The organism is Pilimelia columellifera subsp. columellifera, assembly GCF_039532605.1.
GTDB classification, from domain to species: domain Bacteria; phylum Actinomycetota; class Actinomycetes; order Mycobacteriales; family Micromonosporaceae; genus Pilimelia; species Pilimelia columellifera.
On record NZ_BAAARY010000005.1, the window covers coordinates 338,095 to 419,972 of the forward strand.

At 70.5% G+C, this 81,878-nt stretch carries 84 protein-coding genes and 1 riboswitch (1 of these 85 running past the window's edge); of the genes, 67 read left to right on the forward strand and 17 right to left on the reverse strand.

All coding sequences use genetic code 11. The annotated features are described in order from the left end of the window. The 29 genes from rplX to thiC all read left to right on the forward strand — a co-directional run. Positions 1-22, forward strand: partial view of a 50S ribosomal protein L24 gene (rplX, locus tag ABD287_RS08325; protein ID WP_344170732.1) — the final stretch only. It extends 290 nt beyond the left edge of the window; the window shows 22 of its 312 coding nt (coding positions 291-312); its start codon lies off the left edge, out of view; its stop codon occupies positions 20-22. Then, on the forward strand, positions 22-591 hold the full coding sequence (gene rplE / locus ABD287_RS08330) for a 50S ribosomal protein L5 (RefSeq protein WP_344170735.1): 570 nt from the start codon (positions 22-24) through the stop codon (positions 589-591). Before rplX ends, rplE begins: the two co-directional genes overlap by 1 nt. A 1-nt stretch (position 592) precedes the next feature. Beyond that, positions 593-778, forward strand: a complete 186-nt coding sequence (locus ABD287_RS08335; protein WP_090787931.1) for a type Z 30S ribosomal protein S14 — start codon at positions 593-595, stop codon at positions 776-778. Positions 779-880: 102 nt separating this feature from the next. Next, the gene (gene rpsH / locus ABD287_RS08340) at positions 881-1,288 is read left to right on the forward strand and encodes a 30S ribosomal protein S8 (RefSeq protein WP_344170742.1); all 408 of its coding nucleotides are present in this window, start codon (positions 881-883) and stop codon (positions 1,286-1,288) included. A 9-nt stretch (positions 1,289-1,297) separates the two neighbouring features. Beyond that, a complete protein-coding gene (gene rplF / locus ABD287_RS08345) occupies positions 1,298-1,840 on the forward strand; it encodes a 50S ribosomal protein L6 (RefSeq protein ID WP_344170745.1) in 543 nt (180 codons plus the stop codon). Continuing rightward, a complete protein-coding gene (rplR, locus tag ABD287_RS08350; protein WP_425565529.1) occupies positions 1,837-2,232 on the forward strand; it encodes a 50S ribosomal protein L18 in 396 nt (131 codons plus the stop codon). Before rplF ends, rplR begins: the two co-directional genes overlap by 4 nt. 34 nt (positions 2,233-2,266) lie before the next feature. Further along, positions 2,267-2,881, forward strand: a complete 615-nt coding sequence (gene rpsE, locus ABD287_RS08355) for a 30S ribosomal protein S5 (RefSeq protein ID WP_344170748.1) — start codon at positions 2,267-2,269, stop codon at positions 2,879-2,881. After that, positions 2,881-3,063 (forward strand): 50S ribosomal protein L30, encoded by a 183-nt coding sequence (gene rpmD, locus ABD287_RS08360; protein WP_344171017.1) that lies wholly within the window; start codon positions 2,881-2,883, stop codon positions 3,061-3,063. Before rpsE ends, rpmD begins: the two co-directional genes overlap by 1 nt. Beyond that, positions 3,063-3,506, forward strand: coding sequence for a 50S ribosomal protein L15 (rplO, locus tag ABD287_RS08365; RefSeq protein ID WP_344170751.1), 444 nt, complete (start codon positions 3,063-3,065; stop codon positions 3,504-3,506). The genes rpmD and rplO overlap by 1 nt, the downstream gene beginning before the upstream one ends. Before the next feature lie 303 nt (positions 3,507-3,809). Continuing rightward, positions 3,810-5,156: a preprotein translocase subunit SecY gene (gene secY / locus ABD287_RS08370; RefSeq protein WP_344170753.1), complete on the forward strand. Its 1,347-nt coding sequence runs from the start codon at positions 3,810-3,812 to the stop codon at positions 5,154-5,156. A 40-nt stretch (positions 5,157-5,196) separates the two neighbouring features. Continuing rightward, positions 5,197-5,850: an adenylate kinase gene (locus ABD287_RS08375; RefSeq protein WP_344170756.1), complete on the forward strand. Its 654-nt coding sequence runs from the start codon at positions 5,197-5,199 to the stop codon at positions 5,848-5,850. A 60-nt stretch (positions 5,851-5,910) separates the two neighbouring features. Beyond that, positions 5,911-6,744, forward strand: a complete 834-nt coding sequence (gene map, locus ABD287_RS08380) for a type I methionyl aminopeptidase (protein ID WP_344170759.1) — start codon at positions 5,911-5,913, stop codon at positions 6,742-6,744. 257 nt (positions 6,745-7,001) lie between these two features. Further along, a complete protein-coding gene (gene infA, locus ABD287_RS08385) occupies positions 7,002-7,223 on the forward strand; it encodes a translation initiation factor IF-1 (protein ID WP_007073013.1) in 222 nt (73 codons plus the stop codon). A 68-nt stretch (positions 7,224-7,291) separates the two neighbouring features. Further along, on the forward strand, positions 7,292-7,405 hold the full coding sequence (rpmJ, locus tag ABD287_RS08390; RefSeq protein ID WP_197006680.1) for a 50S ribosomal protein L36: 114 nt from the start codon (positions 7,292-7,294) through the stop codon (positions 7,403-7,405). Between the two features lie 217 nt (positions 7,406-7,622). Further along, on the forward strand, positions 7,623-8,003 hold the full coding sequence (gene rpsM, locus ABD287_RS08395; RefSeq protein WP_344170764.1) for a 30S ribosomal protein S13: 381 nt from the start codon (positions 7,623-7,625) through the stop codon (positions 8,001-8,003). Positions 8,004-8,027: 24 nt separating this feature from the next. Continuing rightward, the gene (gene rpsK, locus ABD287_RS08400) at positions 8,028-8,435 is read left to right on the forward strand and encodes a 30S ribosomal protein S11 (protein WP_344170767.1); all 408 of its coding nucleotides are present in this window, start codon (positions 8,028-8,030) and stop codon (positions 8,433-8,435) included. A 13-nt stretch (positions 8,436-8,448) separates the two neighbouring features. Then, a complete protein-coding gene (rpsD, locus tag ABD287_RS08405) occupies positions 8,449-9,075 on the forward strand; it encodes a 30S ribosomal protein S4 (RefSeq protein WP_344170770.1) in 627 nt (208 codons plus the stop codon). Positions 9,076-9,169: 94 nt separating this feature from the next. Next, positions 9,170-10,192 carry a DNA-directed RNA polymerase subunit alpha gene (locus ABD287_RS08410; protein ID WP_344170773.1) on the forward strand — a complete coding sequence of 341 codons (1,023 nt, stop codon included), beginning with the start codon at positions 9,170-9,172 and terminating at the stop codon, positions 10,190-10,192. Between the two features lie 71 nt (positions 10,193-10,263). Further along, positions 10,264-10,791 (forward strand): 50S ribosomal protein L17, encoded by a 528-nt coding sequence (rplQ, locus tag ABD287_RS08415; RefSeq protein ID WP_344170776.1) that lies wholly within the window; start codon positions 10,264-10,266, stop codon positions 10,789-10,791. 327 nt (positions 10,792-11,118) lie between these two features. Beyond that, positions 11,119-11,925, forward strand: coding sequence for a tRNA pseudouridine(38-40) synthase TruA (truA, locus tag ABD287_RS08420; protein WP_344171020.1), 807 nt, complete (start codon positions 11,119-11,121; stop codon positions 11,923-11,925). Next, a complete protein-coding gene (locus ABD287_RS08425) occupies positions 11,922-12,533 on the forward strand; it encodes a class I SAM-dependent methyltransferase (RefSeq protein WP_344170779.1) in 612 nt (203 codons plus the stop codon). The genes truA and ABD287_RS08425 overlap by 4 nt, the downstream gene beginning before the upstream one ends. A 94-nt stretch (positions 12,534-12,627) precedes the next feature. Next, on the forward strand, positions 12,628-14,301 hold the full coding sequence (locus tag ABD287_RS08430) for an ABC-F family ATP-binding cassette domain-containing protein (RefSeq protein WP_344170782.1): 1,674 nt from the start codon (positions 12,628-12,630) through the stop codon (positions 14,299-14,301). A 54-nt stretch (positions 14,302-14,355) separates the two neighbouring features. Continuing rightward, positions 14,356-14,465: riboswitch (TPP riboswitch) on the forward strand. Beyond that, positions 14,460-15,128 carry a thiamine phosphate synthase gene (gene thiE, locus ABD287_RS08435; protein ID WP_344170785.1) on the forward strand — a complete coding sequence of 223 codons (669 nt, stop codon included), beginning with the start codon at positions 14,460-14,462 and terminating at the stop codon, positions 15,126-15,128. Its footprint overlaps the riboswitch before it by 6 nt. Continuing rightward, positions 15,125-16,213: a glycine oxidase ThiO gene (gene thiO / locus ABD287_RS08440; protein WP_344170788.1), complete on the forward strand. Its 1,089-nt coding sequence runs from the start codon at positions 15,125-15,127 to the stop codon at positions 16,211-16,213. The genes thiE and thiO overlap by 4 nt, the downstream gene beginning before the upstream one ends. Next, positions 16,206-16,409 (forward strand): sulfur carrier protein ThiS, encoded by a 204-nt coding sequence (gene thiS, locus ABD287_RS08445; RefSeq protein ID WP_344170791.1) that lies wholly within the window; start codon positions 16,206-16,208, stop codon positions 16,407-16,409. The genes thiO and thiS overlap by 8 nt, the downstream gene beginning before the upstream one ends. Positions 16,410-16,422: 13 nt before the next feature. Then, a complete protein-coding gene (locus ABD287_RS08450; RefSeq protein ID WP_344171023.1) occupies positions 16,423-17,187 on the forward strand; it encodes a thiazole synthase in 765 nt (254 codons plus the stop codon). Then, positions 17,184-17,885 carry a thiamine phosphate synthase gene (locus ABD287_RS08455; RefSeq protein WP_344170793.1) on the forward strand — a complete coding sequence of 234 codons (702 nt, stop codon included), beginning with the start codon at positions 17,184-17,186 and terminating at the stop codon, positions 17,883-17,885. Before ABD287_RS08450 ends, ABD287_RS08455 begins: the two co-directional genes overlap by 4 nt. Before the next feature lie 74 nt (positions 17,886-17,959). Next, entirely contained in the window at positions 17,960-18,745 is a 786-nt protein-coding gene (gene thiD / locus ABD287_RS08460; protein WP_344171026.1) for a bifunctional hydroxymethylpyrimidine kinase/phosphomethylpyrimidine kinase, read from the forward strand. Beyond that, positions 18,745-20,352, forward strand: coding sequence for a phosphomethylpyrimidine synthase ThiC (thiC, locus tag ABD287_RS08465; protein ID WP_344170795.1), 1,608 nt, complete (start codon positions 18,745-18,747; stop codon positions 20,350-20,352). The genes thiD and thiC overlap by 1 nt, the downstream gene beginning before the upstream one ends. Positions 20,353-20,494: 142 nt before the next feature. On the opposite strand, the gene ABD287_RS08470 is transcribed toward thiC, so the two are convergent. Then, positions 20,495-20,911: a CBS domain-containing protein gene (locus tag ABD287_RS08470; protein WP_344170797.1), complete on the reverse strand. Its 417-nt coding sequence runs from the start codon at positions 20,909-20,911 to the stop codon at positions 20,495-20,497. Positions 20,912-21,344: 433 nt separating this feature from the next. Between ABD287_RS08470 and rplM the strand changes: the two genes are divergently transcribed. From rplM to ABD287_RS08500, 6 genes are all read left to right on the forward strand, one after another. Next, positions 21,345-21,788 (forward strand): 50S ribosomal protein L13, encoded by a 444-nt coding sequence (gene rplM, locus ABD287_RS08475; protein WP_344170799.1) that lies wholly within the window; start codon positions 21,345-21,347, stop codon positions 21,786-21,788. A 35-nt stretch (positions 21,789-21,823) separates the two neighbouring features. Next, entirely contained in the window at positions 21,824-22,297 is a 474-nt protein-coding gene (gene rpsI / locus ABD287_RS08480; protein ID WP_344170802.1) for a 30S ribosomal protein S9, read from the forward strand. 120 nt (positions 22,298-22,417) lie between these two features. Continuing rightward, a complete protein-coding gene (gene glmM / locus ABD287_RS08485; protein ID WP_344170805.1) occupies positions 22,418-23,791 on the forward strand; it encodes a phosphoglucosamine mutase in 1,374 nt (457 codons plus the stop codon). Positions 23,792-23,931: 140 nt separating this feature from the next. Beyond that, positions 23,932-25,827 (forward strand): glutamine--fructose-6-phosphate transaminase (isomerizing), encoded by a 1,896-nt coding sequence (glmS, locus tag ABD287_RS08490; RefSeq protein WP_344170808.1) that lies wholly within the window; start codon positions 23,932-23,934, stop codon positions 25,825-25,827. 70 nt (positions 25,828-25,897) lie between these two features. Then, positions 25,898-26,266, forward strand: a complete 369-nt coding sequence (locus tag ABD287_RS08495; RefSeq protein ID WP_344170811.1) for a holo-ACP synthase — start codon at positions 25,898-25,900, stop codon at positions 26,264-26,266. Further along, complete coding sequence (locus ABD287_RS08500) at positions 26,263-27,726, forward strand: NAD(P)H-hydrate dehydratase (RefSeq protein WP_344170814.1); 1,464 nt, start codon at positions 26,263-26,265, stop codon at positions 27,724-27,726. The genes ABD287_RS08495 and ABD287_RS08500 overlap by 4 nt, the downstream gene beginning before the upstream one ends. Positions 27,727-27,900: 174 nt before the next feature. Here the strand turns inward: ABD287_RS08500 and ABD287_RS08505 are convergent, their stop codons facing one another. Beyond that, entirely contained in the window at positions 27,901-28,104 is a 204-nt protein-coding gene (locus ABD287_RS08505; protein ID WP_344170816.1) for a cold-shock protein, read from the reverse strand. Between the two features lie 211 nt (positions 28,105-28,315). Here ABD287_RS08505 and alr point away from each other — a divergent pair, with 211 nt between their 5' ends. Genes alr through ABD287_RS08525 form a run of 4 tightly spaced genes read left to right on the forward strand, consistent with a single transcriptional unit; the run spans position 28,316 to position 31,753 of the window. Then, positions 28,316-29,434, forward strand: coding sequence for an alanine racemase (gene alr / locus ABD287_RS08510; protein ID WP_344170819.1), 1,119 nt, complete (start codon positions 28,316-28,318; stop codon positions 29,432-29,434). Next, complete coding sequence (locus ABD287_RS08515; protein ID WP_344170822.1) at positions 29,431-30,552, forward strand: alpha/beta fold hydrolase; 1,122 nt, start codon at positions 29,431-29,433, stop codon at positions 30,550-30,552. The genes alr and ABD287_RS08515 overlap by 4 nt, the downstream gene beginning before the upstream one ends. After that, a complete protein-coding gene (tsaE, locus tag ABD287_RS08520) occupies positions 30,549-31,022 on the forward strand; it encodes a tRNA (adenosine(37)-N6)-threonylcarbamoyltransferase complex ATPase subunit type 1 TsaE (protein WP_344170825.1) in 474 nt (157 codons plus the stop codon). The genes ABD287_RS08515 and tsaE overlap by 4 nt, the downstream gene beginning before the upstream one ends. Further along, on the forward strand, positions 31,019-31,753 hold the full coding sequence (locus tag ABD287_RS08525; protein ID WP_425565532.1) for a uracil-DNA glycosylase: 735 nt from the start codon (positions 31,019-31,021) through the stop codon (positions 31,751-31,753). The genes tsaE and ABD287_RS08525 overlap by 4 nt, the downstream gene beginning before the upstream one ends. Here ABD287_RS08525 and ABD287_RS08530 read toward each other — a convergent pair. Together ABD287_RS08530 and ABD287_RS08535 are read right to left on the reverse strand one after the other, a co-directional pair. Continuing rightward, positions 31,733-33,457: a proline--tRNA ligase gene (locus ABD287_RS08530; RefSeq protein ID WP_344170828.1), complete on the reverse strand. Its 1,725-nt coding sequence runs from the start codon at positions 33,455-33,457 to the stop codon at positions 31,733-31,735. The two genes, ABD287_RS08525 and ABD287_RS08530, sit on opposite strands and share 21 nt — an antisense overlap. A gap of 56 nt (positions 33,458-33,513) precedes the next feature. Continuing rightward, positions 33,514-34,635: an aminotransferase class I/II-fold pyridoxal phosphate-dependent enzyme gene (locus tag ABD287_RS08535; protein WP_344170830.1), complete on the reverse strand. Its 1,122-nt coding sequence runs from the start codon at positions 34,633-34,635 to the stop codon at positions 33,514-33,516. 92 nt (positions 34,636-34,727) lie between these two features. Here ABD287_RS08535 and tsaB point away from each other — a divergent pair, with 92 nt between their 5' ends. From tsaB to ABD287_RS08565, 6 genes are all read left to right on the forward strand, one after another. After that, complete coding sequence (gene tsaB, locus ABD287_RS08540; protein ID WP_344170833.1) at positions 34,728-35,402, forward strand: tRNA (adenosine(37)-N6)-threonylcarbamoyltransferase complex dimerization subunit type 1 TsaB; 675 nt, start codon at positions 34,728-34,730, stop codon at positions 35,400-35,402. Next, entirely contained in the window at positions 35,399-35,851 is a 453-nt protein-coding gene (gene rimI, locus ABD287_RS08545) for a ribosomal protein S18-alanine N-acetyltransferase (RefSeq protein ID WP_344170836.1), read from the forward strand. The genes tsaB and rimI overlap by 4 nt, the downstream gene beginning before the upstream one ends. Further along, entirely contained in the window at positions 35,841-36,929 is a 1,089-nt protein-coding gene (gene tsaD / locus ABD287_RS08550) for a tRNA (adenosine(37)-N6)-threonylcarbamoyltransferase complex transferase subunit TsaD (RefSeq protein ID WP_344170839.1), read from the forward strand. Before rimI ends, tsaD begins: the two co-directional genes overlap by 11 nt. Continuing rightward, positions 36,926-37,180 carry a hypothetical protein gene (locus tag ABD287_RS08555; RefSeq protein WP_344170842.1) on the forward strand — a complete coding sequence of 85 codons (255 nt, stop codon included), beginning with the start codon at positions 36,926-36,928 and terminating at the stop codon, positions 37,178-37,180. Before tsaD ends, ABD287_RS08555 begins: the two co-directional genes overlap by 4 nt. A 62-nt stretch (positions 37,181-37,242) precedes the next feature. Then, positions 37,243-38,970 carry an ABC transporter transmembrane domain-containing protein gene (locus tag ABD287_RS08560; protein WP_344170845.1) on the forward strand — a complete coding sequence of 576 codons (1,728 nt, stop codon included), beginning with the start codon at positions 37,243-37,245 and terminating at the stop codon, positions 38,968-38,970. A gap of 1 nt (position 38,971) precedes the next feature. Next, positions 38,972-40,735 carry an ABC transporter ATP-binding protein gene (locus tag ABD287_RS08565; RefSeq protein ID WP_344170848.1) on the forward strand — a complete coding sequence of 588 codons (1,764 nt, stop codon included), beginning with the start codon at positions 38,972-38,974 and terminating at the stop codon, positions 40,733-40,735. A gap of 9 nt (positions 40,736-40,744) precedes the next feature. On the opposite strand, the gene ABD287_RS08570 is transcribed toward ABD287_RS08565, so the two are convergent. Beyond that, positions 40,745-41,932, reverse strand: coding sequence for a class I SAM-dependent methyltransferase (locus ABD287_RS08570; RefSeq protein WP_344170851.1), 1,188 nt, complete (start codon positions 41,930-41,932; stop codon positions 40,745-40,747). Positions 41,933-42,007: 75 nt separating this feature from the next. Beyond that, positions 42,008-42,217 carry a DUF1918 domain-containing protein gene (locus ABD287_RS08575; RefSeq protein WP_344170854.1) on the reverse strand — a complete coding sequence of 70 codons (210 nt, stop codon included), beginning with the start codon at positions 42,215-42,217 and terminating at the stop codon, positions 42,008-42,010. A 329-nt stretch (positions 42,218-42,546) separates the two neighbouring features. Between ABD287_RS08575 and groES the strand changes: the two genes are divergently transcribed. Together groES and groL are read left to right on the forward strand one after the other, a co-directional pair. Continuing rightward, positions 42,547-42,876 (forward strand): co-chaperone GroES, encoded by a 330-nt coding sequence (gene groES, locus ABD287_RS08580; RefSeq protein WP_344170857.1) that lies wholly within the window; start codon positions 42,547-42,549, stop codon positions 42,874-42,876. 71 nt (positions 42,877-42,947) lie between these two features. Next, a complete protein-coding gene (gene groL / locus ABD287_RS08585; RefSeq protein WP_344170860.1) occupies positions 42,948-44,588 on the forward strand; it encodes a chaperonin GroEL in 1,641 nt (546 codons plus the stop codon). A gap of 205 nt (positions 44,589-44,793) precedes the next feature. Here the strand turns inward: groL and ABD287_RS08590 are convergent, their stop codons facing one another. Beyond that, positions 44,794-45,093: a WhiB family transcriptional regulator gene (locus tag ABD287_RS08590; protein WP_344170863.1), complete on the reverse strand. Its 300-nt coding sequence runs from the start codon at positions 45,091-45,093 to the stop codon at positions 44,794-44,796. Between the two features lie 237 nt (positions 45,094-45,330). Here ABD287_RS08590 and ABD287_RS08595 point away from each other — a divergent pair, with 237 nt between their 5' ends. Continuing rightward, on the forward strand, positions 45,331-46,167 hold the full coding sequence (locus ABD287_RS08595; protein ID WP_344170866.1) for a helix-turn-helix transcriptional regulator: 837 nt from the start codon (positions 45,331-45,333) through the stop codon (positions 46,165-46,167). Positions 46,168-46,235: 68 nt separating this feature from the next. Here ABD287_RS08595 and ABD287_RS08600 read toward each other — a convergent pair whose 3' ends face one another. Next, positions 46,236-46,631, reverse strand: coding sequence for a DUF5319 domain-containing protein (locus ABD287_RS08600; protein ID WP_344170869.1), 396 nt, complete (start codon positions 46,629-46,631; stop codon positions 46,236-46,238). Between the two features lie 171 nt (positions 46,632-46,802). On the opposite strand from ABD287_RS08600, the gene guaB reads away from it, so the two are divergent. The 3 genes from guaB (at position 46,803) to ABD287_RS08615 (ending at position 50,970) form a co-directional block, all read left to right on the forward strand. After that, the gene (gene guaB, locus ABD287_RS08605) at positions 46,803-48,341 is read left to right on the forward strand and encodes an IMP dehydrogenase (RefSeq protein ID WP_344171032.1); all 1,539 of its coding nucleotides are present in this window, start codon (positions 46,803-46,805) and stop codon (positions 48,339-48,341) included. A 15-nt stretch (positions 48,342-48,356) separates the two neighbouring features. Beyond that, positions 48,357-49,475, forward strand: a complete 1,119-nt coding sequence (locus ABD287_RS08610; protein WP_344170872.1) for a GuaB3 family IMP dehydrogenase-related protein — start codon at positions 48,357-48,359, stop codon at positions 49,473-49,475. A gap of 70 nt (positions 49,476-49,545) precedes the next feature. Continuing rightward, positions 49,546-50,970, forward strand: a complete 1,425-nt coding sequence (locus tag ABD287_RS08615) for a M1 family metallopeptidase (RefSeq protein ID WP_425565547.1) — start codon at positions 49,546-49,548, stop codon at positions 50,968-50,970. 49 nt (positions 50,971-51,019) lie between these two features. On the opposite strand, the gene ABD287_RS08620 is transcribed toward ABD287_RS08615, so the two are convergent. Next, positions 51,020-52,207, reverse strand: coding sequence for an LCP family protein (locus ABD287_RS08620; RefSeq protein ID WP_344170878.1), 1,188 nt, complete (start codon positions 52,205-52,207; stop codon positions 51,020-51,022). Positions 52,208-52,395: 188 nt separating this feature from the next. Between ABD287_RS08620 and guaA the strand changes: the two genes are divergently transcribed. The 4 genes from guaA to ABD287_RS08640 all read left to right on the forward strand — a co-directional run bounded on the left by guaA (position 52,396) and on the right by ABD287_RS08640 (position 57,138). Next, positions 52,396-53,946 carry a glutamine-hydrolyzing GMP synthase gene (gene guaA, locus ABD287_RS08625; RefSeq protein WP_344170881.1) on the forward strand — a complete coding sequence of 517 codons (1,551 nt, stop codon included), beginning with the start codon at positions 52,396-52,398 and terminating at the stop codon, positions 53,944-53,946. A gap of 93 nt (positions 53,947-54,039) precedes the next feature. Further along, positions 54,040-54,987, forward strand: a complete 948-nt coding sequence (locus tag ABD287_RS08630; protein ID WP_344170884.1) for an NUDIX domain-containing protein — start codon at positions 54,040-54,042, stop codon at positions 54,985-54,987. A 21-nt stretch (positions 54,988-55,008) separates the two neighbouring features. Continuing rightward, a complete protein-coding gene (locus ABD287_RS08635) occupies positions 55,009-55,887 on the forward strand; it encodes an NUDIX domain-containing protein (protein ID WP_344170887.1) in 879 nt (292 codons plus the stop codon). 351 nt (positions 55,888-56,238) lie between these two features. After that, on the forward strand, positions 56,239-57,138 hold the full coding sequence (locus ABD287_RS08640) for a CDP-alcohol phosphatidyltransferase family protein (RefSeq protein ID WP_344171035.1): 900 nt from the start codon (positions 56,239-56,241) through the stop codon (positions 57,136-57,138). 104 nt (positions 57,139-57,242) lie between these two features. On the opposite strand, the gene ABD287_RS08645 is transcribed toward ABD287_RS08640, so the two are convergent. Continuing rightward, positions 57,243-58,505 carry a phosphatidylserine decarboxylase gene (locus tag ABD287_RS08645; RefSeq protein ID WP_344170890.1) on the reverse strand — a complete coding sequence of 421 codons (1,263 nt, stop codon included), beginning with the start codon at positions 58,503-58,505 and terminating at the stop codon, positions 57,243-57,245. Positions 58,506-58,941: 436 nt separating this feature from the next. On the opposite strand from ABD287_RS08645, the gene ABD287_RS08650 reads away from it, so the two are divergent. From ABD287_RS08650 to ABD287_RS08670, 5 genes are all read left to right on the forward strand, one after another. Continuing rightward, complete coding sequence (locus tag ABD287_RS08650; RefSeq protein ID WP_344170893.1) at positions 58,942-60,570, forward strand: peptide ABC transporter substrate-binding protein; 1,629 nt, start codon at positions 58,942-58,944, stop codon at positions 60,568-60,570. A 116-nt stretch (positions 60,571-60,686) separates the two neighbouring features. Continuing rightward, positions 60,687-61,697 carry an ABC transporter permease gene (locus ABD287_RS08655; protein ID WP_344170896.1) on the forward strand — a complete coding sequence of 337 codons (1,011 nt, stop codon included), beginning with the start codon at positions 60,687-60,689 and terminating at the stop codon, positions 61,695-61,697. Then, on the forward strand, positions 61,690-62,643 hold the full coding sequence (locus tag ABD287_RS08660) for an ABC transporter permease (protein WP_425565536.1): 954 nt from the start codon (positions 61,690-61,692) through the stop codon (positions 62,641-62,643). Before ABD287_RS08655 ends, ABD287_RS08660 begins: the two co-directional genes overlap by 8 nt. A 7-nt stretch (positions 62,644-62,650) precedes the next feature. Beyond that, positions 62,651-63,691: an ABC transporter ATP-binding protein gene (locus ABD287_RS08665; RefSeq protein WP_425565537.1), complete on the forward strand. Its 1,041-nt coding sequence runs from the start codon at positions 62,651-62,653 to the stop codon at positions 63,689-63,691. Further along, positions 63,684-64,694 carry an ABC transporter ATP-binding protein gene (locus tag ABD287_RS08670; RefSeq protein ID WP_344170899.1) on the forward strand — a complete coding sequence of 337 codons (1,011 nt, stop codon included), beginning with the start codon at positions 63,684-63,686 and terminating at the stop codon, positions 64,692-64,694. Before ABD287_RS08665 ends, ABD287_RS08670 begins: the two co-directional genes overlap by 8 nt. A 71-nt stretch (positions 64,695-64,765) precedes the next feature. Here ABD287_RS08670 and ABD287_RS08675 read toward each other — a convergent pair whose 3' ends face one another. Both ABD287_RS08675 and ABD287_RS08680 read right to left on the reverse strand, forming a co-directional pair. Beyond that, positions 64,766-65,062, reverse strand: coding sequence for a chorismate mutase (locus ABD287_RS08675; RefSeq protein ID WP_344170902.1), 297 nt, complete (start codon positions 65,060-65,062; stop codon positions 64,766-64,768). A 238-nt stretch (positions 65,063-65,300) separates the two neighbouring features. Continuing rightward, positions 65,301-67,163, reverse strand: a complete 1,863-nt coding sequence (locus ABD287_RS08680) for a bifunctional metallophosphatase/5'-nucleotidase (RefSeq protein WP_344170905.1) — start codon at positions 67,161-67,163, stop codon at positions 65,301-65,303. A gap of 119 nt (positions 67,164-67,282) precedes the next feature. Between ABD287_RS08680 and pcrA the strand changes: the two genes are divergently transcribed. After that, positions 67,283-69,694, forward strand: coding sequence for a DNA helicase PcrA (pcrA, locus tag ABD287_RS08685; protein ID WP_344170908.1), 2,412 nt, complete (start codon positions 67,283-67,285; stop codon positions 69,692-69,694). 48 nt (positions 69,695-69,742) lie between these two features. Here the strand turns inward: pcrA and ABD287_RS08690 are convergent, their stop codons facing one another. Together ABD287_RS08690 and ABD287_RS08695 are read right to left on the reverse strand one after the other, a co-directional pair. Further along, the gene (locus ABD287_RS08690) at positions 69,743-70,666 is read right to left on the reverse strand and encodes a M23 family metallopeptidase (RefSeq protein ID WP_344170911.1); all 924 of its coding nucleotides are present in this window, start codon (positions 70,664-70,666) and stop codon (positions 69,743-69,745) included. 205 nt (positions 70,667-70,871) lie between these two features. Continuing rightward, the gene (locus tag ABD287_RS08695; RefSeq protein ID WP_344170914.1) at positions 70,872-71,570 is read right to left on the reverse strand and encodes a M23 family metallopeptidase; all 699 of its coding nucleotides are present in this window, start codon (positions 71,568-71,570) and stop codon (positions 70,872-70,874) included. 520 nt (positions 71,571-72,090) lie between these two features. Here ABD287_RS08695 and icmB point away from each other — a divergent pair. The 4 genes from icmB to ABD287_RS08715 all read left to right on the forward strand — a co-directional run bounded on the left by icmB (position 72,091) and on the right by ABD287_RS08715 (position 76,536). Next, positions 72,091-72,492: a coenzyme B12-dependent isobutyryl CoA mutase small subunit gene (gene icmB / locus ABD287_RS08700; protein WP_344170917.1), complete on the forward strand. Its 402-nt coding sequence runs from the start codon at positions 72,091-72,093 to the stop codon at positions 72,490-72,492. A 517-nt stretch (positions 72,493-73,009) separates the two neighbouring features. After that, positions 73,010-74,188, forward strand: coding sequence for an ADP-forming succinate--CoA ligase subunit beta (gene sucC / locus ABD287_RS08705; protein WP_344170920.1), 1,179 nt, complete (start codon positions 73,010-73,012; stop codon positions 74,186-74,188). A gap of 18 nt (positions 74,189-74,206) precedes the next feature. Then, entirely contained in the window at positions 74,207-75,088 is an 882-nt protein-coding gene (gene sucD / locus ABD287_RS08710) for a succinate--CoA ligase subunit alpha (protein ID WP_344170923.1), read from the forward strand. Positions 75,089-75,222: 134 nt separating this feature from the next. Next, positions 75,223-76,536: a cell division protein PerM gene (locus ABD287_RS08715; protein ID WP_344170926.1), complete on the forward strand. Its 1,314-nt coding sequence runs from the start codon at positions 75,223-75,225 to the stop codon at positions 76,534-76,536. Between the two features lie 43 nt (positions 76,537-76,579). On the opposite strand, the gene ABD287_RS08720 is transcribed toward ABD287_RS08715, so the two are convergent. Further along, the gene (locus ABD287_RS08720; RefSeq protein ID WP_344170929.1) at positions 76,580-76,843 is read right to left on the reverse strand and encodes a hypothetical protein; all 264 of its coding nucleotides are present in this window, start codon (positions 76,841-76,843) and stop codon (positions 76,580-76,582) included. A gap of 186 nt (positions 76,844-77,029) precedes the next feature. On the opposite strand from ABD287_RS08720, the gene purN reads away from it, so the two are divergent. Next, a complete protein-coding gene (purN, locus tag ABD287_RS08725; protein WP_344170932.1) occupies positions 77,030-77,680 on the forward strand; it encodes a phosphoribosylglycinamide formyltransferase in 651 nt (216 codons plus the stop codon). Further along, positions 77,677-79,242, forward strand: a complete 1,566-nt coding sequence (gene purH / locus ABD287_RS08730; protein ID WP_425565538.1) for a bifunctional phosphoribosylaminoimidazolecarboxamide formyltransferase/IMP cyclohydrolase — start codon at positions 77,677-77,679, stop codon at positions 79,240-79,242. Before purN ends, purH begins: the two co-directional genes overlap by 4 nt. Before the next feature lie 64 nt (positions 79,243-79,306). Here purH and ABD287_RS08735 read toward each other — a convergent pair whose 3' ends face one another. After that, the gene (locus ABD287_RS08735; RefSeq protein ID WP_344170938.1) at positions 79,307-81,571 is read right to left on the reverse strand and encodes a LamG domain-containing protein; all 2,265 of its coding nucleotides are present in this window, start codon (positions 81,569-81,571) and stop codon (positions 79,307-79,309) included. Positions 81,572-81,748: 177 nt separating this feature from the next. Beyond that, the coding region (locus ABD287_RS18525; protein WP_425565548.1) for a fibronectin type III domain-containing protein at positions 81,749-81,878 on the reverse strand (130 nt) is incomplete at its 5' end.

Consider the following 81,878-nt stretch of genomic DNA (forward strand, 5'->3'; position numbering starts at 1 on the left):
TCGTACCGGTAAGGACCTGTGATGACGGCAGCCACCGAAACGAAGACCATGCCGCGCCTCAAGGAGCGGTACCGGGCCGAGCTCAAGGCCCAGCTCACCGAGAAGTTCAGCTACGCCAACCCGATGCAGGTCCCCGGTCTTGTGAAGATCGTGGTCAACATGGGCGTCGGCGAGGCTGCGAAGGACTCGAAGCTCATCGAGGGCGCTCTGCGTGATCTGACCACGATCACCGGTCAGAAGCCGCAGGTCCGTCGGGCGACCAAGTCCATCGCGCAGTTCAAGCTGCGCGAGGGCATGCCGATCGGCGCGAAGGTCACCCTCCGCGGTGACCGGATGTGGGAGTTCCTCGACCGCCTGCTCTCGATCGCTCTGCCGCGTATCCGGGACTTCCGCGGTCTCGACGCACGCAAACTGGACGGGAACGGCAACTACACGTTCGGTCTGACCGAGCAGTCGGTGTTCCACGAGATCGACCAGGACCGGATCGATCGCACCCGGGGCATGGACATCACGGTGGTCACCACCGCCAAGACCGACGACGAGGGCCGGGCGCTGTTGAAGCTCCTGGGCTTCCCGTTCAAGGAGAACTGAGATGGCCAAGAAGGCGCTGATCATCAAGGCCGCCGCGAAGCCGAAGTTCGCCGTGCGTGCGTACACCCGTTGCCAGCGGTGCGGGCGTCCGAAGGCGGTGTACCGCAAGTTCGGTCTCTGCCGTGTCTGCATCCGGGAGATGGCCCACCGCGGTGAGCTCCCCGGCGTCTCGAAGGCTTCCTGGTAGTTTCCGCACGCCGGCCGACGCCGGACGTGGAATTGGCTATTGCTCTTCGCCGAAGGCCCGCACCCCGGTGTGGGAACCGCGGCGAGAAAGGCTGACAAACCCATGACGATGACCGACCCGATCGCAGACATGCTCACGCGTCTGCGCAACGCCAACCAGGCGTACCACGACCGGGTGGTGATGCCCTACTCGAAGATCAAGGCCAATGTGGCCGAGGTCCTCAAAGGTGAGGGATACATCGCCGCCTGGTCCGTCGAGGAGCCCGAGGAGGGCGCCGTCGGCAAGCGCCTCGTGGTCGAACTCAAGTTCGGCCAGAACCGCGAGCGTTCGCTGGCCGGCATCCGCCGCGTGTCGAAGCCGGGCCTGCGGGTGTACGCCAAGTCCCCTGAGCTGCCGCGTGTTCTCGGTGGCCTGGGTGTGGCGATCATCTCGACGTCCCAGGGACTGCTCACCGACCGGCAGGCCCGCAAGCGAGGGGTGGGCGGGGAAGTCCTCGCCTACGTCTGGTGAGGAATAGCAATGTCGCGAATCGGACGTAAAGCCATCTCGGTGCCTGCGGGCGTCGACATCAACATCAGCGGCCCGACCGTCAAGGTCAAGGGCCCCAAGGGCGAGCTGCAGCACACGCTTGCCGAGCCGATCACCATCGAGCGGGCCGACGACGGCACGCTCCAGGTGGTTCGGCCGGACGACGAGCGCCGCTCCCGCGCGCTGCACGGCCTCAGCCGCACCCTGGTCGCGAACATGATCGAGGGCGTGACCGACGGCTACAAGAAGACGCTGGAGATCAACGGCACGGGTTACCGGGTCACGGCCAAAGGCAGCGAGCTCGAGTTCGCGCTCGGCTTCTCGCACCCGGTCGTCGTCACCCCGCCGGCTGGCATCACCTTCATGGTGGAGAAGCCGACGCTGTTCCACGTCGCCGGCATCGACAAGCAGCTCGTCGGCGAGGTCGCCGCGAACATCCGGAAGATCCGTCCGCCGGAGCCCTACAAGGGCAAGGGCGTCAAGTACCAGGGCGAGATCATCCGCCGTAAGGCCGGAAAGGCAGGTAAGAAGTGAGCGCCACGCTGCTCAAGCGCCGCAGCGGCGGCGGGGTGTCTGCCAAGCGGGCCATCGGTCGCGCCCGGCGTCACTTCCGCATCCGCAAGCGCGTCACCGGCTCTGCCGCGTGCCCGCGTCTGGTGGTCACGCGCTCGCTGCGCCAGATCACGGCCCAGATCGTGGACGACGTCAAGGGTCACACCCTCGCGTCGGCCTCGTCGCTCGACGCCTCCCTGCGGGGCGCCGAGGGCAGCAAGAGCGACCTCGCCAAGAAGGTGGGCGCCCTGGTTGCGGAGCGGGCCAAGTCCGCTGGGATCGATCGGGTCGTCTTCGACCGTGGCGGCAACCGGTACGCCGGTCGCATCGCCGCGCTTGCGGACGCCGCCCGCGAAGCCGGGCTCCAGTTCTAAGTAACCCCGTCACGAGAAGGAAGGAAGGCTGCTGATGCCAGGTCAACAGCGCCGTGGCGGCGGGTCCGGTGGCAGTGAAGGTGGTCGCCGCGACAACCGCCGTGAGGGCGGCCGCGGCAACGCGCCCGTCGAGAAGACCCCGCACATCGAGCGGGTCGTCGCGATCAACCGCGTCGCGAAGGTCGTCAAGGGCGGTCGTCGGTTCAGCTTCACCGCACTGGTGATCGTCGGTGACGGTGACGGCACCGTCGGCGTCGGTTACGGCAAGGCCAAGGAGGTGCCCGCGGCGATTGCCAAGGGTGTCGAGGAGGCCAAGAAGCACTTCTTCAAGGTTCCGCGGATCGCTGCGACGATCCCGCACCCGATCCTGGGCGAGGACGCCGCCGGCGTCGTTCTGCTCAAGCCGGCGTCGGCCGGTACCGGGGTTATCGCCGGAGGTCCGGTGCGTGCGGTGTTGGAGTGCGCCGGTATCCACGATGTGCTCTCCAAGAGCCTGGGGTCCTCGAACCCGATCAACATCGTGCACGCCACGGTGGCGGCTTTGAAGGGTCTGGAGTCCCCGGAGGCGGTCGCGGCTCGCCGCGGCCTGCCCGTCGAGGACGTCGCGCCGGCCGCCATGCTGCGGGCGCGGGCTGGGGCGGGTGCGTGATGCCACGACTGAAGGTCACGCAGCTCCGGTCTGAGATCGGGGCCAAGCACAACCAGCGCGAGAGCCTGCGTTCGCTCGGCCTCAAGCGGATCAATGACGTGGTGGTCAAGGAGGACCGTCCCGAGATTCGGGGCATGATCTTCAAGGTCAACCACCTCGTGAAGGTCGAGGAGGTCGAGTAATGACGATCAAGGTTCACCACCTCCGTCCAGCGCCTGGCGCCAAGACCGCGAAGACCCGCGTGGGTCGCGGTGAGGGCTCGAAGGGCAAGACCGCCGGCCGGGGCACCAAGGGAACCAAGGCCCGTAAAAACGTCTCCGCGGCGTTCGAGGGTGGGCAGATGCCGATCCACATGCGTCTGCCGAAGCTCAAGGGCTTTAAGAACCACTTCAAGGTGACGTTCCAGGTCGTGAACCTGGAGCGTCTGGCTGAGCTCTTTCCCGAGGGCGGTCAGGTCGGCCCGCTGGAGCTTGCCGAGGTCGGGGCCGTGCGCCCGGGCCGTCCGGTCAAGGTCCTCGGCGCCGGGGACCTGGGCGGTGTGTCGCTTCAGGTGAGCGCGCACGCGTTCAGCGCCTCCGCCAAGGAGAAGATCAGCGCAGCCGGTGGCTCCGCCACCGAGCTGTAAGGAGCCAGAGCACAGCGGCGAAGGTGCGCGCTGACCACGCGAAAGCGGAGGTCAGTCCGTATCTTCGCCGCAACGCTAGGTGGTCCGTCAATTCGGGCGCCAAGCGCTACGTGGTCGTTGGCGCACCATCTCGCCCGAGGTGGTGCGCCCCGGGCACGTCCCGGGCTGTTAGAGTCCGGTGCCAGTTAGCTTTCCTGAGATAGACGATTCACGTGCCTGATCGGTGACTGGCTCATCCGGATCGGTTCGTGATCGGCCACCCCACACGCCGCGCCCGCGGCCGCTCTGCGCAGGAGGAAGAACTTGCTCTCCGCCTTTCTCAGTGCGTTTCGCACGCCTGACCTGCGCAGGAAGTTGCTGTTCACGGTAGGCATCATCGCCCTCTACCGACTGGGCGCCGCGCTGCCCAGTCCGGGTGTCTCCTTCGCCGCGATCGAGCGGTGCAAGGTGGCCATGGAGGGCGCCGACGCCAGTGGCGTCTTCACGCTTCTCAACCTGTTCTCCGGCGGCGCCCTGCTCCAGCTCTCCGTGCTGGCCCTGGGCATCATGCCGTACATCACGGCCTCGATCATCCTGCAGCTGCTCACCGTTGTCGTGCCGCGGTTCGAACAGCTCCGCAAGGAGGGTCAGGCCGGCCAGGCCAAGATCACCCAGTACACCCGGTACCTGACCCTGGGTCTTGCCGTGCTGCAGTCGGCGTCGTTCATCGCGCTGGCCAACAGCGGCACCATGTTCGGTGGCTCCTGCCCGCAGGACGACCGCAACTTCGCCGTCATTCCCGACATGTCTGGTGAGGGCATGCCCTACTGGGTCACGCTTCTCGGGGTCGTCATCGCGATGACGGCCGGGACCGGCCTGGTCATGTGGTTCGGCGAGATGGTGACCGACCGTGGCGTCGGCAACGGCATGTCGGTGCTGATCTTCACGTCGATCGCCGCGCAGCTCCCCACCGAAGGCGCCCGAATCTACGAGAAGGGCCTGGATAAGTTCAGCCTGGTCATGCTCATGGTGTTGCTCGTCATTGGCCTCGTGGTCTTCATCGAGCAGGCACAGCGTCGGATCCCGGTGCAGTACGCCAAGCGGATGGTCGGCCGGCGGATGTACGGCGGCACCTCGACCTACATCCCGCTCAAGGTGAACCAGGCCGGTGTCATCCCGGTCATCTTCGCCTCGTCGCTGCTCTACCTGCCGCAGCTGTTCCTGAGCTTCTTCGACCGGAACAACCTGACCGGCTGGCAGCGGTGGATCGACGACCACCTCGTGCAGCCGACGGCGATCGAGCACATCATCGTGTACTTCCTGATGATCATCTTCTTCACGTACTTCTACGTCTCGATCACGTTCAACCCGACCGAGGTCGCGGACAACATGAAGAAGTACGGCGGGTTCATCCCCGGTATCCGGCCCGGCCGGCCCACCGCGGACTACCTCGGTTTCATCCTGAGTCGGATCACGCTCCCGGGCGCCCTGTACCTGGGCATGATCTCGGTGCTGCCCAACTTCATGTTCATCTGGCTGGACAAGCAGCAGTTCATGAACTTCCCCTTCGGCGGCACCGCGGTGCTCATCATGGTGGGCGTGGGTCTTGAGACGGTGAAGCAGATCGAGAGCCAGCTTATGCAGCGCAACTACGAAGGGTTCCTGCGCTAGTGCGGGCGGGAAGCGGTCCGGCCGCGGGTGCGTCGCGGTGATGCGGTTGGTGCTGGTGGGCCCCCCGGGAGCGGGCAAGGGCACGCAGGCCGAGTTCATCGCCGCCCACCTGGCCGTTCCGAAGATCTCGACCGGCGACATCTTCCGGGCCAACGTCGCCCAGGGGACGCCGCTCGGGATCCAGGCCAAGCAGTTCATGGACGCGGGCCAGCTCGTCCCGGATGAGGTCACGATCAACATGGTCCGTGACCGTCTGGCCGAGCCGGACGCCGGCGACGGCTTCCTCCTGGACGGCTTCCCTCGTACGACCCCGCAGGCCCAGGCGCTGGACAAGCTGCTGGCTGACCTCGGCACCGGCCTGGACCTGGTCCTGGAGCTGGTCGTCGATGACGACGAAGTGATCCGGCGGCTCTCGGGCCGTCGGACCTGCCGTGGCTGCGGCAAGATCTGGCACGTCGAGTTCGACGCGCCGAACCGCGAGGGCGTCTGCGACCGCTGTGGCGGGGAGCTCTTCCAGCGGGACGATGACAAGGCCGAGACGATCGCCGAACGGCTGCGCGTCTACGCCCGCGACACCGCCCCCCTGGTCGACTACTACGGCGCCCAGGGAAAGCTGGTGGGCATCGACGCCACCGGCCCGGTGGAGGACGTGACCAACCGCGCGATAGACGCGCTGCGTTCCTACGGCGGCTGACACCCCCGCGGGACCGCAAATTCCCGGAATGACAGCTCAACGGTGACGGTGGCTTCAACCATGCGACGGCAACAGCTGGATATCCAGATCAAGACCCCTGAGCAGATCGCGCTGATGCGCGCGGCCGGCCTGGTGGTGGCCGAGGCCCTGGAGCGGATGCGTCAGGCGGTAGCTCCCGGGGTCACGACGGCTGATCTCGACGCTCTCGCCGAGGAGGTCATCCGCTCCGCGGGAGCCGTTCCATCATTCAAGGGCTACCACGGTTTTCCCGGCTCGATCTGCTCCTCTGTCAACGAGGAGATCGTCCACGCCATCCCATCGGCCGACCGGGTGCTGCGCAACGGCGACGTCATCTCCATCGACTGCGGCGCGGTGCTGGAAGGCTGGCACGGCGACGCGGCGATCACGGTCGGGGTCGGCGATATCGCGCCGGCGATCCAGCGGATGGCGACGGCTGCCGAGGACGCGATGTGGGCCGGTATCGCTGCCGCCGGCCGAGGCGCCGCCACCGGCAGGGGGCGGCTGACGGACATCTCGGCGGCGGTGGAGCGCAGTGTTCGCAAGGCCGGCAGGTATGGCATCGTCGAGGGCTACGGCGGCCACGGCATCGGCACTGAAATGCACCAGGATCCTCACGTGCTCAACTACGGCCGGCCCGGGCGCGGGCCGGAGCTGGTCCCAGGGATGGCCCTGGCTATCGAACCCATGATCACGCTGGGTTCCCCCCGCACCGTCGAGCTGGAGGATGGCTGGACGGTCGTCACCCGCGACGGCTCGATGGCGGCGCACGTTGAGCACACCATGGCGCTCCTTCCGGACGGCGTCTGGGTGCTCACCGCACCGGACGGGGGCCGGGCCCGCCTCGGCGATCTGGTGACTCCCCGCCAGCTTTGACCTCTCCTTCACCCCGGTTTGCCGGGGTGTGTCGTCGAGGCGTACGATAACCCCTCGGCGCACAGCGTCCCCTCCGTCGTGTCTGCACCGCGCTTCGCGGACGCGCGGCCGACCGCCTCGTTTGAGGCGGCTGGCCCTCCGGAATGTGATCAACCTTGATCGCGCTCTGGTGCGGAGCCGCGGCTGGACACCGGTGGCGACACCGGTGGAGGGCGATGTGGCCAGTTCCTAGAACCCGACGTCAGGTAGCGGAGGACATGCCAAAAAAGGACGGGGCCATCGAGATCGAGGGCCGGGTCATCGAGCCACTCCCGAACGCAATGTTCCGGGTCGAGCTCGCCAACGGACACAAGGTCCTGGCCCACATCAGCGGCAAGATGCGGCAGCACTACATCCGTATCCTGCCGGAGGACCGGGTCGTCGTGGAGCTCTCCCCGTACGATCTGACTCGCGGGCGCATCGTCTACCGCTACAAGTAGTCGGGTAACACGCAGCCTGTTGTCGTGAGTTGGTCGCGACAGCGAGCATGGACTGGAAAAGGCGAACCGTGAAGGTCAAGCCGAGCGTCAAGAAGATCTGCAACAAGTGCCGCGTTATTCGCCGGCACGGCCGGGTCATGGTGATTTGCGACGACCCGCGCCACAAGCAGCGCCAGGGCTGACAGCCCTGGCGTTGCCGGCAGATCCACCCCATGAAGAAGCTCATCCAGTGGAGCGCGTCGATCGTGCTCCACTCACCCCCGGTCGGAGGCCGGGGCCCTGATCGGGCAACGACCGTCGTCACGTCGCGCTTTCGGGCGGCGGCAATCGGCGACAGTCGGAACAGGGACGGCATGGGCACAGACCTCCGCGTAACCGATTTGAGGAGTACGCCCACACATGGCACGTCTAGTCGGCGTTGATCTCCCCCGCGACAAGCGGTTGGAGATCGCGCTCACGTACATCTTCGGGGTCGGACGCACTCGTGCGCTTGAGACTCTCGCCGCGACCGGCATTGACCCCAACAAGCGGGCCAAGGACCTGACCGACGAAGAGGTCGTCCAGATCCGCGATCACATCGAGGCCCACTTCAAGGTCGAAGGTGACCTGCGCCGCGAGGTTGCCGCCGACATCCGCCGCAAAGTCGAGATCGGTTGCTACGAGGGCATCCGGCACCGCCGGGGTCTGCCCGTTCGTGGGCAGCGGACCCGGACGAACGCCCGGACCCGTAAGGGCCCGAAGCGGACCGTCGCTGGCAAGAAGAAGCCCGGCAAGAAGTAACCGGATCAAGGAGCGCATCGAGCTATGCCAGGAAAGGCTCGCGCCGGGGCCGCTGCAAAGAAGGTCAGGCGCAAGGAACGCAAGAACGTCGCCCACGGGCAGGCGCACATCAAGAGCACCTTCAACAACACCATCGTCTCCATCACGGACCCGACGGGCGCTGTCATCTCGTGGGCATCCGCTGGCCAGGTGGGCTTCAAGGGCTCCCGCAAGTCGACTCCGTTCGCTGCCCAGCTCGCGGCCGAGGCCGCCGGCCGTCGGGCGATGGAGCACGGCATGCGCAAGGTCGACGTGTTCGTCAAGGGCCCGGGCTCGGGTCGGGAGACCGCGATCCGGTCCCTGACCGCCGTCGGCCTCGAGGTCGGACAGATCTCCGACGTCACGCCGCAGCCGCACAACGGTTGCCGTCCGCCCAAGCGGCGCCGGGTCTGAGAGGTAGAGGAAGATGGCTCGTTACACGGGTGCAGACTGCCGCCGCTGTCGGCGTGAGAAGCAGAAGCTGTTCCTCAAGGGCAGCAAGTGCGAAGGGCCCAAGTGCCCCTTCGAGTCGCGTCCCTTCCCGCCCGGCCAGCACGGCCGCGGTCGGACGAAGGAGAGCGAGTACCTGCTACAGCTCCGCGAGAAGCAGAAGGCCCGCCGTGTCTACGGCGTGCTGGAGAAGCAGTTCCGCGGTTACTACGAAGAGGCTGTGCGCAAGCAGGGCAAGACCGGCGAGGTGCTGCTCCAGATCCTGGAGTCGCGGCTCGACAACGTTGTCTACCGGGCCGGGCTCGCCGCGTCCCGCGACATGGCGCGTCAGCTGGTCAAGCACGGTCACATCCTGGTGAACGGTCGCAAGGCCGACATCCCGTCGTTCCGCGTCACGGAGCACGACATCATCGAGGTCCGGGCGAAGTCCCGCGAGATGACCCCGTTCGTCGTGGCTCAGGCGCAGGCCGGCTCGCGGCCGGTGCCGGCCTGGCTGGAGACCATCCCCAGCCAGTTCAAGGTGCTGGTCCACACGCTCCCGCAGCGCGGTGTCATCGACACCCAGGTGCAGGAGCAGCTGATCGTCGAGCTCTACTCGAAGTAACCGGTCACGGCCGGCTCCGGGCGACCGGGGCCGGCCGTCCTGGTCCACTGTTCGGGCGTCAAATAGCGGACGTCCCTGACGAAAAGAGACCACCATGCTTATCAGCCAGCGGCCGAGTCTGTCGGAAGAGTCGCTCAGCGAGACCCGTTCCCGGTTCACCATCGAGCCGTTGGAGCCGGGTTTCGGCTACACGCTCGGCAACTCGCTGCGCCGGACGCTGCTCAGCTCGATCCCGGGCGCCTCGGTGACCAGCATCAAGATCGACGGCGTGCTGCACGAGTTCACCACCATCCCCGGCGTCAAGGAGGATGTGGTCGAGCTCGTCATGAACATCAAGGAGCTGTCGGTCAGCTCTGAGCACGACGAGCCGGTCAGCATGTACCTGCGTAAACAGGGGCCTGGGGACGTCACCGCTGGCGACATCCAGCCGCCGGCCGGCGTGTCCGTGCACAATGTGGACCTCAAGTTGGCGACGCTGAACGGCAAGGGCCGGCTCGACATGGAGCTGACCGTGGAGCGGGGTCGTGGCTACGTCACAGCGGCGCAGAACAAGAACGCCGGCGCCGAGATCGGCCGCATCCCGGTCGACTCCATCTACTCGCCGGTGATGAAGGTGACCTACCGCGTCGAGGCCACCCGCGTCGAGCAGCGCACCGACTTCGACCGTCTCATCATCGACGTCGAGACCAAGGCGTCCATCTCGCCCCGCACCGCGCTGGCCTCGGCCGGTTCGACCCTGGTCGAGCTGTTCGGCCTGTGCCGGGAGCTGGACGAGACCGCCGAGGGCATCGACATCGGGCCGTCGCCGCAGGACGCCCAGCTGGCCGCTGACCTCGCGCTGCCGATTGAGGAGCTGGACCTGACCGTCCGGTCGTACAACTGCCTCAAGCGTGAGGGCATCAACGCGGTGGGCGAGCTCATCGGACGCACCGAGGCCGATCTTCTGGATATAAGGAATTTTGGTCAGAAGTCGATCGACGAGGTCAAGATGAAGCTCGCCGGTATGGGTCTGGGTCTCAAGGACTCCGCTCCCACCTTCGACCCGGCGAACGTCGTGGACTCCTTCGGCGAGGTTGACTACGACACCGACGACTACCGCGAGACCGAGCAGCTGTAAGCCCCGGCGGGAGTGGCGGCTGGCACGGCCGTCCGGTCACCCCGATGCCGCCACCTGAGACAGGAGTACCAATGCCCACGCCCACCAAGGGTCCCCGCCTCGGCGGCAGCCCCGCCCACGAGCGGCTGATGCTGGCGAACCTCGCCACCGCGCTGTTCAAGCACGGGCGGATCACCACCACCGAGACGAAGGCCAAGCGTCTGCGTCCGCTGGCTGAGCAGCTCATCACCAAGGCCAAGCGCGGCGACCTGCACGCGCGGCGTCGGGTGTTCACCGTCGTCCGTGACAAGGATGTGGTGTTCTCGCTGTTCGACGAGATCGCGCCGCGGTTCGCCACCCGCCCCGGTGGTTACACCCGGATCGTGAAGACCGGTCCGCGTAAGGGTGACAACGCCCCGATGGCCGTCATCGAGCTGGTCGAGGAGCTCGTTGAGGCCGCTCCGAAGCCGGCGAAGAAAGCTGCCGCGAAGCCCGCGAAGAAGGCCGCCGCCAAGCCGGCCGAGGAGCCGACGGCGACGGAGGAGCCCGCCGCTGAGGAGGAAGCCCCCGCCGTTGACGCGCAGGTCCCCGCGGCCGCCGAGGGCGACGACAAGAAGTAGCGCTGTCGCCGTCACCGCGGTGAAGCACGACTGATCCGGACACCGAGGCGCCCTTCGAGGAAGGGCGCCTCGGTGCCGTTCGGGCCGGCGCTGGGTCGTCCTCACTCAACCTGGCCGCCCTCGCAGCCAACGACACCGTCGGGAGTGGCCCGGTGGCAGGACGTGGAGCCGACCAGAGGACCCGCATACGCGGGCAGGTGGCCGTGAAGCGTCAACCCGGCACGACACCAGTCGCTCAGACCAGGACCGTCCCACCGCAAGGCAGGACTACCAACCGTGTGCTCCCTAGAGCGCGCTGAAAGGTAACGGAGAGCTGTGCGCGTTCGAATGGATGTGGCCTACGACGGCGCCGACTTCTCCGGCTGGGCCGTGCAGCCGGACCGGCGGACCGTCGCCGGCGTCCTCGGCGATGCGTTACGGACCCTCTACGGCGTTGACCTGGAGCCCGGCCTCACGGTGGCCGGTCGGACCGACGCGGGCGTCCACGCCACCGGCCAGGTCTGCCACCTCGACCTGCCGCACTCCGAGCTGCCCGACCGCATGTCGCGACGCCTCAACGGCGTCCTTCCCGGTGACCTGCGGGTCACCGCCGTCAGCGCCGCACCGGCGGACTTCGACGCGCGGTTCGCGGCCACCTTCCGCCGCTACGAGTACCGGGTGACCGACGCCCCGTTCGGCGCGATGCCGCTGCGGCGGCGTGACACGCTGGCCTGGCCCCGGCCGTTGGAGCTGGACCGCCTCAACGCGGGGGCGGCGCTGCTGGTCGGCGAGCACGACTATGCGGCGTTCTGCCGGCACAAGGAGAACGCCACCACCATCCGCGAGATCACCCGGCTCGACTGGCGGCGCGATTCCGACGGAATCCTGGTAGCGACGGTGCAGGCTGACGCCTTCTGCCAGGCGATGGTCCGCAGCCTCGTGGGCGCGATGCTCTTCGCCGGGGACGGCCGGCGTGACCCACGCTGGGTCGGCGAGCTGCTGTCGATGCGTTCCCGTTCCAGCGAGGTGACGGTCGCGCCGGCGCACGGGCTGGCGCTCGTCGCGGTGGGTTACCCGGATCCGGCCGACTTCGCCGGCCAGGCCACGAAGACCCGCCGGTTGCGGGTCCTGTCCCCGACGGAGCCGCAGCTGTGACCGGTGAGCACTACTTCAGCGAGACCCCCTCGTCCGGCGGGACGCGTCGGCCCGTCGAGTTCGCGGTCGGCGGTCGGGACTACCGGTTGTCGGTGGCGGGCGGGGTGTTCTCGGCCGGGCGGCTCGACCAGGGCACCGGCGTGCTGCTGCGCAAGGCGCCGTTGCCGGGGCCTGACGAACCCGGCCCGCTACTCGACCTCGGTTGCGGTTACGGCCCGATCGCGTGCGTCCTCGCTGATCGGGCGGCCACGGCGACCGTGTACGCGGTGGACGTCAACTCGCGGGCCCGTGAGCTGACCGCCGCGAACGCCTCGACGCTGGGCGTGGCCGACCGTCTGCGGGTGTGCGCCCCCGACGACGTGCCCGACGATGTCGCCTTCCGCCAGATCTGGAGCAACCCGCCGATCAGGATCGGCAAGGACGGGCTGCACGAGCTGTTACTGCGCTGGCTGCCCAGGCTGACCCCGGATGGCGTGGCGTGGCTGGTCGTCGCCCGGCACCTGGGCGCGGACTCGTTGCAGGAATGGTTGGCTGGCCGGGGATTCGTAGCGGAGCGGCAGGCCAGCCAGAAGGGCTTCCGGGTGCTGCGCGTCACCGCCGCTGACTAGCCTCCGGCGTACGGGCCTGTCCCGGAAAACCGTCTGACAGGGACGGGGCGATGGGCGACGATCCAGTGTCAGGCAGCGCGATGGAGGGCCGGTCATGGGGTACGTGGACGTCAGTGGGGTGGCCCACACGTTGCCGGATGGTCGACAGCTGTTCGCCAATGTCTCGTTCCGGGTCGCCGATGGCGCGAAGATCGCTCTGGTGGGTCCGAACGGCGCCGGCAAGACGACGTTGCTGCGGATGGTCGCCGGTGACCTGCCGGTGGTGACCGGCGGCATCGCCCGGGCGGGCGGCCTGGGCGTCATGCGGCAGTTCATCGGAATGATCGGCGACGAGACGACCCTGGCTGATCTGGCGCTGTCGTTGGCGCCGCCGCCGGTGCGGGCCGCCGGCGTCAGGCTTGTCGCGGCCGAGGCCGCGTTGCCTGCGGCGGAGGCTGCCGGCCGGCACTCCAGCGCGGCTCAGAAGGCACAGCTCGCCTACGCTGACGCGCTCGGCGCCTGGGGGGAGAGCGGCGGCTACGACGCCGAGGTCGTCTTCGACATGGTGGCCACCACGGTGTTGAACCTGCCCTGGGAGCAGTGCCGGACCCGTCCGGTCCGGACTCTTTCGGGCGGTCAACAGAAGCGGTTCGCCCTGGACCTGCTCCTGCGCGGTCCGGACGAGGTGCTGTTGCTCGATGAGCCGGACAACTTCCTGGACGTCCCGGGTAAGCGCTGGCTGGAGCGGCGGCTGGGCGAGTCCACGAAGTCGGTGCTCTACGTCTCGCACGACCGGGAGTTGCTGGCCCAGACCGCCGACCGGGTGGTGGCGGTCGAGGGCGGCAGCGCCTGGGTCCATCCGGGCGGCTTCGCGTCCTGGCACGAGGCCCGGTCGGCCCGGCACGACAAGCTTGAGGAACGGCGCCGTCGCTGGGACGAGGAGCGGGCGAAGCTGCGTGAGCTGATGTTCATGTACAAGCAGAAGGCCGCCTACAACGACGGTCTGGCGTCCCGCTACCAGGCGGCGCAGACCCGGTTGCGCAAGTTCGAGGAGGCCGGGCCGCCGCCGTTGCCGCCGAAGGAGCAGGACATCCGGATGCGGCTGTCCGGCGGGCGCACCGGCAAGCGTGCGGTGATCGCCGAGCGGTTGGAGCTGGAGGGGTTGACCTTCCCGTTCGATCTGGAGATCTGGTACGGGGACCGGGTGGCGGTGCTCGGCGCGAACGGCACCGGCAAGTCGCACTTCCTGCGGTTGTTGGCGCGCGGCGGCACCGACCCGGACCCGGGGACGATTCCGCTGGACGGTCTGGCGTTGGCGCAGGTGGCCCACGAAGGGGTGGTCCGCCTGGGCGCCCGGGTGGTGCCGGGGCACTTCTCGCAGACCCACGACCGTCCGGAGCTGGTGGACCGCCCCCTGGTGGACATCCTGTGGCGCGGCGATGACCACCGCTCCGGGATGGACCGGCAGGCGGCCATGGGCAAGCTGAGCCGGTACGACCTCGCCGCCCAGGGGGACCAACGCTTCGGCACCCTTTCCGGCGGGCAGCAGGCCCGGTTCCTGGTGCTGCTGCTGGAGCTGTCCGGCGCCACGCTGCTGCTGCTCGACGAGCCGACCGACAACCTCGACCTGGCCAGCGCGCAGGCGTTGGAGGACGGCCTGGCCGCGTTCGACGGGACGGTGATCGCGGTCACCCACGATCGTTGGTTCACCCGGTCCTTCGACCGGTTCATCCTTTTCGGCGGCGACAACGAGGTCCGTGAGGTCCCCGAGCCGGTCTGGGACGTGTAGGCCGCCGCGCCGCCGCCCTGGTGACCTTCGATGGCTGGCGGTAGGCTCCGGCGCAGACACATCCGCGGGAGCCCGGTGCACCGGGCTGAGAGGGGGGCTGTCAGCCTCCGACCGCCGAACCTGATCCGGGTAATGCCGGCGCAGGGAGGAGCCATGCCATGCCGCCGGTCGGTCGTCTGCACCTCATCACCGACACGAGACCGGGTCGGGACCCGCTCGCGGTTCTACGTGCCGCGTTGACGGTTCCAGCGTTGGCGCCGCTGGGCCCGTTGATGGTGCAGGTCCGGGTCGAGGACGACTGGACGGACCGTCAGGCGTACGAGTTGGCGCAGGCGGCCGTGCAGTTGTGCGCCGCGTCCGGGGCGGTCTGCCTGGTCAACGACCGGGTGGATGTGGCGCTCGCCGTTGGGGCGGCCGGCGTCCACCTGGGCGCCGACGATCTGCCGGTCGAGGTGGCCCGGCGGTTGCTCGGCCCGGGCGCGGTGATCGGCGCGACCGCCAGAGGACCGGATGGCGCGCTCGCCGCGTTGGAGGCCGGCGCCAGCTACCTGGGCGTCGGCCCGGCCTACCCGACCACCACAAAGGACGGCCTCCCGGACAGCATCGGTCCGTCCGGCGTGGCGGCGGTGGCCGCCGCGACCAGACTGCCGGTGGTCGCGATCGGCGGGGTCACCGCGGACCGGGCGCCCGGGCTGCTCGCCGCCGGCGCGTACGGGGTCGCGGTCGTCGGCGCGGTCAGCGCCGCCGCCGACCCGGCGCAGGCGTTGGCGCGGCTGGTCTCGTGCCTGTCCTCGGCCTTCGACGGCAGCGGGGCGGGCGCCCGGTGAGCCGCGTCGCGGTGGTCGGCGGCGGCCCGGTCGGACTCGCTTCAGCGTGGCGGTGCGCCCAGCGCGGTCACACGGTGACCGTGTACGACCCGGGCCGGGCCGGGCCGACTGGCGCCTGGTCGGTCGCCGCCGGCATGCTGGCGCCCGTGGCCGAGGCATACTTCGGCGAGCGGGAGCTGACAGCGCTGCTGCTGCACGCCGGGGCCGGCTGGCCGGCGTTCGCCGCTGAGCTGGGCGCGGTCGCCGACATCGGTTACCGGGCCGAGGGGACGCTGGTGGCCGCGCTGACCGCCGACGACCTGGCCGAGGCGCACCGTCTCATCCGTTACCAGGCCGAGCTGGGTTTGCCAATCGAGGCGTTGCGTGGCCCGGCGGTCCGGGAGCTGGCGCCGCTGCTGGCGTCGCGGGTGCGCGGCGGGGCGTTCGCCGCCGCCGACCATTGCGTCGACCCGCGTCGGCTGGTCGCCGCTCTCCGGCAGGTGGCGGAGTCGGCCGGCGTGGTGTCGGTCGACGCGCTGGTAGTGGATCTGTACACGATCGACGCTGACGTCGTCGTCGTGGCGGCCGGATGCGGGTCCGCGGCGCTGACCGGTCTGCCGGTGCGCCCGGTGAAGGGCCAGGTGCTGCGGCTACGCGCCCCGGACGGCCAGCCGCCAGGCTTCCGGCACATGATCAGGGGCTTTGTGGACGGACGCCGGGTGTACCTGGCGCCGAGGTCCGACGGCGAGGTCGTCGTGGGGGCGACCGCCGAGGAGCGCGGTGACGCTGTCCCCACCGCCGGGGGCGCCTTCGAGCTGCTGCGCGCGGCTATCGACCTGCTGCCCGAGCTGAGCGAGTACGCCCTGGTCGAAGTGGGTGTGGGGCACCGGCCCGGCACCCCGGACAACGGACCGATCCTGGGCTGGCTGCCGTCGTCGGGGCCCCGGGTCCTAGCGGCGACCGGCCACTACCGGCACGGGATCCTGCTCGCCCCCGCCACCGCCGACGCGGTCGCCACCATGATCGATGACGGACCGCCGGCCGCCGCCTGGGCGCCGTACCGGCCCGGACGGTTCACCCAGCGGAAGGAGGACGCCCATGCCTGATGTGCTGGTCAACGGGAACGCCAGAAGGGTGCCGGATGAGACGACGGTAGCGCAGCTGGTGCTGTTGGTCGCCGGGCTCAGCCGGGGAATCGCCGTCGCCGTCAACGGCGAGGTGTTGACCAGATCCGCCTGGCCGGCGACGGTGCTGTCGGCTGGCGACGAGGTCGAGGTGCTCACGGCGGCACAAGGTGGTTGAGCTAACAGACCGGCTGGTCATCGCGGGGGAGGCCCTGTCGTCGCGGCTCATCCTGGGCACCGGCGGCGCGTCCAGCCTGGCGGCGCTGGAAGCGGCGATCACCGCGTCAGCGACCGCGATGGTCACCGTGGCGCTACGTCGGGTCGACGCCGCCGCCGGTCAGCCCGGCGGGCTCATCGACCTCATCGACCGCTGCGGCGTGCGGGTGCTGCCGAACACCGCCGGCTGCTACACCGCGGCCGAGGCGGTCAAGGTCGCCCATCTGGCCCGCGAGGCGTTCGCGACGAACTGGGTCAAGCTGGAGGTCATCGGTGACGACCGGACCCTGTTGCCGGACGCGGTGGAGCTGGTCCGGGCCGCCGAGCAGCTCGTCGACGACGGTTTCGTCGTCCTCCCGTACACCACCGACGACCCGGTGCTGGCCCGCCGCCTGGCCGATCTGGGCTGCGCCGCCGTCATGCCTGCCGGCGCCCCGATCGGCTCCGGGCTGGGCATCACCAACCCGCACCACATCCGGCTGATCCGGCAGGTCGTCGACGTGCCGGTGATCCTCGACGCCGGGATCGGCACCGCCAGCGACGCCGCGCTCGCCATGGAGTTGGGCTGTGACGCGGTCCTGCTCGCCACCGCCGTCACCCGGGCCCAGGACCCGACCGCGATGGCGCACGCGATGCGGCACGCGGTGACCGCCGGGCGCCTGGCCGCGGGGGCGGGGCGGATTCCGCGGCGTTTCCACGCATTGGCGTCCACTCCGGACGAAGGGCGGCCGGACCTGTGAGCCTCTGGGTGCTGACTGACCGTCGCCAGGCGGTCCGTCCGCTGGTCGAGGTCGTCTGCGCGGCGGTCGCGGCCGGCGCGGGGACGGTGCTGCTGCGTGAGCGGGATCTGCCGCGGGGCGAGCGAGTCAAGCTCGTCGAGCGCCTGCGCGCGGTGATTCCGCCCGGCCAGGCGCGGCTGGTGGTCGCCGGCGCGGACCCGCTGGGCGGCGACGCGGTTCACCTGTCGGCCGCGGAGACGGCGCCGGTGGGGCTGTCACTGGTCGGGCGGTCCTGTCACGACGCCGTCGACCTTGCCGCGTTGGCCTCCGACTGGCCGGGTCCGCCGGCGGTCGATTACGCGTTCGTGTCGCCGGTGTACGCCACCGAATCCAAGCCCGGCTACGGCCCGCCCGTGGGCGTGGCCGGGCTGGCGGCGTTGGTCCGGATCGCGCCCGTGCCGGTGGTGGCGCTCGGTGGGATCAGCGCGCCGGCGCAGGTCACCGAGTGTCTGTCCGCTGGCGCGGTCGCCGTCGCGGTGATGGGGGCGATCATGCGTGCGGACGACCCGGGGGCCGTGGTGGCGGAAATGCTCACGGCCGCGCGCGCTGTCGTCCCGGACGGCCGGCTCGGCGATGTCGCGGAGCTGACCGGCGCCCGCGCCCGCCTAGCGGGCTCCGGTCTCGCGGCGGCGCTCGCCGGACCGGCGGTAGGCCGGTGACCGACCCCGCCGACCCGCCGCCGGACCAGGCGCGGCCCGACCGCGCCGGAGGCCGTGGCGGGGACGGCACACCGCTGGTCGCGTTGACGATCGCCGGCTCAGATTCCTGCGGCGGGGCCGGCGTCCAGGCCGATCTGCGCACCTTCGCCGCCCACGGCCTGCACGGGGCCAGCGTCATCACCGCGGTCACGGCGCAGAACACGGTCGGGGTGCGGCTGGTGCGGGCGATGACGGCCGATGTGGTCACCGCGCAGCTCGACGCGGTGCTCGCCGACCTGCCCGTCGCCGTCGTCAAGATCGGAATGCTGGCGAGCGGGGAGATCGGCCGGGTGTTGGCGCACCGGGCGGCGGCCGGGGTGCTGCCGCCGTTCGTCCTCGACCCGGTGCTGGTGTCGTCGTCGGGGGCCCGGCTGGGCAGCGCGGAGTCGGTGACCCGGTTGCTGCCGTACGCGCGGGTCCTCACCCCGAACCGGGCCGAGGCGGGCGCCCTGCTCGGCCGTCCGGTGCGAACTTCGGCAGAGGCCTCCGCGGCGGCCCGCGAGCTGGCCGCGCTGGGCCCGGCCGCGGTGGTGGTCACCGGTGGCGACGCCGTCGGAGCGCCTGTGGACAACCTGTGGACAACCGGCGTGGGTGGCCGTGCGTTCGCAGGTCAGCGGGTTGCTACCCGGAACACCCACGGCACCGGTTGCACGTTCGCTTCGGCATTGGCCGCCCGGCTGGCGCTCGGTGACGACATCCCGACGGCTGTCGGGGCGGCCCGACTTTTCGTGGCCCGTGCGCTGGCCGGCGCGTGCGGGTGGCAGCTCGGCGCCGGTCACGGTCCACTCGATCAGCTCGGGTGGGGATCAGGGGAGGGTTAATGCGACGCAAGGCTTACGTTGAGGGCTCGCGGCCGGATATCCAGGTGCCGTTCGCGGAGGTGGATCTGAGCAACGACGACCCGGCGGTGCGGCTGTACGACACGTCGGGCCCGGGCGGCGACCCGGAGGTGGGGCTGCCGCAGCTCCGCGCCCACTGGATCGACGAGCGGGGCGACACCGAGTTCGCGCCGGCCCGGGGCACGGCCACGCAGGGTCAGACGGTCCGGCGCGCCAAGGGCGGCAAGCGGCCCACCCAGCTCTACTACGCCCGTCAGGGCGTGGTGACGCCGGAGATGGAGTTCGCGGCGATCCGGGAGGGGCTGGCGCCGGAGGTGGTCCGGGCGGAGATCGCCGCCGGTCGGGCGATCCTGCCGAACAACATCAACCACCCGGAGACCGAGCCGATGCTCATCGGCGAGAGGTTCCTTGTCAAGATCAACGCGAACATCGGGACGTCCGCCGTCTCGTCCTCGATCGCCGAGGAGGTCGAGAAGCTCACCTGGGCAACCAAGTGGGGCGCGGACACGGTGATGGACCTGTCCACGGGCAAGCACATCCACGCCACCCGTGAGTCGATCATGCGGAACAGCGCCGTGCCGATCGGGACCGTGCCGCTGTACCAGGCGCTGGAGAAGGTCGACGGCGACCCGGCCAAGCTGAGCTGGGAGGTCTACAAGGACACCATCATCGAGCAGGCGGAGCAGGGCGTCGACTATATGACGGTGCACGCCGGCGTGCTGTTGCGGTACGTGCCGCTGGCCGCTGACCGGGTCACCGGCATCGTCTCCCGCGGCGGTTCGATCATGGCGGCGTGGTGCCTGGCGTACCACAAGGAGAACTTCCTCTACACCCACTTCCGTGAGCTGTGCGAGATTTTCGCCGAGTACGACATCGCCTTCTCGCTCGGCGACGGCCTGCGCCCCGGCTCGATCGCCGACGCCAACGACGCCGCCCAGTTCGGCGAGCTGGAGACCCTGGGCGAGCTGACCCACATCGCGTGGGAGTACGACGTGCAGGTCATGGTCGAGGGCCCCGGCCACGTGCCCATGCACAAGATCAAGGAGAACATGGACCTTCAGCGGGAGAAGTGCTCCGGCGCCCCGTTCTACACGCTCGGCCCGCTGACCACCGACATCGCGCCCGCCTACGACCACATCACCTCGGCCATCGGCGCCGCGATGATCGGCTGGTACGGCACGGCGATGCTCTGTTACGTCACGCCCAAGGAGCACCTAGGCCTGCCGAACCGACAGGACGTCAAGGACGGCGTCATCGCCTACAAGATCGCCGCCCACGCCGCCGACCTGGCCAAGGGCCACCCGACGGCGCAGGACTGGGACAACGCGCTCTCCAAGGCCCGGTTCGAGTTCCGCTGGCAGGACCAGTTCAACCTGTCGCTGGACCCCGAGACGGCCCGCTCCTACCACGACGAGACCCTGCCCGCCGAGCCCGCGAAGACGGCGCACTTCTGCTCCATGTGCGGTCCGAAGTTCTGCTCCATGAAGATCAGCCAGGAGCTGAAGGAGTACGCCGCCAAGGGCATGGCCGCCAAGTCCGAAGAGTTCCTGGACGCCGGCGCCAAAGTCTACCTACCCGTAGTCAACTGACCCTCGTTCGTTGTTGACCATGACTTGTGCGCGTGAATCGACCTGGATTCGCGCGCACAAGTCATGATCAATGCAGCTCTGCCGGTCTGCTCGGTGCTCGGGCGGCGGGGCTGGCTGGGGTGGGCGGCGGGGTGCTGGTGGGTCAGTGGCTGGGCGGGGCGGCGGAGATGTCGGCCAGGGCCGAGGTCCGGTCCTGCTCCTGGGCCAGGTCGCCGATCGAGACCACGCCGACCGGCTTGGCGCCCTCGCACACGGCCAGTCGACGGACCGCGTGCTTACGCATCATGCTCACGGCATTGCTCACCGGCTCGTCGGCCGAGATGGTCTTCACCTGGCCGCTGGCAATCTCCTTGACGCTAGTGGCGCTCGGGTCGCGTCCGGCCGCCACCGCGCGGACCGCGATGTCACGGTCGGTGACGATTCCGCGCAGCTGGTTCCCCTCGACCACGAGGACATCGCCGATGTCGCTGTCGCGCATCCGTTGGGCGGCTTCGGCGAGGCTGGCTTCCGGGGTGAGGCAGATCGGATCAGTGGTCATCACGTCGCGTACGGTTGTCATGGTTCCTCCTGTCCGGTACCGGGTTTGTCGGGGTCTGCTTACCCCTGCCGTCGCCGCCTAACCCCTGCCGCGACGGCGCCAGCGTCCGCCCCCGGGACGCCGGCCCCACTTTGACCCCCGCCGGAAGCGCCGGGTATCGTTGCCCGCTGGTGTGCGGCCGTGCTGGCCGTACCCGTGCGGTAAGCTCCACGGTTGTGCGCGGCTGGGCTTTATGGGGTCCCGCCTGAGCTCAACGGTCGTGCGAAGCAGGCAAGTGGTAAGCAGGCAAACCTCGTGGCCGGCAGGCCCCGTCGGTGTTCGTCCTGCTCGCCTCCGGCGCGCTGACAGAGCTGACGCGCCGGACAGCGGAGCACCCTCGACGCAGAGGATTCCTCAGCGCTGAGGACTCAGCACCAAGGGCGGACCGTCCCCGACTACGAGACAAGGTAGACCTGTGCGTACGTACAGCCCGAAGCCGGGAGAGATCGAGCGGCAGTGGCACGTCATCGACGCGACTGACGTCGTGCTCGGCCGCCTCGCCACCCATGCCGCGACGCTGCTCCGCGGAAAGCACAAGCCGACCTTCGCGCCGCACGTGGACGGTGGCGACTTCGTCATCGTGATCAACGCGGGCAAGGTCGCACTGACCGGCAACAAGCGGGAAACCAAGATCGCTTACCGGCACTCCGGTCACCCGGGCGGTCTGAAGCAGGTCAAGTACGGCGAGCTGCTGGACAAGCGTCCGGAGCGGGCGATCGAGCTGGCCGTCAAGGGCATGCTGCCGCACAACAAGCTCGGCCGTCAGCTCATTACGAAGCTGAAGGTCTACCCGGGCGCCGAGCACCCGCACACCGCGCAGCAGCCGGTGCCGTTCGAGATCAAGCAGGTCGCGCAGTGACGATCGACACGACCAGCGCAGGCGAAGGAAGCAGCATGACCGACGACATTTCCGTGCCGACCCCGGTCGCCACCGAGGCTCCGGTCGCCGCCGCGGTGGTCGCCCCGCGGCTCCCGCGCGGCGACCGCCCGATCCAGACCGTTGGCCGCCGCAAGGAGGCGATCGTCCGCGTCCGGCTCGTCCCGGGTAGTGGCAAGATCACCTGCAACGGCCGTGACCTGGAGGCGTACTTCCCGAGCAAGGTGCACCAGCAGCTCATCCGTGAGCCGTTCGTCACCTCCGAGAAGACCGAGACCTTCGACGTCATCGCCAATCTGCGTGGCGGCGGCATCACCGGCCAGGCGGGCGCGCTTCGGCTGGGCATCGCCCGGGCGCTCATCGAGAACGACGTCGACGACCGTCCCGGCCTGAAGAAGGCTGGCTTCCTCACCCGTGACTCCCGGGTCAAGGAAAGTAAGAAGTACGGCCTCAAGAAGGCCCGTAAGGCGCCGCAGTACTCCAAGCGTTGATCGTGCGCTAGTCACGAGAGGCCGGGCGCGTCCGTCAGGGCGTGTCCGGCCGTTCGCTGTTTCGGGGCGCCGTCGGCGTCCCGGCGATTCTCACTCGCTCCAGTGCGGAGGTTCCCAGTCATGGGTCGGCTCTTCGGTACGGACGGCGTGCGTGGCCGCGCCAACGCGGACCTCACGCCCGAGTTGGCGATGTCGGTGGCGGTGGCCGCCGCCCGGGTGCTCGCCGAGCGGGACAGCAGCCACCAGCCGCTGGCGGTTGTCGGTCGCGACCCGCGAGCCAGCGGCGAGATGCTGGAGGCCGCGGTCGTCGCCGGTCTCGCCAGTGCCGGGGTGAACGTCCTGCGCGTCGGGGTCCTCCCGACGCCAGGCGTCGCGTACCTCACCGCGGAGACCAAGGCTGACCTCGGCGTCATGCTCTCCGCCTCGCACAACCCCATGCCGGACAACGGCATCAAGCTCTTCGCCGCCGGCGGCCACAAGCTCGCCGACGACGTCGAGGAGCAGATCGAGGCGGTGGTCGCCGACGCCGCCGGCCCGGGCGGCGACTGGCAGCGGCCGACCGGAGCGGCCATCGGCCGGGTGCATGATCTCCTCGACGGCGCCGACCACTACGTCAAGCACCTGCTCGGCTCGGCGTCGCAGCCGCTGGCCGGCGTCAAGGTGGTCGTCGACTGCGCCAATGGGGCCGCCTCCGACATCGCCCCGGTGGTCTACCGGGAGGCCGGCGCCGAGGTCATCGCGATCCACGCCGAGCCGGACGGCCGCAACATCAACGAGAACTGCGGCTCCACCCACCTGGAGCAGGTCCGAGAGGCGGTGCTGGAGCACGGCGCCCACCTCGGGCTGGCGCACGACGGCGACGCCGACCGCTGCCTGGCCGTCGCCGCTGACGGCGCGACCGTCGACGGTGACCAGATCATGGCAGTGTTGGCTCTGGCGATGCGCGAGGCGGGGACGTTGGCGGGCGACACGCTCGTCGCGACCGTCATGAGCAACCTGGGGCTGAAGCTGGCGATGCGCGAGGCCGGGATCACGCTCCTGGAGACCAAGGTCGGCGACCGCTACGTCCTGGACGAGCTGCGGCGAGGTGGCTTCACGCTCGGCGGTGAGCAGAGCGGGCACCTGGTCATGCCGGCGTTCGCCACCACCGGGGACGGCGTGCTCACGGGCCTGCATCTCATGGCCCGGATGGCCGCTACCGGCCGGAGCCTGGTCGAGCTCGCGGGGGTGGTCACGCCGCTTCCGCAGGTCCTCATCAATGTTCCGGTGGCGGACCGGACGGCCGGCGCCACCGATCTGGCGGTGCTCGCCGCGGTGGCGGACGCCGAGGCGGAGCTGGCCGGCGCCGGTCGGGTGCTGCTGCGCCCGTCGGGCACGGAGCCGCTGGTACGGGTGATGGTGGAGGCGCCGACCGCGCGGGCGGCCGGCGAGGTGGCCGACCGGGTCGCCGCCGCGGTGCGTCGGGCCAGCCCGGCGGGTCGGGACGCCAGCTGATCGGAGTGTTCGCCCGCGCGACGACCCACCGCCGCTTCAGGTCATTCCGGCAGCGGCGGCGCTATATCGATCAAAAGGTCTGCGCGAAAGTATGAGATCCACGCACTGGTGATGCGCGAAAGTGGGCTACCATTCGGCGCATGTGTGGAATCGTGGGGTACGTCGGCGCGCGGCCGGCTCTGACCATCGTCCTCGACGGCCTGCGTCGCCTGGAGTACCGGGGCTACGACTCCGCAGGCGTCGCCGTGCTTGGTGACGGCGAGCTGCTCACCGAGAAACGGGCCGGCAAGCTGGCCAACCTCGAGAAAGCGCTCGGCGAGCGGGTCCCGGCTGAGGGCATCGGCATCGACGGCGGTCACACCGGCATCGGCCACACCCGGTGGGCGACCCACGGCGGCCCGACGGACCGCAACGCCCACCCGCACGTCTCGACCGACGGCCGGGTCGCGGTGATCCACAACGGCATCATCGAGAACTTCGCCAAGCTGCGCGCCGAGCTGGAGAGCGCCGGCGTCGAGTTCGCCAGCGACACCGACACCGAGTGCGCGGCGCACCTGGTCGCCGCCGAACTGGCCGATGTCGACGCCGAAGGCTTCGTCGGCGACGGCGCGGCCCGGCTCGCCGAGGCGATGCGTCGGGTCTGCCGTCGCCTGGACGGCGCCTTCACCCTGCTCGCCGTCGACACCCGCACCCCCGACGCGGTCGTCGGGGCCCGGCGTAATTCGCCGCTGGTCGTCGGCCGCGGCGACGGCGAGCACTTCATGGCCAGCGACGTGTCCGCGTTCATCGAGCACACCCGCGAGGCGATCGAGCTGGGCCAGGACCAGGTCGTGCTCATCACCCCCGCGGGAGTCGTCATCACCGACTTCGACGGCGCGCCCGCGCAGGGCAAGGACTTCCACATCGACTGGGACGCCTCCGCCGCCGAGAAGGGTGGCTACGACTACTTCATGCTGAAAGAGATCGACGAGCAGCCCCAGGCGGTCGCCGAGACCCTGCTCGGGCGGCTGTCCGAAACCGGGCAGATCGTCCTGGACGAGGTCCGCCTCACCGACCAGGACCTACGCGACGTCGACAAGATCTTCATCATCGCCTGTGGCACCGCCTACCACTCGGGGATGGTCGCCAAGTATGCCATCGAGCACTGGACCCGGATCCCGTGCGAGGTGGAGCTGGCCAGCGAGTTCCGCTACCGCGACCCGGTGCTGGACCGCTCCACCCTCGTCATCGCCATCTCCCAGTCCGGCGAGACCATGGACACCCTGATGGCGTTGCGGCACGCCAAGGAGCAGAAGGCCCGCGTTCTGGCCATCTGCAACACCAACGGATCGACGATCCCGCGCGAGTCCGACGCCGTCCTCTACACCCATGGCGGCCCTGAGATCGCGGTGGCGTCGACCAAGGCGTTCCTCACCCAGCTCGCCGCGTGCTATCTGGTCGGCCTGCACCTGGCACAGGTCCGTGGCGTCATGTACGCCGACGAGGTCGGCGCCGTCGTCGACCAGCTTCAGCAGGCGCCGGCGCAGCTCACCGAGGTTCTCGCCGCGATGGGGCCGGTCCGTCAGCTCGCCCGGGACCTCAAGGACGCCTCGACGGTGCTGTTCATCGGCCGGCACGTCGGCTACCCGGTGGCCCTGGAAGGCGCGCTCAAGCTCAAGGAGCTGGCGTACATGCACGCCGAGGGCTTCGCCGCCGGCGAGCTGAAGCACGGCTCGATCGCTCTCATCGACGACGGCACCCCGGTAGTCTGCATCGTTCCGTCGCCGGTGGGCCGCGGGATGCTGCACGACAAGATGGTCTCCAACATCCAGGAGGTCCGCGCCCGGGGCGCCCGCACCATCGTCATCGCCGAGGCGGGGGACGAGGCGGTCGCCGCGTACGCTGACCACCTCATCTATGTGCCGCGCACGCCGACGCTGCTCGCCCCGCTCATGACGACGGTGCCGTTGCAGGTCCTGGCCTGCGGCATCGCTGACGCCCGCGGCAACGATGTCGACCAGCCGCGGAACCTGGCGAAGTCGGTCACAGTCGAGTAGGTGGCCATGATCTGCCCGGCGAAGCCCGTCTCTATCGGGTGGGTGGTGGCCGCCCGATAGGGTCACTAGCGTGATTGTGTCGGTTGGTATCGATGTCGTCCGGGTCGAGCGGTTCACAACGGCGTTGCGACGCACGCCGTTGCTCGCTGACCGGATCTTCACCGCCGACGAACGCTCAACTCCGTCCGGCAACCCGCGGACCCCGGAGTCGCTGGCCGCCCGCTTCGCCGCGAAGGAGGCCGTCGCCAAGGCGCTCGGCGCCCCCGGCGGCCTCAACTGGCACGACTGCGAGGTGGTGTCGGACCCGGACGGCCGTCCCTGGCTGACGGTGTCGGGCACGGTCGCGGCGGTGGCGCAGGAGCGGGGCATCAACCGCTGGCATCTGTCGTTGTCGCACGACGGCGGGATCGCCTCGGCGATGGTGGTGGCTGAGCGGTGAGGGCCGCCTACCGGGTGGCGGACGTCCGGTCGGCCGAGGCCGCGCTGCTGGCGACGGTTCCGCCGGGCGCCCTGATGGCCCGCGCGGCGGCGGGCCTTGCCCGACGCTGCGGGCAGTTGTTGTCCGAGCGCGGCGGCCGGTACGGGTCGCGGGCGGTGCTGCTGGTGGGCCCGGGGGACAACGGCGGCGACGCGTTGTTCGCCGGCGCCGAGCTGGCGCGGCAGGGCGTGCGGGTGTCGGCGGTCGCGGTGGTCCCGGACCGGATCCATGCCGGCGGGCTCGCCGCGTTGCGGTCCGCTGGCGGGCGGCTGGCCGACGAGGCGCTGTCCGCGCCCTGCGATCTCGTTGTCGACGGCATCGTGGGCATCGGCGGGGTGGGTCCATTGTTGGGGCGGGCGCTGGCGTTGGTCGGCGCGGTCACGGCCGTTCCAGCATCAGCCGGCGGCCCGGTCGTCGTGGCGGTAGACCTTCCCAGCGGGGTGTCCGCCGACACCGGCGACGTGCCGGGCCCGGCGGTGCGCGCGGACGTGACCGTCACATTCGGTTGCCTCAAGCCGGCGTTGGTGGTCGGTCCGGCCGCGGAGCTCGCTGGCGAGGTGGAGCTGGTCGACATCGGCCTGGGTCCGTTCGTGCGGGCGGAGCCGGCAGTGCGGGTTGCCGATGACGGGGACGTTCGTTCGTGGTGGCCTGTCCCGGGCCCGCAGTCGGACAAGTACCTGCGTGGAGTGGTCGCCCTGGCCACTGGCTCGGTGACGTACCCCGGCGCGGCGGTGCTGTCGGTCGGTGGCGCGGCAGCCGGTCCGGCCGGCCTCATCCGGTACGCGGGCGCGGCACGTGAGCAGGTGCTGACCCGCCATCCCCAGGTGATCGCCGCGACCCGGGTGGCCGACGCCGGCCGGGCGCAGGCCTGGGTCTGCGGCAGCGGGCTGGGGAGCGGTGCGCGTGCGATCGCGGATCTGCGCGCGGTGCTGGCCACCCCGGTCCCGGTGGTGCTGGACGCGGACGCCATCGCCATGCTGGTGGACGGCGCCATGGCGGAGCTGCTGCGGGCGCGCCGGGCGCCGCTGGTGCTCACCCCGCACGACGGCGAGTTCGCCCGGTTGGCCGGAGCGCCGCCGGGGGCGGACCGGGTGGGCGCGGCGCTGCGTCTGGCGGCCTGGACGAACGCGGTGGTGCTGCTCAAGGGCTCGCGGACGATCGTCGCCTCCCCGGACGGGCAGGCGTGGGCGAATGCGACGGGTTGTGCGGCGCTGGCCACCGCTGGCGCCGGCGATGTGCTGGCGGGGCTGCTCGGATCGTTGTTGGCCGCGGGTCTGCCACCGGTCAGGGCGGCGGTGGCGGCGGCGTACGCGCACGGCCTGGCGGGTCGAGCGGCGGCGCGGGTCGGCGCGGTCACGGCGACCGACCTGGTGACGGCGTTGCCCACGGTGACCGGTAGCCTGACAGCCCCGTGTCGCTGAGATGCCGTATCGCTGAGATTCGGTCGAGTCCTGTGCACGGTCGAGCCCCGCGTGCACAGGGCAGAACGCGGGGCTCGACAGGTTCTCCGGCGAAGCCGGTTCCCTGGGCGGCTGGTCGCTAGGGCGGCTCAGCCAGGTCAGCGGCCGCTCGACGTACGCGGGCCGCGACCGGAATCAGAGCGGGCGGACGGACTCGGCCTGCGGGCCCTTGGGGCCCTTGCCGATCTCGAACTCAACCCGCTGGTTCTCCTCCAGTGACCGGTAGCCGCTGGCCTGAATCGCCGAGAAGTGGACGAAGACATCCGCTCCGCCCTCGTCGACCGTGATGAAGCCGTAACCCTTTTCGGCGTTGAACCACTTGACGGTTCCCTGTGCCATTGCTGGCGCCTTCCTTAGTGCGGACATAACTAGCGCAAGCAGGACACCAACCGCAAAACAGCACATGCATGCTGCAACGACATACATACCGCAAGCAGGCAATATAGGCCATAATGCGCCTACGCTACTTACAGGTCTGCGCCAATCAGCGCCCTGCGCGCCGAGTACAGCGTTGCAGGTTCCACGGGCCTCCGCCAGTAGTCTGGTGGACATGTGGCAGGCGGAGACTCGTATCGACCTCAACGCGGTTCGTGGCAACGTCGCCCGCATGCGCGCCACCACCACCGCCGAGATCATGGCGGTCGTGAAGGGCGACGGATACGGGCACGGCGCAACGCGATCGGCGCTCGCCGCGCTCGCCGGCGGCGCCACCTGGCTGGGTGTGTGCTCCATTGACGAGGCTCTCGCGTTACGCGCCGACGGCATCACCGCACCGGTGCTCGCCTGGCTGCTGACCCCGGGCGCCGACTTCGACGCGGCGGTGGCCAATGACATCGACGTATCGGTCAGCGACGTCGGGTTGCTCGCCGAGGCGCGCGACGCCGCCCGTCGGGCCGGTCGCCCGGTCCGGGCACATCTCAAAGTAGACACTGGTCTCGCCCGTGGCGGCGCCACCGCCGCGCAGTGGCCGCAGCTCGTCGAGGCCGCTGCCAAGGCCCAGGCCGACGAGTCGGTCGAGGTCGTGGGCTGCTGGAGCCATTTCGTCCACGCCGACAGCCCCCGACACCGCACCACCGATGACCAGATCGACGCGTTCAGCGCCGCGCTCACGGTCGCCGAACGCGGTGGCGTCCGGCCCCGGTACCGGCATCTGGCGAACTCCGCCGCCACCCTTACCCGGCCGGACACCCACTTCGATCTCGTCCGTCCCGGGCTCGCCTGCTACGGTCTCTCGCCGATCGCCGGCGAGACCTTCGGGCTCACCCCGGCGATGACGGCCCGGGCACGGGTGGCGCTGGTCAAGCGGGTCCCCGCCGGCCAGGGCGTCTCATACGCGCACACCTACCACGCCACGCGGGAGACCACCCTGGCGCTGGTCCCGATCGGGTACGCCGACGGGGTGCCCCGGGCCGCCTCGAACGTAGGACCGGTGCAGCTCGGCGGCGTCCGGCGGCGGATCTCGGGCCGGGTCTGCATGGACCAGTTCATCATCGACTGTGGCGACGATCCGGTCGCTGCTGGAGACGTGGTCACCCTGTTCGGCTCCGGCGCCGACGGCGCGCCCACCGCCGACGACTGGGCGGCCGCCATCGACACCATCAACTACGAGATCGTCACCCGGTTCGGCAGCCTCCGGGCGCCGCTCGTCTTCGACGAGCTGCTGCCATGAGAGTCTCCCGCCGCGCCGGGCTGGTGGGCGCCGCCATCGGCGTCGCCGCCGCCGCGCTGACCGCCGGGGTCGCCGCCCAGCGCAGGTTCGTCCGGCGGACCAGGGGCGCCGCCGACCCGTACGCCGACGAGCCGTTCGGCCGGCTCGCCTCCGACGACGTGCTCATCGTCACGGTCGCCGACGGCACCGACCTGTACGTCGAGATCATCGACCCGACCGACGGCGTCGAGCTGGACGCGACGTTCGCCGCCACCGGCCCGCCCGAGCTTGAGCCGACCATCGTCTTCGTCCACGGGTTCTGCCTGGACATGGGCACCTTCCACTTCCAGCGCAAGGAGCTGACCCGCCGCGGCGACTACCGGATGGTCTTCTACGATCAGCCCGGCCACGGTCGTTCCGGAAAAATGGAGTCCGGCGAGTACGACCTGGCCGCGCTCGGCGAGGCGCTGCACGAGGTGCTAGCCACCACCGCTCCCGAAGGCCCGGTGGTCCTCGTCGGACACTCGATGGGCGGGATGACGATCATGGCGTGCGCGGAGAGCTACCCCGGACTGTTCGCCGACCGGGTCGCCGGAGTCGTCCTCATGTCGACCTCCGGCAGCATCTTCGGCGAGGCCAAGAAGGGCCCGCCAGCGCTCATCGCCCGGTTCGCCACCCCACTGCTGCCCCTGGTCAACAGCGCCGCCCGGCTGACCGGATCCGTGATCGACCAGGCCCGGCTGGCCGCCGCCGACCTCGCCTTCGTCCTCACCCGCAAGTACGGGTTCGGCGCCCGGCGGCCCAGCCCGGCGCTGGTGTCATATGTGGAGCGGATGAACGCACGCACCACCGCCGAGACGATCGCCCGGTACCTGGGCACCCTGGCCACCCACGCCCGATACCCGGCGCTGGCGGCGCTGCGCCGCGTTCCGGTTCTGGTCATCGTCGGCGACAAGGACTACATCACCCCGCCCGAGCACTCCGAGGAGATCGTGCGCCACCTGCCCGACGCCGAGTTGCTGACCGTCGCCGACGCCGGCCACGTCGTCATGCTCGAACACGCCGACCAGGTCAATGCCGCCCTGCTCGCCTTCCTGGACCGGATCGGCGTCGACGACCGCTCGGAGGGACGCCAGTGACCGTCCTCTGCGACACCGTCGCGCAGACCCAGGCTCTGGGCGGTCAGATCGCCCGGCTGCTGCGCGCCGGCGACCTGCTGCTGCTGTCCGGCCCGCTGGGCGCCGGAAAGACCGCGCTCGCCCAGGGCCTGGCCGCCGGGCTCGGGGTCGCCGGACCGGTCACCTCGCCGACGTTCGTCATCGCCCGAGCGCACCGGCCCGACCCGTCAGCCGGGGGCCGGTTGCCGATGGTCCACGTCGACGCCTACCGCCTCGGCGGCGTCGACGACCCGCTCGGCCAGATCGACGAGCTGGACCTCGACGCCTCCGTCGATGAGGCGGTCACCGTCGTCGAGTGGGGCGACGGCATGGTCGAACGCCTGGCCGACGCGCACCTGAGGGTCACGATCGAACGCCGGGACGACGACACCCGCGCGGTGACACTCCACCCGCACGGCGGCGACTGGGCCCAGCGGCTGGAGCGCCTGTGAACCTCGACCTGCTCGGCCGACTGCCCGTCGACTGGCGCGCCGCGATCAGCCCGCTGCTGGACCCTGACGACACCGCGGAGCTGGCGGCGTTCGTCGCCACCGAGTACGCCGGCCAGACGATCTACCCGCCGCTGCCGAACCTGTTCGAGGCGTACCGGCTGTGCCCGTGGGAGTCCTGCCGGGTGGTCATCCTCGGCCAGGACCCCTACCACGGGGCCGGGCAGGCGCACGGCCTCAGCTTCAGCGTCCCGCCGGGGGTGCGGGTGCCGCCGTCGCTGCGCAACGTCTTCAAGGAGCTGGCCGAGGACCTCGGCGTCGGCCCGGCCGCCCCGGAGCGGTCCGGGGCGCTGCCGGGAATGCCGCACCCGCCGTCCCGGCTGCCCCCTAACTCCAGCGGCGATCTGTCCGGCTGGGCCGCCCAGGGCGTTCTGCTGCTCAACGCGGTGCTCACCGTCCGGGCCGGCGAGGCCGGGTCGCACGCCGGGCACGGCTGGGAGGCGTTCACCGACGCCACCATCCGTGCCCTGAACGAACGGGACCGGCGGATCGTCTTCCTGCTCTGGGGCGGCTACGCCCGTCGTAAGGCCGCCCTGGTCACCAACCCCGCGCATGTCGTGCTGGAGGCCGGCCACCCGAGCCCGCTCAACCAACGCGGGTTCGGCGGCAGCCGGCCGTTCAGCGCCGCGAACAAGGCGCTCGCCGACGCCGGACTACCGACGATCGACTGGTGAGCTGAGCGCCGCCAGCGCTGTCTCGACGGCTTTGACGGCGTCGTCCGGGCGGATCCGGTCGGTGTGCCCGGTGGCGCGGACGGTCAGCTCGACCACCCCGTCGGCCAGCCCGCGCCGGCCGACGGTGACCCGCAGCGGGATGCCGACCAGCTCCACGTCCCGGAACTTCACCCCGGCCCGCTCGGCCCGGTCGTCGAGGATCACCTCGTGGCCAGCGGCGGTCAGCGCGGCGTAGAGCTGCTCGGACACCGCGGTGACCTCGTCGTCGTCGGCCTGCGCGGCCACGACCGCCACCTGGTACGGGGCCACCGCCACCGGCCAGACGATGCCGCTGTCGTCGTGGTGTGTCTCCACGATCGCGGCGAGCGCCCGCTCCACCCCGATGCCGTAGCTGCCCATGATGACCTTGGTCGGGGCGCCGTCGGGTGCGAGCACGGTGACGCCCAGCGCCTTGGTGTAGCGGTCGCCGAGCTTGAAGATGTGCCCGACCTCGATGGCCCGCTGCGTCGCCAGCGGCTGGCCGCAGGCGACGCACGGCTCCCCGGCGGCGACCTCGCGCAGTTCCACCCACCGCCCGACGGTGATGTCGCGGGCGATGTCGACGCCGCGCAGGTGCACGCCGTCGACGTTCGCCCCGGTGAACATGTCCCGCCGACCGCGCAGGGCGGCGTCGGCCAGCACTGGCAGGCCGGTGACGCCGACCGCGCCGAGGCTGCCCGGTGAGGCCCCCAACGCCGCCCGGATCTCGTCGGCGTGCGCGGGCCGGATCACGGCCGCGCCGGTGGCATCGGCGAGCTTCTGTTCGTTGAGCTGGTGGTCGCCGCGCAGCAGGACCAAGGTCAGCTCGTCATCGAGGAGGTACACCAGCGTCTTGATCTGCCGGTCGGCGGCGGCGCCGTGCCCGGCGGCCAACTCCTCGATGGTGCGGGCGTCCGGGGTGTCGAACCGCTGCGGCGACGCGGGGGGTTCGGCGTCGTCCACCGCCGGCAGCGCGGCGACGGCTTTCTCCACATTGGCCGCGTATCCGCAGCCGGGGCAGTGGACGACGGTGTCCTCGCCGACCGGCGACGGGCACATGAACTCGGTCGAGGCCGAGCCACCCATGGCGCCGGTGGACGCCTCAACGGCGATCGCGGGAATTCCCAGCCGGGCGAAGATCCGCGCGTACGCGTCACGGTGCAGCGCGAACGAGTGGTCCAGCCCGTCGGCGTCGAGGTCGAAGCTGTAGGAGTCCTTCATGGTGAATTCGCGGACCCGCATCAGGCCGGCCTTCGGGCGCGGCTCGTCGCGGTACTTGAGCTGGAACTGGTACCAGATCTGCGGCAGCTCCCGGTAGGACGACAACTCGGCGGCCAGCGTCGTGAAGATCTCCTCATGGGTCATCCCGAGGGCCAGGTCGGCGTCCTTGCGGTCGCGTAGGCGGAACATCTCCTCGCCCATCGACTCCCAGCGGCCGGTCTTTCGCCAGATCCCGGCTGGGTGCATCGTGGGCAGCAGGAACTCCTGCGCGCCGATCCGGTCCAGCTCGTCGCGGATGATGCCGATGACCTTCGCGCGGACCCGCGTCCCCATCGGCAGCAGGCTGTAGTGCCCGGCCATGAGCTGTCGGATGAAACCGGCCCGCAGGAGCAGCCGGTGGCTCGGCGCGCCGGCCTCGGCCGGATCGTCCCGCAAGGTGGGCACGTGCATCCGGGACCAGCGCATTGGCTCTCCACATCGGCTCGTACGGGCGGGTCGCCCGATGGTACGGGCGCCGCGCCTCAGCACAGCCAGCGCGTCCAGACGTTCAGGGCCAGGTCGGTATCACGGCGGCCCACCCCGATCCGGAACCGGTCAGTCGGCGTCGTGGTCAGCTCGGAGCTGAACACGCTGGCCGGCAGCAGCAGCACCCCGGTCTGCTCGACCAGGTTCGCGCACATCGCCTCCACGCCGTCCTCGCCCAGGTAACGCGGGAACGCCACGCAGCCGCCCTCGGGCGGCGTCCACTCGAACAGGCCGGCAAAGTGGGCCACGAAGTCATCCACCAGGGCGATGTTGTCGGTCACCAGCGCGCGGTTGCGGGCCAGGATGGCGTCGCGGGCCCGCAGGGCGATCAGCGCCAGCACCTCGCTGGGGGCTGCGTTGCAGATCGACCAGTAGTGCTTGGCCCGTTCCAGCCGGTCCAGCACGGCCCGGTCCCGGCAGGCGATCCAGCCGACCCGCAGCCCCGGCAGTCCGTACGCCTTGGACATGACATTGAGCGAGAGCGCCCGTTCGGACAGGTCGGCGGCCTGGGGCAGCGACGGCCGGTCCCGTTCCAGCCCCCGGTAGACCTCGTCGCTGAACAGGCGGATGCCGCGCTCGTCACACAGCGACACCAGCTCCCGCCAGGTCGCCTCGTCCGGGACCGCGCCGGTGGGGTTGTTCGGGAAGTTCACCGACACCAGCCGGGTGTTCGGCCGCAGAACCGCGCGCAGCTCGTCCAGGTCCAGTCGCCAGCGGTCGTCGGGTCGTAACGCGACCCCGGTGACGTCGCAGATCGACAGCGGCACGGTTTCGGCTGACTGGTAGTTCGGGGTGATCACCACGGCGTGGTCGCCGGGTTCCAGCAGCGCCTGCATGGCCAGGTGCAGACCCTCCTGGGCGCCGGCGAAGCACAGCACGTCGGCGGCGTCCACGCGCCGGTAGGTGGCGGCGATCGCCTCCCGTAACTCCGGCAGCCCGTACGTCTGGGCATAGCCGAGGGTCAGGCTCTGCCAGCGCTCGCGCCCGTCGTCGTCGGCCAGCTCCAGCAGCTCGGCGACGGTCATCGTCTGGGCGTCCGAGGCGGTCAGGTGGTGGCGGGCGGTGAACTCCCAGCGGGAGAAGAAGGTCTCCAGGCGGAAGTCGGGCAGGGTGGGCATCGGTCGACCGTACCGCCCGCGGCCGCCGCGGCCGGCTGCCGCCGCGGCGCGGGCTGCGGAGTCGGACCGGGCGCCGGATAAGCTGGCTCACCGTGCTGGCCCTCGTCGTCGACTCGTCCACCCCCGCGGTCACCGCCGGGCTCGTCCGGCTCGGCCCCGACGGGCTCGACGTTCTCGCTCAGCGGGTCACCGTCGACGCCCGCGCGCACGGTGAGCTGCTCACGCCCCAGCTGGCTGCCGTCCTGGCCGAAAGCGGCGTGCGAGCCGCCGAACTGGACGCCGTCGTCGCCGGGCTTGGCCCGGGGCCGTTCACCAGCCTGCGAGTCGGTCTGGTAACCGCCGCGACCATGGGTCAGGCCCTGGACGCTCCCACCTACGGGGTGTGCTCGCTGGACGCGCTGGCACATGCTGCCGACGACGGCCGGCCGCTGCTCGTGGCCACCGACGCCCGCCGCCGCGAGGTGTATTGGGCCCTGTACGAGCACGGACGGCCGGTCACCGCTCCGGCCGTGACGGCGCCGGCGGTGGCCGCTGACGCCGCCCGCTTACGGGGCGCCGCCTTCGCCGTCGGGGAGGGCGCGCACCGCTACGCCGACGTGCTCGACCTGCCGGTCCGGGACCAGCCGCTGTACCCGCCGGTGGCGTCGTTGGCGGCGCTGGTCGCCGACCGCATCCGCGCCGGCGCCCCCCGAGAGACGCTGACTCCGCTGTACCTGCGCCGCCCGGACGCCGTCGCCGCCGCCGACCGCAAGTCGGTGCTCCAGTGAGGCTGGCCCCGTTCCGGTGGTGGCACATCGCGCAGGTGCTGCCGATCGAGGCGGACCTGTTCGGCGCCGAGCAGTGGTCGGCTGGCATGTTCTGGAACGAGTTGGCCGCCGGGCGCCGTTACCTGGTGGCCCTCGACGGCTCCGGCACCGTCGCCGGCTACGCGGGCCTGGCGTTCGCCGGACCGGACGAGGCATGGGTACAGAACCTCGCCGTCCGCCGGGACGCCCAGCGCCAGGGCATCGGGCGCGTCCTGCTGGAGGCGCTGCTGGCGGACGCCCGCCAGCGCGGGGCCCGGCAGGTGCTGTTGGAGGTCGCCGCCGACAACGGCCCAGCGCAGAGGCTCTACGACGCCTACGGGTTCGGCGCCGTCGGCGTCCGTCGCGGCTACTACCAACCCAGCAACACCGACGCGTTGATCATGCGGATGGAGGTGGACCGTGCCGGATGAGCCGTTGGTGCTCGGCATCGAGACGTCCTGTGACGAGACCGGCATCGGCATCGTCCGCGGGCACACCCTGCTGGCGGACGCGCTGGCGTCCAGCGTCGACCAGCACGCCCGGTTCGGCGGGGTGGTGCCCGAGGTGGCGAGCCGGGCGCACCTGGAGGCGATGCTGCCGACGATGCGTCGGGCGCTCGACGAGGCCGGCGTCACCCTGGCCGACATCGACGCGATCGCCGTCACCGCCGGGCCCGGTTTGGCCGGCGCTCTGCTCGTCGGCGTCGCCGCCGCCAAGGGCTACGCGCTGGCCGCCGACAAGCCGATCTACGGGGTGAACCACCTGGCCGCGCACGTGGCCGTCGACACCCTCGAACACGGCCCGCTGCCGGCTTCGGCGGTCGGGCTGCTGGTCTCCGGCGGCCACTCGTCCCTGCTGCTGGTGGACGACCTGGCCCGGGGCGTCACCCCGCTCGGCGCCACCATTGACGACGCCGCCGGCGAAGCGTTCGACAAGGTCGCCCGGCTGCTCGGTCTGCCGTTCCCCGGCGGCCCGCACATCGACCGGTCGGCCCGCGACGGCCGGTCGACCATCGTGTTCCCGCGCGGACTCACCGCCCCCAAGGACCTGGCCGAGCACCGGTTCGACTTCTCCTTCTCCGGCCTCAAGACCGCGGTGGCCCGCTGGGTGGAAGCCAGGCAGCGGGCCGGCGAGCCGGTCCCGGTAGCCGAGGTCGCCGCGTCGTTCCAGGAGGCCGTCGTCGACGTGCTCACCGCCAAGGCCGTCGACGCCTGCCGCGAGCACGGCGTCGACACCCTTGTCATCGGCGGCGGGGTGGCGGCGAACTCGCGGCTGCGGGCGCTCGCGCAGGAGCGCTGCGCCAAACACGGCATCACCGTGCGCACGCCCCGGCCGAAGCTGTGCACCGACAACGGGGCGATGGTCGCGGCTCTGGGCTCGCATCTGGTCGCCGCCGGGGTGGCCCCGAGCCGGCTGGACCTGGCGACCGACTCAGCGATGCTGCTGACGACCGTCTCGCTGGCCGGGGACCAGCCGACCGGGGACCGGACCGCCGAGGCGCGGGCGTGATCGTCCGGATGTGGGAGGTGCGCGCCTACGAGCAGCACCTCGGCGCGCTGCTCGACTGGGTCTGCGCCACCGCCGTGCCCGCCGTCGAGGCTGAGCCGGAGCACCTGGGCAGCGAAGTCTTCTCGGCGACCGACAACCGGGTCGTGGTGATCAGCCGGTGGCGGGGCGATCAGGTGTCCCTTCCGGACCCGCCGGCGGCCTGGGTGACCCGGGCCCCCCACTCGTGGGACTTCACGCCGGTCGACAGGTGACGCCCGTTCGCCCGGATAACCGCTGGCGGGCAGGGCCGCCCGATCCGTAGGGTCGGACAGCCATGCGAACCCTTCCCGTCGCCGACCCCGGCGTCCCCGAGTCCCGTTCCGCCAGCCGCTACTTCGGCTGGGTGGCCCGTCGGCAGTGGCGGTCCCTGGTCGGCGCGGCGCTGCTCGGCGTCCTCTGGCTCGGCGGGCAGGCGGTCATGCCGGCGGTGCTCGGCAGGGCCGTCGACGCTGGTCTCCTCGCGCGGGACCGCGAGGCGCTGCTGTGGTGGTCGCTGGCGCTGGCCGGGCTGGTCGCGGTGCAGGCGTTCGCCGGGATGGCCCGGCACCGGTTGGCGGTCTTCAACTGGCTGGCCGCCACCTACCGGACCATGCAGGTGACGTCGCGGCAGGCGGTCCGGTTGGGTTCGTCGCTGGCCAGGCGGATGCCCACCGGGGAGGTGGTGAGCATCGCCACCTCGGACGTCGACCAGGTCGGCGCGGCGATGGACATCACCGCCCGCGGCTCCGGCGCGGTCGCCGCGATCGTCATCGTGGGCGTGCTGATGCTGTCGACGTCGGTCCCGTTGGGGCTGATCGTGGTGGTTGGCGTGCCGGTGCTCATGGCGGTGGTGGGCCTGCTCATCCGCCCGCTGCACGTCCGCCAGCGGGCGTACCGGGCCCAGCAGGCGGAGCTGACCGGACGGGCCAACGACATCGTCAACGGGTTGCGGGTGCTGCGCGGCATCGGCGGCGAGGAGGTCTTCGCCGGCCGGTACCGGGAGCAGTCGCAGCAGGTCCGGGTGGCCGGGATGCGGGTGGCCCGGGTGGAGTCGCTGCTCGACTCGGCGCAGGTGCTGCTGCCGGGGACGTTCGTGGTCCTGGTGGCCTGGGTCGGGGCGCGGTTCGCGCTCGACGGCGAGATCACCGTGGGCCAGCTCATCGCCTTCTACGCGTACGCGGCGTTCCTCACCCACCCGATCCGGCACCTCATCGAGGCGGTCGACAAGATGACCCGTGGCCACGTGGCCGCCCGTCGGGTGGTGCGGTTCCTGTCGTTCACGCCGGACCTGACCGACCCGGTCGTGCCGGCGACCCGGGTCGGGGGCCAGGCCACTGCGCTCGCGCACGCCGACGGCGAGTTGGTCGACCCGGAGACCGGCGTGACGGTGCGGCCCGGTCAGTTGACGGCCGTGGTCGCCACCGACCCGGAGCTGGCCCAGCGGATCGCCGACCGGCTCGCCCGGTACGTCGACAGCGACGCCGCCCTCGGCGACGTGCCGCTGGCGCGGCTGCCGCTGGCCACCGTCCGGGCCACGATCATGCTGGCCGACAACGACGCCCACCTGTTCGCCGGCCGCCTGCGCGACCAGCTCGACCCGCACGGGCTGGCCGACGACGGGCAGGTCGCGTCGGCCGTCGCCGCCGCGCAGGCCGTCGATATCGTCGATGCCCTGCCGGACGGGCTGGAGACGGTGGTCAGCGCCCGGGGTCGGGACTTCTCCGGCGGGCAGCAGCAGCGGTTGCGGTTGGCCCGGATGTTGCTGCTCGACCCGCCGATCCTGCTTCTGGTCGAGCCGACCAGCGCCGTCGACGCGCACACCGAGGCCCGGGTGGCCACGGCGTTGCGTCGGGCCCGCGCCGGCCGGACCACTGTCGTGTTCGGGACCAGTCCGCTGCTGCTGGACGCCGCCGACGCCGTCGCCTTCGTCGACGACGGCCGGGTGGCCGCCGTCGGGGCCCATCGTGAGCTGCTCGACACCCACCGCCGTTACGCGGCCGTGGTGACCCGTGAGGAGGACTGAGATGGCCCAGTCGCTACCCGTAGCCGACGCCGACACGGTCCACCGGTACGCCCGCTCGCTCCTGCGCCGGCACCCGCGCGAGCTGGGCGCGGTGCTCGGCTTGCACGCCCTCGTCGCGGTCGCCGGCCTGGTGGCCCCGCGGCTGGTCGGCGACCTCGTCGAGGGCCTCGGCAACGGGATCACCGTGGCCGCCATCGACCGGATCGCGCTGGCGCTCGGCGGTTTCGTCCTGCTCCAGGCGGTGTTCCAGCGGTTCGCCGCGTTCGCCTCGGCCCGGTTGGGCGAGCGGGTGCTGGCCGAGCTGCGCGAGGAGTTCGTCGCCCGGGTGCTGGCCCTGCCGTTGTCGACAGTGGAGCGAGCGGGCAGCGGCGACCTGCTCAACCGGTCCTCTCGTGACGTGGCCGGGCTGTCCCACAGCGTCCGCAAGGCCGCCCCGGAGACGATGGTCGCCCTGGTCAGCCTGACGATCTGGGCCGTCGCCCTGGTGGTCAACTCGCCGTTGCTGGCGTTGCCGTGCCTGGTGGTCGTGCCGCCCCTGGTGTGGAGCACCCGTTGGTACCTGCGCCGGGCGCCGGCCGGCTACCTGGCCGAGAGCGCTGCCTACTCCGACATCACCGACGGCATGGCGGCCACCGTCGAGGGCGCCCGCACCGTCGAGGCGCTCGGGTTGCAGGGGCAGCGCCGCCAGCGCACGGACGCCGACATCGGCGGCTCGTTCCGCGCCGAGCGGTACACCCTGTTCCTGCGCTCGGTGTGGTTCCCGGTCATCGAGGTGGCGTTCTTCGGGCCGATCGTGGCGACCCTGGTGTTCGGCGGCTGGTTCTACCTGTCCGGCTGGGTGACGCTCGGGCAGGTGACCGCGGCGGTCCTGTACGTGCAGCTGCTCATCAGTCCGCTGGACCGGTTGCTCACCTGGCTCGACGTGCTCCAGGTCGGCGCCGCGTCGCTGGCCCGGCTGCTGGGCGTCGGCCAGGCGCTGGACGACCGGACCCCCTCGGACCGTCGTCCGACCGGTGACCAGATTGTCGCCGACCGGGTGTCGTTCGCCTACACCGAGGGCCGGGACGTGCTCCGTGATGTGTCGCTGACGTTGCGTCCGGGGGAGCGGCTGGCGATCGTCGGGCCGTCCGGGGCTGGCAAGTCGACGCTCGGGCGGCTGCTGGCCGGCATCCATCCGCCGGGCGCGGGGTCGGTGACCGTGGGCGGGGCGCCGTTGACCGGCCTGCCGTTGGCGGAGCTGCGCGGTCAGGTGGCCCTGGTCACCCAGGAGCATCACGTCTTCGTGGGGTCGCTGCGCGACAACATCACTCTGGCCCGCCCGGGCGCCGACGAGGCGCGGCTGCGGGAGGCGTTGGCGGCCGTCGACGCCCTGGACTGGGCGCTGGCGCTCCCGCACGGCCTGGACACTATGCTCGGGGCCGGCCACCACGCGTTGACTCCGGCGCAGGCCCAGCAGGTGGCGTTGGCCCGGTTGGTGCTGGCCGACCCGCACACCCTGGTGCTGGACGAGGCGACGTCGCTCATCGACCCGCGGGCGGCCCGGCACCTGGAGCGTTCGCTGGCGGCGGTGCTGGCGGGCCGGACTGTGGTGGCGATCGCGCACCGGCTCTTCTCCGCCCACGACGCGGACCGGGTGGCGGTGGTCGAGGACGGCCGGATCGTTGAACTGGGCTCGCATGACGAGCTGGTGGCGGCCGGCGGCTCTTACGCGGCCCTGTGGCGTTCGTGGCACGGGGCCAGCGCGTCGGACACCGCGACGGTGTGACCGGCGGTCCTATCGTGGGACCGGCTGGCAGATCAGCACGAACGGGTCGTCGCCGATCCGGGTCAGGGCCAGGGAGGCCGATCCGTCGCCATTGAGTTTCAGCTGCTTGCGCAAGGTCTCCGGCGTCAGCGCTGAGCCCCGCTTGCGGATCTCCACCCGGCCGACGCCCCGTTCCCGCAGCAGCGCCCTGAGTCGCTTCAACGAGAAAGGCAGGACATCGGTCACGGCGAAACGCTGCGCGAACGGTGTCGCGGTGGGGGCGTCGGCGTAGACGTAGGCGATCCGCTCGTCGGCGAGCCCGCCGCCGACGGTGGTGGCGAACTCCGCGACCAGGTGCGCGCGCACCACCGCCGGGTCCGGATCGAACAGGTACGGCCCCACGCCGGTCACCGGCGCCGCCGACACGCCGTCGCCGGTCAGCTCGGCCACCCGGGCGTCGGTGAGCACCGACGCCCGGCGCGGCGCCCGGGCGACCGGCCCGCACCAGAACGCCGCCTCCACCAGGTCCCCGCCGACGCTCACCCATTCGGCCTCGGCGCCGGCCGGGATCAACGCATGGTCGATCCCGGGCGCAACCTTGAGCGCGACGACGGGCACGCGGTCGATGAGGCTGGTCACGAAGTCCCACGGTGGCGAGTACGCGCGCGGGTCGAACACTCGCCGCCCGGCGGCGCCGGACCGCCGGGCGGGGTCGCAGAACGCCGCGTCGTACCCGTCGAGCTTCACGGTCGTAGCGTCGGCGCAGCGCACCGTGACCCGTTCAGCCAAGCCCAACGCCTCGACGTTGTGCCTGGCCACGGCGGCGGTGACCGGGTCAGCCTCGACGGCGTGGACCTGAATTCCGGCGCGTGCTGCGGCCAGGGAGTCCGCTCCCAGGCCGCTGCCGAGATCGATCAGAGTCCGTACACCCGCGTCCCGCAGTCGCAGCGCCCGCCGGTCGGCGACGACCCGACGGGTGGCCTGTTCCAGGCCCGCGCGGGTGAACAGCATGGCCGCGGCGTCCGACCCGAACTTGCCCGCGGCCCGGTGACGCAGGCGCGCCTGAGTGAGCGCGGCGGCAGCCAGGTCCGGGGCGATTCCGGCGGCGCGCAGGGCGCTCGCCGCCGCCAGCTGGTCGGTGTCGACCAGCTGGTCCGCGGTGGCCAACGCGGCCGTTCCGGCGCCGGCGCGCAGCGCGGTGAGCTGATCGAGATCCACCGTCCCATTGTCCCGACGGCGGTCGCGCTGCCGTCCGCGGGCCTGGTCCGCGGCGGGCGGTCCGGCGTGGGCGGGTCAGCGCCGGCCGGCGGCGGCCGTCGCGCTGCCCTGTTCGATGACGCAGTCGGGGCCCGGGAACATCAGGCTCTCGTGTCCGTCGGGGTAGCGGACCCGGTACGGCGGCGTGCCGTCCGCTCCGCGCACCTCGATGATCTCCCCGATCCGGTCGCTGCCCCCCACGACGTTGCTGTGCACATGCAGTCGATCTCCGACGTCAGCGCGCATCCCCATCTCCCCCAAACCTCGTCACTCCAACCGACCCCTCGATCTTCCGCGTTGCCCACGACTCCCGCGCGACGAATCGGTGGTTTGCCGCCGCCGGGGTCGTGGCCGACGCCGTGAAGTCGCGGGGGAGGGGCGGGCGGGTGGATTTAAGGGTGGCCTTTGGCACTCTCCTTGACGGAGTGCTAGGTGGCGACATAACGTCTGCGTTAGCACTCTCGCCATGAGGGTGCCAGTCTTCGGTCGCCCACTGGGGCGGCCCGGAGGATCACTGCCAGGCGGACCGGCACCCGCGACGACGGCCCCGCCTCCAGTGGCATGAGACGCCATCGATGTGCCCCGGGAGGGTATCCGTGACTACCGCGACCAAGGTTGCGATCAAGCCGCTTGAGGACCGCATTGTGGTCCAGGCGAACGAGGCCGAGACCACCACCGCGTCTGGCCTGGTCATCCCCGACACCGCCAAGGAGAAGCCGCAGGAGGGCACTGTCCTCGCGGTTGGTCCGGGCCGGGTCGACGACAACGGCAACCGGATCCCGGTTGACGTCCAGATCGGCGAGACCGTCCTGTACTCGAAGTACGGCGGCACCGAGGTCAAGTACGCCGGCGAGGAGTACCTGGTGCTCTCCGCCCGCGACGTCCTCGCGGTCATCGAGAAGTAATTTCGTCGCCATCGCCCCGGATCAGCGTTCACCCGCCGGTCCGGGGCGATGTCGCTGAGAAAGGGACAGTCATGGCAAAAATCCTGAGTTTCTCGGACGACGCCCGCCACCTGCTTGAGCACGGAGTCAACGCGCTCGCGGACGCGGTCAAGGTCACCCTCGGCCCGAAGGGCCGCAACGTCGTGCTGGACAAGAAGTTCGGCGCCCCGACGATCACCAACGACGGCGTCACCATCGCCAAGGAGATCGAGCTCTCCAACCCGTACGAGAACCTTGGCGCGCAGCTCGTCAAGGAGGTCGCGACCAAGACCAACGACGTCGCCGGCGACGGCACCACCACCGCCACGGTGCTCGCTCAGGCGATGGTCCGCGAGGGCCTGCGCAACGTGACAGCCGGCACCAACCCGATGGGCCTCAAGCGCGGCATGGACCTGGCCGTCGAGACCATCTCCAAGGCGCTGCTGGACAAGGCGATCGAGGTGGCCGACCGCAGGTCGATCGCCAACGTCGCCACCGTCTCGGCCCAGGACGCCACCATCGGCGACCTCATCGCCGAGGCGATGGAGCAGGTCGGCCGCGACGGGGTCATCACCGTCGAGGAGGGCTCCACGCTCGCGACCGAGCTGGCCGTCACCGAGGGCATGCAGTTCGACAAGGGCTTCATCTCGCCGCACTTCGCCACCGACGCCGAAGCCGGCGAGGCGGTTCTCGAGGACGCCTACCTGCTCATCACGAACGGCAAGATCTCCGCGATCGAGGAGCTGCTGCCGCTGCTGGAGAAGGTCATGGGGGCCGGCAAGCCGCTGCTGGTCATCGCCGAGGACGTCGAGGGCCAGGCCCTGGCGACCCTGGTGGTCAACGCGATCCGCAAGACCGTCAAGGTCTGCGCGATCAAGGCGCCCGGCTTCGGCGACCGTCGCAAGGCGATGCTCCAGGACCTGGCGATCCTCACCGGCGGCGAGGTCGTCGCCGCGGAGCTGGGCTACAAGCTCGACTCGGTCGGCCTGGAGGTGCTCGGGAAGGCCCGGCGCATCGTGGTCGACAAGGAGAACACCACCATCGTCGATGGTGGCGGCAACCGGGACGCGGTCGCGGACCGGGTGAGCCAGATCCGCAAGGAGATCGAGGCGTCCGACTCAGACTGGGACCGGGAGAAGCTGGGCGAGCGCCTGGCCAAGCTCTCCGGCGGCGTCGCGGTGATCAAGGTCGGCGCGGCCACCGAGATCGAGCTCAAGGAGCGAAAGCACCGGATCGAGGACGCCATCGCGGCGACCCGGGCCGCGGTCGAGGAGGGCATCGTCCCCGGCGGCGGCGCGGCGCTCGCGCAGATCGCGACCGTCCTCGACGGGCTCAACGTGGACGGTGAGGCCGCCGTCGGCGTGTCGATCGTCCGTTCGTCCCTGGTCGAGCCGCTCCGCTGGATCGCCCAGAACGCCGGCCACGACGGTTACGTCGTGGTGGAGAAGGTCCGGTCGGCGCAGTGGGGTCACGGCCTCAACGCGGCGACCGGCGAGTATGTCGATCTGGTCGGTGGCGGCATCGTCGACCCGGTGAAGGTGACGCGGAACGCGGTCACCAACGCCGCGTCGATCGCCGGCCTGCTGCTGACGACGGAGTCGCTTGTGGTGGAGAAGCCGGCCGAGGCCGCGCCGGCCGCTGGCGGTCATGGTCACAGTCACGGGCACGGGCACCAGCATGGCCCCGGTTTCTGATCCTGCGCGTGCGCGGTCTGATCTTTCCGGCGGAAGCCTGACCGTTTCGAACGTCTGATCGTTTCGGAAAACGGCGTGTGATGTGCGGTAGCCACCACGATGTGCGTCCCTGACGTCTGACGTCAGGGACGCACTTCGTTTGGCCTGGTTTCGTCACTGATGGGGTCCGCGAGACGCCGGCGATCTTTCAGTCCTTTTGCGCCGATCAGGCGGTTCGCTGAAGCGGCAACCGGCCGGTGGCGAGGATGCGGTTCCGTTCCCCTTCGCCCAGACCACCCCAGATGCCGTACGGCTCCCGTACCTGTAGCGCGTGCTCCAAGCAGCGGCGGCGCACCGGGCAGGCGGCGCAGATCGCTTTGGCGCGGTCCTCGCGGCGTCTGCGGGCGGCGCCACGTTCCCCTTCGGGGTGGAAGAAACGCGCGCTGTCGCGTCCCCGGCAGGCGCTGTGGCGTTGCCAGTCCCAGGCTTCCGCGACCGGTGTCGGCAATCTGCGCACATCAGACATTTAGGTACTCCTTCTGTGCGGAACCGTTTGTGTCGCCCCGAGGGCGTAGGCGTTTAGCCCTGAGCGTCGTTTATTTACCCGGGGGCGCGAGTTCGTACACCTCGGCTGCGGGGCAGCGCCAGTAACGATCGAAAGCCCGACAGGGAACTGTTCGGAACTTTCCGCTTGTTTCCCCCGAAAGCACGTAATGATCAAACGAACGCGTGGTCTCCTCCATAGAGGAGAGGGGAAGAATCAGTGCGAAGCGTCCTCGTGTGCGTCCGGTCATCGCCCGCCGCCCAGACGGTCGCCACCTGTGCGGCCCGGCTGGGGCTACAGGCACAGGTGCGGACCGCCATGTCGGAGGCCGAGGTCATCGCCCGGCTCGCAGAGCGACCCGCCGATGTCATCCTGGCCGATGTAGCCGTGACCCGTTCCGACACCGTCGGCTTCACCCGACGGGTGCTGGCGCGCGCCCCCGGGGCGATGCTGGTGCTGTTCGGGGCGGAAGATCCAAGAGTGGCGGCGGCGGCGGTCGCCGCCGGGGCCCGCGCCCTCATCCGGGGCACCGACGACCTGGTCAGCACCGTGGCCAAGGCGGTTCTCCTGCTGGGTATGCCCAGCAGGACCGTCGGCTCGGCCGCCGGCGCGCCGTTGCCGGCGACGACCGCGATGCGCTCGGCGAACGCGCCGACCCGTTTCGGCGCCCCACCGGGCCGCCGTCCCGGGTTGGCGGGCGACCCGCGCGCCGCCGGCTCGGCCGAGATGCTGGCCGACCCGGCCTCCCGGGGCGGGATGCCGGTGCCGGCCCAGCGCGGAGACTTCGCCGACCCGGCCGAGGCCGCGCGGGCGGCCCGTCTTCCCGGCGACCCCAACTACGGCATCCCGCCGGTGCGCCGGGTGGTGCTCACTGAGCGGGAGATGCAGGTGCTGCGCGGGATGGCCGACGGCAAGAGCAACGCGGAGATCGGCCGCGAGCTGTTCGTCTCCGAGGACACCGTCAAGACGCACGCGCGTCGGCTGTTCCGCAAGCTGGGCGCCCGGGACCGGGCACATGCGGTAGCCGCCGGCTTCCGCGCCGGCCTGGTCGTCTAGAGCCGGCGTTCCTGCGCCGAGAGCCGCCCCGCTCACCGGGGCGGCTCTCGGCGTCTCTGTGGTCTGGGTCAGTTCTCGCTGGCGTCGTGCTCCCCGATGGCGTCGTGGACGCCGTCGGCGTAGCCGCGGGCGTACTCCCAGGTGACGTAGTTGTCCGGGTCCGGATCGAAGGCCGGCTCGTGCATCCGCGGCCGACCCGAGGCCAGCAGGTGTTGGAGGTTGGCGCGCAGCAGGTCCCAGTCGAAGTAGTGGGCCTCATGGCAGTCCTCGCACTCAATGACCAGACCCCGGACCCCGGCGGGACTCAGCAGGGTCTGGTAGATCTCCAGATCGGCGAGGTCTTCGAGGACGTCGTGGCGCTCGACCTCCGACAGCGGGGCGCCCACGTCGTCGTCAGGCTCGTCCAGGCCGGCGGACGGGTCGGCGGGATCGCCGCTGAACGGGTCGATCGGCTCGTCATGCACCGCTCAACCGTAGCCCGACCGGCTGCCGAGTGGGGACCTGCGTCAGCATGCCGCGGCGGCGACGATCACGACGGGTTGCCGGCCGGGCGCCGTGACCGTCGTCAGGAGAGGCCGGAGCGCTGGGTACGATGAACCCCACGCCGCCGCCGGAGGGACCCGTACATGCCTCTGATGCCCGATCCGTCCGATCCCGGAACCGCCAGTCAGGAACTGCCCTACACGCTGCCGTCGGTCGAGACGCTGCCCTGGGGTCTGACCTTCGACGACGTGCTCCTCATTCCGGGCGAGTCGGATCTGGTCCCCAGTCAGGTCACCACCTCGACCCGGCTCACCCGCACCGTGCGTCTCAACATCCCGCTCGTCTCCAGCGCGATGGACACGGTGACCGAGGCCCGGATGGCGATCGCCATGGCCCGTCAGGGCGGCATCGGAGTGCTGCACCGCAACCTGTCCGTCGAGGACCAGGCTGCTCAGGTCGACCTCGTGAAGCGCTCCGAGTCCGGCATGATCACCAACCCGGTAACCTGCTCGCCGCAGGACACCCTGCGCGACGTCGACAACCTCTGCGGCCGGTTCCGGATCTCGGGTGTGCCGGTGACCGATCCGCAGGGGCGGCTGGTCGGCATCGTCACCAACCGCGACATGCGTTTCGTCTCCGACCTCACCACGCTGGTCCGGGACGTGATGACCCCGATGCCGCTGGTCACCGCCCCGGTCGGCGTCGGCAAGGACGACGCGCTGGCGCTGCTGCGTCAGCACAAGATCGAGAAGCTGCCGCTGGTGGACGACGCGGGCGTGCTACGGGGCCTCATCACGGTCAAGGACTTCACCAAGAGCGAGCAGTTCCCGCTGGCGGCCAAGGACGACGCCGGCCGGCTCCGGGTCGCCGCGGCGGTCGGCGTCGGCGACGACGGCTACAAGCGGGCCCGCGCGCTCATCGACGCCGGCGTCGATGTGATCATGGTCGACACGGCGCACGGCCACAACCGGGCCGTCCCTGAGCTGGTAGCCCAGCTCAAGCGGGAGTGCGACGTCGACATCGTCGGTGGCAACGTCGCCACCTACGCCGGCGCCAGGGCTCTGGTGGAGGCCGGCGCGGACGCGGTCAAGGTCGGGGTCGGACCCGGCGCCATCTGCACCACCCGGATCGTGGCCGGCGTCGGCGTCCCGCAGCTCTCCGCGATCATGGAAGCGGCCCGCGCCTGCCGCCCGGCCGGCGTGCCGGTGATCGCCGACGGCGGCGTCCAGTACTCCGGCGACATCGCCAAGGCGATCGTGGCCGGCGCCGACAGCGTCATGCTCGGCAGCCTCTTCGCCGGCTGCGAGGAGAGCCCCGGCGAGCTGATCTTCATGAACGGCAAGCAGTTCAAGTCGTACCGGGGGATGGGCTCGCTGGGCGCGATGGCAGCCCGTGGCCCGGCGGCACAGTCCTACTCCAAGGACCGCTACTTCCAGGCCGACGTCACCGACACCGAGAAGCTCATCCCCGAGGGCATCGAGGGTCAGGTTCCCTACCGGGGTCGGCTCGCGGTCGTCGCCCACCAGCTCGTCGGCGGGGTCCGGCAGGCGCAGTTCTACTCCGGCGCCGACAGCATCACCGCGCTCCAGCAGCGTGGCCGGATGGTCCGCATCACGTCGGCGGGCCTGAAGGAGAGCCACCCGCACGACATCCAGATGACCGTCGAGGCCCCGAACTACCACTCCCGCTAAGGAGACACCCCTACCATGCGTGACGTGGTCGAGCTCGGCCTCGGCAAGATCGCCAGCCGTGGGTACCACCTGTCCGATGTGGCCATCGTGCCGAGCCGGCGCACCCGGGACGTCGACGACGTCTCGACTGCCTGGCAGCTGGACGCCTACCCGTTCGACATCCCCTGTGTGGCCCACCCCTCGGACGCCACCATGAGCCCCGAGACGATCATCGCGCTCGGGCGGCTCGGCGGCCTCGGCGTGCTCAACGCCGAGGGCCTGTGGGCCCGCTACGAGGACCCGACCAAGCTCCTCGCCGAGCTGGGTGACCTGGACCCCGAAGGCGACGCCACGGCGCGGCTCCAGCAGGCGTACGCCGAGCCGATCAAACCCGACCTCATCGCTGAGCGGGTCCGTCAGATCCGCGCCGGTGGGGTGACCGTCGCGGTGCGGGTGTCGCCGCAGCACACCCTCGCGCTCGCGCCGGCGATCGTGGCGGCCGGCGTCGATCTGCTCGTCATTCAGGGCACGATCGTCTCGGCCGAGCACGTGTCGGCCAACGACGACGCGTTGAACCTCAAGGAGTTCATCGCCGACCTCGAGGTCCCGGTGATCGTCGGTGGCTGCACCGACTACAAGACGGCGCTGCATCTCATGCGCACCGGCGCCGCCGGGGTCATCGTCGGCGTCGGCGGCGACGACTGGGCCACCTCCGACAGCGTCCTGGGCATCCGCGTCCCGATGGCCACCGCCATCGCCGACGCCGCCGCGGCCCGCCGCGACTATCTGGACGAGACCGGCGGCCGGTACGTGCACCTCATCGCCGACGGCGACATCCAGACCTCCGGCGACATCGCCAAGGCGATCGGCTGCGGCGCGGACGCTGTCATGATCGGTGAGCCGTTGTCGCGCGGCGAGGGCGCCCCTGCCGGTGGCGCCTGGTGGCACTCGGCGGCCAGCCACCCGAAGCTGCCGCGCGGCGCCTACTGCGAGGCCGATGAGCCGATCGGCAGCCTGGAGACCCTGCTCTACGGCCCCGCCGACCAGCCCGACGGCGAGCTGAACCTGTTCGGCGGGCTACGTCGGTCGATGGCCAAGTGCGGCTACAAGGACGTCAAGGAGTTCCAGAAGGTCGGTCTGGTTCTCGACCGCTGACCGGACACAACAAGGTGAGGGCAACCGCGTGAGGAATCAGGTTCCGGTGGCGGCCGCGCTGGTCGCGGCCATGGCGCTGGTCGGCTGCACGCCTGAGCGCGACAGCGCGCCCCAGGCCGCGCGGGGGGCCGGCGTGTGGTCCGTCGTGCCCCAGCCGACCGGCCCCCGGCCCGGCTCGCCGGGCGCCGGCGATCCGTACTTTCCCAGCTACGGCAACGGCGGCTACGACGTCACCGACTACGCCGTGAAGGTCCGGTTCAACCCGGCCACCGACGCGGTCACCGGAACGACGACGGTGACCGCCAAGGCCGCCGTCGACCTGTCCCGGTTCAATCTGGACCTGCACGCGTTGACGGTCGCGTCGGTCACTGTCGACGGGGTGGCGGCCACCCACACCCACGTCCAGGACGAGCTGGCCATCTCCCCGGCCACCCCGCTCGTGGCCGGTAAGCAGTTCGTGGCGGTGATCAACTACGGTGGCCAGCCCCGCCGGAAGCCGAACGCCATGCTCGGCGCCGGTGGGTTCCTCAACACCGCGGACGGGGCGATCGCCCTGGGTCAGCCGGAGTCTGCGACGACGTGGTTCCCGGTCAACGACCACCCGTCGGACAAGGCCCGGTACAGCTTAGAGATCACCGTCCCGGCGGGCCTGACGGCGCTGTCCAACGGCAAGCCCGGCCCGACGACGACAACCGCCGGCTGGACCACCTGGAAGTGGTCCGAGAGCACCCCGATGGCCAGTTACCTGACGATGGCGGTGATCGGCAACTACCGGGTGAAGCGTTCTGTCCACAAGGGCCGGCCGGTCGTCACCGCGGTTCCCGCCAGCGCTCCCGCCGGTTCCCTGGGCGAGCTGACGATGGCCAAGACGACAGCCGTCGCCGACTACCTGGAGACGGTTTTCGGGCCGTACCCGGTCGACGCGTACGGCGGCGTGGTCGTGGACGCCCGCCAGATCGGCTACGCGCTGGAGACCCAGAGCCGTCCGGTGTACGGGCCGGGGTTCTTCACCGACGAGAAGTCCGCCGACGCTGTGCTGACCCATGAGCTGGCGCACCAGTGGTTCGGCAACTCCGTGGCTTTGGACCGCTGGCAGGACATCTGGCTCAACGAGGGCTTCGCCTCGTACGCCGAGTGGTTGTGGACCCAGCAGCAGGGCGGCCAGAGCGCCCAGGAGCAGTTCGACGTCGCGTACCGGACCAGCCCGGCCTCGATCTGGCGGGTGCCGCCGGGCCGTCCCGGGCCGGCCCGGATCTTCGACGGCTCGGTGTACCGCCGGGGCGCGATGACCGTCCACGCGTTGCGCGTGACCATCGGCGACGAGGCCTTCTTCCGGCTGCTCAAGGAGTGGACAGCCACCCACCGGGACGGCAACGTCCGGACCGCCGACTTCGTCGCGCTGGCTGAGAAGGTCTCCGGACGGCAGTTGGACCAGCTCTTCGACGCCTGGCTCTACGGTGTCACCCGGCCACCGCTACCGACCGCCGGCGCCTGATGCCCGCCGCTGTCCCTGGGCGGCGGCCCGCGACCAGCGGGCCGCCCGCTCAGCGGGAGTGGGCCAGCTTGGGGTTCTTAACCAGAAACGGCGCCACCGTGCCGCCGCGGACAGCGGCGAGGAACTGGGCGCCCACCGGTTTGAGCGACTCACCCCGGTAGGCGCTGCCCACGCCCACGCCGGCGCCGGGCAGGCTCACCAGCGTGATCTTCGCTGGTGAGACGTTCCGCAGGGTGAAGGCGAAGTCGGTCACCGCCTGGCCGCGTCCGTCGAAGGTCAACGAGTCACGCAGCGCGGTGAGGACCTTGTCCAGTTTCGCCGGATCGGTGTGCGCGTTCGTCTGCGCGACCTTCGTGAGGATCGCCCGGATGAGCTGCTGCTGGTGCTTCTGCCGGGTGTAGTCGCCGCCGGTCAGGTACCGCTGCCTGCTGTAGTCCAGGGCCTGCCAGCCGGTGAAGCGGCGTACGCCGGGCTGGTAGACCATCTGCGGTCCGAGGTAGCCGGTGCTGCTGGCGCCGGGCCTGCGGTGTTCGCCGTTGGGTTTGCGGTGGATCGAGACGACTTTCCGGTCGACCTTCATGTCGACGCCGCCGAGGGCGTCGACGAGCGCGGTGAAACCGGGGAAGTCGATGACGGCGCCGGCGTTGAAGCTGATGCCGGTGTGCTTGGTGACGGTGGCCGCCAGCAGCTCGAAGCCCTGGGCCCGGTCCGGTTTGGCCTTGCCGGGCACGACGCTGCCGTAGCTCATGGCGTGGGTGAGCTTGGTGCGCTCGCCCGGGAAGTTGGCCTTCTTGAACGCGGGGATGTTGACGATGAGATCCCGTGGCAGGGAGTACAGGTACGCCTGGTCGTGGGCGGCCGGCACGTGCATGAGGAGGACGGCGTCGGCGTGCGGGCGCCAGTTGGGGACGCTGACACGGGGGTCGATGCCGACGATGAGGAAGTTCAGCGGTCCGCGTAGCTGCTGCCCGGTGACGGTGACGGTGGCCGGGCGGGCGCTCGGCGCGTTGGACGGGCTGGGGCTGGCATCGCCGAACAGGTTGGCCGACTGGGGCGTGTACCGGCTCTGGGCGGCGTTGACGGCGATCGCGCCGCCGCCGAGCAGCGCCAGGAGGAGCACCCCGACGGTCGTCAGGATCCAGACGCGGCGCCGCCGGATCGTGGCGGTCGGCCGGTTCGCGGCGTCGGCCGCCACTGCGTCGGCTGCCGGTGCGGCGTCGGCGGGCTGCTCGGTCATTGGTCCCCTCCCCAGTGGGCGAAGGCCCATCATGGGCGCGGACAGCCTGCCGGCCGTACCCCCCGACGGCTGGTGCTGGGGGCCCGCGAGGTCGGCGTTGTGAGCCGGTTGGCCTACATGCGGCGTATTTGTCACAGCGGGCCGCCGCCGCTGACCGGGGCGGGCTGGCAGCTCGGTAGACTTTCCTGATGAGCACGCCCCGCCCCGTCCTCGTCGTTGACTTCGGCGCCCAGTACGCCCAGCTGATCGCCCGACGGGTGCGTGAGGCGCGGGTCTACTCCGAGATCGTCCCGTCCTCGATGTCGGCCGCGGAGATGCTGGCCAGGGACCCGGCGGCGATCATCCTGTCCGGTGGTCCGTCGAGCGTCTACGAGCCCGGCGCCCCGCAGGTCGACCCCAAGATCTTCGACGCGGACGTCCCCGTCTTCGGCATCTGCTACGGCTTCCAGGCGATGGCCGCCGCCCTCGGCGGCGAGGTCGCGCACACCGGCGCCCGCGAGTACGGGGGCACGCCGGTCGTCGTCGCCGCCGACCCGGGCGTCCTGCTGCGTGGCCTTCCGGCCGAGTTCAACGTGTGGATGAGCCACGGCGACGCGGTGGCCACGGCGCCGGCCGGTTTCACCGTGACCGCCTCGTCGTCGGCGCCGGTCGTCGCGTTCGAGGACCTCGCGACCCGTCGGGCGGGCGTGCAGTTCCACCCCGAGGTCGCGCACACCGAGCACGGCCAGACGATGCTCCAGCGATTCCTCTACGACATCGCCGGGATCGAGCCCGCCTGGACGCCGTCGAACATCATCGACGACCAGGTCGCGGTCATCCGTGAGAAGGTCGGCGACAGGCAGGTCATCTGCGGCCTGTCCGGCGGCGTCGACTCGGCGGTGGCGGCGGCCCTGGTGCACAAGGCGGTCGGAGATCAGCTCACCTGCGTCTTCGTCGACCACGGCCTGCTGCGGGCCGGTGAGGCTGAGCAGGTGGAGAACGACTACGTCGCGGCCACCGGCATCCGGTTGAAGGTCGTCAACGCTCAGGACCGGTTCCTGTCGGCGTTGGCCGGGGTCACCGACCCGGAGACCAAGCGCAAGATCATCGGACGCGAGTTCATCCGGGTCTTCGAGGCGGCGGCCCGGGAGGTCGACACCGAGCGGCACGTTGAGTTCCTGGTTCAGGGCACCCTCTACCCGGATGTCGTGGAGTCTGGCGGCGGCGACGGCGCAGCCAACATCAAGTCCCACCACAACGTCGGCGGTCTGCCGGACGATCTCCGGTTCGCGCTGGTCGAGCCGCTGCGCACGTTGTTCAAGGACGAGGTCCGCCAGCTCGGTCTGGAGCTGGGCCTGCCGCCGGAGATGGTGTGGCGGCACCCGTTCCCCGGCCCGGGGCTGGCGATCCGGATCATCGGCGAGGTGACGGCGGACCGGCTGGACCTGCTGCGCGAGGCTGATCTCATCGCGCGCGAGGAGCTGACCGCCGCTGGCCTGGACCGCGACGTGTGGCAGTTCCCGGTCGTGTTGCTGGCCGACGTTCGCAGCGTCGGCGTGCAGGGCGACGGCCGCACCTACGGCCACCCGGTGGTGTTGCGTCCGGTGTCCAGCGAGGACGCCATGACCGCGGACTGGTCCCGGCTGCCGTACGACCTCGTCGGGCGGATCTCCACCCGGATCACCAACGAGGTCCGCGAGGTGAACCGGGTGGTCCTGGATGTCACCAGCAAGCCCCCGGGCACCATCGAGTGGGAATAGCGCATAGCGCATGAACTCGTACGAGTGAACGAACTGTCAGCAATCTGACACTTTGGTAATGGATGTTGGTCGGGTTCGGACAGTATCGACGTCGTGACCCCCGCTCTTGAGCCGCTACGCCGGATTGCCGCGTACGCCGTCTGCGCCGACGAGATCGGCCGATTCCTGCTGGTCCGGGCTTCGACCCGGGCAGGCGCCCCGGGTGTGTGGTCGTTGCCCGGCGGCGCCGTCGACCACGGCGAGGACCCGATCCACACGGTCGTCCGGGAGACGGCCGCCGAGACCGGGCTCTCGGTCGCCGTCACCGGCCTGTGTGACGTGCTCGCCGACATGCGCTCACTCCCGCACCGCGGCATCACCATCCACACCGACCGGCTGCTCTACACCGGCGCGGTGCGTGGCGGCACCCTGCGGGACCGGATCGGCCAACCCACCGACCTGGCCCGCTGGATGACCCCGGCCGAGGCCGAGCGGCTGCCCCTGCGACCCTTCACCGCCACCGTGCTCGGGCTCCCGCCCGGCCCGGTGGACCTACGGCCGGAGGAGGCGCCCGACTTCCCGTCCTTCTACGCCATCCCCGGCCCGGACGGCCTGCATCGGGCGCAGCGGTTCGCCGCCTACGCGGTCGCCACCGACCCGGCGGGTCGGCTGCTGCTCACTCAGATCGCGCCGACCTACCCCGGCGCTGGTCAGTGGCACCTGCCCGGCGGCGGCACCGACTACGGCGAGCAGCCCGGGCCGGCCCTGCTGCGGGAACTGGTCGAGGAGACCGGCCAGCATGGCCGCATGGTCGAGCTGCTGGGCGTGGCCAGCCACCGGGACGCCGCGTCGCTGGGCCCGGAGGGCTACCCGATCGACTGGCACGGCGTGCGGGCCTTCTACCGGGTCGTCGTCGACGATCCGACACCGCTGACCGTCGTCGACGTCGGCGGGTCCACCTCCGCTGTCCGCTGGTTCGCCCCAGGCGAGCTGATCGACCTGCCACCGAGCGCGTTCACCGAGGTCACCGAGGAGGCGATCCGGGCAGCCGGGCTGCGCTGAGCGTCCCGGTACCGTCAACGGATGCGACCCAGCCGACGGATCGCCGCCTACGGCCTGGCTACCGACGCCGTCGGGCGGGTTCTGTTGACGTGCCCGGCCGACGCCACCCGTCAGCCGGGGCTGTGGCGGTTGCCGGGCGGAGCGTTGCGTCACGGTGAGCACCCGGCCGAGGCGGCGGCCCGTTGGGCGCTCGCCCAGACCGGACTACGGGCGCGGGTGCGCCGCGTCCGGCAGGTCTGTTCTGACGTGCTGCCACTGGTCGGCCTCGGCCTCGTCGAGCACACTGATCGCATCGTCTACGAGCTTGCGGTCGATCCTGCCCCGGACGTGGGGGCAGCCGTCTGGCTGTCGCCCGCGGAGTTGGCGTCGCGTCCGCTGGCGGGCTTCGCCGCCCGGCTGCTGGAGGCCCCGGCGGCCCCTTGGGCCTCGGCCGCTCCGCCATACCCGTCCGACCCCGCCGCGCCCGACGCCGCAACCGGGCAGCGATTCGCCGTGTACGGCCTGGTCACCGATCCTGAGCAGCGGATTCTGCTCGCCAGGATCGCGTCCGGCTACCCTGGGGCGGGTCTGTGGCACCTGCCTGGCGGTGGCTCGGAATTCGGCGAGGATCCCGTCGATGCGCTGCGACGTGAGCTGTGGGAGGAGACCGGGCAGCGCGGGCACGTGACCGGCCTGCTGTCGGTCTCGCACCAGCACAACCCGGCGGCCCCGTGGCGGGGCCGGACAGTCGACTGGCACACCGTCCGGGTGGTCCTGACCGCAACGGTGGGTCAGCCGACCCCGGCGGTGGTTACCGAGGCCGCCGGCTCAACGGCAGCGGCCGCCTGGGTGAGCCGGGAACATGCTGTGACGTTGCGGTTGTCCGAGGTCGCGGCGGCGGCGCTCGCGACCATGGTCTGACCCCGAGCACGAATTGCCATGCTGCTGCCACCATGCCCGCTTCCCGACGAAAACAGGTCAACATTCTAGCGCTCGATGTGGCCATAAGGGGTGTTTCGCTGGCCTGCCCACCGCTTCGCGGTATCGCCAAGGTCGCGTTTCTGTGGGATGGTGTAGGCCGTTCACGTAGCTGCGACTACGGGTTTTTCGTAGCTACGAGGTTTCCGGAAGCTACGAACCGAACGAGCCGATGGTCAGAGTGTGACGAGCGACCGTCGTGCCGTGATGGAGGAATTCGTGCCGAGAGTGCTCTGGCGTCGGCCTCGTGCCGACAGCCCGCGCCCCGGTGGCAGCCGCCGCTGGTCTGGCGGACTGCGTCGCGGCGGTAGCATCGCCCGCCAGGTCCTGCTGGTGCGCGTGGGTCGCCGCGGCGCCCAGACGAGCGGCGTCGATCCTTTGGTCGAGCGGTTGCCGCGTCAGGGCGCCCTCTCGCGGATCCGGCCCCGTCGCGCCGCGTCCGTCCCTGCCGACGCCGGCAGGCTCATCGTCGCCCAACCCCCCGCCGCCGCCGCGCCCGTGCCGCTGCTGCCCGGCGAGCAGACGCTCTCCCGCCGCGTGAAGTTCGCGTTGGTCAACGTCGCTACCCTGAGCAGCATCGGGCTGGGACTCACCGCCATCCTGGTGGCCATGCATGGGCAGGCGCAGGTCGCGGCCGCGTTGCTGGTGGCCTGCGTCCTGTTCGACGGCCTCGACGGCGCGCTCGCCCGCCGGTTCGGCGTCTCCAGCCCGTTCGGGGCACAGATGGACTCCTTGGCGGACATGTGCTCGTTCGGCCTGGCCACGCCGGTCGTCGTGTATGCCTCACTAGCCGGCACGGTCCCGCCCGCGGCCGCGGCGGTAGCGTGCGCCCTGGTCGCCGGCTCCGCGGCGATCCGACTCGCCCGCTTCAACGTCTCGCCCCAGGACGGCCGTTTCTTCAGCGGCGTCCCGACGACGATGGCCGCGGCGGTGCTGGCGGTCGTGGTGCTCATCGGGCTGCCGATCCCGCCGCTGGCCCAACTCGGCGGTGTCGCCCTGCTGGGGTTCGCCATGGTGTCGAGCTTCCCTTACGCCAAGCTCGCCCGGCTCGCGACGCTGCCACCGTGGATCTGGCTGGCGCCTCTGGCCGCCGCGTTCGTGGACTGGCGGGCCACCTTCGGCCTCATCGTCCTCGGATACCTGATCAGCGGCCCGATGCTCTGGTGGCGCCACCGCCGTGCCGCGGCCATCTGACGCTCAGGATCCCGTAACGCCGCTATCTATTAGTCGACTCAACGGCAGCGCGGGTCCCCCGGTATCGGGGGACCCGCGCTGCCGCCGTCGCACGAGCCTCGCCGCTACGCGCCCGCGGGCGTCGCGATCCAGTGCGCCACCACGGTGTTGCCGCCCAGGACCCGGTCGCCAGGGGCGACTACCACCCGCGCCGTCTCCGCCGGCAGGTAGATGTCGGTCCGCGAACCGAACCGGATCAACCCGAACCGCTCGCCGCGCGCCAGTAACGCCCCGATCGGCGCACGCTGCACGATCCGACGAGCGATGAGGCCCGTCCGCTGCGCCACGACAACCCGCCCGGCTGTCGTGTCGAGCACCGTGTACGCCGCCACGTTGTGTTCGGCCCCCGGTTTCATCGCAGCGGCAAAGCCACCATCGGTGACGAAGTAGTCCACCACTCGGCCAGCCACCGGTGACCGGTTGACGTGAACATCGAGCACTGAGAGGAAGACTGCGATCCGAAGGTACTCATTTTCCGGACCGAAACGGTCGTCAGTGATCCGCTCCACGGCCAGAACCCGTCCGTCGCTGGCCGCCACGATCGCGCTCCGATCCTCGGGCACGTCCCGCTGCGGGTCCCGGAAGAACGCCGCGACCGCCGGGGCGGCCAGCGCAGGCGCCCACCATAGGCGTCGACTGCGCCGACCGGCGCGCATGAGGCCGGCAATCCCGAGCGCGATCCCAGCGGCGGCGACGCCGTTGGAGTCGATGTGCATGTTCCGGGTCAGTGGCACGCTCGACGTGCGGGCCGCCGGCGCCAGTCGGTCGGCCGTAGCCGGGCTGGCCTCGGTGTACCGCAGTCGGTGCACCCGGACCGGCGGTCGCTGCCGGAGCACCAGGTCAGACCCGACCCCGAACAACGCCGCCTGGCGCTCAAGTTCGGCGGCGGCCGACCCGCCGCCGAAAGCGGCCGTCGCGACGCACAGGACGGCGCCGTCTGCCAGGTACTTGCCCAGCTCCGCCAGGCGCTCGCGGGTCTCCTCAGCAGCGCCGTCGACCGGCGCCCCGATGATGACCACGTCAGCGGCCTCGGCCTCGGCCAACGAGTCGACGATCTGCACCCGCTCGGCCACCCAGCTACCGAGGCTGGTCAGGTGAGCGCGCAGCGCGCTCGCTTGCTCGGCGCCGACGATGGTGAGGCGGTCGCCGGGCAACAGGCCGTCGAGGACCGCGGCGAGCACCGGTGAATCGGGCGTCACGTCCAGGAGCAGACCGGTCTTGGGTCCGCGGTCGCGCGTCAGTTCGGTGGTGAGGATCTGCGCGGCGCGGTCGCTGAGCGGGAGGGAGGGCAGTTTCCCGCTGACGGGCAGGGCGGGGGAGTTCGTCATGGCGTTGGGCTCCTCGCGGTATGGGCGTGGGGCGAATCGTCCCAGGCGCCAGCATATTGGCTCGGCGGGGCCGCCGCGGACGCGCTGGGCGAGGTAACCCCCATTACTAATGAGGCAATTTGTCGGCGATGGCGTTTTTGGATTTCGGATTGCCACTGTGTTGCGGTCGGATAACCATTCCGGTCGCTGTTGGGCGCTCTGTACGAGTCGGCGGCAGGCTGTGGGAGCCACCGCTGAGGTCATCGCCGCTGCGCTGGCGCCGGTGCGGGTTGCCTGGTAGGGGTCGGTACGATGACCCCCCGTGCCGGTCGTGTCCATTGACGGGTGACCCTGCCGCACGTATCGGCTTGATAACAGCACCTTCACGCGAAACGCGATGCGGTGCACAGTGTCACTCACCTCACACCCTTCGTGAGCGCCCTGAGGAGGCATTCCCATGCGCGGGAGCACCCCACGTAATCTGGCGGTCGGCCTGACTGCCCTGGCTTTGGTTGCGACCGGTTGCGGCGGCGACGACAACGCCGCCGGCGGCAAGACCGGTGGCGAACTTCGCGCCTTCGCGACGGAGCCGGCGTTCCTGCTGCCGTCCGCCGGTGACGACGAGCCGTCGATCAACGTCATTCGTCAGATGTACCGCGGTCTGGTCAGGTACGACGTCAAGAGCGGCGAACCGGTGAATGACCTGGCGGAGTCGATCGAGTCGACCGACAACAAGGTCTGGAAGATCAAGATCAAGGACGGCCACAAGTTCACCAACGGTGAGCCGGTCAACTCCGACGCCTTCATCCGCTCCTGGAACTTCGCGGCCTACAGCCCGAACGCCCAGAACAACGCGTACTTCATGAAGCGCATCGCCGGCATCGACGACGTGACCGCCGAGGACCCGGACGGCGACGGCCCGAAGAAGGCTGGCGAGCCCAAGGCCAAGGAGCTGTCCGGCCTGAAGAAGGTCAGCGACCTGGAGTTCGAGGTCACCCTGAAGGAGCCGTTCTCGGGTTTCACCGCGGTGGTCGGCTACAGCGGTTTCTTCCCGATGGCTGATGCCTGCCTCAAGGACCACAAGAAGTGCAACGAGGAGCCGATCGCCAACGGCCCCTACAAGATCGAGGGCAAGTGGCTGCGCAACCAGAGCGTCACCCTGGTCCGCAACGACGCCTGGATCGGCGAAAAGGGCAAGGCGGACAAGATCGTCTTCAAGATCTTCGCTGACGTCAATGCCGGCTACGCCGCCTTCCAGGCCGGTGAGCTCGACGTCATGTACACGATTCCGCCGGAGCGGTACACCGACGCCAAGGGCAAGTACGGCAGCGGCCTCTACGAGGCGCCGGGCAACTCGTTCACCTATGTGGGCCTGCCGCTCTACAACAAGAACTTCGAGGACGTCCGGATCCGCAAGGCGATCTCCATGGCCGTGGACCGGTCGGCGATCGTCAAGGCTGCTTTCGATGACCGCTTCGTCCCGGCCACCGGCCTGGTCTCGCCGACCTTCCCCGGTTACCGCGCCGATGTATGCAAGGCGTGCAAGCTCGACGTCGTCGAGGCCAAGAAGCTGCTGGGTGAGGCTGGCGGCTGGAAGGGCGGCAAGCTGACCCTGTGGGCCAACGCCGGCGCCGCCCACGAGAAATGGCTGCAGATCTTCGGTGACCAGGTCAAGCAGAACCTGGGCATCGACTACGAGCTGAAGGTCAACCTCCAGTTCCCGGAGTACCTGGCCACTGCCGACAGCAACAAGTTCACCGGCCCGTTCCGCCTCGGCTGGGGCCCGGACTACCCGGTCATCGAGACCTACCTCAAGCCGCTCTACGGCACCGGTGGCTCGAGCAACAACACCACCTACTCGAACCCGAAGTTCGACGACCTGATCAAGCAGGGTGACGCGGCCAAGGACGTTGACGCGGCCATTCCGTTCTACAACCAGGCCGAGGACGTCGTCCTTGAGGATATGCCGGTGATCCCGCTGTGGTTCAACAAGGAGGCCGTGCTGTACGGCGACAAGATCAGCGAGGATGGCTTCGCCTATAACCCGATCTCTGATGTCGACTATGGACAGGTCAGCTTCAAGTAACACCGCTGCAGTAACGCGATAGACACCACTCTGCAGCACATCGCCGTACCAGGGATGTGGCGGCAACGGGCCCTAGCTCGTTGCCGCCACATCGTTCGAGAGGAGGGCCCCGGCAAATGGGGCGCTATGTAATCAGACGGTTGCTCCAGTTCATCCCCACAGTTCTGGGCACCATGTTCCTGCTTCACTACCTCACGTCGGTCGCCATGCAGTTCGGTGGTAACCCAGTGCGTTCGCTGTTCGGCGACCGGACGCCCAGCCCGGCCCTGATAGCGGCGATCTCCGAGAAGTTGGGACTGAGCGATCCCTGCCTGACCCAGAAGTTCAACCCCTGCGGTGGGCTGTTCCTGGATCGTCTTCAGAACATCTTCTTCCACTTTGACTTCGGCGTGAACCTGCACGAACGGCCGGTCACCGACATCGTCGCCGACGCCGCGCCGTTCACCATCAAGATCGCGCTCATCGCGCTCGTCTTCGAGGCGGTTGTCGGCATCTCGATCGGCATCTGGGCCGGTCTGCGCGGCGGCAGCTTCCAGGACTTGCTCGTCAAGGTCTCCACGGTGTTCGTCATCTCAGTGCCGATCTTCGTCCTGGGTGTGCTCGTCCGGGAGTTCGTGGCCGTCAAGTTCGGCAACTACCTCAGCACCTTCGACTGGGTGCCAGAAGTGATCTCGAAGGGCGTCCTCTCGCCGGTATACAAGCCGGAGTACCCGTTCGCCAGCCTGATCCTGCCTGGCCTGGTGCTTGGCGCGATCTCGCTGGCGACCACCGCCCGGCTGACCCGGACCAGCATCATGGAGAACATCCGCGGCGACTACGTCCGCACCGCGCGGGCCAAGGGCCTGACCCGCAAGCGGGTCATCGGCGTCCACACGCTGCGCAACTCGCTCATCCCCGTCATCACCTTCCTGGGCGTTGACGTCGGCGCGCTGCTCGGCGGCGCCGTGGTCACCGAGCGGATCTTCAATGTCCCCGGCATCGGCTCGCAGGTCGCCCGGGCGGCGGTTAACGGCGAGGCCAGCGTCGCCGTCGGCATCGTCACGATGCTCGCTCTGGTCTTCCTGATCGCCAACCTTCTGGTTGACCTCCTGTACGCCGTGCTCGACCCGAGGATTCGCTATGAGTGACCCGATTGACTCCAACGTGCCCACGGCCCAGCCAGGAGACCTCAAGACGCCGGTCGGCGGCGAGGCGGCGGCCATGGCCTCGAACTCCCTGACCAAGGAACGCAACGCCAGCCTCTGGGCGGACGCCTGGCGGCAGCTGCGACGGAACCCGGTCTTCATCATCGCGGGGATCTATGTGGCCCTGGTGACGTCGATGGCGCTGTTCCCGACGCTGTGGACCAGCCAGGACCCGCGGGCCTGCAACGTCGAGAACTTCCGCCAATCGCCGAGCGCCGAGCATATCTTCGGCACGAACACCCAGGGTTGCGACTACTTCTCGCACGCCGTGTACGGCGCCCGGCCGTCACTGCTCATCGCGCTCCTGTCGACGGTGGCGATCATCGTGCTCGGCGGGCTGCTCGGCCTGCTGGCCGGCTTCTACGGCGGCGCGGTCGACGGCATCATCTCCCGGGTGATGGACGTCTTCTTCTCGCTGCCGTTCCTGCTCGGCGCCATCGTGTTCCTGACTCTGATCAAGAAGCAGAACGTCCTGACGCTGTCCTTGGTGCTGGTCGTCCTCGGTTGGACCACCATCGCCCGGATCATCCGAGGGAGCGTGATCTCCGCCAAGAGTCTGGACTATGTGCAAGCGGCCAGGGCGCTCGGCGCGACGAACAGCCGGCTCATGTTCCGGCATATCCTGCCCAACGCGACCGCGCCCATGATGGTCTACGCGACCATCATGTTCGGTGGCTTCGTGTCGGCCGAGGCGACGCTGACCTACCTGGGCGTCGGGCTCCAGGCGCCTGCTCAGTCCTGGGGAATCATGATTTCTAGTAATGAGCAGTACTTCCTTCTGCACCCGTATCTGCTGGCGTTCCCGTGCGCGTTGCTGGTCGGCACCGTCCTGTCCTTCATCCTCATGGGCGACGCGCTGCGCGACGCCCTCGACCCGAAGCTGCGGTGATGTTGTCGTGAGCACAACAAATCTGATCGCGACGGTGGACGCGCTGCCGGGGCTCGACCCGAGCGCCCCGCCGCTGGCGGTCGAGAACCTCCAGGTTGAGTTCCGGACCGACATCGGGGTAGCCAAGGTCGTCAACGGCGTGACGTTCAGCGTCAGCGCCGGCGAGACTCTGGCGATCCTGGGCGAGTCCGGATGTGGGAAGAGCGTCACCGCCCAGGCCATCATGGGCATCCTGGACACCCCGCCCGGGTTCGTCACCGGAGGCGAGATCCGGTACCGCGGCGTCGACCTGCTCAAGCTGTCGGAGCAGCAGCGGCGGGTCGTGCGTGCCAACAAGATCGCCATGATCTTCCAGGACGCCCTGTCCGCGCTGAACCCGGTCTTCACCGTCGGGTTCCAGCTCGGGGAGCTGTTCCGCAAGCACCGCGGCATGTCCCGGGCCGACGCCAGGAAGCGCTCGATCGAACTGCTGGACATGGTGAAGATCCCGGCCGCCAAGGACCGGGTCAGCGACTTCCCGCACCAGTTCTCCGGCGGCATGCGTCAGCGCGTCATGATCGCGATGGCGTTGGCGTTGGACCCCGAGGTGCTCATAGCCGACGAGCCCACCACCGCGCTGGACGTCACCGTCCAGGCCCAGGTCATGCAACTGCTCGCTGAGCTGCAGGCCGAGCGGAACATGGGCCTGATCCTCATCACCCACGACATGGGCGTCGTCGCCGACGTGGCCGACCGCATCTCGGTGATGTACGCCGGCCGGGTCGTCGAGGAAGCCCCGGTCTACGACATCTACGCCAACCCGGCGCACCCGTACACCAAGGCCCTGTTGGAGTCGATCCCCCGGGTCGACCTCAAGGGCCAGCAGCTCCGGGCGATCGGCGGCCTGCCGCCGGCGTTGACGAACCTGCCGCCCGGCTGTTCCTTCGCCCCGCGCTGCCGTTATGCGCAGGACGTCTGCCGGCAGTCGCCGGCGCCCCAGCTGCACACGGTCTCGCCCTCGCGCGGCGCCCGGTGCCACTTCTGGCAGGAGGTGATCGGCGATGAGTGATGTCGTCCTGGAGACCCGAGACCTGGTCAAGCACTTCCCGTTGACCAAGGGGATCCTGTTCAAGAAGCAGGTCGGCGCGGTCCGTGCTGTCGACGGCATCAGCATCACCCTGCGTAAGGGTGAGACGCTGGGCATCGTCGGCGAGTCCGGCTGCGGCAAATCCACGCTGGCCAAGCTGCTGGTGGGCCTGGAGAAGCCCACCGCCGGATCGATCGTGATCCAGGGGCGCGACACCTCCAGGCTGAGCCCGGCTGAAACGCGTCGCGCCCGGCGCAACCTCCAATTGGTCATGCAGGATCCGTACACCTCGCTCAACCCCCGGATGACGGTCGGCGACATCGTCGGCGAGCCGTTCGAGATCCACACGGATGTCATTCCCAAGAGCGGGCGTCGGACGCGGGTCAAGGAGCTGTTGGATCTGGTGGGTCTGAACCCCGACCACATCAACCGCTACCCGCACCAGTTCTCCGGCGGGCAGCGGCAGCGCATCGGCATCGCCCGGGCGCTGGCCGTGAACCCGGAGATCATCCTGTGTGACGAGCCGGTGTCCGCGTTGGACGTCTCGGTCCAGGCCCAGGTGGTCAACCTGCTGCAGAAACTGCAGAAGGAGCTGGGCCTGTCGTATATCTTCATCGCCCACGACCTGTCGGTGGTGCGTCACATCGCCAACCGTGTCGGCGTGATGTATCTGGGCAAGATTGTGGAGTTCGGCAGCGAGACCGAGATCTACGACCACCCGAACCATCCATACACGCAGGCCCTGCTGTCAGCGGTGCCGGTCCCGGATCCGACTCTGCGCGGGCAACGGGCCCAGATCGTGCTTGAGGGCGACGTCCCGTCGCCGGCCAACCCGCCGTCGGGGTGCCGGTTCCGGACCCGTTGCTGGAAGGCGCAGGACCTGTGCTCGCGTGAGGAGCCCGCGCTCATCGTGCGCGACGGGCTCGGGCATCCGAGCGCCTGCCACTTCGCCGAAGAGCGGGACGTCACTCACGCGGTGCTCTGACCGCTCGTCTCGAACAGCCACAGTGGCTGGCCCGCCGCGGCTCGTCGTCGCGGGGGCCAGCCACTGTGTTGTCAGAGCCGGCCGCGGCCGGCCTGTAGGGCCAGCATCGCCAGTGGCACCCCGTCCGCGCCGAGCGCCGCCCGGTACCGGCGCAGGATCTCCCGCTCCCGGGCTAGCGCCAGCCGGGTTCCGCCGTCAGCGATCCGGGCCGCCCCGACCTGCCCGGACAGCTCGGCTCGTTCCTGCCACAGGTCGATGAGGGCGGTGTCGATGGCGTCGATGCGCTCTCGTAACGCGGTGATCCGGGTCACGCGGGCGGCGGTCGCCGCGGAGATGCTCGCGGCGGCATCGATGGTCAGGTCGGTCATGGCGTTTCCTCTCGATCTGGCCGCCGGCCTGATCCGAGCCCGCACCCGACACCCCCGAACACGATGTCGCCCCGGACTCGAACCGAGTCCGGGGCGACAGTGCCAGTGAGTCAGACGCTCACCGCGGCCACCACAGCTCGGTGCGGCCGCGCAAAGAATCGCGTCTGAACAGTCATGCGGTCGAGTATGGGAGGCTCCGACGCCCGCCGCAACCGAATCGCCGAACACCGACCGGATCTCAGCCCACCTTGGTGATCCGGTCGGCCGGTCCGGGCGCGACCGGCGACTGTCCGCCGAGGTAAGCGGTCAACGCGTCCACGTCGAAACCTGGGGCGACGACCCGGTCGGTCCCGCCGGTGAACAGGGAGAATCCGTCGCCACCGTTGGCCAGGTAGTCGTTGACGGTCACCCGGTAGCGCGTCGCCGGGTCGACGGGGGCGCCGTCGAGTGTCAGGGAGCTGACCCGGTCGCCGGGTGGCCGGGCCGTGTCGTAGCGGTAACGCGCCCCGGCGGAGACCTGAAGGATGCGTTGTGCCGTCTGGCCGGTGTAGCCGACGAACTGCTGCTCCAGCACCGCCTTGAGCTGGGCTCCGGTGAGCGTCTGGGTCACCACCAGGTTGTTGAAGGGCTGCACGGTGAACGCCTCCCCGTAGGTGACCTGCCCCGGAACCTCCCCGCCGGCCGTGTCGTTGAAGCCGATCGAGGCCCGTATCCCGCCCGGGTTCATCAGGGCCAACTGCGCGCCGGCCGCTTTCGTGTATGCCAGCTGCGCGTCAGCGATCACGTCGCCGAGCGGACTCTCGCCGTTGGCGCCAGCGACCCGGGTGATGTCGGCGGTGACTGTCCCGACGACCCGGTTGGCCAGCGGGGCGACCGCCGTCCGGTACTTGTCCGCCAGCCGCTTCGCCGCCGGGTCGACCCGGGCGGGGTCGCGCAGGTAGACACCGGGGGCGCTGGTCTGCCAGCCGCCGCCGCCGTCCGGGACGCCGTTGACGACGATTTCGTTACGGGCGTCGATCCGCGCGAACCGCCTGGTGCGTTGGTCGACGGCGATGTCGATGTCGGTGACGATCTGGCCGTTGCTGCCGGCGCTGGTGACGACGGTCCGGTGGCCGGCGGCGTTGTCCAGGGCGCAGGTGTAGTACCGGTGGGTGTGCCCGGAGACGACCAGCCCGAACTCGGGAACCAGGTTGCGGACGATGTCGACTACCGGGCCGGCGAAGTCGGCGCAGTCGGAGACGCCCGGGTCAGGCCCGCCCGGCGTCGCGTTCTGGGCGCCGCCTTCGTGCAGGAGCAGCACGAGCGCCTTGACGCCCAGCCGGCGCAGCCGAGCGGCGTGCCGGTTGGCGGTGGCGGCCTCGTCGAGGAACGCGACGTCCTTGACGCCGGCCGGGTTGACGATGCCAGCGGTGCCACGCAACGTTATCCCGACGAAGCCGACCATGACGCCGTCCACCTGCCGGACCGCCACCGGCGGCAGGATCGGCCGCTGGTCGGTCCGGCGGACGGTGTTGGCGGCCAGGTAGGTGAACCGGGCGCCGTCGAATCCGTCGCCGTCGGCGCAGCCGTCGACCGGGTGGCAGCCGCCGCGGGTCAGTCGCAGCAGCTCGGCGACGCCCTCGTCGAACTCGTGGTTCCCCACCGAGCTGATGTCCAGTCCCACCAGGTCCATCAGCTCGATGGTGGGCTCGTCGTGGAAGGCGGCGCTGACCAGCGGCGTCGCCCCGATGAGGTCGCCGGCGCCGACGGTCAGCGAGCGCCGCCCCTCGGCCGCGGCCCGCGCCCGCAGTTGCCGGAGCGAGGTCGCCAGGTACTCGATGCCGCCGGCGGGCGTGCCCAGGACGGTGGCGCCGCTGCCGCCGGGCGGGTCGATGGCGCCGTGGAAGTCGTTGTAGCTGAGCAGGTTTCCTCTGGCGAGGCCGCGTCGATGATCGGCAGGTTCGTCTCCCGGCTGGTCGTAGGCGACGCTGACCTGCGAGATCGTGGGCGTGACGGCGGACGCGGGGGCCGTGGCCGGGAGCGCGGTGAGGGCGCCTGCGGCCAGCAGAGCGGCCCCGAGACGGACGAGGGCCCAGCTTCGACGGGATCGATGTGCACTCATGGCGTCCATCCTGTATCAGCCGTCCAGCGTTGTTCGGGTGCTTCGGTGGCGGGGACGCGACGTCGGGGCGAAACCGGGGCGGCGGCGTTGTCAGAGCCGAGGCATAGACTTCCCGACTGATGCATGCGCTATTCGAGCTCCCGCCCCAGTCTCCCCGTCCGGCCGCCGAGCGAGGCGGCGTCGATGGCGCGGCCGCCGCCGCCCGTGCCGCTCCCGTCAGCGTCGCCGACCCGGATGCGTTGCTGGACGGGCTGAACGATTCCCAGCGCGCCGCGGTCATCCACCATGGCGCGCCGCTGCTCATCGTCGCGGGCGCCGGCTCCGGCAAGACCCGCGTGCTCACCCACCGGATCGCCTACCTGCTGGCCGCCCGCGAGGCGCACCCTGGCGAGATCATCGCAATCACGTTCACCAACAAGGCCGCGGCGGAGATGCGGGAGCGGGTCACCGCTCTGGTCGGCGCCCGGGCACGGTTGATGTGGGTGTCGACCTTCCACTCCGCGTGTGTGAGAATCCTGCGCGCCGAGCACGAGCATCTGGGTCTGAAGTCCAGCTTCTCGATCTACGACGCCGACGACTCCCGCCGGCTCATGCAGCTCGTCGCCCGGGAGCTGGACCTGGACCAGAAGCGGCACCCCGCTCGCGCCCTGTGCGCCCAGGTCTCGAACCTCAAGAACGAGCTGGTCGACCCGGAGCGGGCCGCCGCCGAGGCCAAGGGCCCCAACGAGCGCGCCGTCGCTGAGGCATACGGGCTCTACCAGCGGCGCCTACGCGAGGCGCAGGCGTTGGACTTCGACGATCTGATCATGACGACGGTGCATCTGCTCCAGGCGTTCCCGGATGTCGCCGAGTCGTACCGACGCCGGTTCCGCCACGTCCTGGTCGACGAGTACCAGGACACCAACCACGCCCAGTACACGCTCATCAAGGAGCTGGTCGGTCCGGCCGACGGCCCGACCCCGCCGGCGCAGCTGTGTGTCGTCGGGGACGCCGACCAGTCCATCTACGCGTTCCGCGGCGCGACAATCCGCAACATCCTGGAGTTCGAGGCCGACTTCACCGATGCCCGCACCATCCTGTTGGAACAGAACTACCGTTCCACCCAGACGATCCTGTCGGCCGCCAACGCCGTCATCGACCGGAACACCTCCCGCAAGCCGAAGCGGCTGTGGACCGACTCCGGCGACGGCGAGCGGATCACCGGCTATGTCGCCGACACCGAGCACGCCGAAGCCGACTGGGTGGCCCGGGAGATCGACCGGCTCACCGACGAGGGTCTGGCCCGCCCGGGCGATGTCGCGGTCTTTTACCGCACCAACAACCAGTCCCGGGTTTTCGAGGAGGTTTTCATCCGCCACGGCCTGCCGTACAAGGTCGTCGGCGGGGTGCGCTTCTACGAGCGCAAGGAGGTGCGGGACGCCCTCGCCTACCTGCGGGCCGTCGTCAACCCCGACGACACGGTGAGCGTGCGCCGGGTGCTCAACACCCCGCGCCGGGGCATCGGTGAACGCGCCGAGGCGTGCGTGGAGGCGCTCGCGGCCCGGGAACGGATCTCGTTCGGGGCCGCGTTGCGGTTGGCTGGCGACGCGCCGGGCATCTCCACCCGGGCCGCGAACGCGATCGCCGACTTCGTCGCTCTGCTCGACGGTCTGCGGGAGCTGACGGTGGCCGCGCCGGCCGAGCAGGTGCTGGAGGAGGCGTTGCGCCGCTCCGGCTACCTGCCGGCGCTGGAAGAGAGCCTTGACCCGCAGGACGCCGGCCGGGTGGAGAACCTTCAGGAGCTGGTGAGCGTCGCCAGGGAGCACACCGAGCGAGCCGAGGCGGCGGCCGACGGTGACGCCCCGCCGCCGTCGCTGGCGGGCTTCCTGGAGCAGGTCGCCCTGGTCGCCGACGCCGACCAGATTCCCGACGACGACCCGGACCACCAAGGCGTGGTCACCCTGATGACGCTGCACACCGCCAAGGGCCTGGAGTTCCCGGTGGTGTTCCTCAGCGGGCTGGAGGACGGCACGTTCCCGCACCAGCGGTCGCTGGGCGATCCGAAGGAGCTGGAGGAGGAGCGCCGGCTGGCCTACGTGGGCATCACCCGGGCCCGCCAGCGCCTCTACGTCTCCCGGGCCATCACCCGCACGGCCTGGGGGCAGCCGCAGTTCTTCCCGTCCTCACGATTCGTCGACGAGGTGCCGGGGGAGTTGGTGCGCTGGGAGCGCACCGAGGACGCCGCCCATTCGTGGTCCGGTGGGGTCGGTGGGCGGGCTGCTGCCGCGGAGCGGTCCAGTTTCGTCGGGGGCACGCCGAAGGCCGCGCGGTTGGCGTCGAGCCTCGGTGTTGACGCACGCCACTTCCGGGCGGCGAGCGAGCTGTCGGCGCCGCCGGCGTTGGCTGCCGGAGACCGGGTCAACCACCAGCGGTACGGCCTCGGCCGGGTGGTCGCCGTCGAAGGGGAGGGCCCGCGGGCCCGGGCCCAGGTCGACTTCGGCGACCAGACGGTGTGGCTCATCCTGCGCCATGCGCCGATCGAGAAGATCTGACGGACGCGTCGTGGGACCGCCGGCTGCTGCCGGCGGTCGACCGGGCCGTCAGCAGCTGATGTTGACGCCGCGGGCGCGCAGCCAGCCGGTGGGGTTGACCTGGTTCCACATGCCTTTGTGCACCTCGAAGTGCAGGTGGGGCCCGGTTGAGTCACCGGTCGATCCTTCGTAGCCGAGGGTCTGGCCGGCGGCCACCCGCTGCCCGGCCTGGACGGCTTTGCGGGACATGTGCGCGTAGTGGGTCAGGTATCCGTCGTCGTGCTTGACCATGACTGAGATGCCGTAGCCGCCGTAGTTCCAGCCGGCGGCGACGACCCGGCCGGCTTTGACCGACTGGATCGGGGTGCCCGAAGGCTTGGCGAAGTCGATGCCGGCGTGCAGCGTGCCCCAGCGCTGTCCGAAGCAGGAGGTGACCGCGGCGCCGGGCATCGGGTGGGCGTAGCCGCGGTTGACGGTGCGGGCCCGGACGGTGCGCACCGCCGGCTTGGCGGCCTTGGCCACCGGTCTGGGGGTCTTGGCCGTGGTCTTGGCCGTGACCGGCTTGATCGTGGCCGGTTTGGCGACGGGCTTGGTAAGCGCCCGGCCGGCCTGGGTCTTGACCTGGGCGGCGGGGTTCGGCGCCTCGGCGCGTTCGTCGCCGCGGCTGGCGGCGTCGGACTCGCGTGCGGCCAGGGCGTCCTGGAGGTCGTCGGTGTTGTTCGAGGCGGCGTCGAGCAGGGGCGCCTCGTTCTCGTCGTTCTGGGCCGGCGCGGCGGCGGAGGCGGACCCGAGGGCGACGGCGGCGGCGGCGACGCCGAAGACCGCGGCGGTGGCGGTCTGTCCGACCTGTAGCTCGATGGGGGCCCGGTGGGCGCCGCCGCCGAAGGTCGGGGCCCGGTGCAGGCCGCGCTCCATGGTCGGGGGGCGGCGCAGGCCCTGTCCGAGGACCGAGTGACGGCCGTGACGGCTGGTTGACGTCGCGCGGTGCTTCATGGGTGCCTCCTCGTTGCCAGGTCCCTATAAGGAAACCGTGGCAGGAGGCGCCGTCGCGTCGTCCCGATGAGGTGGGGCAGCGCCGCTGACAGGGCAGCGTGGTCAGCCGAGAGGCCCTACGTTTGGCGACGGTGGGTCAGAAACGCCCCATCCAGCAACCGGACATAACGGACAGCAATGCTGTCGTCACAGAACGTGGCAACGTTCAGTCCAGTTCGAGCTGGATGTCAACGCCCTTGGCCTGCAGGAACGGGATCGGGTCGATCGCCTCGTCCTGCGCCTGGACCTCCAGGTAGAGCTGAGGCTGGTAGGCCAGGCCGGTGCTGCCCACGACGCCGATCTGATCGCCGGCCTTGACCTGCTGTCCGGCGGTGACCTGAAGCGCGTCCTGGTGCCCGTAGAGCGCCTCGACGCCGTTCCCGTGGTCGATCACCACGGTGTATCCGTAGCCGCCCATCCAGCTGGCCGACACCACTGTGCCGTCGTACATGGCGGTGATCGGGGTGCCTTCGGCGGCGGCCAGGTCGATGCCGGGGTGCATCCTGCCCCCCAGAACGCCGAACGGGGAGGTGAACCGGTAGCCCTTGAGCGGGAGCAGCCAGGAGTCCGTGCTCTCCAGCTCGGCGAAGCTCGTCCCGGTGGCGCTGCGGCCGCGGGAGGCCTGTTCGGCCTCGGTGCTGCGGGCGGCTAGCTGCTCAGCGACGGACCGGGTGTTGGCGATGTTCGCCAGGGTGGTGTCGTTGACGGCCTTGGCGTCCGGCATCATCGCGCCGGCGCCGAGGGCGACCATGCCGGCTCCGACGACCGCGCCGGTGACGACGACGGCGTACCGGCTCCGGGGTGGCGTCGGCACTCGCCGACGACCGCGATACCGGTCGGGCTCAGACGACAGACGCTGACGCACTCATATCCTCCGTAATCGGTGTCCATGGTGGTCGGCGGGCGGTGGTTCCGGGTGGCCCGCTGGCCGTGGCCGTCTCACGTGCGGATTGCAATGTCTGCTGGTGCGGGTGGCGCTGTTTCGGCGGTGCGTGTTCTTCGGCGGTGCGTGTTGCAGGTGAGCGCGACCAACGGGAACTGCTTAACTGCTTGATCGACGCTCGGATGACGGCCGTGGGACACCGTAGCGAACGGCGACGGTGCGATACAAGTTGCCGCGCCGGCACTTTCACGCGGGGTGGATGAGGTCCCCACAGGACTGCCCGCATTTAAGGCGAATTATGGCTATTCGCAGTCCTACCCAGGGTAAAAACGAACGTCACTGACAGTAATCTAGCCGGATGGTTGCTGATTCCTGGCGCAACAGTCGGCCTGGCCGGACATCAGGCGGCGCCGGGCGGCGTTTGGTCGGGGCGGGTGCGGGCGCCGGCAACCCCACCGGTTACCGTGCGTCTGGAGTATTCCTTGCCGGAAGGGTAGTGCCCATGAGCTCTCGGATCCGCGTCGTCGTCGCCAAGCCCGGCCTCGACGGTCACGACCGCGGCGCCAAGGTCGTGGCGCGGGCCCTGCGGGACGCCGGCATGGAGGTCATCTACACCGGCCTGCACCAGACGCCGGAGCAGATCGTCGAGACCGCCATCCAGGAGGACGCCGACGCGGTCGGCCTGTCGGTCCTGTCCGGCGCGCACATGACGCTGTTCCGCCGGGTGCTCCAGTTGCTCGCCGAGCGCGAAGCCACCGACATCGTGGTCTTCGGCGGCGGAATCATCCCGGACGCCGACCTCCCGGAGCTGGCCGAGATCGGAGTCGCCAAGGTGTTCACCCCTGGCGCCACCACGGCGTCGATCGTGGACTGGGTGCGCGGGAACGTCGCCTCGGCCTCCTGACCGGCGGCCTCCTGGCCGGCGTCGCGGTGGCGATAGCCGCAGGCTTGGGACCACACGAAATGAGGGACCGGGCGCACCCCTCACACGCCCGGCCCCTCGATGCACGATGCCCCGCCGCCACCCCTCGACCGACAGGGCATCGGCCGTCCTGTCGCCGGGCGACGCCAGCCTGGCCCGTTGCGCCACCGGAGTGGCGACGCGGGACATCGGCCAGCTTTGTTGTCGTCAGCGACATCCTTTTAAACGAAGGCATATCCGGTAAGTGACGGCGGACACTAAGAAACTTTGGACGCATTTGTCGGGTCTGTCCGTTCCGAGGGGCGGCCGTGCGTCAAGGCCCCGCCACCGGCCCCGCTGTGCCCCACGGCACATCGCGTACCCGGACATCCTGGCAGCCCCGTCCGGTCGCTAGGCTGCGCCGGAAGGGCCCGTCTCGACCGGAGCAGACGGGCGGCACTCTCATCCTCGCCGGCGGGCACCCACGCGCGCCGCGCAAGAGAACGGGACGGACGCGCAGGTGGACCTGTACGAGTACCAGGGGCGCGACCTGTTCGAAAAGCACGGGCTTCCCGTGCTGGACGGCGGCGTCGCGACGACCCCGACCGAAGCCCGCGCCATCGCCGAGCGGCTCGGCGAGCGCGTGGTCATCAAGGCCCAGGTCAAGGTCGGCGGCCGAGGCAAGGCCGGCGGCGTCAAACTGGCCGAGGGCGCCGACGAGGCCCAGGCCCGCGCCACCGACATCCTCGGCATGGACATCAAGGGTCACACGGTCCACAAGGTCATGGTCACGGTGACCGCCGACATTGCCGAGGAGTACTACTTCTCGTACCTGCTGGACCGCGCGAACCGCACCTTCCTGTGCATCGCCAGCGTCGCCGGCGGCATGGACATCGAGGCGGTCGCCGAGGAGACCCCGGAGAAGGTCGCCAAGATCACGATTGACGCGAACAAGGGCGTCGACGAGACCACCGCCCGTGAGATCGTCACAGCGGCGCAGTTCCCGGCCGACGTCGCCGACCAGATCGTCGTCATCGCGCAGGACCTCTGGAAGGCGTTCGTCGCCGAGGATGCCACCCTCGTCGAGGTCAACCCTCTCGCGAAGACCGGCGAGGGCAAGGTGCTCTGTCTCGACGCCAAGGTCACCTTCGACGAGAACGCCGACTTCCGGCAGTCCTCGCACGCCGCCCTGGTCGACCAGGCACAGGTCGACCCGCTGGAGCAGCGCGCCAAGGAGAAGGACCTCAACTACGTCAAGCTCGACGGCGAGGTCGGCATCATCGGCAACGGCGCCGGCCTGGTCATGTCCACGCTCGACGTGGTCGCCTACGCCGGCGAGGATCTGGGCGGCGGCGTCAAGCCGGCGAACTTCCTCGACATCGGCGGCGGCGCCTCGGCCGAGGTCATGGCCAACGGTCTGGAGATCGTGCTCAGCGACCCGGCCGTCAAGAGCGTCTTCGTCAACGTCTTCGGCGGCATCACCGCGTGCGACGCGGTCGCCAACGGCATCGTCCAGGCGCTGGAGCTGCTGCACCAGCGCGGCGAGGACATCGACAAGCCGCTCGTCGTGCGCCTCGACGGCAACAACGCCGAGGCCGGGCGCGCCATTCTCGATGCCGCCGCCAACCCGTTGGTCCAGCGCGTGGACACCATGGACGGCGCGGCCCGCAGGGCCGCCGAGCTGGCCGCGGCCCGCTGAGCCGGAGAGGAATCTGACATGGCCATCTGGCTTACCAAAGACTCCAAGATCATCGTCCAGGGCATGACCGGCTCCGAGGGCATGAAGCACACCCGGCGGATGCTGGCCTCGGGCGCCAACATCGTCGGCGGCGTGAACCCGCGCAAGGCCGGCACGAGCGTCGACGTGGACGGAGCCGACGTTCCCGTCTTCGGCGCCGTGGCCGAGGCGATGAAAGCCACCGGCGCCGACGTCACCGTCGTGTTCGTCCCGCCGGCGTTCTGCAAGAGCGCCGTCGTCGAGGCCATCGACGCGGGCATCGGTCTGGCGGTCGTCATCACCGAGGGCATCCCGGTGCACGACACCGCCGCCTTCTGGGCGCACGCCGTGGCCACCGGCCACAAGACCCGGATCATCGGGCCGAACTGCCCCGGCATCATCTCGCCCGGGGCCAGCAACGCCGGCATCATTCCGGCCGACATCACCGGCGCCGGCCGGATCGGCCTGGTCTCCAAGAGCGGCACGCTGACCTACCAGCTCATGTATGAGCTGCGGGACTTCGGCTTCTCGTCCGCGGTCGGCATCGGCGGCGACCCGATCATCGGGACGACGCACATCGACGCGCTCGCGGCCTTCCAGGAGGACCCGGAGACCGAGGCGATCGTCATGATCGGCGAGATCGGCGGCGACGCGGAGGAGCGGGCGGCGGAGTTCATCAAGAGCAACGTCACCAAGCCGGTCGTCGGCTACATCGCCGGCTTCACCGCTCCGCCCGGCAAGACCATGGGGCATGCCGGCGCCATCATCTCCGGCTCGTCCGGCACGGCCGAGGCGAAGAAGGCCGCGCTGGAGGCGGTCGGCGTCAAGGTCGGCAAGACGCCGACCGAGACGGCCACGCTCATGCGCGAGCTGCTCAGCTGAGCGACGCGTCCAGGCGCAACATGAGAGGCGAGCCCAATTTCGGGCTCGCCTCTCATGTTTCCCGGCGCCCGTGCGGGTGTCCGATGTCGAGTCCGGTCCCCATCGACCTCCAAGATCTGGGAAGGTGGTCAACGATGGCAGTCAGCAGCGACCAGAGCGGGTCCGGACCCACCGACGCCGACCCGAACCGGGACACGGTGCGACTCGACGACGTGCGGCTCGGGGCCACCCCGACCGTCCGCCTGGATCCGCGGCGGCTCAGCCAGCAACCCACCGTCCGCCTGCCCCAGCAGCGGGCGGCGACGTCACGGCGGCGTGCCCCGCTGGTCGTGGCCGCCGCGGCTGCCGTGCTGTGGGCGAGCGTCATCTCGCTCGCGCCAGCGTTGGCCGGCGCGGCCCTGACTGAAGGCGCCGACACCCTGCGCCTCGGGCTGGCGAGCTGGCTGATCGGCCACGGGGCGCCGGTGCGCACCTCGATCGGCCAGCTCGACCTCATTCCGCTGGCCCTCGCGGCGTTGGCGTTGTGGCGGTTGGAGCGGGCCGGCCTGCACACCACCCGGGCCATCGGGGCCAGAAACGGCGGGAACTGGCGCGCCGTGCTGTCGGTCGCCGGCGCCATCGGGCTGATCTACGGACTCGTCGGCGGTTTCGCCGCCCTGGCACTGCGTGGCGACACCCCGACGGCGGCGCCGGCGCGAGCGGTGCTCACGTTGGCGTTGTTCGGGTTCGTCGCCGGCGGGTTCGGGGCACTACGCGCCACCGGACTTCACGCGACGCTGTGCGCCTGGCTGCCCGGCCCGGTCAGGCACGGAGCGCGCGCCGGAGCCATCGCCGCAGGGCTGATGCTCGCTGCGGGGGCGATCGCCGCCGGGCTCTCCCTGGCGCTGGGCTGGCGGGAGGCCAGCGAACTGGTCGGCGCCTACCGCACCGGCATCGCCGGGCAGGCCGGGATCACCCTGCTCTGTCTGGCCTTCCTGCCGAACACGGCGGTCTGGGCCGCGTCCTACCTGTTGGGCCCCGGTTTCGCCGTCGGCGAGGGCGCCACCGTGAGCATCGCCGAGGTGACTGTCGGCGGGCTGCCGGCGGTGCCGTTGTTCGCCGGGCTGCCCGACGGCGAGCTGGGCGGGCTGGGCGCCGTGCTCATGGTGACGCCGGTCGCCATCGGGGCGCTGTGCGCAGTGTTGATGGCACGGGGGCCACACTCGGACCGCCCGCTCCGGGCGGCCAGTCTGTTCGCCGCCGCGTTGGTCGCCGGGCCGGTGGCCGGAACTCTGCTGGGGTTGGCCGCTTGGGCGTCAGCCGGGGCCCTGGGCGGGCAGCGGCTGTCGGTGATCGGGCCGGTCGCCTGGAAAGTCGCCGCGGCTGGCGGCGGGGCGGTGACCGTCGGACTCCTGCTCGGCGTCGCCGTCGCCGGGATGGTCCGCGGCGGGCGGGCCGCAAGCCCCTGACGGCGCGAGGGCCAGCCGAAGCGGGCCACCTCGCGCCTCACGCTCAGGAGGTGCTGCTCGTCATGCCGCTGAAGGCGCCGGTCGCCGCCGAGATGATGCCGATGATGATGGACAGCGCCGCGAGACCGAAGCCCACGTAGGCCAGGGTCGGCGGCTTCCCGACCTTCTTGGCCTCGTTCATCGACAGAACAGCGAACACGATGCCCAGCGGGGCGCAGCAGAGCGCGAACACGATGCCGAGCACGCCCCAGAGCGTGGTCTTGTCGTTGCCGCCGCTGGCGGGCACGGGCTGGTAGGGAGCGGTCACGGGAATGTTCCTTCCGATTTGGTCACGTCAGAAGACGGGTCGGCTGAGCCCGCGGGCGCGGCCGCACGTCGTCCGGAGCGTACCGTTTTCCGCAGGTCCGCTCGTTGCCGTTTCGCCAGAACGACGGCGAACGCTCGGTAACGATCCGGGACCAGCGCTGGCCAGCGCGCCCGGTAGGGTGCTCGCGTGAGTGACGCCGTCCAGCCCCCCGCCCGCCACCGGCCGCCCACCCCGGGGGCCAGGCTGGTCGTCCTCGTGTCCGGCGGCGGCAGCAACCTGGCCGCCCTGCTCGACGCGTGCGCCGACCCGACGTACGGGGCCACGGTCGTCGCGGTGGGCGCCGACCGGGACAGCGCCGGCGGGCTGGCGCTCGCCGCCGACGCCGGCGTGCCGACGTTCGTCGAGAAGGTGCCAGATCACCCGACCAGGGACGCCTGGGACGCCGCGCTCACCGCGCGGGTCACCGTCCACCAACCCGATCTGGTGATCTCCGCGGGCTTCCTCAAACTGGTCGGTCCGACGTTCCTCGCCGCCTTCGGCGATCGTTACCTCAACACCCACAACACCCTGCTCCCGGCGTTCCCCGGCATCCACGGCCCGCGCGACGCGTTGGCCTACGGCGTGCGCGTCACCGGCGCCACCCTGTTCTTCGTGGACGCCGGCGTCGACACCGGCCCCATCGTCGCCCAGACCCCGGTGCCGGTGCTCGACGACGATGACATCGACGCGCTCACCGAACGCATCAAGGTCGCCGAACGCGCCCAGCTCGTCGACTGTGTCGGCCGGCTGGCGCGTCAGGGGTGGACCATCACCGATCGGAAAGTCACCATTCCATGAAAGAGGTCACCGTGAGCCAGCGGCCGATTCGCCGGGCCCTGATCAGCGTCTACGACAAGACCGGGCTGGTCGAGTTGGCGCAGGCGCTGCACCGCGCCGGGATCGAGCTCGTCTCCACCGGCTCCACCGCAGCGATGATCATCGACGCCGGGCTGCCGGTGACCGCCGTCGACCAGGTGACCGGATTCCCCGAGTGCCTCGACGGCCGGGTCAAGACCCTGCACCCCAAGGTGCATGCCGGACTGCTGGCCGACCTGCGAAAGGACACCCACCTCGCGCAGCTCGACGAGCTGGACGTGGCCCCGTTCGACCTGCTCGTGGTCAACCTGTACCCGTTCCAGGCCACTGTCGCCTCCGGGGCCGGCCCCGACGAGTGCATCGAACAGATCGACATCGGCGGGCCGGCCATGGTCCGCTCCGCCGCCAAGAACCATGACAGTGTCGCCGTCGTCACCGACATCGCCGCGTACCCGCTGCTCCTGGCCGCCGTCCAGGCCGGCGGGTTCACCCTGGAGCAGCGGCGGGCGCTCGCTGCCCGCGCCTTCGCCGTCATCGCCGAGTACGACGTCGCCGTCGCCCAGTGGTGCGCTCGGGAGCTGGTCCCGTCCGAGCAGGTGTGGCCGGACTTCGCCGGCCTGGCCCTCAGCCGCGCCGCCGTGCTGCGGTACGGGGAGAACCCGCACCAACAGGCCGCCCTCTACGCCGACCAGTCCGCTCCGGCCGGCCTGGCCCAGGCGCAGCAGCTGCACGGCAAGGAGATGTCGTACAACAACTACGTCGACGCCGACGCCGCCTGGCGGGCCGCCAACGACTTCGCCCAGCCGGCGGCGGCGATCATCAAACACGCCAACCCGTGCGGCATCGCCGTCGGCGCCGATGTGGCGCAGGCGCACCGTAGCGCACACGCCTGCGACCCCGTCTCGGCGTTCGGCGGCGTCATCGCCGTCAACCGGCCGGTCACCGTCGCGTTGGCGCGGCAGATCTCCGAAATCTTCACCGAGGTCGTGGTGGCGCCCGGGTTCGAGGCCGGGGCGGTCGAGATCCTGTCCGCCAAGCCGTCCCTCCGGCTGCTCGTCGCCCCGCAGTGGCAGCCGGCGCCGGTCGAGCTTCGGCAGATCACCGGCGGTGTGCTGGCTCAGATCGCCGACCGGGTGGAAGCCCCCGGCGACGACCCGTCCACCTGGGTCCTGGCCTGCGGCGACGCCGCCTCGCCAGCGCTACTCGGCGAGCTGGCGTTCGCGTGGCGCGCGGTGCGGGCGGTCAAGTCCAACGCCATTCTCCTCGCCGCGGACCGGGCCACCGTGGGCATCGGCATGGGCCAGGTCAACCGGGTCGACAGCGCCAGGCTCGCGGTGTCACGCGCTGGCGACCGGGCGAACGGGTCCGTTGCCGCGTCGGACGCGTTCTTCCCGTTCGCCGACGGCCTTCAGGTGCTCCTCGACGCCGGGGTGCGCGCCGTCGTCCAACCCGGAGGCTCGGTACGCGACGAGGAGGTCATCGCCGCCGCCAAGTCCGCGGGCATCACCATGTATCTCACCGGCGCCCGCCACTTCTTCCACTGACCGGACTTCCCGCGGGTCGCGGAGCCACGCGTCGTAGGCGTCGTCATCGGCAAGGCTGGGTGGCTCAGGATCGGGCGATGGCGTGAGTGCTGATCTCGTTGTCGGTGAGCTGGCGGTCGTATAAGGCCACCTCGTCGATGGTGCCCACCAGGTAGTGGTTGGGCGGGGCGTTGGTGTAGCCGGTGAGGTTGTTGCCGCCGACGCGCCAGTACCCCGCGTAATTCTTGGCAGTTGTGGTGGGGTCGGTGGCGATGCGGACGCCGTCGAGGTAGAGCGTCATGCCGGCGGGGCCGAGGGAGGCGGCGGCGTGGCGCCAGGCGCCGTCGGTCACGGCCGAGGGCGATGCCACGCGTTTCTCGACGCCGCCCGGTTTGACGACGAACGCGAGTCGGCCGGTGCTGTCGATGTAGAGAGTACGGCCGGAGTCGGCGTCGGCGGTTCCGGTGGCGCTGCCGGCGAATCCGATGACGGCGCCGCCGGTGGCCGCGGTGGTCCGGAGGAAGCATTCGATGGTGAACGGGCCGGGGTTGACGCGCTGGGTGGGGTGGTAGGCGCCCGACACGCCGGTCAAAGCCACGGCGGTGGAGGCGCTCTGGCCGGCCCCGGTGAGCGCCCCGGCCTGTTCGGCGGCCATCTGGTGCTGGGGCCCGGTGAAGGTGTTCGGGTCCAGCATGAGTTGGGCGATCTCGTCGCTGGTGAGGACCCGCTGGTACAGGTACACCTGGTCGATCGGTCCGGTGACGTAGTCGGCCCAGGTGTCGTCACAGGCGGTGAGGTAGCCGGTGCGGCCGACGGAGGTGAACGCGGTCTCCTTCCAGAAGAAGAAGAAGCAGTTGATGACGGTGTGGTTGCGACTGTCCCACTGGGTGAACGCCTCGGACAGGCTGTTCTGGAGCACCCCGTCGACGTACAGACGTAGGGTGTCTGTCGCGGAGTCGTAGGTGCCGAGCAGGTGGGTCCAGGTGTTGAGCTGGGCGGTGTTGGCGCTGGTGTTGACCACCTTGCGGGCGGCGTTCGTGCTGGCGGACACGGCCATCTGGAATGACCATCCGGTGGCGGCGCCGACCCGGCTGCTGCTCGCGGGGTAGCTGCCGTTGCCCTCGTAGCCGAGTTGGAAGTTGACGCCCTGGGCGTTCGACTGCGAGACGACGACACGGTCCGCGGCGCCGAGAGCTGTGGGGTAGACCCACGCGGCGACGCTGAAGCTGGACGCGGTGTTGATGACGCCGCCTTCGTGGTACGCCGCGTTGTTGCCCGGGGCGTTGTAGGCGTGCGACCCGAGGTGCCTGGTGGTGGTGTACCCGCCGCCGCCGTTGGCGCAGGAGCGGCCGTTGCCGCTGGAGTCGTTGCAGTTGTTGTCGAACTCCCACCGAGACAGCGCGGTGGCCGGCGGCGCGAACGAGGGCGCGAACGTCGCCGCCTCGCTCGCCGACAGGGCGCGGCGGAAGATCCGCACGTCATCGATACGGCCGAGCCACTGGTCGCCGGTGGCGCCGGCCCACCGCGAGGCGCCGGCCATGAGGCCGCCCGTGGCGTTCCAGTCGGCCGTCGCCGTGGCGGGCGCGCCCTGGGCCGCGCCGTCGACGTACAGGTGCAGCTTGTCATTGGGGTCGTCGTATACGGCCAGCACATGGGTCCAGGTGTTCAGCGGCGCGCTGGAGGCGTTGGACACCATCTGCGTGACGGCGGGGGCTGCCGTGTCCGCCGCCGTGGTGAGGAACTGCCACCGGTCGCTGCCAGCATCGCGTTTGATCATGAATGCGCTGCTCGCGCCGCCGATCTGGGCAACCGCGGCCCCGCTGTGGTCCGATGCCGGATAGAGCCACGCCGCCACGCTGAAGCTGGCATCGGTGCGAACCCGGCTCGCGCCCGTGACGTGGCCCACGCCGCTGCTGACGGAAAACGAAGCGCCGTACTTGCCGCTGGCGCTCCACGCGGCGTTGGCGCCGGCGAGCGTGCCGGGGGCGGCAGCGCCGGAGGAGTCAGCCGTCACCGTGCCGGCCCCGCCGGCGCCCTCGTTGAGCTTCCACCACGTCGATGGCCCGTCAGTGCGGCCGTCGTACACGCCCGGGCTGTTGTTTCCAGAGGTGTCCGCGGCGGCGGAGCTGGAGGTCGCGGACTGCGCGTCGTCGCCGCGCAGGTAGAACTGCGGTCCGGCGTCGACGACGATGGGGTCGTAGTCGAACGACGAAGCGGCGCCCAGAACGGCCGACCCGGCGGGGGTGATAGCGCTGAACGCCGCATACGTCGTCCCGGTCGCCGAGAGCATCAACACCATGCCGAACGCCACGAGGCCGGTTCGTAGCGCCGGCCAACGGAGCCCGCCCATGATCCACCTCCATCGCGTGTCCTGCCCCACCAACCCCTGATCGGCGGCGGAGAGACCCGTTTTACCTGAAGTGACAATCGGCGACGGAAAGCCGACTCGCAGGTAGTAACCGCCGGCGGTCCTCTCGGCGGTCTGACGCCGAGAGGACCGGGCCGCCGGTGGTCGGCGGATCTACGATCACCAGGAGGTGGTGGCGTAGACGCCCTTCGACCAGGCGCCCCAGCCGCCGGAGTTCTTGGCGCGGACTTTGAATTGGTAGCGGGTGCCGGATCGTAGTCTGTTGACGTCGGTCTGGGTGGTCCAGGAG

What these genes read in the sequence shown, in the direction of transcription:
- rplE (WP_344170735.1), top strand. Translation starts at nt 22, where the DNA reads ATGACGGCAGCCACCGAAACGAAGACCATGCCGCGCCTCAAGGAGCGG.
- ABD287_RS08335 (WP_090787931.1), top strand. Translation starts at nt 593, where the DNA reads ATGGCCAAGAAGGCGCTGATCATCAAGGCCGCCGCGAAGCCGAAGTTC.
- rpsH (WP_344170742.1), top strand. Translation starts at nt 881, where the DNA reads ATGACGATGACCGACCCGATCGCAGACATGCTCACGCGTCTGCGCAAC.
- rplF (WP_344170745.1), top strand. Translation starts at nt 1,298, where the DNA reads ATGTCGCGAATCGGACGTAAAGCCATCTCGGTGCCTGCGGGCGTCGAC.
- rpsE (WP_344170748.1), top strand. Translation starts at nt 2,267, where the DNA reads ATGCCAGGTCAACAGCGCCGTGGCGGCGGGTCCGGTGGCAGTGAAGGT.
- rpmD (WP_344171017.1), top strand. Translation starts at nt 2,881, where the DNA reads ATGCCACGACTGAAGGTCACGCAGCTCCGGTCTGAGATCGGGGCCAAG.
- rplO (WP_344170751.1), top strand. Translation starts at nt 3,063, where the DNA reads ATGACGATCAAGGTTCACCACCTCCGTCCAGCGCCTGGCGCCAAGACC.
- ABD287_RS08375 (WP_344170756.1), top strand. Translation starts at nt 5,197, where the DNA reads ATGCGGTTGGTGCTGGTGGGCCCCCCGGGAGCGGGCAAGGGCACGCAG.
- map (WP_344170759.1), top strand. Translation starts at nt 5,911, where the DNA reads ATGCGACGGCAACAGCTGGATATCCAGATCAAGACCCCTGAGCAGATC.
- infA (WP_007073013.1), top strand. Translation starts at nt 7,002, where the DNA reads ATGCCAAAAAAGGACGGGGCCATCGAGATCGAGGGCCGGGTCATCGAG.
- rpsM (WP_344170764.1), top strand. Translation starts at nt 7,623, where the DNA reads ATGGCACGTCTAGTCGGCGTTGATCTCCCCCGCGACAAGCGGTTGGAG.
- rpsK (WP_344170767.1), top strand. Translation starts at nt 8,028, where the DNA reads ATGCCAGGAAAGGCTCGCGCCGGGGCCGCTGCAAAGAAGGTCAGGCGC.
- rpsD (WP_344170770.1), top strand. Translation starts at nt 8,449, where the DNA reads ATGGCTCGTTACACGGGTGCAGACTGCCGCCGCTGTCGGCGTGAGAAG.
- ABD287_RS08410 (WP_344170773.1), top strand. Translation starts at nt 9,170, where the DNA reads ATGCTTATCAGCCAGCGGCCGAGTCTGTCGGAAGAGTCGCTCAGCGAG.
- rplQ (WP_344170776.1), top strand. Translation starts at nt 10,264, where the DNA reads ATGCCCACGCCCACCAAGGGTCCCCGCCTCGGCGGCAGCCCCGCCCAC.
- truA (WP_344171020.1), top strand. Translation starts at nt 11,119, where the DNA reads ATGGATGTGGCCTACGACGGCGCCGACTTCTCCGGCTGGGCCGTGCAG.
- ABD287_RS08430 (WP_344170782.1), top strand. Translation starts at nt 12,628, where the DNA reads ATGGGGTACGTGGACGTCAGTGGGGTGGCCCACACGTTGCCGGATGGT.
- thiE (WP_344170785.1), top strand. Translation starts at nt 14,460, where the DNA reads ATGCCGCCGGTCGGTCGTCTGCACCTCATCACCGACACGAGACCGGGT.
- thiS (WP_344170791.1), top strand. Translation starts at nt 16,206, where the DNA reads ATGCCTGATGTGCTGGTCAACGGGAACGCCAGAAGGGTGCCGGATGAG.
- thiC (WP_344170795.1), top strand. Translation starts at nt 18,745, where the DNA reads ATGCGACGCAAGGCTTACGTTGAGGGCTCGCGGCCGGATATCCAGGTG.
- ABD287_RS08470 (WP_344170797.1), bottom strand. Translation starts at nt 20,911, where the DNA reads ATGACAACCGTACGCGACGTGATGACCACTGATCCGATCTGCCTCACC.
- rpsI (WP_344170802.1), top strand. Translation starts at nt 21,824, where the DNA reads ATGACCGACGACATTTCCGTGCCGACCCCGGTCGCCACCGAGGCTCCG.
- glmM (WP_344170805.1), top strand. Translation starts at nt 22,418, where the DNA reads ATGGGTCGGCTCTTCGGTACGGACGGCGTGCGTGGCCGCGCCAACGCG.
- glmS (WP_344170808.1), top strand. Translation starts at nt 23,932, where the DNA reads ATGTGTGGAATCGTGGGGTACGTCGGCGCGCGGCCGGCTCTGACCATC.
- ABD287_RS08505 (WP_344170816.1), bottom strand. Translation starts at nt 28,104, where the DNA reads ATGGCACAGGGAACCGTCAAGTGGTTCAACGCCGAAAAGGGTTACGGC.
- alr (WP_344170819.1), top strand. Translation starts at nt 28,316, where the DNA reads ATGTGGCAGGCGGAGACTCGTATCGACCTCAACGCGGTTCGTGGCAAC.
- ABD287_RS08515 (WP_344170822.1), top strand. Translation starts at nt 29,431, where the DNA reads ATGAGAGTCTCCCGCCGCGCCGGGCTGGTGGGCGCCGCCATCGGCGTC.
- ABD287_RS08530 (WP_344170828.1), bottom strand. Translation starts at nt 33,457, where the DNA reads ATGCGCTGGTCCCGGATGCACGTGCCCACCTTGCGGGACGATCCGGCC.
- ABD287_RS08535 (WP_344170830.1), bottom strand. Translation starts at nt 34,635, where the DNA reads ATGCCCACCCTGCCCGACTTCCGCCTGGAGACCTTCTTCTCCCGCTGG.
- ABD287_RS08560 (WP_344170845.1), top strand. Translation starts at nt 37,243, where the DNA reads ATGCGAACCCTTCCCGTCGCCGACCCCGGCGTCCCCGAGTCCCGTTCC.
- ABD287_RS08565 (WP_344170848.1), top strand. Translation starts at nt 38,972, where the DNA reads ATGGCCCAGTCGCTACCCGTAGCCGACGCCGACACGGTCCACCGGTAC.
- ABD287_RS08575 (WP_344170854.1), bottom strand. Translation starts at nt 42,217, where the DNA reads ATGCGCGCTGACGTCGGAGATCGACTGCATGTGCACAGCAACGTCGTG.
- groES (WP_344170857.1), top strand. Translation starts at nt 42,547, where the DNA reads ATGTGCCCCGGGAGGGTATCCGTGACTACCGCGACCAAGGTTGCGATC.
- groL (WP_344170860.1), top strand. Translation starts at nt 42,948, where the DNA reads ATGGCAAAAATCCTGAGTTTCTCGGACGACGCCCGCCACCTGCTTGAG.
- ABD287_RS08590 (WP_344170863.1), bottom strand. Translation starts at nt 45,093, where the DNA reads ATGTCTGATGTGCGCAGATTGCCGACACCGGTCGCGGAAGCCTGGGAC.
- guaB (WP_344171032.1), top strand. Translation starts at nt 46,803, where the DNA reads ATGCCCGATCCGTCCGATCCCGGAACCGCCAGTCAGGAACTGCCCTAC.
- ABD287_RS08610 (WP_344170872.1), top strand. Translation starts at nt 48,357, where the DNA reads ATGCGTGACGTGGTCGAGCTCGGCCTCGGCAAGATCGCCAGCCGTGGG.
- ABD287_RS08615 (WP_425565547.1), top strand. Translation starts at nt 49,546, where the DNA reads ATGGCGCTGGTCGGCTGCACGCCTGAGCGCGACAGCGCGCCCCAGGCC.
- ABD287_RS08620 (WP_344170878.1), bottom strand. Translation starts at nt 52,207, where the DNA reads ATGACCGAGCAGCCCGCCGACGCCGCACCGGCAGCCGACGCAGTGGCG.
- guaA (WP_344170881.1), top strand. Translation starts at nt 52,396, where the DNA reads ATGAGCACGCCCCGCCCCGTCCTCGTCGTTGACTTCGGCGCCCAGTAC.
- ABD287_RS08635 (WP_344170887.1), top strand. Translation starts at nt 55,009, where the DNA reads ATGCGACCCAGCCGACGGATCGCCGCCTACGGCCTGGCTACCGACGCC.
- ABD287_RS08645 (WP_344170890.1), bottom strand. Translation starts at nt 58,505, where the DNA reads ATGACGAACTCCCCCGCCCTGCCCGTCAGCGGGAAACTGCCCTCCCTC.
- ABD287_RS08650 (WP_344170893.1), top strand. Translation starts at nt 58,942, where the DNA reads ATGCGCGGGAGCACCCCACGTAATCTGGCGGTCGGCCTGACTGCCCTG.
- ABD287_RS08655 (WP_344170896.1), top strand. Translation starts at nt 60,687, where the DNA reads ATGGGGCGCTATGTAATCAGACGGTTGCTCCAGTTCATCCCCACAGTT.
- ABD287_RS08660 (WP_425565536.1), top strand. Translation starts at nt 61,690, where the DNA reads ATGAGTGACCCGATTGACTCCAACGTGCCCACGGCCCAGCCAGGAGAC.
- ABD287_RS08670 (WP_344170899.1), top strand. Translation starts at nt 63,684, where the DNA reads ATGAGTGATGTCGTCCTGGAGACCCGAGACCTGGTCAAGCACTTCCCG.
- ABD287_RS08675 (WP_344170902.1), bottom strand. Translation starts at nt 65,062, where the DNA reads ATGACCGACCTGACCATCGATGCCGCCGCGAGCATCTCCGCGGCGACC.
- ABD287_RS08680 (WP_344170905.1), bottom strand. Translation starts at nt 67,163, where the DNA reads ATGAGTGCACATCGATCCCGTCGAAGCTGGGCCCTCGTCCGTCTCGGG.
- pcrA (WP_344170908.1), top strand. Translation starts at nt 67,283, where the DNA reads ATGCATGCGCTATTCGAGCTCCCGCCCCAGTCTCCCCGTCCGGCCGCC.
- ABD287_RS08690 (WP_344170911.1), bottom strand. Translation starts at nt 70,666, where the DNA reads ATGAAGCACCGCGCGACGTCAACCAGCCGTCACGGCCGTCACTCGGTC.
- icmB (WP_344170917.1), top strand. Translation starts at nt 72,091, where the DNA reads ATGAGCTCTCGGATCCGCGTCGTCGTCGCCAAGCCCGGCCTCGACGGT.
- sucD (WP_344170923.1), top strand. Translation starts at nt 74,207, where the DNA reads ATGGCCATCTGGCTTACCAAAGACTCCAAGATCATCGTCCAGGGCATG.
- ABD287_RS08715 (WP_344170926.1), top strand. Translation starts at nt 75,223, where the DNA reads ATGGCAGTCAGCAGCGACCAGAGCGGGTCCGGACCCACCGACGCCGAC.
- purH (WP_425565538.1), top strand. Translation starts at nt 77,677, where the DNA reads ATGAAAGAGGTCACCGTGAGCCAGCGGCCGATTCGCCGGGCCCTGATC.
- ABD287_RS08735 (WP_344170938.1), bottom strand. Translation starts at nt 81,571, where the DNA reads ATGGGCGGGCTCCGTTGGCCGGCGCTACGAACCGGCCTCGTGGCGTTC.